Source organism: Ruegeria sp. BE9 (genome assembly GCF_056538765.1).
On sequence record NZ_JBQFTS010000008.1, the window covers coordinates 55,909 to 166,788 of the forward strand.

Annotated in this window: 114 protein-coding genes, 1 other RNA gene and 1 riboswitch (2 of these 116 cut by a window edge); of the genes, 63 read left to right on the plus strand and 52 right to left on the minus strand. The window is 56.4% G+C overall.

The features are described from left to right. A protein-coding gene (locus tag ACR0EO_RS18540) for a flagellar hook capping FlgD N-terminal domain-containing protein (protein ID WP_480692300.1) crosses the window boundary here: on the minus strand, positions 1–307 show its start. Its footprint begins 359 nt before the window's first position; the window shows 307 of its 666 coding nt (coding positions 1–307); its start codon is at positions 305–307; its stop codon lies off the left edge, out of view. Between the two features lie 2 nt (positions 308–309). Continuing rightward, positions 310–1,530, minus strand: a complete 1,221-nt coding sequence (locus ACR0EO_RS18545) for a flagellar hook-length control protein FliK (RefSeq protein ID WP_480692301.1) — start codon at positions 1,528–1,530, stop codon at positions 310–312. A gap of 111 nt (positions 1,531–1,641) precedes the next feature. On the opposite strand from ACR0EO_RS18545, the gene ACR0EO_RS18550 reads away from it, so the two are divergent. The 6 genes from ACR0EO_RS18550 to ACR0EO_RS18575 all read left to right on the plus strand — a co-directional run bounded on the left by ACR0EO_RS18550 (position 1,642) and on the right by ACR0EO_RS18575 (position 5,371). Beyond that, positions 1,642–1,923, plus strand: a complete 282-nt coding sequence (locus ACR0EO_RS18550) for a rod-binding protein (protein WP_480692302.1) — start codon at positions 1,642–1,644, stop codon at positions 1,921–1,923. Then, entirely contained in the window at positions 1,907–2,266 is a 360-nt protein-coding gene (locus ACR0EO_RS18555) for a flagellar biosynthesis protein FlgN (RefSeq protein ID WP_480692303.1), read from the plus strand. The genes ACR0EO_RS18550 and ACR0EO_RS18555 overlap by 17 nt, the downstream gene beginning before the upstream one ends. A gap of 207 nt (positions 2,267–2,473) precedes the next feature. Further along, the gene (locus tag ACR0EO_RS18560) at positions 2,474–3,718 is read left to right on the plus strand and encodes a flagellin N-terminal helical domain-containing protein (RefSeq protein WP_480692304.1); all 1,245 of its coding nucleotides are present in this window, start codon (positions 2,474–2,476) and stop codon (positions 3,716–3,718) included. Positions 3,719–3,795: 77 nt separating this feature from the next. Further along, positions 3,796–4,170, plus strand: a complete 375-nt coding sequence (gene flaF / locus ACR0EO_RS18565) for a flagellar biosynthesis regulator FlaF (RefSeq protein ID WP_480692305.1) — start codon at positions 3,796–3,798, stop codon at positions 4,168–4,170. Further along, the gene (gene flbT / locus ACR0EO_RS18570; protein ID WP_480692306.1) at positions 4,170–4,571 is read left to right on the plus strand and encodes a flagellar biosynthesis repressor FlbT; all 402 of its coding nucleotides are present in this window, start codon (positions 4,170–4,172) and stop codon (positions 4,569–4,571) included. Before flaF ends, flbT begins: the two co-directional genes overlap by 1 nt. After that, entirely contained in the window at positions 4,568–5,371 is an 804-nt protein-coding gene (locus tag ACR0EO_RS18575; RefSeq protein WP_480692307.1) for a DUF1217 domain-containing protein, read from the plus strand. The genes flbT and ACR0EO_RS18575 overlap by 4 nt, the downstream gene beginning before the upstream one ends. A 113-nt stretch (positions 5,372–5,484) precedes the next feature. Here the strand turns inward: ACR0EO_RS18575 and ACR0EO_RS18580 are convergent, their stop codons facing one another. From ACR0EO_RS18580 to ACR0EO_RS18590, 3 genes are all read right to left on the minus strand, one after another. Continuing rightward, positions 5,485–7,056, minus strand: a complete 1,572-nt coding sequence (locus tag ACR0EO_RS18580) for a DUF427 domain-containing protein (RefSeq protein WP_480692308.1) — start codon at positions 7,054–7,056, stop codon at positions 5,485–5,487. A gap of 106 nt (positions 7,057–7,162) precedes the next feature. Continuing rightward, a complete protein-coding gene (locus ACR0EO_RS18585) occupies positions 7,163–7,864 on the minus strand; it encodes a winged helix-turn-helix domain-containing protein (protein WP_480692309.1) in 702 nt (233 codons plus the stop codon). Further along, positions 7,836–8,123 carry a hypothetical protein gene (locus ACR0EO_RS18590; protein WP_480692310.1) on the minus strand — a complete coding sequence of 96 codons (288 nt, stop codon included), beginning with the start codon at positions 8,121–8,123 and terminating at the stop codon, positions 7,836–7,838. Before ACR0EO_RS18590 ends, ACR0EO_RS18585 begins: the two co-directional genes overlap by 29 nt. Before the next feature lie 177 nt (positions 8,124–8,300). On the opposite strand from ACR0EO_RS18590, the gene ACR0EO_RS18595 reads away from it, so the two are divergent. The 4 genes from ACR0EO_RS18595 (at position 8,301) to ACR0EO_RS18610 (ending at position 12,254) form a co-directional block, all read left to right on the plus strand. Further along, a complete protein-coding gene (locus ACR0EO_RS18595) occupies positions 8,301–8,780 on the plus strand; it encodes a hypothetical protein (protein ID WP_480692311.1) in 480 nt (159 codons plus the stop codon). Positions 8,781–8,891: 111 nt separating this feature from the next. Further along, entirely contained in the window at positions 8,892–9,509 is a 618-nt protein-coding gene (locus tag ACR0EO_RS18600) for a ribonuclease HII (RefSeq protein ID WP_480692312.1), read from the plus strand. Between the two features lie 107 nt (positions 9,510–9,616). Beyond that, the gene (locus ACR0EO_RS18605; RefSeq protein ID WP_480692313.1) at positions 9,617–10,720 is read left to right on the plus strand and encodes a DNA methyltransferase; all 1,104 of its coding nucleotides are present in this window, start codon (positions 9,617–9,619) and stop codon (positions 10,718–10,720) included. Between the two features lie 145 nt (positions 10,721–10,865). Next, positions 10,866–12,254, plus strand: a complete 1,389-nt coding sequence (locus tag ACR0EO_RS18610; RefSeq protein WP_480692314.1) for an adenylate/guanylate cyclase domain-containing protein — start codon at positions 10,866–10,868, stop codon at positions 12,252–12,254. A gap of 78 nt (positions 12,255–12,332) precedes the next feature. Here ACR0EO_RS18610 and ACR0EO_RS18615 read toward each other — a convergent pair whose 3' ends face one another. Together ACR0EO_RS18615 and mutY are read right to left on the minus strand one after the other, a co-directional pair. Further along, positions 12,333–13,469 carry an alkane 1-monooxygenase gene (locus tag ACR0EO_RS18615; RefSeq protein ID WP_480692315.1) on the minus strand — a complete coding sequence of 379 codons (1,137 nt, stop codon included), beginning with the start codon at positions 13,467–13,469 and terminating at the stop codon, positions 12,333–12,335. A 58-nt stretch (positions 13,470–13,527) separates the two neighbouring features. Beyond that, complete coding sequence (gene mutY, locus ACR0EO_RS18620) at positions 13,528–14,583, minus strand: A/G-specific adenine glycosylase (protein WP_480692316.1); 1,056 nt, start codon at positions 14,581–14,583, stop codon at positions 13,528–13,530. Positions 14,584–14,664: 81 nt separating this feature from the next. On the opposite strand from mutY, the gene ACR0EO_RS18625 reads away from it, so the two are divergent. Continuing rightward, entirely contained in the window at positions 14,665–15,171 is a 507-nt protein-coding gene (locus ACR0EO_RS18625; RefSeq protein WP_480692317.1) for a DUF721 domain-containing protein, read from the plus strand. A gap of 14 nt (positions 15,172–15,185) precedes the next feature. Further along, positions 15,186–15,848: a DsbA family protein gene (locus tag ACR0EO_RS18630; RefSeq protein WP_480692318.1), complete on the plus strand. Its 663-nt coding sequence runs from the start codon at positions 15,186–15,188 to the stop codon at positions 15,846–15,848. A gap of 42 nt (positions 15,849–15,890) precedes the next feature. On the opposite strand, the gene lpxK is transcribed toward ACR0EO_RS18630, so the two are convergent. The 5 genes from lpxK to ACR0EO_RS18655 form a co-directional block, all read right to left on the minus strand. Further along, a complete protein-coding gene (lpxK, locus tag ACR0EO_RS18635) occupies positions 15,891–16,889 on the minus strand; it encodes a tetraacyldisaccharide 4'-kinase (RefSeq protein ID WP_480692319.1) in 999 nt (332 codons plus the stop codon). Further along, positions 16,876–18,111, minus strand: coding sequence for a 3-deoxy-D-manno-octulosonic acid transferase (locus ACR0EO_RS18640; protein ID WP_480692320.1), 1,236 nt, complete (start codon positions 18,109–18,111; stop codon positions 16,876–16,878). The genes lpxK and ACR0EO_RS18640 overlap by 14 nt, the downstream gene beginning before the upstream one ends. Beyond that, the gene (locus ACR0EO_RS18645) at positions 18,108–18,908 is read right to left on the minus strand and encodes an inositol monophosphatase family protein (protein ID WP_480692321.1); all 801 of its coding nucleotides are present in this window, start codon (positions 18,906–18,908) and stop codon (positions 18,108–18,110) included. The genes ACR0EO_RS18640 and ACR0EO_RS18645 overlap by 4 nt, the downstream gene beginning before the upstream one ends. After that, positions 18,895–20,241: a TldD/PmbA family protein gene (locus tag ACR0EO_RS18650; protein WP_480692322.1), complete on the minus strand. Its 1,347-nt coding sequence runs from the start codon at positions 20,239–20,241 to the stop codon at positions 18,895–18,897. The genes ACR0EO_RS18645 and ACR0EO_RS18650 overlap by 14 nt, the downstream gene beginning before the upstream one ends. A 281-nt stretch (positions 20,242–20,522) precedes the next feature. Next, positions 20,523–22,046, minus strand: coding sequence for a DUF2125 domain-containing protein (locus tag ACR0EO_RS18655; protein WP_480692323.1), 1,524 nt, complete (start codon positions 22,044–22,046; stop codon positions 20,523–20,525). Between the two features lie 139 nt (positions 22,047–22,185). Here ACR0EO_RS18655 and ACR0EO_RS18660 point away from each other — a divergent pair, with 139 nt between their 5' ends. Genes ACR0EO_RS18660 through ACR0EO_RS18670 form a run of 3 tightly spaced genes read left to right on the plus strand, consistent with a single transcriptional unit; the run spans position 22,186 to position 24,268 of the window. Further along, on the plus strand, positions 22,186–22,929 hold the full coding sequence (locus tag ACR0EO_RS18660; RefSeq protein ID WP_480692426.1) for an SDR family oxidoreductase: 744 nt from the start codon (positions 22,186–22,188) through the stop codon (positions 22,927–22,929). Beyond that, positions 22,926–23,534 carry an enoyl-CoA hydratase/isomerase family protein gene (locus tag ACR0EO_RS18665; RefSeq protein ID WP_480692324.1) on the plus strand — a complete coding sequence of 203 codons (609 nt, stop codon included), beginning with the start codon at positions 22,926–22,928 and terminating at the stop codon, positions 23,532–23,534. The genes ACR0EO_RS18660 and ACR0EO_RS18665 overlap by 4 nt, the downstream gene beginning before the upstream one ends. Beyond that, positions 23,531–24,268, plus strand: coding sequence for a VOC family protein (locus ACR0EO_RS18670; RefSeq protein ID WP_480692325.1), 738 nt, complete (start codon positions 23,531–23,533; stop codon positions 24,266–24,268). Before ACR0EO_RS18665 ends, ACR0EO_RS18670 begins: the two co-directional genes overlap by 4 nt. Here ACR0EO_RS18670 and ACR0EO_RS18675 read toward each other — a convergent pair whose 3' ends face one another. Continuing rightward, positions 24,269–24,565, minus strand: coding sequence for an HNH endonuclease (locus ACR0EO_RS18675; RefSeq protein WP_480692326.1), 297 nt, complete (start codon positions 24,563–24,565; stop codon positions 24,269–24,271). 48 nt (positions 24,566–24,613) lie between these two features. On the opposite strand from ACR0EO_RS18675, the gene ACR0EO_RS18680 reads away from it, so the two are divergent. Further along, entirely contained in the window at positions 24,614–25,798 is a 1,185-nt protein-coding gene (locus ACR0EO_RS18680; protein WP_480692327.1) for a TIGR03862 family flavoprotein, read from the plus strand. On the opposite strand, the gene holA is transcribed toward ACR0EO_RS18680, so the two are convergent. From holA to ACR0EO_RS18700, 4 genes are all read right to left on the minus strand, one after another. Next, the gene (holA, locus tag ACR0EO_RS18685; RefSeq protein ID WP_480692328.1) at positions 25,795–26,823 is read right to left on the minus strand and encodes a DNA polymerase III subunit delta; all 1,029 of its coding nucleotides are present in this window, start codon (positions 26,821–26,823) and stop codon (positions 25,795–25,797) included. The two genes, ACR0EO_RS18680 and holA, sit on opposite strands and share 4 nt — an antisense overlap. Continuing rightward, a complete protein-coding gene (gene lptE, locus ACR0EO_RS18690; RefSeq protein WP_480692329.1) occupies positions 26,820–27,323 on the minus strand; it encodes an LPS assembly lipoprotein LptE in 504 nt (167 codons plus the stop codon). Before lptE ends, holA begins: the two co-directional genes overlap by 4 nt. Further along, positions 27,310–29,844 carry a leucine--tRNA ligase gene (gene leuS / locus ACR0EO_RS18695; RefSeq protein ID WP_480692330.1) on the minus strand — a complete coding sequence of 845 codons (2,535 nt, stop codon included), beginning with the start codon at positions 29,842–29,844 and terminating at the stop codon, positions 27,310–27,312. Before leuS ends, lptE begins: the two co-directional genes overlap by 14 nt. A gap of 72 nt (positions 29,845–29,916) precedes the next feature. Next, positions 29,917–30,402, minus strand: a complete 486-nt coding sequence (locus tag ACR0EO_RS18700) for a DUF3576 domain-containing protein (RefSeq protein WP_480692331.1) — start codon at positions 30,400–30,402, stop codon at positions 29,917–29,919. Positions 30,403–30,683: 281 nt separating this feature from the next. Here ACR0EO_RS18700 and ACR0EO_RS18705 point away from each other — a divergent pair, with 281 nt between their 5' ends. Both ACR0EO_RS18705 and ACR0EO_RS18710 read left to right on the plus strand, forming a co-directional pair. Beyond that, complete coding sequence (locus ACR0EO_RS18705) at positions 30,684–31,706, plus strand: porin (RefSeq protein ID WP_480692332.1); 1,023 nt, start codon at positions 30,684–30,686, stop codon at positions 31,704–31,706. Positions 31,707–31,809: 103 nt separating this feature from the next. Further along, complete coding sequence (locus ACR0EO_RS18710; RefSeq protein ID WP_480692333.1) at positions 31,810–32,469, plus strand: YggS family pyridoxal phosphate-dependent enzyme; 660 nt, start codon at positions 31,810–31,812, stop codon at positions 32,467–32,469. Here the strand turns inward: ACR0EO_RS18710 and ACR0EO_RS18715 are convergent. Continuing rightward, a complete protein-coding gene (locus ACR0EO_RS18715; protein WP_480692334.1) occupies positions 32,453–32,953 on the minus strand; it encodes a L,D-transpeptidase family protein in 501 nt (166 codons plus the stop codon). The genes ACR0EO_RS18710 and ACR0EO_RS18715 overlap by 17 nt on opposite strands. Further along, positions 32,950–34,044 (minus strand): GTP cyclohydrolase II, encoded by a 1,095-nt coding sequence (ribA, locus tag ACR0EO_RS18720; protein ID WP_480692335.1) that lies wholly within the window; start codon positions 34,042–34,044, stop codon positions 32,950–32,952. The genes ACR0EO_RS18715 and ribA overlap by 4 nt, the downstream gene beginning before the upstream one ends. Positions 34,045–34,205: 161 nt before the next feature. On the opposite strand from ribA, the gene ACR0EO_RS18725 reads away from it, so the two are divergent. From ACR0EO_RS18725 to ACR0EO_RS18750, 6 genes are all read left to right on the plus strand, one after another. Continuing rightward, positions 34,206–34,892 (plus strand): response regulator transcription factor, encoded by a 687-nt coding sequence (locus ACR0EO_RS18725; protein WP_117872957.1) that lies wholly within the window; start codon positions 34,206–34,208, stop codon positions 34,890–34,892. A gap of 318 nt (positions 34,893–35,210) precedes the next feature. Further along, positions 35,211–35,540, plus strand: a complete 330-nt coding sequence (locus ACR0EO_RS18730) for a hypothetical protein (RefSeq protein ID WP_480692336.1) — start codon at positions 35,211–35,213, stop codon at positions 35,538–35,540. A 133-nt stretch (positions 35,541–35,673) separates the two neighbouring features. Next, entirely contained in the window at positions 35,674–36,462 is a 789-nt protein-coding gene (locus ACR0EO_RS18735; protein ID WP_480692337.1) for an exodeoxyribonuclease III, read from the plus strand. Between the two features lie 76 nt (positions 36,463–36,538). After that, the gene (gene trxA / locus ACR0EO_RS18740) at positions 36,539–37,456 is read left to right on the plus strand and encodes a thioredoxin (RefSeq protein WP_480692338.1); all 918 of its coding nucleotides are present in this window, start codon (positions 36,539–36,541) and stop codon (positions 37,454–37,456) included. Positions 37,457–37,483: 27 nt separating this feature from the next. Then, a complete protein-coding gene (locus ACR0EO_RS18745) occupies positions 37,484–38,125 on the plus strand; it encodes an LON peptidase substrate-binding domain-containing protein (RefSeq protein WP_480692339.1) in 642 nt (213 codons plus the stop codon). Then, the gene (locus ACR0EO_RS18750; RefSeq protein ID WP_480692340.1) at positions 38,122–38,307 is read left to right on the plus strand and encodes a Trm112 family protein; all 186 of its coding nucleotides are present in this window, start codon (positions 38,122–38,124) and stop codon (positions 38,305–38,307) included. Before ACR0EO_RS18745 ends, ACR0EO_RS18750 begins: the two co-directional genes overlap by 4 nt. Positions 38,308–38,390: 83 nt before the next feature. Here ACR0EO_RS18750 and ACR0EO_RS18755 read toward each other — a convergent pair whose 3' ends face one another. Beyond that, positions 38,391–39,653, minus strand: coding sequence for an FAD-dependent monooxygenase (locus ACR0EO_RS18755; protein WP_480692341.1), 1,263 nt, complete (start codon positions 39,651–39,653; stop codon positions 38,391–38,393). A 53-nt stretch (positions 39,654–39,706) separates the two neighbouring features. Here ACR0EO_RS18755 and ACR0EO_RS18760 point away from each other — a divergent pair, with 53 nt between their 5' ends. The 4 genes from ACR0EO_RS18760 to ACR0EO_RS18775 all read left to right on the plus strand — a co-directional run bounded on the left by ACR0EO_RS18760 (position 39,707) and on the right by ACR0EO_RS18775 (position 45,874). Continuing rightward, complete coding sequence (locus ACR0EO_RS18760; protein ID WP_480692342.1) at positions 39,707–41,035, plus strand: amidase; 1,329 nt, start codon at positions 39,707–39,709, stop codon at positions 41,033–41,035. A gap of 109 nt (positions 41,036–41,144) precedes the next feature. After that, the gene (locus tag ACR0EO_RS18765) at positions 41,145–42,326 is read left to right on the plus strand and encodes an aminotransferase class I/II-fold pyridoxal phosphate-dependent enzyme (protein ID WP_480692343.1); all 1,182 of its coding nucleotides are present in this window, start codon (positions 41,145–41,147) and stop codon (positions 42,324–42,326) included. A gap of 14 nt (positions 42,327–42,340) precedes the next feature. After that, the gene (locus ACR0EO_RS18770; RefSeq protein ID WP_480692344.1) at positions 42,341–45,238 is read left to right on the plus strand and encodes a DNA translocase FtsK; all 2,898 of its coding nucleotides are present in this window, start codon (positions 42,341–42,343) and stop codon (positions 45,236–45,238) included. Positions 45,239–45,277: 39 nt separating this feature from the next. Continuing rightward, complete coding sequence (locus ACR0EO_RS18775; protein WP_480692345.1) at positions 45,278–45,874, plus strand: LolA family protein; 597 nt, start codon at positions 45,278–45,280, stop codon at positions 45,872–45,874. A gap of 12 nt (positions 45,875–45,886) precedes the next feature. On the opposite strand, the gene ACR0EO_RS18780 is transcribed toward ACR0EO_RS18775, so the two are convergent. Beyond that, the gene (locus ACR0EO_RS18780) at positions 45,887–46,468 is read right to left on the minus strand and encodes a transglycosylase SLT domain-containing protein (protein WP_480692346.1); all 582 of its coding nucleotides are present in this window, start codon (positions 46,466–46,468) and stop codon (positions 45,887–45,889) included. Between the two features lie 397 nt (positions 46,469–46,865). Here ACR0EO_RS18780 and hspQ point away from each other — a divergent pair, with 397 nt between their 5' ends. After that, a complete protein-coding gene (gene hspQ, locus ACR0EO_RS18785) occupies positions 46,866–47,192 on the plus strand; it encodes a heat shock protein HspQ (protein ID WP_475157572.1) in 327 nt (108 codons plus the stop codon). A 25-nt stretch (positions 47,193–47,217) separates the two neighbouring features. Here hspQ and ACR0EO_RS18790 read toward each other — a convergent pair whose 3' ends face one another. From ACR0EO_RS18790 to ACR0EO_RS18800, 3 genes are all read right to left on the minus strand, one after another. Beyond that, on the minus strand, positions 47,218–48,795 hold the full coding sequence (locus ACR0EO_RS18790) for a gamma-glutamyltransferase family protein (protein ID WP_480692347.1): 1,578 nt from the start codon (positions 48,793–48,795) through the stop codon (positions 47,218–47,220). 213 nt (positions 48,796–49,008) lie between these two features. After that, positions 49,009–49,455, minus strand: coding sequence for an ATP-binding protein (locus ACR0EO_RS18795; protein ID WP_480692348.1), 447 nt, complete (start codon positions 49,453–49,455; stop codon positions 49,009–49,011). Between the two features lie 26 nt (positions 49,456–49,481). Then, on the minus strand, positions 49,482–49,820 hold the full coding sequence (locus ACR0EO_RS18800; RefSeq protein WP_480692349.1) for an STAS domain-containing protein: 339 nt from the start codon (positions 49,818–49,820) through the stop codon (positions 49,482–49,484). A gap of 102 nt (positions 49,821–49,922) precedes the next feature. Here ACR0EO_RS18800 and ACR0EO_RS18805 point away from each other — a divergent pair, with 102 nt between their 5' ends. Then, the gene (locus ACR0EO_RS18805) at positions 49,923–51,095 is read left to right on the plus strand and encodes a thiolase family protein (protein WP_480692350.1); all 1,173 of its coding nucleotides are present in this window, start codon (positions 49,923–49,925) and stop codon (positions 51,093–51,095) included. A 54-nt stretch (positions 51,096–51,149) separates the two neighbouring features. Then, the gene (locus tag ACR0EO_RS18810) at positions 51,150–51,602 is read left to right on the plus strand and encodes a GAF domain-containing protein (RefSeq protein WP_480692351.1); all 453 of its coding nucleotides are present in this window, start codon (positions 51,150–51,152) and stop codon (positions 51,600–51,602) included. Here ACR0EO_RS18810 and ACR0EO_RS18815 read toward each other — a convergent pair. Together ACR0EO_RS18815 and ACR0EO_RS18820 are read right to left on the minus strand one after the other, a co-directional pair. Beyond that, entirely contained in the window at positions 51,599–51,958 is a 360-nt protein-coding gene (locus tag ACR0EO_RS18815) for a hypothetical protein (protein ID WP_480692352.1), read from the minus strand. The genes ACR0EO_RS18810 and ACR0EO_RS18815 overlap by 4 nt on opposite strands. A 12-nt stretch (positions 51,959–51,970) precedes the next feature. Continuing rightward, positions 51,971–52,246: a DUF1294 domain-containing protein gene (locus ACR0EO_RS18820; RefSeq protein WP_480692427.1), complete on the minus strand. Its 276-nt coding sequence runs from the start codon at positions 52,244–52,246 to the stop codon at positions 51,971–51,973. Between the two features lie 116 nt (positions 52,247–52,362). Here ACR0EO_RS18820 and ACR0EO_RS18825 point away from each other — a divergent pair, with 116 nt between their 5' ends. The 8 genes from ACR0EO_RS18825 to rarD all read left to right on the plus strand — a co-directional run bounded on the left by ACR0EO_RS18825 (position 52,363) and on the right by rarD (position 62,478). After that, positions 52,363–52,932 (plus strand): helix-turn-helix domain-containing protein, encoded by a 570-nt coding sequence (locus tag ACR0EO_RS18825; RefSeq protein WP_480692353.1) that lies wholly within the window; start codon positions 52,363–52,365, stop codon positions 52,930–52,932. A 164-nt stretch (positions 52,933–53,096) separates the two neighbouring features. Continuing rightward, positions 53,097–53,477, plus strand: a complete 381-nt coding sequence (locus ACR0EO_RS18830; protein WP_480692354.1) for a GFA family protein — start codon at positions 53,097–53,099, stop codon at positions 53,475–53,477. 15 nt (positions 53,478–53,492) lie between these two features. Beyond that, positions 53,493–55,940 (plus strand): GcvT family protein, encoded by a 2,448-nt coding sequence (locus ACR0EO_RS18835; protein ID WP_480692355.1) that lies wholly within the window; start codon positions 53,493–53,495, stop codon positions 55,938–55,940. A gap of 2 nt (positions 55,941–55,942) precedes the next feature. Further along, positions 55,943–56,995 (plus strand): zinc-binding dehydrogenase, encoded by a 1,053-nt coding sequence (locus tag ACR0EO_RS18840; RefSeq protein ID WP_480692356.1) that lies wholly within the window; start codon positions 55,943–55,945, stop codon positions 56,993–56,995. A gap of 12 nt (positions 56,996–57,007) precedes the next feature. Further along, complete coding sequence (locus tag ACR0EO_RS18845; protein ID WP_480692357.1) at positions 57,008–57,901, plus strand: homocysteine S-methyltransferase family protein; 894 nt, start codon at positions 57,008–57,010, stop codon at positions 57,899–57,901. 10 nt (positions 57,902–57,911) lie between these two features. Beyond that, positions 57,912–58,886, plus strand: coding sequence for a GlxA family transcriptional regulator (locus tag ACR0EO_RS18850; RefSeq protein WP_480692358.1), 975 nt, complete (start codon positions 57,912–57,914; stop codon positions 58,884–58,886). Positions 58,887–58,975: 89 nt separating this feature from the next. After that, entirely contained in the window at positions 58,976–61,429 is a 2,454-nt protein-coding gene (locus ACR0EO_RS18855) for a GcvT family protein (RefSeq protein ID WP_480692359.1), read from the plus strand. 143 nt (positions 61,430–61,572) lie between these two features. Then, positions 61,573–62,478, plus strand: coding sequence for an EamA family transporter RarD (gene rarD, locus ACR0EO_RS18860; protein WP_480692428.1), 906 nt, complete (start codon positions 61,573–61,575; stop codon positions 62,476–62,478). Here rarD and ACR0EO_RS18865 read toward each other — a convergent pair. Both ACR0EO_RS18865 and ACR0EO_RS18870 read right to left on the minus strand, forming a co-directional pair. Then, entirely contained in the window at positions 62,469–63,173 is a 705-nt protein-coding gene (locus ACR0EO_RS18865; RefSeq protein WP_480692360.1) for an SGNH/GDSL hydrolase family protein, read from the minus strand. The two genes, rarD and ACR0EO_RS18865, sit on opposite strands and share 10 nt — an antisense overlap. A 1-nt stretch (position 63,174) precedes the next feature. After that, a complete protein-coding gene (locus ACR0EO_RS18870; RefSeq protein WP_480692361.1) occupies positions 63,175–63,585 on the minus strand; it encodes a nuclear transport factor 2 family protein in 411 nt (136 codons plus the stop codon). A 97-nt stretch (positions 63,586–63,682) separates the two neighbouring features. Here ACR0EO_RS18870 and ACR0EO_RS18875 point away from each other — a divergent pair, with 97 nt between their 5' ends. Continuing rightward, on the plus strand, positions 63,683–64,330 hold the full coding sequence (locus ACR0EO_RS18875; RefSeq protein ID WP_480692362.1) for an RluA family pseudouridine synthase: 648 nt from the start codon (positions 63,683–63,685) through the stop codon (positions 64,328–64,330). A 3-nt stretch (positions 64,331–64,333) separates the two neighbouring features. Here the strand turns inward: ACR0EO_RS18875 and ACR0EO_RS18880 are convergent, their stop codons facing one another. Continuing rightward, on the minus strand, positions 64,334–64,519 hold the full coding sequence (locus ACR0EO_RS18880; RefSeq protein WP_480692363.1) for a hypothetical protein: 186 nt from the start codon (positions 64,517–64,519) through the stop codon (positions 64,334–64,336). 102 nt (positions 64,520–64,621) lie between these two features. Here ACR0EO_RS18880 and ACR0EO_RS18885 point away from each other — a divergent pair, with 102 nt between their 5' ends. The 4 genes from ACR0EO_RS18885 to ACR0EO_RS18900 all read left to right on the plus strand — a co-directional run bounded on the left by ACR0EO_RS18885 (position 64,622) and on the right by ACR0EO_RS18900 (position 67,603). Next, the gene (locus ACR0EO_RS18885) at positions 64,622–65,311 is read left to right on the plus strand and encodes a helix-turn-helix transcriptional regulator (RefSeq protein WP_480692364.1); all 690 of its coding nucleotides are present in this window, start codon (positions 64,622–64,624) and stop codon (positions 65,309–65,311) included. A 123-nt stretch (positions 65,312–65,434) separates the two neighbouring features. Then, positions 65,435–66,106 (plus strand): YiaD family glycine zipper/OmpA-like lipoprotein, encoded by a 672-nt coding sequence (locus ACR0EO_RS18890; protein ID WP_480692365.1) that lies wholly within the window; start codon positions 65,435–65,437, stop codon positions 66,104–66,106. A 115-nt stretch (positions 66,107–66,221) separates the two neighbouring features. Beyond that, positions 66,222–66,764 (plus strand): NADPH-dependent FMN reductase, encoded by a 543-nt coding sequence (locus ACR0EO_RS18895; RefSeq protein WP_480692366.1) that lies wholly within the window; start codon positions 66,222–66,224, stop codon positions 66,762–66,764. Between the two features lie 38 nt (positions 66,765–66,802). Next, positions 66,803–67,603, plus strand: a complete 801-nt coding sequence (locus tag ACR0EO_RS18900) for an HTD2 family dehydratase (protein ID WP_480692367.1) — start codon at positions 66,803–66,805, stop codon at positions 67,601–67,603. Here ACR0EO_RS18900 and ACR0EO_RS18905 read toward each other — a convergent pair. Next, positions 67,595–68,635: an NAD(P)/FAD-dependent oxidoreductase gene (locus ACR0EO_RS18905; RefSeq protein ID WP_480692368.1), complete on the minus strand. Its 1,041-nt coding sequence runs from the start codon at positions 68,633–68,635 to the stop codon at positions 67,595–67,597. The two genes, ACR0EO_RS18900 and ACR0EO_RS18905, sit on opposite strands and share 9 nt — an antisense overlap. Before the next feature lie 49 nt (positions 68,636–68,684). On the opposite strand from ACR0EO_RS18905, the gene mnmC2 reads away from it, so the two are divergent. Next, entirely contained in the window at positions 68,685–69,350 is a 666-nt protein-coding gene (mnmC2, locus tag ACR0EO_RS18910; protein WP_480692369.1) for a tRNA (5-methylaminomethyl-2-thiouridine)(34)-methyltransferase MnmC2, read from the plus strand. Continuing rightward, the gene (locus ACR0EO_RS18915; protein WP_480692370.1) at positions 69,347–70,216 is read left to right on the plus strand and encodes a DMT family transporter; all 870 of its coding nucleotides are present in this window, start codon (positions 69,347–69,349) and stop codon (positions 70,214–70,216) included. Before mnmC2 ends, ACR0EO_RS18915 begins: the two co-directional genes overlap by 4 nt. Here ACR0EO_RS18915 and ACR0EO_RS18920 read toward each other — a convergent pair. Beyond that, complete coding sequence (locus ACR0EO_RS18920; RefSeq protein ID WP_480692429.1) at positions 70,190–72,154, minus strand: lytic transglycosylase domain-containing protein; 1,965 nt, start codon at positions 72,152–72,154, stop codon at positions 70,190–70,192. The two genes, ACR0EO_RS18915 and ACR0EO_RS18920, sit on opposite strands and share 27 nt — an antisense overlap. Before the next feature lie 133 nt (positions 72,155–72,287). Between ACR0EO_RS18920 and dapA the strand changes: the two genes are divergently transcribed. After that, positions 72,288–73,160, plus strand: coding sequence for a 4-hydroxy-tetrahydrodipicolinate synthase (dapA, locus tag ACR0EO_RS18925; protein ID WP_480692371.1), 873 nt, complete (start codon positions 72,288–72,290; stop codon positions 73,158–73,160). Between the two features lie 75 nt (positions 73,161–73,235). On the opposite strand, the gene ACR0EO_RS18930 is transcribed toward dapA, so the two are convergent. The 7 genes from ACR0EO_RS18930 to pdxR all read right to left on the minus strand — a co-directional run bounded on the left by ACR0EO_RS18930 (position 73,236) and on the right by pdxR (position 83,169). Next, positions 73,236–74,108 (minus strand): dimethyl sulfoxide reductase anchor subunit family protein, encoded by an 873-nt coding sequence (locus ACR0EO_RS18930; RefSeq protein ID WP_480692430.1) that lies wholly within the window; start codon positions 74,106–74,108, stop codon positions 73,236–73,238. Continuing rightward, positions 74,108–74,857 carry a 4Fe-4S dicluster domain-containing protein gene (locus ACR0EO_RS18935; RefSeq protein WP_480692372.1) on the minus strand — a complete coding sequence of 250 codons (750 nt, stop codon included), beginning with the start codon at positions 74,855–74,857 and terminating at the stop codon, positions 74,108–74,110. The genes ACR0EO_RS18930 and ACR0EO_RS18935 overlap by 1 nt, the downstream gene beginning before the upstream one ends. Next, entirely contained in the window at positions 74,854–77,673 is a 2,820-nt protein-coding gene (locus tag ACR0EO_RS18940) for a molybdopterin oxidoreductase family protein (RefSeq protein ID WP_480692373.1), read from the minus strand. Before ACR0EO_RS18940 ends, ACR0EO_RS18935 begins: the two co-directional genes overlap by 4 nt. A gap of 25 nt (positions 77,674–77,698) precedes the next feature. Next, the gene (locus ACR0EO_RS18945) at positions 77,699–78,721 is read right to left on the minus strand and encodes a YeiH family protein (protein WP_480692374.1); all 1,023 of its coding nucleotides are present in this window, start codon (positions 78,719–78,721) and stop codon (positions 77,699–77,701) included. Between the two features lie 75 nt (positions 78,722–78,796). After that, a complete protein-coding gene (gene pta / locus ACR0EO_RS18950) occupies positions 78,797–79,798 on the minus strand; it encodes a phosphate acetyltransferase (protein WP_480692375.1) in 1,002 nt (333 codons plus the stop codon). A 5-nt stretch (positions 79,799–79,803) separates the two neighbouring features. Continuing rightward, the gene (gene xsc / locus ACR0EO_RS18955) at positions 79,804–81,582 is read right to left on the minus strand and encodes a sulfoacetaldehyde acetyltransferase (RefSeq protein WP_480692376.1); all 1,779 of its coding nucleotides are present in this window, start codon (positions 81,580–81,582) and stop codon (positions 79,804–79,806) included. 126 nt (positions 81,583–81,708) lie between these two features. After that, complete coding sequence (pdxR, locus tag ACR0EO_RS18960; RefSeq protein WP_480692377.1) at positions 81,709–83,169, minus strand: MocR-like pyridoxine biosynthesis transcription factor PdxR; 1,461 nt, start codon at positions 83,167–83,169, stop codon at positions 81,709–81,711. Between the two features lie 135 nt (positions 83,170–83,304). On the opposite strand from pdxR, the gene ACR0EO_RS18965 reads away from it, so the two are divergent. After that, on the plus strand, positions 83,305–83,613 hold the full coding sequence (locus ACR0EO_RS18965) for an ArsR/SmtB family transcription factor (RefSeq protein WP_480692378.1): 309 nt from the start codon (positions 83,305–83,307) through the stop codon (positions 83,611–83,613). Further along, complete coding sequence (locus tag ACR0EO_RS18970) at positions 83,606–84,637, plus strand: permease (RefSeq protein ID WP_480692379.1); 1,032 nt, start codon at positions 83,606–83,608, stop codon at positions 84,635–84,637. Before ACR0EO_RS18965 ends, ACR0EO_RS18970 begins: the two co-directional genes overlap by 8 nt. Before the next feature lie 41 nt (positions 84,638–84,678). Here ACR0EO_RS18970 and ACR0EO_RS18975 read toward each other — a convergent pair whose 3' ends face one another. Beyond that, positions 84,679–85,068 carry a hypothetical protein gene (locus ACR0EO_RS18975; RefSeq protein ID WP_480692380.1) on the minus strand — a complete coding sequence of 130 codons (390 nt, stop codon included), beginning with the start codon at positions 85,066–85,068 and terminating at the stop codon, positions 84,679–84,681. Between the two features lie 52 nt (positions 85,069–85,120). After that, on the minus strand, positions 85,121–85,882 hold the full coding sequence (locus ACR0EO_RS18980; protein ID WP_170407583.1) for a DUF1013 domain-containing protein: 762 nt from the start codon (positions 85,880–85,882) through the stop codon (positions 85,121–85,123). Between the two features lie 130 nt (positions 85,883–86,012). On the opposite strand from ACR0EO_RS18980, the gene ACR0EO_RS18985 reads away from it, so the two are divergent. Next, positions 86,013–86,654: a ribonuclease T2 family protein gene (locus ACR0EO_RS18985; protein WP_480692381.1), complete on the plus strand. Its 642-nt coding sequence runs from the start codon at positions 86,013–86,015 to the stop codon at positions 86,652–86,654. On the opposite strand, the gene ACR0EO_RS18990 is transcribed toward ACR0EO_RS18985, so the two are convergent. From ACR0EO_RS18990 to ACR0EO_RS19010, 5 genes are all read right to left on the minus strand, one after another. Continuing rightward, positions 86,651–87,139 (minus strand): hypothetical protein, encoded by a 489-nt coding sequence (locus tag ACR0EO_RS18990; RefSeq protein ID WP_480692382.1) that lies wholly within the window; start codon positions 87,137–87,139, stop codon positions 86,651–86,653. The two genes, ACR0EO_RS18985 and ACR0EO_RS18990, sit on opposite strands and share 4 nt — an antisense overlap. 144 nt (positions 87,140–87,283) lie before the next feature. Further along, positions 87,284–87,745, minus strand: a complete 462-nt coding sequence (locus ACR0EO_RS18995) for a hypothetical protein (protein WP_480692383.1) — start codon at positions 87,743–87,745, stop codon at positions 87,284–87,286. Positions 87,746–87,819: 74 nt separating this feature from the next. Beyond that, positions 87,820–88,413, minus strand: a complete 594-nt coding sequence (recR, locus tag ACR0EO_RS19000) for a recombination mediator RecR (RefSeq protein ID WP_480692384.1) — start codon at positions 88,411–88,413, stop codon at positions 87,820–87,822. A 64-nt stretch (positions 88,414–88,477) separates the two neighbouring features. Next, the gene (locus ACR0EO_RS19005; protein ID WP_170328851.1) at positions 88,478–88,822 is read right to left on the minus strand and encodes a YbaB/EbfC family nucleoid-associated protein; all 345 of its coding nucleotides are present in this window, start codon (positions 88,820–88,822) and stop codon (positions 88,478–88,480) included. A gap of 383 nt (positions 88,823–89,205) precedes the next feature. After that, the gene (locus tag ACR0EO_RS19010; protein WP_480692385.1) at positions 89,206–90,957 is read right to left on the minus strand and encodes a DNA polymerase III subunit gamma/tau; all 1,752 of its coding nucleotides are present in this window, start codon (positions 90,955–90,957) and stop codon (positions 89,206–89,208) included. A gap of 148 nt (positions 90,958–91,105) precedes the next feature. Here ACR0EO_RS19010 and ACR0EO_RS19015 point away from each other — a divergent pair, with 148 nt between their 5' ends. Next, the gene (locus ACR0EO_RS19015) at positions 91,106–91,597 is read left to right on the plus strand and encodes a protein-tyrosine phosphatase family protein (protein ID WP_480692386.1); all 492 of its coding nucleotides are present in this window, start codon (positions 91,106–91,108) and stop codon (positions 91,595–91,597) included. Between the two features lie 9 nt (positions 91,598–91,606). Here ACR0EO_RS19015 and ACR0EO_RS19020 read toward each other — a convergent pair whose 3' ends face one another. Continuing rightward, a complete protein-coding gene (locus ACR0EO_RS19020) occupies positions 91,607–92,014 on the minus strand; it encodes a hypothetical protein (RefSeq protein WP_480692387.1) in 408 nt (135 codons plus the stop codon). Positions 92,015–92,095: 81 nt separating this feature from the next. After that, positions 92,096–92,315, minus strand: a riboswitch (cobalamin riboswitch). A 138-nt stretch (positions 92,316–92,453) separates the two neighbouring features. Between ACR0EO_RS19020 and ACR0EO_RS19025 the strand changes: the two genes are divergently transcribed. Then, positions 92,454–93,311: an alpha/beta hydrolase family protein gene (locus tag ACR0EO_RS19025; protein ID WP_480692388.1), complete on the plus strand. Its 858-nt coding sequence runs from the start codon at positions 92,454–92,456 to the stop codon at positions 93,309–93,311. 37 nt (positions 93,312–93,348) lie between these two features. Here the strand turns inward: ACR0EO_RS19025 and ffs are convergent. Beyond that, positions 93,349–93,447: signal recognition particle sRNA small type (ffs, locus tag ACR0EO_RS19030), an RNA gene on the minus strand. 39 nt (positions 93,448–93,486) lie between these two features. Beyond that, positions 93,487–95,334: a bifunctional 2',3'-cyclic-nucleotide 2'-phosphodiesterase/3'-nucleotidase gene (locus ACR0EO_RS19035; RefSeq protein ID WP_480692389.1), complete on the minus strand. Its 1,848-nt coding sequence runs from the start codon at positions 95,332–95,334 to the stop codon at positions 93,487–93,489. Between the two features lie 205 nt (positions 95,335–95,539). On the opposite strand from ACR0EO_RS19035, the gene nudC reads away from it, so the two are divergent. From nudC to ACR0EO_RS19050, 3 genes are read left to right on the plus strand one after another with little or no spacing between them, the layout of a single operon-like run. After that, entirely contained in the window at positions 95,540–96,520 is a 981-nt protein-coding gene (gene nudC, locus ACR0EO_RS19040) for an NAD(+) diphosphatase (protein WP_480692390.1), read from the plus strand. 40 nt (positions 96,521–96,560) lie between these two features. After that, positions 96,561–97,028, plus strand: a complete 468-nt coding sequence (locus ACR0EO_RS19045) for an SRPBCC family protein (RefSeq protein ID WP_480692391.1) — start codon at positions 96,561–96,563, stop codon at positions 97,026–97,028. Between the two features lie 32 nt (positions 97,029–97,060). Beyond that, entirely contained in the window at positions 97,061–97,528 is a 468-nt protein-coding gene (locus ACR0EO_RS19050) for an N-acetyltransferase family protein (RefSeq protein WP_480692392.1), read from the plus strand. A gap of 4 nt (positions 97,529–97,532) precedes the next feature. Here the strand turns inward: ACR0EO_RS19050 and ACR0EO_RS19055 are convergent, their stop codons facing one another. Continuing rightward, the gene (locus tag ACR0EO_RS19055; protein WP_480692393.1) at positions 97,533–98,366 is read right to left on the minus strand and encodes a prephenate dehydratase; all 834 of its coding nucleotides are present in this window, start codon (positions 98,364–98,366) and stop codon (positions 97,533–97,535) included. Positions 98,367–98,486: 120 nt separating this feature from the next. On the opposite strand from ACR0EO_RS19055, the gene ACR0EO_RS19060 reads away from it, so the two are divergent. The 5 genes from ACR0EO_RS19060 (at position 98,487) to ACR0EO_RS19080 (ending at position 104,884) form a co-directional block, all read left to right on the plus strand. Next, positions 98,487–98,993 carry a c-type cytochrome gene (locus ACR0EO_RS19060; protein WP_480692431.1) on the plus strand — a complete coding sequence of 169 codons (507 nt, stop codon included), beginning with the start codon at positions 98,487–98,489 and terminating at the stop codon, positions 98,991–98,993. A gap of 175 nt (positions 98,994–99,168) precedes the next feature. Continuing rightward, positions 99,169–101,112, plus strand: a complete 1,944-nt coding sequence (locus ACR0EO_RS19065) for an extracellular solute-binding protein (protein ID WP_480692394.1) — start codon at positions 99,169–99,171, stop codon at positions 101,110–101,112. A 5-nt stretch (positions 101,113–101,117) separates the two neighbouring features. Next, positions 101,118–102,203: a microcin C ABC transporter permease YejB gene (locus ACR0EO_RS19070; RefSeq protein WP_480692395.1), complete on the plus strand. Its 1,086-nt coding sequence runs from the start codon at positions 101,118–101,120 to the stop codon at positions 102,201–102,203. Beyond that, on the plus strand, positions 102,204–103,310 hold the full coding sequence (locus ACR0EO_RS19075; protein WP_480692396.1) for an ABC transporter permease: 1,107 nt from the start codon (positions 102,204–102,206) through the stop codon (positions 103,308–103,310). Next, complete coding sequence (locus ACR0EO_RS19080) at positions 103,307–104,884, plus strand: ABC transporter ATP-binding protein (protein ID WP_480692397.1); 1,578 nt, start codon at positions 103,307–103,309, stop codon at positions 104,882–104,884. The genes ACR0EO_RS19075 and ACR0EO_RS19080 overlap by 4 nt, the downstream gene beginning before the upstream one ends. Positions 104,885–104,904: 20 nt before the next feature. On the opposite strand, the gene ACR0EO_RS19085 is transcribed toward ACR0EO_RS19080, so the two are convergent. Together ACR0EO_RS19085 and hemN are read right to left on the minus strand one after the other, a co-directional pair. Beyond that, positions 104,905–106,833 (minus strand): elongation factor G, encoded by a 1,929-nt coding sequence (locus tag ACR0EO_RS19085; RefSeq protein WP_480692398.1) that lies wholly within the window; start codon positions 106,831–106,833, stop codon positions 104,905–104,907. A gap of 175 nt (positions 106,834–107,008) precedes the next feature. Next, positions 107,009–108,364, minus strand: coding sequence for an oxygen-independent coproporphyrinogen III oxidase (gene hemN, locus ACR0EO_RS19090; RefSeq protein ID WP_480692399.1), 1,356 nt, complete (start codon positions 108,362–108,364; stop codon positions 107,009–107,011). A 61-nt stretch (positions 108,365–108,425) separates the two neighbouring features. Between hemN and fnrL the strand changes: the two genes are divergently transcribed. Beyond that, entirely contained in the window at positions 108,426–109,169 is a 744-nt protein-coding gene (gene fnrL / locus ACR0EO_RS19095; RefSeq protein WP_480692400.1) for a transcriptional regulator FnrL, read from the plus strand. Between the two features lie 71 nt (positions 109,170–109,240). Further along, positions 109,241–109,492, plus strand: coding sequence for a GlsB/YeaQ/YmgE family stress response membrane protein (locus tag ACR0EO_RS19100; protein WP_480692401.1), 252 nt, complete (start codon positions 109,241–109,243; stop codon positions 109,490–109,492). Positions 109,493–109,528: 36 nt separating this feature from the next. Here the strand turns inward: ACR0EO_RS19100 and ACR0EO_RS19105 are convergent, their stop codons facing one another. Beyond that, positions 109,529–110,368, minus strand: a complete 840-nt coding sequence (locus ACR0EO_RS19105) for a universal stress protein (protein WP_480692402.1) — start codon at positions 110,366–110,368, stop codon at positions 109,529–109,531. A gap of 196 nt (positions 110,369–110,564) precedes the next feature. On the opposite strand from ACR0EO_RS19105, the gene ccoN reads away from it, so the two are divergent. After that, on the plus strand, positions 110,565–110,880 hold the beginning of the coding sequence (ccoN, locus tag ACR0EO_RS19110) for a cytochrome-c oxidase, cbb3-type subunit I (protein ID WP_480692403.1). 1,292 nt of this gene lie beyond the right edge of the window; the window shows 316 of its 1,608 coding nt (coding positions 1–316); the start codon lies at positions 110,565–110,567; its stop codon lies off the right edge, out of view.

Consider the following 110,880-nt stretch of genomic DNA (forward strand, 5'->3'; position numbering starts at 1 on the left):
CCGCTGTCGTTCGGACATCCATGCCGACCCAACCTGCCAACTCTGCCATTCCTACGTTGCCCAACGAGAGCGCAAGGTTTGAGAGGAGGTCATTGGTCTGAACCTGTTGTTCTACCATCGAGAACTGCGCCAGTTGCGCGGCGTATTCGGACGAATCCAGCGGCTCCAAAGGATCCTGATGCCGGGCCTGGGCAGTTAACATTTGCAAAAACGTTTCAAAGTCCGAAGCCAGCCCCGACGCACGTGACTGTGCTGCGGTTGTGGTCTGCGTATTGGTCTGGGTCGTAGATTGCGTTGGAGTAATCATGCTCAAATCCTTATGTCGATCCGTCCGTCAACACCCGTGCGCACAGGCGTCAGGCTTTCTTCTGCGATGTGGTCGGTTTGCAGAGGTGAAAACGAGGCAGTGTCATCTGTGTTCGCGTCGTCGTGCCGAGCGTTAGAGGACGTACCGAGATCAAGGGACAAATTGCCCATGCCGAGATCGCGGAATTCGGCCTCAAGAACGGACAAGTGGCGCCGCATCATTTCAAGCGTTTCCGGGCGTTCCGCAGTAATGGCCACGTGCAACCCATCGTCCCTGCCATTCAGAACGATCGAAACACGGCCCAATTCTTCGGGGTTCAGTGCAATTTCGATGGCACCCGAATGTGGTCGCGTTGTTATGGCGGCGGCCATTTGGACTGCGATAGCCCGAGCTGTTTCCGCCCGCGCTGACGCTGTTGGAGCCTGAGCGGTATGTGCAGACTCACGGGCTTGGGAGGTTGTTTGCGCTTCTCGGATCGCCTGAACGTCTTCAACTTCGTGAATCGAGGTTGTTTCTGCCTGAGGAACGGTTCCTTCGGTTGCCGAAAGGTGCATCTGAACAAAATGCGTTGCGCGATCGGGCAGAGATGGTGGCCGTGCTGCAAACTCCTGGGTTGTTACAATTCGGGGTATGTCACGATCCGGTTCGAAAGAAGCGCTGAGGTCAGGCATTTCTTTAGGTCGTGCTCCTACCGCTGAGAGAACTGCTATATTGTCTGTTGGTTTGGCATTGGCCGATGGTGCCTCGTTCAGGCGAACGGACCTTTCATTCACCATCTGAAAAGCCGAAGGGGCGAAAGAAGGGGCGGTGCTATTTTGCGCCGCCTTAGTTTCTGTACGGGGAGTGACTGTTGAATCAGGATCAACCGGCCGGACCGATTGTTTGGCCGGATTTTCAACAAGAGTGGCGGGCGTGACAGGTGTCTCGAGTTCCGCTTCCTCTTGAACATTTTCAGGTTGAGGTGTCGCAACTGGTTGCAACTCCTCATTCTGAGCCACAGTGATTTCAACCTCTTCAAATTCAGTTTCGAGGACCGCTACTGCCTCGGTTTCATCGCCAGGCGCCTCGGGGTTCTTTGCCATTTCAACCTGCTGGCTGTCTCCCTCTTCCATGACAGATTGAAACGATGACGGGCGTTGTGAATCACGATCACCCTGGGCACTTGCACCGGGTTTGGCGGCATTGCTTGGCGAGGACAACATAGCTGTAAGAGGGTTGGGCATTTTGCTCCGGCTCCGTTTGTGTGACCGGAAATCTGCCTGCAGGAAGTTACGTTTATTTTAACCGCTTTCGCCTTTGATCCAGAAAGTTCGATGCAAATTTCGGAGAAAGCGATGGAGATTTCCGCAACACCGCAACCCGCTCAGGCAAAGGCAACAACTGAAAGACTGAAAGCCGCAGCCGTCGAGTTGGAAGCGGCATTTTTAACCGTCATGCTGAAGTCCGCAGGATTGGGAGAATCGCGTCAGTCCTTTGGAGGAGGCGCAGGCGAAGATCAGTTTTCAACATTTCTTGTTCAGCAACAGGCAAAGCAGTTGGCAAAGTCCGGTGGCGTTGGCCTGTCCGAAACCTTGTTTCAGTGCATGATGGAGAAAACCAATGCCAACCAAACCTGATACCGACCTGATAAAGACCCTGGAAGACTTTCTGGAGTTGGAAAGGAAAGCCCTTATCGAAGGTGATTTAGACCGGCTGAACCAAATGGCGCCGGAAAAGGAAAAGTTGATCGAAGACGTCAACGAACTGAAAGTCTTCGACAGCGATGAGTTGCTTCGCCTACAGGAAAAAGTGGCCAGGAACCAAGCTCTCTTGAACAGTGCCGCCGAAGGTATTCGGGCCGTGGCGAGTCGCATGGCTGAACTTCGCCGTGTTCGTCAGGAATTCAGTACTTATAGTGCGGACGGTCAACGCAATGGCTTTGTGGTTCGTAGTCACGCCAAACTCGAAAAGCGGGCGTAGCAACGCGTTTGAATCAAATCCGAAATTTCTGACCGTAACGCTTTAGCACTCCGTTAGGGGATCAAGGTCAAAAGTAGTCCTGCACCTGAAACAACAGGTGGCGCGAACAGCCTGACGGTGGATCGCATTGATCAGAAAGACGTCAAAGCCCGCATGTGATGCGGGGTAAGCAAGGGCGCAAAGGGCCCAAACGGAAAAGGAAGAAGCATGTCCAGCATTCTGACCAACAATGGCGCAATGGTTGCGCTGCAGACACTGAAATCGGTCAACAAGAACCTGGCACAGACCCAGAACGCGATCTCGACCGGTAAGGACGTGGCAACCGCAAAGGATAACTCGGCCGTCTGGGCGATCTCCAAAGTAATGGAATCCGACGTCAAAGGCTTCAACGCGATCAAGGACAGTCTGGCTTTGGGTGAATCGACTGTTGCTGTGGCCCGAAACGCTGCAGAAACTGTTACCGACCTACTAACCCAAATGAAGGAAAAGGTTGTTTCGGCTCAGGAAGGCAACGTTGATCGAGCCAAGATCAACGCGGATGTGACCGCCCTGCGCGATCAGATTTCTTCAGTTGTTGGGGCTGCGCAGTTCAACGGGCTGAACCTGGTCAATGGCGGTGCAGGCGCAACGATCCTGTCTTCGCTTGACCGTGACAGTGCGGGTGCTGTGGCACCGAACACAATTTCCGTGGCGGCGCAGGATCTGTCGATCGGTGGTTATACCGCCAAAGCAGTTCTGGCTGGCTCTGACGGCGCGACCACCGATAACGACACGGCCGGTTTCACTATGGATAAGACCGGTGGCAGCGGTGATATCGTGATCGACAGTTCTACGGACAATTTTGCAGTCGGTGATACGATCTCGATCAGTGTTGGTGACCAACAGGTTTCTTACACTGTTCAAGCGAGTGACCTTGAACCGTCGGGGACCTATGACGACGCTTACACTGACGCCCTTGTCGCGGTAGGCCTCAAGAACGAAATCGATGCGCTGGGCATTACCGGCGTGGCGGTCGACTATGACTCGGGTACGCCCAACACTCTGAGCTTTGTGACTGGTACAGCAACGGCTGGTGCTGACGCGGACCGCGATGTGACTGTTTCCGCGCAGTTCACCAACGCAGGCTCAGGTGGGCTTGGTGCATTGAGCTCGATCAACGTTTCGACCTCTGGTGGTGCTGCAGCTGCCTTGGGTACGATCGAAACACTGATTGACCGGTCGATTGATGCCGCCGCGGCGTTTGGTTCGGCGCAGAGCCGTATCGAAACCCAAAGCGAGTTTGTGTCTAAACTGACCGACTCGTTCAAGTCCGGTATCGGTTCGATGGTGGATGCCGACATGGAAGAGACTTCGGCGCGTTTGCAGGCCCTGCAGGTTCAGCAGCAGCTGGCCACTCAGTCGCTGTCGATTGCCAATCAGGCTCCACAGTCGATCCTGTCGCTATTCCGTTAAGTTTCGAACGCGGGTTGGGGCGTGGAGACACGCCCCAGTCCTGACCGCCAAACTTCGGATTATTGAAAGGATTTCAAGTGACACCGCACGCTCTTGCACAGACGGCTTATGCCCAGACCGCCGCGCCCACCCGTACTCCGCGCGACACCGAGTACGAGGCAATTTCAAAAATCACACATCGATTGAAAGCTGCAGCCGCCCGGCAAAAGGCAGATTTCGGAGGTTTCGTTCACGCGCTGCATGAAAACCGTCGGTTGTGGACGGTTCTAGCAAGTGGCGTCACGGATTCAGATAACGCTTTGCCCAACGATCTTCGCGCGCGAATTTTCTACCTAGCAGAGTTCACAGAGCAACACAGCAGCCAGGTTCTGGGCAACAAGGCATCTGTTGAGCCGCTTTTGGAAATCAACATGGCTGTTTTGCGTGGCCTTCGGCAAGTAGGTGCAACCTGATGGGTGGACTGGTGTTAAAGCTTGCCCCGAAAGAGAGGGTGTTGATCAACGGCGTTGTTCTTGAGAACGGGGATCGGCGCAGCCGGTTTTCGATTATGACACCGCAAGCGAATGTCCTGCGTCTGCGAGACGCCATCCATCCGGATGAGGTGAACACGCCAGTGCGTCGAGTTTGCTATGCAGCGCAACTTGTTCTGTCTGGCGATATGGAGCCGGAGCACGCAAAGCAACAATTGCTGCGTCGCGTAGAGGAGCTGAGCCAGGTATTCACCGATTCAGACAGCCGTCGAGTGCTTGCAGAAGCCACCGAGGCCCTATTGGCTGAGCAATTCTACAAGTGTTTGAAGTCTTTGCGCGCATTGTTGCCGCGGGAAGAGCGGTTAATGGCGTATCAGCAATGACATTCCAGCCTGTTGTCCCCTCAAGTGGTCTTGTTGGCTGGCGTTTTCTACAACGCACCTATGACGTTCAGCTCGATAGCTTTGCTTCGTCGGCCGTTAACGAAAGAGAGACAGAGTACTTTTTGGAAAACATTGGGAACGTGCAGACTGCGGAAGATTTGGTCGCAGATCGCCGTTTGCTTCAAGTGGCATTGGGTGCGTTCGGGCTAGAGGACGATATCAATAACCGCTTTTTTCTTCAGAAGGTGCTGTCCGATGGCACAAGTGCCGACGACGCCCTGTCAAATCGGCTCGCAGATGGCAGGTATCGCGAGTTTTCCGAGGCCTTTGGACTTGGGCCAGGCGAAGTACGAAGAACTGGGCTTGCAACCTTTATGGAGGATATTGCGCGTGACAATGTGGTGTCGCGCTTCGAAATAGCTGTGGGCGAAACAGACGAAACGATGCGCATCTCACTGTATGCGCAGCACTCTCTGGGTGATTTGGCTCGGGAAAACAGCAGCGCTGACACAAAGTGGTTTGATTTGATGGGACTGCCTCCGCTCCGTAGCATGATGGAAACCGCGCTTGGCCTTCCGTCTAGCTTTGCGCAGGTGGATATCGACCGGCAACTGGAGGTTTTCAAGGACAGATTGCTGGCACTCACGGGGTCTGATGACCTGGCGCAATTCCAGGAAGAGGCGGCGATTGCTCAGCTAACGGATCAGTACCTTGCGCGCACTCAAATTGCCCAGCTTCAAAGCGCGTTTTCACCGGCGCAGACCGCGCTGATCCTTTTGGGTGGTCAATCAGGCAGCTAAACCCAGTTTTATTGCTTGAAACATGACGCCAGATTGGACCTTTGGAGCCGATCGACAAGCAAGAGCAGGAGAACGTAGACGAGGCCCAGTTTAGTTCGGCGAGAACAGTGAGATCACGCGTCCAAAACGGAATCTGCAGAAGTTCTAAGAGCGTAAGAGGCCACGGGTTGGGATACATTATGTAGCTTGACGTCTCCTAAAGGGATCGCATTTGCACAGGCAGGCAGAATGTCGGCCGACACAACAATGCGGTGGTTCACTTTTTTTCCGTATTCTCCGAGGCGTGCAGCAATATTGGCGGCTTGACCGATAACCGTGAAGTCCAGTCTCTCCCGGGATCCAACATTGCCATAGGTTACACGACCGTAAGCGACCCCGATCGAACAGTCGCAGTGGATGTCAGTTTCCGACCTGCGCAATTCACCGAGTTTCTCGACAATTTCGATTGCTGACCGCTGCGCATTCCCGCGTGCCGCAATCGAGTCATCACCTGCGGGAAAGACTGCCAGCACAGCATCCCCGATGAATTTCAGCACTTCACCGCCGTTTTCGTGCACGATGCCTGATACGGTTTCAAAGAACTCGTTTAGCAGGTTTATGTACGCTGTTCGACCAAGCCGTTCTTCCAGGCTGGTAGAGTTGCGAAGGTCGCAGAACATGATCGCCGCGTCGATCTCATCTCCGTCTCCTCTTCGGATTTCTCCACCCAGCACGCGCGCGCCTGACCGCTTGCCTACATAGGTTTCTAGCAGGACCTGCGCGTTTTCGCGCTGCATGAATACCTCGTAATAGCGCGCAATGACCGAAGAGCATTCGAATACCAGCCCGAGGTTTTCGGTAGTGAAGCCATCAGGGTGATCGCAGGTCAGGGTCAGGACGTTAGTCCGCCCATCGGAAAACGGTAAAGGCATTGCGACATAGTCTGTCGCACCTTTTGCACGCAAGTCTTCCATGATCGGAAAGCTGTTATGTGGGTTTTCGTCATTCAATCGCTGGCGCACACCGCCCAAACCATTCGATACGTGGCGCAGGGGGCTGTTAATATAAGCCGGGTGATCGTGGATTTCGTAAGTTGGGACATTGGTCGAGATTTCAGCCACGCCCTTTTCCCAAATATAGTGTTTGCCTGCGATCAGAGGGTGTAGCGACCAAGCAAGAATGCTGAGCCTTTGAATGGCAATACCGTGGTCCAACATCTTCTCGGCCAGAGCCTTAGTGAAAGCTTCCGGTGTTTGGTTTTCAGATGCGCCGCGCATCAGCCAGTCGATCAGGGGGCCGCTGATATTGCCGTCCTCTGGATCGCGCAAGTTGTTCTCGCCCAGATCAATTTGTGTGTAGGCTCCGGGCATAAAGCCGATATGGCCCTGAATTCCGACGCTCTCGGGCAAAGCGTCTTCATAAGCCCAGACCGAGTTGGCAAGAGTTTGACCATCCAAAAGGATATCATGGTACGTCGCGGTCCCTTTGAACGGGCAAAACGTCTGCAACTCTGTTTCTTCGCCAAGATCAATACAGACATCGTCACGTGGGATGTAGACTGTCGCAGGCAGCCGCGTTTCATACATGACCTTAGCATTGGTGCTTTCGGCCAGAAGCATGTCATCCCGGTAGATCGCAACGCGACCGGTCAGCTTTTCAACCGAGATACCATAGCCTTTGGTCTTTGGGGTGGTGTGAACATTCATCATCAGACTCCCTGACGCGAGTCCTTATAGGATGGGCCTTTAACAAGACTATTCCAAGGGGTGTAACCGGCATTTTATCTCACATGACGTGTGCGATGCGGCTTGGTTAGACCATCTGAATCACATCTTTTTCGATCGACAGCATATAACCTTTTTTGGCGATGTTTTTCACCAACAGTTCGCTGACCATTTGATTCCCCAGGGCATCCCGCAGGCGTTTGATCCGTGTGGCCCCGGCGGCCTCATCGCAATCGGCGGCGTTTTTTCCGGATATCATCGACTCGATTTGTGCACCTGACAGTACCTCGTCATCAAGACGGGACTCTGCCAGAACCGAAAGGGTTTCCATTGCCGCCTGGGTCAGTTTGAAATCCATGTTGTTCAGGTAGACGGTGTTCTCTTCACGGCTGATCAGCAAAGAGGTGACTTGAATGCCGGTGCGTTCGATCTGTGCCATCCGTCGGTTCAACATCACCAACATCACTAGGAACACGAGCGCCGTCACCAGCATGGCGCTGGCAAAAACCAGCAGAACGAAAATCACCATACGATAGCTGGAGAGCGTGTCGGCAAAAGCTGTTCCCGATTGTGCCAAAATCTCAAGCAAGCGGATTTCGGTTTGTGAGGTCAGGTCGCTTTCGATGAACAGACGCTCGACCCGCGCATTAAAGGCGTTGGCGTCGGGCAGGGTCCAGAACAGGAAGATTGCCGCTGTTACCAGAATCAACACGATCGCCGTGATTCCCGCGCCGACCAATCTGACACCGGATCTGCGGGCCTCAGTAACGGAGATAGAATTTTCCGGCATTGGCCTTCCTTTTATCCAACCCTTCCGGCCCGAAGACGGACATGACGTTCAGCAGGGTCCAGCCCGAGCCTTTCAGGCGCTGGGCGACTTCACCTTTGGCTTGCCCTTTATCACAAGCCGATACCTGCATGACGCCGTAGTGCAGGCGCAGTGGATTGTCCTGTTTGGCCTTGTAATCGGCATAGCAATCAGCCGCCGTAGCGGCAGAGCCAAGCGATATCAGTGCCAGAAGGACCAGAGAAGAGAGGATCTGTTTCATAGGCCGCATCCTGCGCATGGCTCGGCGCGATATTCAATAACCCAAGGGGTTTTGTAGGGCTGATATTGGATAACAAGGGGGCGTTATTGCTTGTCTGAGAGAGGTGCGGCCAGTGTTGAGGCATCGAGCACACGGTCCGCCACCGGGCCTTCCGGACACCTCTGAAGGAAACGCACCATGCATAAGAAGTTCATTGCCCTCATCATCGCCTCTGCTGTCGCCATAACTGGCGTATCGGCTACTCAGGCGCGGGCCGCTGATGTCGAGGACATCCTTGGTGGATTGGCGGCGATTGCGCTGCTTGGCGTCGCCGTCAAACATTTCAATGACGAAAGTAAGAAGAACACGGTCACCCACAACCACGTTTATCAGGCTCCAAAGCCCAAGCATTTTCCGCCCAAGGTACGGCCGGACTACATACGGCCGCTCCCCGAACATGTAGCAAAGTACGACTTGCCCAAGCGCTGCCTGAGGACCTTCAAAGCTTACTCTCCCAAGCGTCCGCTGCTTGGGCCCAATTGTCTTAACAAGCACTACAAATATGCCAAGAGCCTGCCGCGTAAATGCACCGTGGGGTTCTGGAATGGCAAAAAAATCCGTCGGGCATACGAACCTGCTTGTCTGCGCCAAAAGGGGTACCGCGTAGGGCGCTGGTAATTGGTTTCGAGCAGGAGCGGTGCCGTAGAAGCATCGCGCGGGGAGGGGGCAGCGCATGCTGCCCTCTCTTTTTTCTTGCGATATGTCCGGAAACGGGGTTTGCCAACAGGCATGACAACACCGAACTATGAAATTGAGAAAGCCGCCGTCGCGCAGGGTTATCTTCGGATCGCGGGAGTGGATGAGGTTGGTCGCGGTCCGCTGGCCGGGCCGGTTGTTGCCGCGGCCGTTATTCTGACTCCTGCCGACATCCCGGATGGGCTAAAGGATTCTAAGAAACTGACGGCCAAAAAGCGTGCAGTTCTTGATGCCGCTTTGCGGGATAGGGCCGAGATTGCGATTGCCGAAGCTTCGGTGGCCGAGATTGATGAACACAATATCTTGAGGGCCTCGCATTTGGCGATGGAACGCGCAGTGGCGGCTTTGGACCCGCCGCCGGACTATCTTCTGATTGATGGAAACATGATTCCACGCGATCTTACGATACCGGCTCAGGCAGTTGTCAAAGGTGACGCGCATTCGGTCTCGATTGCGGCTGCCTCGATCATTGCCAAAAACTGGCGTGATCAGTTGATGGTGGATTTGGCGCAACAGCATCCGGGCTACGGCTGGGAGACAAACGCCGGTTATCCGTCAAAACAACACAGAGAAGCACTGCAAAATCTCGGTGTAACCCCACACCATAGACGTTCGTTCAAGCCGGTACACAATATCTTGTATCAAGAGTAAATCGTAAGTCGCTGATTCAAAAAAGAAATTGACGGCGAATCGTCTTTGACTCATCCTTGTCTCAACCAAATGAGCGCAAAAGCGCCGTGGATACTTGAGGCAGTAAAATGACAACAACCACCAAAAAGGGCGCAAAAGCGCTCCCTTTAAACACGATTCTATCCGGGGACTGCATCGAAGTGATGAACAGTCTTCCCGAGGCGTCGGTGGACCTGATCTTTGCGGATCCGCCCTATAATCTGCAGCTAAAGGGCCAGTTGCATCGCCCAGATAACAGCCAGGTAGACGCGGTTGATGATCACTGGGATCAATTCAGCAGCTTTGCCGTTTATGACCAGTTCACCCGCGATTGGCTAAAGGCAGCGCATCGTTTGCTGAAGCCAAATGGCGCGATTTGGGTGATCGGTTCCTACCACAACATCTTCCGTGTTGGTTCGGCCCTTCAGGACGCGGGTTACTGGATTCTGAATGACGTGGTTTGGCGCAAGTCGAACCCGATGCCAAATTTCCGCGGCAAACGTTTTACCAACGCGCATGAGACGATGATCTGGGCGTCGAAGCAGGAAGGTGCCAAATACACTTTCAACTACGAAGCTTTGAAGGCTCTGAACGAAGGTGTGCAAATGCGTAGCGATTGGGTTCTGCCGATCTGCACCGGGCATGAGCGTTTGAAAGACGAAAACGGCGATAAGGCACACCCGACGCAGAAGCCAGAATCGCTGCTGCACCGCGTACTAATTGGCTCGACCAATCCGGGTGACGTGATCCTCGACCCGTTTTTTGGCACTGGGACCACAGGTGCTGTGGCCAAGATGCTCGGACGTGAGTTCATCGGCATCGAACGCGAAGAAAGCTATCGCAAGGTTGCCGAGAAGCGCATCTCTAAGGTCCGCAAATTCGACCGTGAAGCACTGGAAGTCAGCGCCAGCAAACGCGCCGAGCCGCGTGTGCCCTTTGGACAACTGGTCGAACGCGGCATGCTGCGCCCGGGGGAAGAGCTTTATTCCATGAACCAACGCCACAAGGCGAAGGTCCGCGCAGATGGCACGCTGGTGGGGCAAAACGTCAAAGGGTCGATCCATCAGGTGGGTGCGCATCTGGAGAATGCTCCATCTTGTAATGGCTGGACGTACTGGTGTTTCAAGCGCGACGGCAAGACAGTGCCGATCGACGTGCTGCGCCAGCAGATCCGCGCAGAGATGCACAACTGATTTAGCGAATACCGCCGGTGCCTGTGGCCTGACACTAGGCACTAAGCCTTGCCCCGCCGATCTCGGCGGGGTCTTTTTGTTTTGCGAACATCTGGTTTCGACATGCACCTTCTGTATCTTGGGGCGCAATGAAGGAGCTTGAGTAATGTCGGAAACCACAGTCAGTGCGTCCCGTTTCGATCGGTTCTTTGTGACACGCCCGGACAATTTCGATCTGGAAAACAAATACACAGAAGCAGCGATGGAGCGGCATAAGCGAGAAGGCTTGGAGCTTGCCGTTCGCGCGCGATGGATTGCGATGGGGCTGACCGCGGTTTTGCTGGTCTTCCTCAATCCTCAATGGGAAGTTCTCTGGTATCATTTCATCCTGCTGCTGATCTGCGCAAATGGCTGGCTGATCCGCCGAGCGGGCCGTGTAGGGCAATCTCGAACTGAACTGTTGCTGATCTTTGTGGACCTTTTGATCATGACGTTGGGCATGATCGTTCCCAACCCGTTCAGTGACGACGTCCGGCCGTTGGCGATGCAGTATCGGTTCGACAATTTCCAATACTTCTTCATCATTCTGGCAGCGGGCACTTTGGCGTACTCTTGGCGTACCGTCATTGCCATCGGGTCCTGGACTGCGGGCGTCTGGACGGCCGGGTGGATCATTGCCTGGTGGGTTGCAACACCGATGCCCGGTCTTAGCGAGCGTGTGGCAGAAGCTTTGACAGGGTATCCCGACGTCGCCGAACTTTTGGATCCCAACAGCTTCATGCCATCGCGCCGCGTCCAGCAGGTGATTGTTTTCATGATGGTGGCAGTAACGCTGGGCGTGTCGATGAGGAGGCTCAACCGTTTGCTCATGACGAACGCGGGGCTGGAACGAGAGAGAGCGAACCTGTCGCGCTATTTCTCACCGAATGTAGTCGACGAGTTGAGCCAGAATGACGAACCGCTCAAGCAAGTGCGTAAAGAGAACATCGCGGTCCTTTTCATCGATATCGTCGGATTCACTAAATATACCGCCGGGCGCGATCCCTATGAGGTGATTGAGGTTCTGCGTGGATTTCATGCGCGGATGGAGGCCGAAGTATTCCGGCATAACGGTACATTGGATAAGTACCTCGGTGATGGGCTGATGGCGACTTTTGGAACCCCGGTACCAACGCCATTGGATACCAGCAATGCCGTGGCCTGTGCTTTGGCTATGGTCGAAGTTATCGATCGTTGGAACATCGAGCGCCGCCGCGCCGGCGAACCAGAAATCCGCATAGGAATCGGGGTTCACTATGGCCCTGTAGTTCTGGGCGACATCGGGGCCAACCGATTGGAATTTGCGGTGATCGGAGATGCAGTTAACGTGGCCGCCAAGTTAGAAGCGTTGACGCGCGAATTTCAGGCGAAGCTGATTATAAGCGATGCCGTTCGGCGCCAATTGCAGGAGGAAGTCAAAAGCACCTCCGATGAAATGTCGATGTTTGCCAAACATGAAAACCACATGGTTCGAGGCGTGGAAGCCCCAATGGATGTGTGGGTGATGACGGGGTAAGGCCTCCCGCCGATTTGCCGTGCATCAAAGATGCAAGTCACATCGTTGGGCCGGGCAGTGCGCTTGTGCGCACTGCGGTCAGGTCTGAGGCTGAGGGTTTTCTGCGCGGTTGTAAGGCGTCCAATCCGAGATTTCGGGATAATATTGGCGACGCCAGGCGCGGACGCGCGGATTCATTACACGGCGCCAGAGCGGTGGGATCATGGCCGCCACCGTCATTACCGGATATCCATAGGGCAGTTGCGGTGCCGCATCCTCGGAATGGTGTTGGAGCAGAGGAAACCGGCGGTTCGGCTTGAAGTGGTGGTCTGAGTGGCGCTGTAGGTTGATCAAAAGCCAGTTCGATGCCTTTTGTGAAGCATTCCATGAATGGCGGGGTTGGACATGTTCGTATTTACCGCCACCCAGATGTTTCCGGGTCAGACCATAGTGTTCAACGTAGTTGACCAATTCCAGTTGCCATATGGCGACACCTGCCTGAACCAGAAACAGGGCCACACCGGACAAGCCCCCGATCAGAAATGCCAATCCCAACATCGCTCCCTGCAGGGCCCAGTAACGCCAGAATGGGTTGGCGCGATCCGTCCACTGGCGGTCTTTGCGGTTCAGCTTGTCGCGCTCTGCTTGGAAGGCAGAAACAAGGCTTTGTCTTAGAACGCGTGGGTAGAAGCGATGAAAACCTTCGTTATAACGGGCTGTTACCGGATCGCGGGGGGTGCCGACATAGCGGTGATGAACCAGCAGATGTTCAGACCGGAAATGCGAATACAGAACCATCGCCAATAGAATATCGCCCAGCCAACGCTCGAAACGACCTCTCTGGTGCATCAGTTCGTGGCTATAATTGATCCCGATTGTGCCCGAAATCACTCCCATCCCGAAGAACAGCCCGAGCTTTTCCAGTGATGACAAGTGGTCAGTGTTCGTAGCGTACCAAATCAGACCAAAGAGAGTCAGGAACTGTATAGGAACCCAAGCCTTGGTCAGCAGAATATACCATTGCAAAACGGCGTCTGGGGTGTCCGGGTCAGCGTTGCTTAACTCAAGGCCAGTTAGGCGATCCAATACGGCAAAAGCCCACCACGTTGACATCGGCACCAGCAGCACCCACCAGCCGCCAGCCAATGCCGTGGCCCAGATAAGCGGTATCAACATGAACGAGATCCAAAAAGGCAGGGCTGATTGCCATCGGGATAGCGTGTCTGTTGCAATCATGAGTGGCTCCGAACAATTGCCGCCAGATTATTCCCTGTTCTAGCGTCTGTACAATGGGTTATCGGCCGCGCCACAAGTCATGCGCCTTACGCATCACGGTCGGTAAATCTCTGGGGCGAAAAGCATGCTTTTCCAGCGTGATCAGACCGTCTGGCAAGGTGTTATCGGGTAACGGAGCGGTCCAGATGCTCAGGATCAGGTGGAAGTGTGTGAAAGTGTGGCGCACCTCACCCGGCAGTATCTGCCAGTCTGCCGCAAATGGAGGGGCTTCAGCCGGAGTGTCAGACCAGTCTGATCCCGGCCAGCCCAACATGCCGCCCAACAATCCTTTGTCCGGGCGACGCTCTAGCAATACCGCCCCATCCTTACTATGAGCGATGTAAACGTGGCCGTATCGTGTTGGCTTGGGCTTTTTGGGCGTCTTTCGCGGAAGGTCGGATTGCGTTCCAGCGGCGCGCGCCTGGCACGGATTGCGCAAGGGGCAAATACCGCAGGCCGGAGACTTGGGCGTGCAGATTGTCGCCCCCAGATCCATTACCGCTTGGGCATAGTCGCCTGGCCGTGAATCTGGCGTCAGAGCTGCAGCTTTTTCCTTTAGCTGGGCTTTCGATATGGGCAGGGGGGCATGAATATTATACAGCCGGGCCATGACCCTTTCGACATTACCGTCCAGCACGGTCTCAGGCCGGTCGAATGCAATGGCCGAGATGGCGGCAGCGGTATACGGACCGATTCCGGGAAGCTGCAGCAGGGCGTCGTAGGTGTTAGGGAATACCCCTTGATGATCACCGGCGATTACGCGGGCGCATTTCAACAGATTACGGGCGCGGGCGTAATACCCTAACCCCGCCCATTCTCCCATGACCTGATCGTCTGGTGCTTCGGCCAACGCCCCAACGGTCGGCCAGCGCGATGTAAACCGCATAAAGTAGTCTTTTACAGCAGCAACGGTGGTCTGCTGCAGCATCACTTCGGATAACCAGACGCGATAGGGGTCTGGAATCACGCCTGCCGCTCGATCCGCCGGGCTAACTCGCCAGGGCATCTCGCGGGCATGCCGGTCGTACCACTCCAGCAGGGTAGTGCTCAGGTCGTATTGAATAGAGTCACGCAAGTTTTATTTATCTCCCTGTCGGGTTTCGCTGGCGCCCGACTGTACGCCCTTTACAATAGCGGCGCAGGAGTTGGAAACCAGATGCAGCGCAGACGTTCTTCGACCCGCGGGTTCAAACGCACCGCGACATTGCTGAACGGCCAGATTCGGCGCGCCGGGGAAAGCCGGGGTTTTGCCGTGTCGCGCCTGTTGACTCACTGGGCCGAAATTGTGGGCCAGGATTTGGCCGCCATGTCACGCCCTGTAAAGGTGGGCTATGGCAAAGGCGGGATAGGAGCCACGCTGACCGTACTGACGACCGGCCCGCAGGCCCCTGTGCTTGAGATGCAGAAAGAACAGCTACGCGGCAAGGTGAACTCGGTTTATGGTTATAACGCGATCAGTCGTGTACGCATCACCCAGACCGCTCCGACAGGATTTGCCGAGGGGCAAGCCGGTTTCAACCATAAACCGAAGCAGGCGAAACCCAAGATTGACCCAGAAATCGAAGCCGAGGCAGGCCGGACCGCACGCGACGTTCACGATGGTGATCTGCGCGCGGCCCTTGAACGTCTGGGCCGTAACGTTTTATCCAAGCAAAAACGCTGAGAAAGGGCTGAGTAATGAGCCGTATTACAACCGGAATTTGTGCGGCCGTCGCAATCGCCGCAGGCGGCTATTGGCTGTCGCAGTCGAATTCCTCCCCGTCTTATCCGCTGATCAGCAGCGCAGAGGCGCAAGAAGCCGAACTGGATACCTCGACCGTTGTTGAGATGGTCCAGGGTGCCGAGGATGCGCCGGTCGAAATCGTCGAATATGCTTCGTTTACCTGTCCGCACTGCGCCACCTTCCACCAAGGTGCGTACAAGCAACTGAAGAAAGACTTTATCGACACCGGCAAGGTCAAGTTCATCTACCGCGAAGTCTATTTTGACCGCTATGGCCTCTGGGCTTCGATGGTCGCGCGTTGCGGTGGCCCCGAAAAGTTCTTTGGCATTACCGATCTGATCTTTGAAGGCCAGTCCGAGTGGACTCGTGCTGGCGGTCCGGGCGAAATTGTGGACGAACTGCGCAAAATCGGCCGTCTGGCAGGGATTGATAATGATCAGCTTGAGGCTTGTCTGCAGGATGGAACTCGGGCGCAAACTCTGGTGGCCTGGTATCAGGAAAACGCCGAGCGCGATGGGGTTCAGGCGACTCCGTCGTTCGTCGTGAACGGCAAGAAAGTAGACAACCAGTCTTATGCTGACTTCAAAAAGCTGATCGAAGAAGAGCTGGGCAGCTAATGCATAGTGCGACCGGTTCCTAAGCCGGTCGCATCCCACTGATCAGGGCGATGGGGCAATTTCCAAAAGCATTTCCCGGACCCTTTCGGCTTCATTTACTTTCAGACGAACAGGCAGGGTGATTACCTTGCTTCGAAATGCGGCAGGCAGGCGCACGGCGTCCTTTTCTGTTGTTACCATCTGAGCCCCCAAAAGCCGCGCTTCGTTTTCAAGTCGGGCCATCAATGCTGGCGTAAGGGGCTGATGATCATCCAAAGCCTCGGCCCGCAACAAAGTGACACCCTGTTGGCGCAGCGTTGCAAAGAACTTTTCAGGGTACCCAATACCAGCAAACGCCAGAACCGGCGTATCGTTCCAGTCCATGCCAGTTTGCAAAGGTTCAACAGAGCCCGTCGCGTGTGGGATTGAAATTCTGCTTTGCCAACGTTCCGAAAATAGCGCCTGAGCCTCGGAATTGCCTAGAGACAGCACAAGATCAGCCCGTTTCAAGCCGACATCTACGGGTTCTCGCAAGGGGCCAGCAGGGAGGCATAGACCATTTCCGAAGCCGCGTTCAGCGTCCACGACGATGACCGAGAAATCCTTGGCCACGGATGGATTTTGAAAGCCGTCATCCAAGACAATGACTGTTGCACCAGCCTCTGCCGCCGCCCGAGCACCAGCGGCCCGATCTTTCGCGACCCATACATCCGCAAAAGCCGAAAGCAAAAGTGGCTCGTCACCAACTTGTGCTGCGGAATGGATGCTGGGATCAACACGCACCGGCCCTTCAAGCGATCCGCCATGCCCACGAGTAACGACGTGAGTTTGGTGCCAGGCGTCTCTCAGCTGTTCTATCATCCAGATGACGGTTGGTGTTTTCCCGGTTCCGCCTGCATTCAGGTTGCCCACACAAATCACAGGGACACCGGGTTTCTCGCCGGGATCAGACGCCAAGCGACGCGCAGTCGCCGCTGCATAGGCGTGGCCCAAAGGGGACAGAAGCCGGGCGCGCAGGTCAAGCCGGTCAGGAGCGGTGTTCCAGAAATCAGGGGCTCGCATGCTCTGCTCTCCGATCATCCAGATAGTTCTGCACCAGTTCGATCAAGTGATCGGCCTGAGGTGCGCCTTCGGACACGATTTGCCATCCCGCCAGCGCCATGCCAGCAGCTTGATCCGGGGCCAAAAGCTCGACAACGGCGTCACCAAGTTCGGTGGCAGTCCGAACTGACCGCACGGCGCCTGCTTGGTTCAGGCGATCATATAGCTGTTGGTGTCGATGCACATACGGGCCGTGCACCACGGCGGATCCCAGTGCTGTGGCGATCAATGGGTCATGGCCCCCGGCACCGCGCTCCAAAGAGCTTCCCATGAAAGTGACTGGAGAGACCCGATACCACAGACCCAAATCCTCGGGGATGGCTGACAAAACCACTTGCGTGGTGTCTTCAATTTGCCCGTCCTCGTCCCAACTTGCGCAACGCAAATCCATTGTTTCCAGCCGTCTCCGCAGGGGTTTAGCCTCGCTGATGTCTGCCACGTGCAGTACCAGCGCCAACCGTGGCAGCATTCGCATTGCCTGTCGATGAGCGCTGAGGACTGAGATGAACTCTTTGTCCTGCACCCAGGACGCAAGCCAGACAGGCCGGCCTGCCAAGGCGTGATTGGTCTCAATCAACTCGTCCTCTGGCCAGGAGCGCGGGTTCGGGCTGATGTGCAGCGGTGGGGCTTCCTGAACCTTGGATGACGCAATGCCAAGGCGGCGAATGGAGCGGGTTGTTTCAGCGCTGGTCGCCAGAATCATTCTGAAACAGTCAAACGTGTATCGGGTAATATCCGGGAGCCACCGTCCGCCTCGACCGACCTGAATGTCCACCTTTGCTTCGATCAAAATCAAGGGGATGCCGCGTTCCTCGGCGCGTGTGATCAAGTTTGGCATCAGGCCGCCACCGACCCAGATTCCAATGTCGGGGTGCCAATGATCCAGAAAGACGCGTGCCGCGCCGGTTTTTTCCTGCGGCAGATTGATTAACGTGAAGCCGCCGCTTTCCCACCGCGTTAGGTCAGCTTCTGGCGGGGCAGTCAGCAGGACAGACAGGTTCGGGCGCGTTTGCTGAAGTCTTCGGCAGAAATCAGCGACCGCGCGCTGACGGTCGGGTGAGTCGATGTGAACCCATAACAGCTCTCCATCGGGGCGAGGGAGGTTGGGCTGGTCTGCAGCGGTATTCACCCCCCAAGACAGAACCCGGTATGCAGCCAGGCTGAGTGAGCGTGGCTTACTCATGGGGCGATACCCGGGCTGTTCAGGTCTAACTGTGAATACAGCTTTTCATGAATGCCTGAATTTGCGGCGATAACACCGTTCAGGCGCGGATGGGCGTTGTTGAACCGTAGTGGGTTCCCCTGCCGATCCGAGCAAGAGCCACCTGCCTCGCGGACAATAAGATCACCGGCGGCAATATCCCACTCCCAACTGGGGCGCAGGGTTAGCATGCCGTCAAAGCGACCCTGTCCGACCAAAGCCATGCGATAGGCAAGAGACGGGCGGTAATTCCGCTTGAATTCCGGAACTTGGCCTTGCTGCCAGTGATGCGTGGCTAGGTTGGGCTTGGCCGCGAGAATTTCTGCTGTTTCAAGACTGCTGGATGCGGAAACGCTGATTGGCTTACCATTTAACGTCGCGCCTTCGCCTTTTTCGGCGGCATAGAGCAGATCGCGCAACGGAAGGTAGACGACTGCGGCAGTCACCTCTCCGTGCTCTGCGATGGCTAGGGAATGCGCCCATGTCCGGGCGCCTTCCGCGAAACTTCGGGTGCCGTCGATCGGATCGACGATGAACACGTGGTCCCTTGATAGCCGTGCGTCGGAATCCTCGGTCTCTTCACTGAGCCAGCCATAGCCGGGTCGGGCGCTGGGCAAAAACTGTTCCAGCATCGCGTTGACGGCCAGATCAGCCTCGGTCACGGGCCCTGCGCCATCCGGTTTATCCCAGCGTTGTGCCGTGGTCCCCGAGTACCGAGTCGCGATCCTTCCGGCCTCAAGCGCCGCGTCAATCAGAAGAGGCAGGTCAGGTGCCGGCAAGTGTCATTCCTTCGATCAGCACCGATGGCACCACCCGTGACAAGTATGGTCGTGCATCGTTGGCCGGGATGATCCGCTTGAGCATATCCCGCAGATTGCCAGCGATGGTGCATTCGTTGACGGGGTGCGTGATCTGCCCGTTCTCGACCCAAAACCCGGACGCCCCGCGTGAGTAGTCGCCGTTATTCGGGTTTATCGTCGAGCCGATCATCGAAGTGACCAACAACCCCGTGCCCATGTCGCGTAACAGTTCGTCCCGGGTTTGCTTGCCTTGTGTCAGGCTAAGGTTCCAATTGCTGGGTGAAGGTGGGCCGGACACACCCCGCGTAGCGTTGCCGGTCGACTTCATGTCCAGTTTCCGTGCGCTGGAAAGATCCAGCGTCCATCCGGTCAACACTCCGTTTTCAACGATCGCCCGACGTAGCGTCGCCAAGCCTTCGGCGTCGAAGGGGCGGGAGCCTGAAATGCGTGGCCGATGGGGGTCTTCGATCAGGGACAGGTGTTCTGGTAGTACCTGTTCGCCCAAGCAGTCTTTGAGCCAGGATGCGCCGCGGGCGATTGCAGCCCCATTGCTGGCCCCAAGAAGATGGCCGATCAAAGACGATGAGATGCGCTCATCAAACAGCACCGGGAATGTACCTGTCGCTGGCTTTTGCGCGCCAACCAATGCCACTGCGCGTTCGCCTGCGGTTCTGCCGATTTCGTCAGGGCTGCGCAGGTCGCTTTGGAAGGTACGGCTGTCGCCGTCATAGTCGCGCTCCATCCCTGTGCCTTCACCTGAGATCGCCACACATGAGATCGAACGGCCGCTGCGCGCGTAGCCGCCAGAAAAGCCGTTAGATGCTGCCAAAAACACGTGGTGGGTGCCATAAGACGCAGCCGCATCTGAAACCTGCGACACTCCTTGAACTGCCTGAGCAGCTGCTTCAGCGGCCAGAGCGTCTTGTAGCAGGTCTTCGGCGGCGGGTTCGGGGCTGGGGTCAAACAACTCCAGCGCATCGATGTCCCAGCTCTTGGCCAGCTGTTCGGAGTCAGCAAGGCCCGTAAAGGGGTCTTCTGGGGCTTCGGCGGCCATGGCCACCGCCCGTTCAGCCATTGCCTGAAGCGTTTCAGGACGACTATCCGAGCTGGAAACGATGGCCTGACGTTTACCGATAAAAACGCGCAATCCAAGATCGGTGCCCTCGGAACGTTCAGCATGTTCCAGCGCAGCGTTGCGTACTTCGACCGAAACCGAAGAACCGTCAATCACGATCGCATCCGCGGCTTCGGCCCCGGCTTTGCGCGCTGCATCTAACAGGTTCTGGCTGATGTCTTCGAGTGTACGGGTCATGCGGCCTCCGGTCCTACTGCATTGGACCTAGCCTTGGACCGCCGGTCCCGCAAGACCTGTGGCCGCTTTGTGGTGCCTCATGCACGCTGCAGCGGTAAATATCTTGTCGATTTTCGATCAATCTGGCTGCGATAGCGGTAGGCCCAGCTAGTGCGCACAGAATCCCGTTGACCTTTAAGTTGTTTAAGCAGGCGTTTGGGGAAGGGCCGCTTCTTTTCCGGCGCACAGCCCGTCGTAAGGGCGGAGGGTGGGAAGGCAAGTCTGTGCCTTCCCTGTCGTCTTTACTTGATGCGTTGACCGTTCGCCAGAATCTCACCGTCTTTCTTAAGCTCGATCTTTGAGGTCAGGGTATCAGGCTCTTCGCCAGGAACCGCCATAAGGCCCATCATCATACGAGCGCCCAGTGCATCGCTTTCGGACATCAGTCCCATACCGATCAGCTTGTCGATCAGAGTATTGGCGCCGACCAAGGTCAGGTTCGCAACACCTGAAGGAGCAGGCAGGCCATCGAGGCCGCTGGTGTTGGAATTGTCGAACGCGAAATCACCTTCACCTGTCAGCTTTGCGCCAACCAGCGACACCAGCAATTCGTTGATCTTCAGAGAATGCAGCTCTCCCGGCGCTTCTTCTGACAATTCCAGCTCTTCAACCGCGGCAGGGTCGAACAGGTTTGTCAGAACTTTCGCTGTGCCGGTCGTGTCCAGAGCAATAGTCGCCGGGTCACGAGGCAATGCGCCTTCAGAATCAAAGATGCTCCAAAGCACGTCGGACATAGTGAAGTCCGTTAGGTTCATGGCGAACCCGAACGGTTGAATTTCTTCGGACTGTTGTACAGGGAACTCGAACTTCAACCCGGCCTTCTCCATAGCGACTTCGATGGGGAAAGGCAGGTCATTCGTCGTAACAGCAACTTTGGCGCTGTTCTGTTCGATGTCATACGCGATGCGTTTGTCATCGATGCTGCCGCCAAATGTGCCGCCTTTAGATTCGCTGGCCATCGAGAAAGGCTGACCTTCGCTGGTGCCTTCAATCTCAGTATTGCCCGAGCCATAGGTGAAGATGCCGGAAAAGGCGAAGCCGTTACCATAGAACGCTTGTGGATCCGAAAAATCGAGATCCGAAGGTATGACGCTTTTGCCTTCAAAGGTCAGTTGATCCATAGAACCGCCGATCTTGCCGGTATCGTCGCTTTCCGGATCATCGAAGGCCAAGTCATAAGTCAGACCGTTGGCGGTGAATTTCTGGTCGACATCCCGGAGTTCACCGATTTTCATCTGCGAGCTGCCTTCGAGGCCGGCAATTTCCATGGCCATATCCAACGCACCGCCGGGCAGCGGCTCGTCATTGATAGTCAGGCCGTCCAGTTTAATTCCCAAGGTGTCGGCAGAATAGCCATAGGTCATTTCCGCGGGTGTGCCCGATACGACCATGTTCAGCCCGCTATGCGTATACAGGACGTTCGCAGCGAAGCTGTCCTCTTCGCTTGAACCCGAAACCACCATAGGAAAGTTTTCGGGGATGCTGATGTTGACTGTGCCGTCTCCGTTTTCGGTCAACGTGATGTCTGGCGACGTGATCTGAAAATCAGCGTTCTCTTCGGGCATAGCCATTTTCATGGTCATGTTCGAGATCGTCGTCACATTTCCGTCGGCAGACTGATCAGCCGAAACATTGTAACCCATTTGGGTCATGTAAGTTTGCCAGTCATTCCAGACGTCTTGCGCAGTCACATCTGCCAGTGCGCCTTGGGTGATAACAGCATAAGCCAAAACTGCGCCGCTTGTGCGGCGAAGAAAAACGGACATCAGAGAACCCTTCTTGATCAATTTTGCGGGCATCGTCGTGCCTGTTGCGACGGGCGTCAAGGGGCAAGGGCTGGACCAGTTCCCCGTTCACGCGTTAGAGATTCACACAATCTCAATCCAACGGAGGTACAGGGTCCAAATGCAGGGAAAAACCGTACTGATAACCGGAGCCAGCCGCGGTATCGGAGCCGAGGCAGGGCGCGTATTTGCCGCAGCCGGTGCCAATGTTGCGTTAGTCGCTCGAAACAAAGACCAAATCTCGGTTTTGGCCGATGCGCTTGGCGACAATGCTGTTGCTCTGCAATGCGACGTCAGTGACTTCGCGCAAGTCGAGCAGGCCGTTGCCGACTGCGTCGACCGGTTTGGAGGGCTGGATGTGCTGATCGGCAATGCAGGCGTCATTGATCCAATCTTTCACTTGTCGAATGCGGATGTTGAGGCATGGAGCAAAGCCATCGACATCAACCTCAAGGGGGTTTTCCACGGTATGCGCGCAGCATTGCCCGTTATGCGCGCAGCGGGTGGGGGGACTGTGATTACAGTATCCTCCGGCGCAGCGACCAACCCGATTGAAGCCTGGAGCCATTACTGTGCTTCGAAAGCAGGTGCCAAGATGCTGACCGAGTGCCTGCATCTTGAAGAGTCCATTCACGGTATCCGTGCCATGAACTTGTCGCCCGGAACCGTGGCCACAGATATGCAGCGTGTCATAAAATCAAGCGGCATCAACGCAGTAAGCCAGCTGGATTGGAGCGACCACATTCCTGCTGACTGGCCGGCAAAAGCTCTGTTGTGGATGTGCACGTCGGATGCGGATGAGTTCCTTGGAACCGAAATCTCGCTTCGACGCGAGGATATCCGGCGCAGGGTTGGCCTAATATGATCGATTTGACCAAATCTGACGGTTTGTGGGTCGTAACGCTCAACAACCCGGAAAAGGCCAACGCGCTAACGACCGCGATGTTGTCTGAACTGGTCGAAATTGCTGAAGCAGCGACCGAGGCGCGCGCTTTGATCCTGACCGGCGCGGGCAAAGTGTTCAGCGCCGGAGCGGATTTGGACGAAGTGCGTAATGGCCTTGCGACCTCAGATCTGTGGGAGAAGTTATCAGGCGCAATCGCAGCGCTGCCATGTTTGACCGTTGCTGCACTAAACGGAACGCTGGCTGGCGGTGCCAACGGAATGGCGCTGGCATGTGATATTCGTATCGCAGTTCCATCCGCCAAGTTTTTCTATCCGGTTATGAAGCTGGGCTTTCTACCCCAACCCTCTGATCCAATGCGTATGTCCGCTTTGATTGGTCCCTCACGGACCAAGTTGATCCTGATGGCTGGGCAAAAGATTGCAGCTGAAGAAGCTTATCAATTCGGTCTGGTTGATCGCGTGGTGGCCCCGGAGATGTTGATGCAAACAGCTCGTGAACTGGTAGCAGACAGTCTGTCCGCCGAACCCAAAATCGCAGCAGGAATAGCTAGGTTGTGCCAGTGAGGCTGTCTGCTTTGTACTTGCGCGTGAAAGACCCTGAAGGGTTAGCTGATTTTTATCGGGACGCGCTGGGGATGTCAGTCCAGGAACAGCGGCAAAATCGACGCGTTGGCTATGACGGTCAGGACGCCGATCTGTTGCTCTTGCCCGGTGGTGGTGGCTACGCACATGACAGAGGACAACGCTACTGGAAGATCGGAATTACCGTGCCGGATGTCGATCTTGCGGCCGGTTCTCTGAGGCAAAAAGGGGTTCAGGTCTCGGATCCACAGCAGTTTCTGGACATCGGCTACATGTGCCATCTTCAGGATCCCGAAGGCTTTGTGATCGAGATTCTACAGCATAGTTTTGAGGGCAACCGCCCCGCAAATGCCGCGGATCCTGAAAACCCCTTTGCAGATGCCTGTATTGGCCAGATTACTTTGCGTACCGGCGATATCGCAGTCGAAGATGCTTTCTGGCGATCACATGGTATGCGCCTTTTATCGATGCAGGATGTCAGCAAGTACGGGTTTGATTTGCACTTTTATGCTTTTGCCGATGAAAGCCCGCCCAATCCTGATCTATGGTCTGTCGAGAACCGTGAGTGGCTGTGGAAGCGCCCTTACACCACACTGGAATACCAACATGTAAAAGGAGCCCAGTTCGCCCCGGCTCCTGATTTTCGGGGTTTAGAGGTGCAGGGGTTGGACACTCAACTCCGGGACCCGTTTGGCAGCCCGGTCCGACCGGGTTGATCAGCGACCGCGCCGCTTTCCCGGTACCTTTGATCGAAACCCAGCCGGGCGCTTGCGAACCCAATTGAGAAACTTTTCCAACCGGGGGTGGCTGCGCAAGGCCTCGACCGTGTTGAATTCTCGGGCCAGTTGGGTCTCGGTCAGGGTGGCGTGGACCTCTTTGTGGCAGATCACGTGCAGTAAAACCGTTGGTCCACCCTTGCCCCCTTTGAGTTTTGGGATCAGATGGTGCAGGCTCCCGCCCCCACCGGGGATTGGGCGGTCGCAAAGCGGGCAGATCGGGTCACTGTCTGTCATGGCAGGGTTAAAGTTGCGTCTGACCGCGCAGAAGGCAAGAGGACAGCAATGGCGCAAGCATTGGTAATCGGAGCTGGACCCGCAGGTTTAATGGCCGCGGAAGAGCTTGCTGATGCGGGCCATGACGTCTTGGTGGCCGAGGCCAAGCCTTCCGTTGCGCGAAAGTTTCTGATGGCCGGTAAATCCGGCTTAAATCTGACAAAAGACGAACCGCTAGAGACCCTTTTGCAATCTTACGGCAGTGCGACGGAATGGTTGCGTCCGATGGTTGCCGAGTTTGACGCCGCCGGAGTGCAAGGATGGGCACGTGACTTGGGTCAAGAATTGTTCACAGGTTCAACCGGCCGTGTGTTTCCAACAGTTATGAAGGCTTCACCACTTTTACGCTCATGGCTTGGGCGATTGGAAGCCAAGGGCGTGCGGATCAAAACGCGCTGGCGGTGGTTAGGATGGGATGCAGGCGCGGCTACTTTTCAGACTCCTGAAGGGGAGCAGAATCTAGCGGCGGATGTTCTCATTTTGGCTTTGGGTGGGGCCAGTTGGGCTCGATTGGGATCAGATGGCGAATGGGCAAAAATCCTGAGCGATAAGGGCGTTGATCTGGCGCCGTTTGGACCTGCAAACTCGGCCCTTTCAGTTGATTGGAGTCCTCATATGCAGTCCCATTTTGGGTCTGCGCTGAAATCTGTCCGTTGGACGGCAGGAGAGTTGGATAGCCGGGGTGAGGCGACGATTTCAGCAACCGGATTAGAGGGCGGAGGGCTTTACTCTTTGACCCCGGCGTTGCGCAGCGGCGGTCCTTTGTTCGTTGATCTGGTGCCCGATCTGGATGATGAGGCATTCCAAGACCGTTTGTCTGCCAAGAAATCAAAAACCACTCTGTCTCAATGGCTAAAAAAGTCGTTGCATCTGTCGCCGCAGAAGATCGCGCTTTTTCACGAAATGATTAAGCGAAGCGCCGTGCCTGCGTCACAACAGGCAAACGCAATCAAGCATTTGCCGATTTTGCATGCGGGTCTGCGACCGATGGACGAAGCCATTTCGACGGCTGGTGGAATAAAGCAATCTGCGTTGGATAGCGGCTTGATGCTTAGCAAGATGCCAGGCGTGTTCTGCGCAGGAGAGATGCTGGATTGGGAAGCCCCCACCGGGGGCTATTTGCTTACTGCCTGTCTTGCAACAGGACGCTGGGCCGGGCGATCGGCTGCTAATTGGGTGCAGAACCGCGCCTAACGCGAGCGCGCCAGCATAGCCAGACGGATCATAGCGCGTTCGACAAGAGCCATCGCGGGTGCTGTCTGGCCAGCGGATCGCAACGACAGATCGGTATCAGTGAGTACAGTCAAAGCTGTCTGAAGTTTCGGCGCGCCCCAACCTTGCGCTTGTCGCAAAATACGATCCCGGCGTTTGCCGTAGACGGGTGGACGCAGTTTCCCAATGCCTTGCGCTGCTCCACCGGGATGCGAGGCGCAGGCGTAAAGGGTACGAAAATGCCGGGTGGCACCGATGCAAAGCGTCACCGCGTTTGTTCCCTGGGATTGTAAACGCCGTATCAATGGGCCGATCTCTCCGGCGCGTCCTTCGGCGACAACGTTTAGAACGTCGTCCAACGCGGCTTCGGTGGAACGTGGCGCACAGGCCTCGAGGTCATCAATGGTCAGTTCCGATTCGTCGCCACGCTTGTAAAGAGACAGTTTCTCAATGGTTTGAGTAAAGTCCCCAGGGCTTATTCCGGTTGCCAACTCGGCAATCGCTGACATTGAGTCTTGTGGGATGTTCTTTAATCCGGCGTCAGACAGAATTCGCTCGATCTCACCGCGAGAGGGTGGGTCATCATAAATTCCAACCGCGTAGGCCGACGGGTGCGACTCGAACGCCTTGCGGATCTTTGAGGTGGGTTTGAGTTGCCCCGCCGTGACGATGACTTGGGCATCCCCGGGCACCCAGTCTTCAAAGGCGGCGATGATCGCAGGGGCCGCTGCGTCCGTTGTGTCTTCGACAAATACGGCGCGAGGGCCGGGAAAGAACCCCACAGCTTTGACGGCATCCAGCAAAAGAGCAGGGTCACTGCGCAGGTCGCTGCCCGGCATTCGGGTCAGGCGCATTTCCTCTTCGGCATTTGCGCCCAGCAATGCGGTCAGAACTTGTTGCCGCTTTAAAGCTACCCGCATTGCGTCTGCGCCGTAGATCAGCAACCCGGCTTTGTCCGCATCCGGCTTGGCAAAGTACCCCTCAGCCTCGCGCGGGCTCAACTTCATTTGGACAGTCTCGGCGAGGAATAGAGTTCCGCTACAATCTGATCGGACAAAATTGTCATCAAGCGTCGGGTTGCATCCCGTTCATCTGCAAGCGTGGAAACAGCCGAACCTGCAGCCGAGTAGCCGACAAAGTTCGTCGCTCTGCCAGATGTGACTACCTGTCCGGTTTCATTCGACTTCAGTGTGTAATCGGCCCGTCCGTCAATTGTGTACCGGTTGGTCTCGTTCGACGTAGTAATCGCAGCGCGTCGGGTGACTGTCGTTACCCGCACATCCAGCGCATATTTCTTGCCGGAATTGGCGCTTCGTCCCAAGCGCTGTTCCAAGTTCTCGACAAGTAAATAGCTTGCGACGGTGTTGGGTGCGGAAACAACTACGTTTCCATTCAGGGCTGAGCCCGCACCCGTAGGTGCATAGACCGGCTCAAAACCGCAGGCAGCGCCAAGGAAACAGGCTGCCAGCGGCATCAGCATGAGGGTTCTGCGGTTAAACAACGACATTCACGATCCGGCCTGGGACAACGATAATTTTCTTCGGCGCAGTGCCATCCAGCGCCTTTTGCACAGCTTCGGTGCTGAGCGCGATTTTTTCAACCTCGTCCTTGGCCATATCTTTGGGAACGCTGATTTCTGCGCGACGTTTGCCGTTGATCTGGATCGGCAAAGTGATGGTGTCATCAATCAGCATTGCCTCATCAGCGACCGGCCACGGCGCGGTGGCAACCAAACCCTCACCGCCCAGAAGCTGCCAGAGCTCTTCGGACAGGTGCGGTGTCATGGGGGACATCAATTGCGCCAGGGTTTTCGCAGCTTGGCGTTTGGCATCTGTGCCCGCCTTGGATTTCGCCAACGTGTTGGTAAAGGCGTAGAGCTTGGCGATGGACGCGTTAAAGCCAAAGGACTCAACACCACCCGACACATCGTGAATCGCCTTGTGCATCTCGCGCAGCAGGGTTTCATCCTCGGCGTTGGCTGGAACGTCTGCCTCAGCTATTTCGGATGCGATACGATGTACGCGGCTGAGGTGCTTATACGCGGCCTCGGCGCCAGAGGCCGTCCATTCTACGTCCCGTTCAGGCGGCGAATCGGACAGTACGAACCAGCGCGCGGTGTCCGCACCAAAGGCCGAGATGATGCTGACCGGATCGACCACGTTTTTCTTGGACTTGGACATCTTGGCCGAGGGGATGATCTCAACCTCGGTGCCATCAGCCAATTTGCCGTCGCTCACGTCCTCGGGCAGGTGATAGACGGGGCGACCGTTTTCATCGCGTGTTTGGTATATCTCGTGCGTTACCATGCCTTGGGTGAACAGCGCATCGAACGGCTCAATGGCCTTTTTCGGCAGGTGGCCGGTGATGTTCATCGCCCGCGCAAAGAAGCGGGAGTAGAGCAGGTGCAGAATCGCGTGTTCGATGCCGCCGATATACTGGTCAACATTCATCCAGTACTCGGCCTCGGCCAGATCGGTGGGCGTTTCGGCGCGCGGGGCGGTGAAGCGGGCGAAATACCATGACGAATCGACGAAGGTGTCCATCGTGTCGGTTTCGCGCTTGGCCGGAGCACCACATTTCGGGCAGGCACAATCGCGCCAGGTCGGGTGACGGTCCAGCGGGTTGCCCGGTTTGTCAAAGGTGACATCGTCGGGCAGGCGGACCGGCAGATTTTCTTTCTTTTCGGGTACTACGCCGCAGCTGTCGCAATGCACCACGGGAATCGGGCAGCCCCAATAGCGCTGGCGGCTGAGACCCCAATCGCGCAGGCGGAATTTGGTGACGCCTTCACCCCAACCGGCCTTTTCAGCAAAATCGACTGTGGCATTGATGGCTTCGTCGCCTGTCGCCTCGGTCAGGCCCGCGAAATGGTTCACCCAGCGAACTTTCTCGGTCTTCGGCGGGACAAAGGCGATCTTGTCGACCGGAGTGTCATCATCCAGCGCAAAGAAAGTGTCGACCACGGGCAGGCCATACTTGCGGCAGAAATCAAGGTCGCGTTGGTCATGCGCTGGGCAGGCAAAGATCGCGCCAGTGCCGTAGTCCATGAGGATAAAGTTAGCGATCCAGACTGGCAGTTCCCAATTCGGGTCCAGTGGGTGCTTGACCTTGATGCCAGTGTCGTAACCCAGCTTTTCAGCGGTTTCGATAGCCTCTTCTGTGGTTCCACCTTTGCGGCATTCGGCAACAAATTCAGAAACTTCTGAGTTTTCTGCCTCAAGTTTTTTGGCAATCGGATGGTCGGGCGAGATGCCGACAAAAGACGCACCCAGAAGAGTGTCGGGGCGAGTCGTATAGACGGTAATTGGTTCTTCGCCGTCCGTCCGTTCAAAGCCGAATTGCAGGCCGCGCGACTTACCGATCCAGTTCTCCTGCATCAATCGAACTTTGGCGGGCCAATTTTCTAGCGTGTCCAGCGCGTCCAGCAGTTCTTCGGAATAGTCTGAGATCTTGAAGAACCACTGCGTCAGTTCACGACGTTCGACCAACGCACCTGAGCGCCAACCGCGGCCGTTTTCCACTTGTTCGTTGGCCAGAACGGTCATATCGACCGGGTCCCAGTTTACGACGGCGTTCTTGCGGTAAACCAACCCAGACTCAAGCATATCCAGGAACAGTGCTTGCTGTTGGCCATAATATTCAGGGTCACAAGTGGCAAATTCACGGGACCAGTCTATCGAAAGGCCCAGCGGCTTCATCTGTCCACGCATGTCTGCGATGTTGCCATACGTCCAGTCTTTCGGATGACCACCAATAGCCATAGCGGCGTTTTCCGCAGGCATACCAAAGGCATCCCAGCCCATCGGGTGTAAAACGTTGTGACCGGTCGCCAGCTTGTGCCGCGCGATCACGTCACCCATCGTGTAGTTGCGCACATGCCCCATATGGATTCGGCCCGAGGGGTAGGGGAACATCTCAAGCACATAGTATTTGGGCTTATCTGCCTTGTGATCGGCAGTGAAGATTCCGGCCTTGTCCCAGGCCTCTTGCCATTTTGCTTCGATTTCGTTGGCCGAGTAGCGAGACATCTTACGGTCCTTCGTGAATGAAAACGCCGGGTAGGAACCCGGCGTGGTAATATTGTGATTTTCGTCGGGTTGCTAGAACTTGTTGTCCGCAATACGTAGTTGGCGCGCACGAGACAGGATCGCGTCCTCTACAGCGCGCGAAGTCGCGGCACTAACTGGCGCGCCGCCGCTGGTCTGCAAGGAAACTGACAAAGAGCGTGCTGCCAACGCCGGATCACTGATGTGAACGGTTGCGCGGTATTGACGGCCACCCCCCGGTGGCGTGCCGTAGCCGGTGACGATCACACCGGTGAACGGGTCAACTTCTTGTACAGGAAGGAAATTCAGCACATCCAGAGAAGCAGACCACAAGTAACGGTTCACGTTTGTTACCTGCTCAGCATTGCTGGTGTCGAATACATCCCAAATGGTCGAACGATTCGGATCATTCAATTCGCGTTCGTCGGAATTGCCACCGACAAGTTCCGGGTTGTACACGTTCGGGGTGCTTCGGTTGTTGGCGCAGGCCGCCAGGATAGCAGTCAGCGAAATCAAGCCGATTATTTTAAGCAGGCGCATCGTCGACGGGTCCTGTTTCGTTGGGTGCACGTTTGTTCATTGATACTCCTAGACAAGGTCCAGTTCAGCAACAACCCCATTCTTGTCACGTGCTGGTGGGTTCGATGTCGATGGGGCGCGAAAACCGACTGTGACATCCTTGCACCAATTCAGTCTGAATGCGGCGCTGGCGTTTATGCCAAGCTTGCGTGTTGGGGGCAAAAAGAGCGAAACGGTTCCCGTGCTGAGACATGTGCTGAGGCATGTGTCGAGTAGAAAACTTTGAAACCGAGGGAAACAAGATGAAAAAAGTTCTCTTCGCATCGACCGCTCTGATCGCAACCGCAGGTGTTGCAGCGGCCGAAGTATCTTTCAGCGGTTACGGCCGTTTTGGTATTGGCTACCAAGAAGACCGTACCGGTTCTGTTAACAACATCGTAACAGCAAGCAACACTGCGACTTCTGCTACTTCTGTTGTTGTCGACACCGACGATGCCATCCTGGTATCTCGTTTCCGTCTGAACATCGACGCAAACGTTGAAACCGACGGCGGCGTAGAGTTCTCGGGTCGTGTTCGTCTGCAGGCTGACGAAGACTCGGGCAACGGCGAAGCCAACTCAGCTGGTCTGAACGGCGCACGCTTCTCGGTAATCTACGGCGGTCTGCGTGTTGACGCGGGTAACGTCGCAGGTTCGTTCGACAACCTGGCAAACTACTACGGTAACGAAGTAGGTCTGGAACTGTTCGCAGGTCAGTACTCGGGCGTTAACTACGACTTCCTAGCGTACTCCTCGACCGGTTCGGGCGCGAACGCTGTGTTCTTCCAGTACGCTGTTGGCAACTTCGCGTTTGGCGCATCGTATGACCAAGCGACCGCAGCTCTGAACGGTGTAGCAATCGACGCCGACCGCTGGGACGTTAGCGCGACATACTCGTTCAACAACATCACCGCAGCTGTTGCTTACGGTCAAACCGACGCAGACGACCTGATCGGTGAAGACCCAAGCCTGACCGTTCTGACTCTGGGCGGCGAATGGGGCGACTTCTCGGGTACTCTGTTTGTTGCAGACGATAACACCGAAATCGACGCAACAGACGGTACCGCATGGGGTCTGTCGGCTGCTTACAACCTGGGCGCAGCAACCACCCTGCTGTTCACCTACGGTGACGGTAACGCTGACGCGGACACCCAGCAAGTTGCTGCTGGCGCCATCTACGACCTGGGCGGCGGTGCATCGCTGCGCGGTGGTATCGGTGTAAACGACTGTGACGTTTGCGACGACTCGCAAATCGTTGCTGACTTCGGTGCTCAGTTCAACTTCTAAGTTGATCTGAACCGCGAGGTTCAAGGGCAGGTCTTCGGACCTGCCCTTTTCTTTTGCGCCAACATGGTGTTTCTCTGCCTTTAATAATGTGTTGAGGAATCCGATGTCGCTGCAGGAAATCGCCACCCGTATCACCAAAGCCGAAGCCGCCGCGGGTCGCCCCGATGAATCAGTAAAGCTGATCGCTGTTTCGAAAGTTCAGCCCAATGAGCGTGTTCAGGCTGTTTTGGAACAAGGTCACCGCTGTTTCGGGGAAAACCGGGTTCAGGAAGCTGCGGGTAAGTGGCCGGGCTTCAAAGAGCAGTTCTCGGATGTCGATCTGCATCTGATTGGTCCATTGCAAACCAACAAAGCCCGACAGGCGATGGAGTTATTCAACGCAATACACTCTGTGGACCGTCCCAAGCTGGCTAAGACGCTGGCAAGGCTGGCACAGGAAATCGGAAGCTGTCCAGAACTGTTCATTCAGGTCAATACCGGTGAAGAAGAGCAGAAAGCTGGTATTCTGCCTGCCGATGCCGACGCCTTCATTGCTGAATGCCGTGACCTCGACCTCCCGATTCAGGGGCTGATGTGCATCCCCCCAGTGGAAGAGGAGCCTTCGTTGCATTTTGCGCTGTTGGCTAAGATTGCCGAACGCAATGGGCTCAGGGGGCTGTCGATGGGTATGAGCAGTGATTTCGAACAGGCAATAAAACTCGGCGCAACGCATGTACGAGTAGGCTCAGCCATATTCGGTGAGCGGGTTAAGCCGCAGGAATAATCAACCGCGTGCCCACAGACACCTTGCTCGCAATCCAATGAAGGTGGTCACGGCGGAAGGCGACACAGCCTTCGGTCGGGTAGCCTGGACGCCGCCATTGGTGAACAAAGATGGCAGACCCGCGGCCGGGCGCAGAGTTGGGCCAATTCCAATCTGTGATTAGAATCAGGTCATAAAGTGGATCTGCACGGCGCAGTTTTTCATGGCTGTGGGAATAAGGCGCGCTGACCAAGTGGTTATAGTTGCTATCCCGGACGTCATCTGACCACAAGTCACAGGGTCCTATTGGAATTGCCCATGGGGTAGGTTGGGCAATTCGATCCGGGCGATACAGCATTCCCACGATCTGATGGCTGCCGATCGGAGTGGCGCCATCTCCTTCACGCTTATCGTTGCTGAGCCCGCCTTTACCGATTGAGCAAGGAAAGTAGCGCCCAGCAAACCGGACGCCGCGAGGGGTTAAGACGAGGTCATTGACGCTCACAACAAGTGGCCGGACTTGGCAGCCTTAGTGGCCAGATACCCGCGGTTATGGGCAGTTTCACCCACCTTGAGCGGTACACGTTCAGTCACGGCAATCCCTGTTTTCTCCATCATCGCTATTTTTGCAGGGTTGTTGGTCAGCAACCGTACTGAACTGAAGCCAAGAGATTTCAGGATGTCGGACCCTAGGCGGAAATCGCGCTCGTCGTCCTCGAACCCAAGCCGATGGTTGGCTTCGACTGTGTCAAAGCCTTGATCCTGAAGGAAATAGGCGCGCATCTTGTTGGCCAGGCCGATACCGCGGCCTTCCTGGTTGAGGTACAGCAGCACCCCGGCACCTTCAGATCCCATCTGCGCCAGAGCACCCCGCAGTTGTGGTCCGCAATCGCATTTCAAGCTGCCCATCAGGTCGCCGGTGAAGCAGGCCGAATGAAGCCGTGCTAAAACTGGCTTGTCACGATCCGGGCGTCCAATTTCGACGGCATAGTGCTCTTCACCACCGTCTTCTGGGCGGAAAACATGTAGTCGGCCGGCTTCGGAAACTTCCATTGGCAGGCGTGCAGCAACAACTGCGTGCAGTTCACTGCGATCGGCAAGATGGGGGGCAGCTCGGGTGTGATCGATGCAGGTCAGACCGTGTTGGGCCGCAAAATCGGCCCCGTTCTCGATTGGCAACACTACGGCAGCGGGAAGCAAGCGCGCGGTTTTGGTAAGAGCGATGGCAATTCGGTGTAGATTGGCGCTTCCCTGCCGCTCAGTCATCAGCGGACCCTTCATGGGCGCATTCAAGTCGTCCGAAGGGTCGGCCACGGCCTGGACCCAGCTGATATCCGCGTCTGCCGGAATAATCACGCGCGCCAGATCACCATCGTAGGCGCGTGCCTTCAGTGTCTCGGCACGGCGCACGGTAACGGTAACCACAGGTTCGCCGCCAAGGCTGCGTAAGTCCGCAAGCCGCTGAGCGCTGAGCGTTTCAGTGGCAATGGCCAGCACGCTTAGTCCGCCGCTATCGGTCAGCACAACCGGAACCCCCATACGCAAATCCGCGCGGGCCCGAGCCAGCAATTCTGAAATATCCGGGATAAGACTCATCTATGTTACCCTGTAACGTTATGGCTCTCCTGTAGCCTGAACAGTCAGAAATGTGAAACATTTCCTCCGCGTCAGACACGAGGGCGTGAAACCGTTGCAGCAAACCTTGTTGATTGCATCTTCCGCGCGCAAGTGGTGGAAAAGGCTTAGGAGGACCGGACATGGCTCAGCTCAAGAAAATCCTGCTGGTGGATGATGATGAAGACCTACGCGAGGCGCTTAGCGAGCAACTCGTGATGACCGAAGACTTCGACGTGTTCGAAGCGTCAGACGGCCAGTCTGCGATGGAGCGGGCGCGCGAGGCGATTTATGACCTGGTTATTCTGGATGTCGGTCTGCCGGATACTGATGGTCGCGAGTTGTGCCGCCTGATGCGCAAGCAGGGTGTCAAAAGCCCGATTCTGATGCTGACCGGTCATGACAGCGACGCAGATACCATCCTGGGCCTTGATGCCGGTGCCAACGACTATGTCTCAAAGCCGTTCAAGTTTCCTGTCCTTCTGGCCCGTATCCGTGCTCAACTGCGTCAGCACGAACAGTCCGAGGATGCCGTCTTTGTTCTTGGACCATATACGTTCAAGCCTGCGATGAAGATGCTGATCACTGAAGAAGATCGCAAAATCCGGCTGACCGAGAAGGAAACCAATATCCTCAAGTTCCTCTACCGCTCGACCGATGGTGTGGTTGCTCGCGACGTCCTGCTGCACGAGGTTTGGGGCTATAATGCCGGTGTGACCACCCACACGCTTGAGACTCACATTTACCGTCTGCGTCAGAAGATCGAGCCTGATCCCTCCAATGCACGCCTTTTGGTCACAGAATCGGGCGGATATCGACTGGTTTCTTAACTCGGTGTGGATTGACGTGGATCAAAGTGATACTCTGGATGTGTAATTAGATTTCTCCCAACCCGCGCATGTCCGGGTTAAGACATGCACCTCCCTGTTGGACTGCCGGGCCTGATGGCCCGGCCTTTTTTTGTGGATGGTTGGTGGGTAGAACTCGGCCTAGAGCCCGAAAATCCAGCTGAGGCCTGTTCTTGGCGTGTTTGAAAATTACTCAGGATTGTGTCAGTCGAGAATGCGAAATTGATGGCCGTCAAGTCAGGTCTGGAAGTGAACCTTGATCTACTTTTGACGTCAGAAAGTTAAGCATGTGAGGACTACATGATTATACGATGGTGGCGAGCAGTTGCAGGAACTGATGAAGTATTGGAGCAATATGCTGATCATCTAAGACGAACGACATTTGTTGAAATGGCGCAACTTCCTGGGCATTTGGGAGCCGCGCTTTCCGTCAAAGTCAAAGGTCAACAGAACGAATTGGTAGTTACGAGCCTCTGGTCGGATCTAGCTTCGGCAGGGCACTTCGAAAAGGGCGACTTTGATGATGCAGTGGTAAAGCCGAGCACGCAAAAGCTCCTTAAGTCATACGACTTAAAGGTCGAATACTTCGAAACCATTGTTGCGACCGGCAAACTGGCTGAAGATCAGTGAAGCTCAAAACAGGAGTGTCTGCATTTTGTGATTACTCGCGATTTAATTAACCTTCTCGCTAGACGATCTTTTCCCGTGGCACCCCATCCCGCACCACGTTAACCTCCGCCCAACCGCGACAGAGGAATCCCCCATGCCCTTTACCCTTGCCACCTGGAACATCAACTCGGTCCGCCTGCGCGAGCCCATCGTGCTGAAACTGCTGCAGGAAGAGGCGCCGGATGTTCTGTGCCTGCAGGAATGTAAGTCTCCGGTTGAAAAGATTCCGACCGAAGGGTTTGCCAAACTGGGCTACACCCACATGGTCGCTCGGGGGCAAAAGGGTTACAACGGCGTCGCCATCCTGTCGCGCATTCCGATGGAAGAGGTTGGAGATAAGGATTTCGCGGGTCTCGGGCACGCCCGCCACATCGCGGCGCGGTTGGAAAATGGTGTGACCATTCAGAACTTCTACGTCCCGGCCGGCGGTGATGTGCCGGACCGTGAGGTGAATGAGAAGTTCGGCCAAAAGCTGGATTACCTCACTGATATGCGCGACTGGTTCCATTCGGAAAAGCCCGAGAAATCCATTCTGGTCGGCGATCTGAACATTGCTCCGCGTGAAGATGATGTGTGGTCGCACAAGCAACTGCTCAAGGTCGTCTCGCATACCCCGATCGAGGTTGAGCAACTGGCGGAAACTCAGGACGCTGGTGGCTGGGTTGATATTACGCGCCAGGACATCCCCGAGGGCCAGCTTTACAGCTGGTGGTCCTATCGCGCGCGCGATTGGGATGCGGCGGATAAGGGGCGACGGTTGGATCATGTCTGGGCTACGCCTGATATCTCAAACGCGGGTCACTCCAGCCGTGTCCTACGTGGCGCGCGCGGGTGGGAGAAACCCAGCGATCACGCCCCTGTTTTTGCGACATTCGACCTGTAACTATGCAACTCTGCCCTTGGTTTCTGCTGGTTGCAGTTGCATATAGGGCGCGAGTTCGAACGAAAGAGTGAATGCCATGGATCTTCTGAACGCCTCCGCCGGCCCTGACGCCACCGATCTTATCAAAGACGGATCCGAAGCCACGTTCATGGCTGATGTCGTTGAGGTCTCGCAGGAAACACCGGTTATCGTTGATTTCTGGGCGCCGTGGTGTGGCCCATGCAAGACGCTCGGCCCATTGTTGGAGGAGGCCGTAACCGCCGCCAAGGGTGCGGTTAAGATGGTCAAGATCAACGTGGATGAAGCGCAGATGATCGCCTCGCAGATGCGCATTCAATCGATCCCGACCGTCTATGCATTCTTTCAAGGACAGCCGATTGACGGCTTCCAGGGCGCGCTGCCCGGGTCCGAGATCAAGGCGTTCGTCGATCGTGTGATTGAAGCGGCAGGTGGCGAAAGCCCCGGTGGTCAACTTGACGATGCGGTCGAAGCCGCAGAAGAAATGCTGGCCGACGGCGCAGCCGTGGACGCGGCGCAGACTTTTGCCGCCATTCTGGGCGAAGACCCCAACCATGCTGCTGCTTATGGCGGTTTGGTGCGTGCGCATATCGCCTCGGGCGATCTGGAGCAGGCCGAAGCAATCCTGAACGGTGCCCCTGCAGAGATTTCGACTTCGGCTGAGGTCGAAGCAGCCCATGCTCAGCTGGAACTGGCCAAGCAAGCTGCAGATGCCGGACCTGTTGCCGAACTGAAGGCTGCCGTCGATGCCGATGCCGACGATCATCAAGCTCGCTTTGATCTGGCACAGGCCTTGCATGCCAATGACGATGTGGAAGAAGCGGTTGCTCAGCTGCTTGAACTGTTCCGTCGGGATCGTGAGTGGAATGACGGTGCAGCTAAAACGCAGCTGTTCACAATCTTTGACGCACTCAAGCCCAATGATCCGATTGTTCTGAACGGGCGGCGCAAGCTCAGCTCGATGATATTTGCCTAATTCCTGATCAGAGCTACACTCGGGTACATGATGCATCCCGCTGACCTGCCGGAAACGGTATCCGTTTTCCCTTTGCCCGGGGCCTTGTTGTTGCCCCGTGCACGTTTGCCTCTCCACATATTTGAGCCGCGTTATCTGCAGATGTTGGATGACGCGCTGAAAACTCAGGAGCGGTTGATCGGAATGGTTCAACCAAACCCCTGTCAGAGCAACGAAAACAAGCTTCATCAAATCGGCTGTGCGGGTCGTGTCACGCAGTTTTCCGAAACCGAAGACGGTCGGTACCTTATCACGCTGACTGGAATTTCGCGTTTCCGGGTGCAGTCCGAATTGGACAGTTTCACTCCTTACCGCCGCTGCTCAGTCTCATGGGACGGGTTTGATCGCGATCTGGGCAAAGCGGAAATCGATGACGGGTTTAACCGAAGCGTTTTCCTGACGTTGCTTGAGAGGTTCTTTTCATCGCGCCAATTGTCGACCGATTGGGAAACGATGAAGGACGCAGATGACGAATTGCTCGTCAATTCTCTTTCGATGCTTTTGGACTTTAATCCCGAGGACAAGCAAGCGCTGTTAGAAGCTCCTTGTTTGCGTACTCGGCGCGAAACCTTGGTTACACTGATCGAATTTGCCATGCGTGGCGGTTCAAACGAGGAAAAACTGCAATGACCGATAACGAGCACGCCTTTGACCGTCGGATGCTTGAGGCGCTGATTTGTCCGCAGACTCAAACTACGCTGCACTACGACGCTGAAAAACAAGAGCTCGTATCAAAAGCGGCCGGATTGGCCTTTCCAATCCGCAATGGCATTCCCGTGATGCTGGTTGATGAGGCGCGCGAACTGGACTGAGCACTTCAAAAGAACCGTTACACCTGTGTCTTACCGCGTTTCGATGCCGCGGCATTGGTGACTGGTCTCTTAGGGCGCTCTCATTAAATCGCGCGGCCTTGTAGCAGTTTCGGCAGGTCGCCGGTCAACCCGGCGGCCTCGCGCACGAAGCTTCGACGCAGGCCAGGAAGAGAGCCGACGATCCCCATCCCGATGTCGCGTCCTGCCCGCAAGAGCGGGTTGTCGTTGGAAAACAGTTTGTTGAAGACATCGGTGGCCATTGCCAGGGACGCGGTGTCGAAACGCCTCCATTCCTGATAGCGTTCCAAAACCAGAACCGAACCGAAATCCTCTCCTCGCCGTCCAGCCAGTGTCAGGACCTCGGCCAGAGCGCCGACATCGCGCAAACCTGCGTTCAGGCCTTGACCAGCAATGGGATGCATACCGTGTGCCGCGTCTCCGACCAGAGCCATGCGATCACCGATAAAGGAATTCGCGATGGTCAGATTCAGCGGATAGGTAAACCGATCTCCGGCCAGGCGAATGTCGCCCAGGAAATCTCCGAACCGGGGGCGTAGGACCTGTAGGTATTCGGCCTCTGGTAGGGCGTTGATACGCTTTGCCGCTTCGGTACGCTCGCTCCAGACGATCGAGCTGCGATTACCGGTCAGGGGCAAGATCGCAAGGGGCCCGGGTGGCATGAAGAACTGATGCGCAATGCCGTGATGGGGCAGGTCATGCTCTATGGCGCAAACCAATGCTGTTTGACCGTAGTCCCATCCGGTTCGCTTGATGCCGGCGCGCGCTGCGGTGCCACTGCGGCGCCCGTCACATCCAACCAACAAGCCACCGGTCACTGTGCTGCCGTCATCCAGCGTGAGGGTAACTTCTGTTGCTTCGGATTCTTGCGCAATGACCGTCCGGCCGCTGATCTGGGTGATGCCCTTTTCCTCGGCCATTGCATCCAGAAAGGCGCGACGCAGGTGGCGGTCCTCGACCATATAGCCCATTGGGCCTTCTTCGATTTCAGCATGGTCGAAGTGCATGAAGAACGGGGATGGCCCCGCGCCTGCGTGCCCATCCGTGACCTTGATCTCGAGCATTGGCTGGGCGTGTTCGGCGACACGTTCCCAAACGCCGATTGCGTCAAGCAAGCGTTGAGAGGCTAGTGCCAGCGCATACGCGCGCCCGTCAAAGGCGGCGTCCTTGCGCACCGTTTCAGCCAAAGCGTCAATTACAGTTACGGAATGCCCCGTCTGCGCCATAGCAAGGGCCAAAGCCGGGCCGTTCAGGCCACCGCCAACGATCAGGATATCGGTCTTCTGTTCCATGACCCGCAATATGCGCCCCCTTTCGGGATTGTCCATGTGCGGTCCTGTCGCTACCGTCCGGTGAATAAAATTTTCTGAAGGGGGCAGGGATGCAGGACTGGCTGACCATGACGGCGTGTGATCTGGGTCGGGGCATCGGAATGGGGCGGATTGATCCCGTCGAACTGACCGAAACCTACCTTGGTGCCATCGATGCCCATCCTCACAGCGACCGGGTTTATGCCCGTGTCACCCATGACCGCGCTCGTGCCGAGGCCGAAGCAGCAAAAGAACGCGTGAGGCTGGGATTGCGTAGGTCACTATTGGACGGAGTCCCCATCAGTTGGAAAGATCTGTTCGATACAGCTGGTATTGCGACCGAGGCCGGGTCGGCGCTGTTAAAGGGCCGCGTACCAGAAGCAGACGCCGTTGTGGTACGAAACGCTACTGCAATGGGGGCTGTTTGCCTGGGTAAGACCCACATGAGCGAACTGGCCTTCTCTGGTTTGGGCCTGAATCCTATCACTGGAACCCCGCCGTGCATCGACGACGAAGCGGCGGTGCCCGGTGGTTCTTCTTCTGGCGCTGCAGCATCGGTCGCATGGGGCTTGGCGGCTTGCGGAATTGGTTCCGATACAGGTGGGTCAGTGCGCATCCCTTCGGCCTGGAACAACCTTGTGGGGCTGAAAACAACGGCTGGGCGCGTCAGCTTGGAGGGCACAGTGCCATTGTGCTTGCGGTTTGACACTGTTGGGCCGCTGGCCCGCTCAGTCGAAGATGCCGCCCATATGCTGGCATTGCTGGAAGGTGGTTCTCCAGCCGACCTGCGCGGGGCGAGCCTAAAAGGTCGTCGCTTTGCCGATCTGCAGAACGTTGCCAAGGACGATCTACGGGATACGCCGCGCAAAGCTTTTGACGATGCGTTGGATCGCCTGCGGGATGCGGGGGCTGAAATCGTACCCCTCGAAGTTCCTGAGTTGAACGAGGCGATGGGCTTGTCCGGCATTCTATATACAACCGAAGCCTATGGTTTGTGGCGCGACGTGATCGAGGCAAACCCGGACGCGATGTACCCCGAAATCCTAGAGCGTTTTCGTGCTGGCAAAAATGTTTCTGGCCCCGACTATATCGGCGCTTGGTCCAAGCTAAAGGCCAGCCGCGCCGCATGGGACGCGGCCACCTCTGGTTTTGATGCTGTTCTAGCCCCCACTGCTCCAATCCTGCCGCCGAACTTGGATCGGCTCATGAGCGATCATGATTACTATGTGACCGAGAATCTGCTGGCATTGCGCAACACCCGAATTGGCAACCTGATGGGGCTTGCGGCCTTGACCCTACCCACTGGAACGCCCGGATGTGGGGTGATGATGATGGGGTATCCGGGCTCGGAAGAGGCCCTCTTGAGGCTCGGATCTGCAGCCGAAGCTGCTTTGGCCTGAATGCCACAATCCCCTGATTCGGCACCTCTTTGTCTGGACGAAGCGGGGGGTGATCTGTAATCTGCCAAAAAAACGGGGCGAAAATGATCCCGGTATTGAGGCAGTAGATATGAATTTCCCCGAGCGGTTTTCGAACCTACCGGAATACGCATTCCCGCGTCTTCGCACCCTGTTGGACCACCATCAGCCGGGTGGAGATGTGATTCACATGACCATCGGTGCGCCGATGCATGACTTTCCAGCTTGGGTGACCGACGTCATCACCGAAAATGCTGCCGGATTTCAGGGCTATCCCCCGAATGAAGGTTCGCCCGAGCTGCGTGGTGCGATCACTGATTGGATCGACCGCCGCTATGGCGTGAAGATGGATCCTGATACCAACGTGATGGCGCTGAACGGCACGCGTGAGGGGCTTTATAACGCCGCGATGGCGCTATGCCCCGAGCAGAAGAACGGGCAAAACCCGGTCATCCTGTGCCCAAACCCGTTTTACCAGGTTTACATGGTGGCTTCGATTTCGGTCCGCGCAGAACCGTATTTCGTTCCCGCTACGGCGGCCACGGGCCATTTGCCGGATTACGCAAGCCTGCCCGAAGAGGTACTGAACCGTACCGTTGCAGCTTATATCTGTTCACCCGCCAACCCACAGGGGGCGGTGGCCTCGCGCGACTATTGGGCCGAACTGATCCAACTGGCCGAAAAATACGATTTCCGCATTTTCGCTGATGAGTGTTACTCCGAGATTTACCGTGATGAGGCCCCCACAGGCGCTCTGACTGTGGCACAAGAGTTAGGCGCGGATCCCGAGCGGGTTACGCTGTTTAACTCGCTGTCGAAACGCTCGAACCTTGCTGGTTTGCGGTCAGGATTGATTGCGGGTGGCCCTGAGACGATCAAACAGGTCAAGCAGTTGCGCAATTACGCTGGCGCGCCGCTTCCGCTACCGCTGCAGGCTGCAGCAGCACGTGTTTGGGCAGACGAAGAGCATGTCGCCGAAAACCGCACGCTTTATCAGGAGAAATATGCGATCGCCGACGAGGTTTTCGCGGGGGTTCAGGGCTATATGCCGCCCGAAGCCGGGTTTTTCCTGTGGCTGCCAGTAGAAAATGGCGAAGAAACTGCATTGAAGTTATGGCAGCAGACCGGCGTTCGGGTGCTGCCGGGCGCATATCTTTCTCAAGGTGATCCGGGACAAAACCCGGGCGAACAATTTATCCGGGCCGCTTTGGTGGCTCCAAAAACAGAGTTGCAGCAAGGGCTGATCAAGCTCCGCGACTGCATCTATTCGTGAGGTACGAGGGCAAAATGGCATCATATAACGCGCGCAACCGCGACCCATTGCTGGACAGTACGACACAGGCAGCGATTGAGCGGCGCAGTAAAGAGCTGATCGGGATCGCCCTGATCCTGCTAGGGCTGGCCGCTGCTGCGATGATCTGGTCCTATACGCCCGATGATCCGAACTGGATGGTTTCGACCGACGCGCCGGTCCAAAACTGGTTGGGACGGGTTGGTGCATCGATCGCTGCGCCCTTGTTCATGATCGTCGGCTGGGGCAGTTGGAGCATTGCCCTTGTTCTTATCGGTTGGGGTGTGCGCTTTGCCGGGCATTTCGGCGAAGAACGCGCAATTGCCCGTCTGATCTTTGCCCCGATCTGGATCGCTGTTGTTGCAGTCTATGCCGCGACCTTGTTGCCGGGTGAGGCCTGGCGTGCGACTCACAGCTTTGGCCTGGGTGGCCTGTTTGGCGATACAGTCATGGGCGCGCTGCTAACCCTCTTGCCGATTTCTTCGCATTTCATGGTCAAGCTGATGTCGCTCGCAATGGCCGTTGGTATGCTGGCATTGGGAATCTTTGTGCTGGGCTTTACCAAAGCGGACGTTCGCAAGGGTTTCCGCGCTTTCCTGCTGGGTCTGGTTATGTCCTACGACATGCTGATGAACCTGCTGGGTCGTGGGGCCACGGCCACTGCACAAGCAGCTCGGGACCGTCGTGCGCAGTGGGAAGAACGCAAAGCCGCCCGCACTGAGGCCGCCGAAGCCGTGTTTGACGATGATCTGGCTTATGCCGACCCGGTGTTTGAAGAGGCCGAGTTTGATGAGCCCGAGCCTGCCAAGCCCGGCCTGCTGGCGCGCATGCCCAGCCTGATCCGTCGCCCTGATCCGATGCCGGAACCCGAATTGATTGATCGTGAGCCTATTGCCGGTTTTGATGAGATGCCGGGAGAGGATCGTATTCGATCCAAGATTTCCGCAGCTGTACGCAACCGTAAGGTCGCGACCGGTGAGATGGTACCAGAGCATGACCCGAGCCTGCCACTGACCAAGGGTCGGGGCCGTGGCCCGGATCCTTTGATCCTGAACCCACGTGGTGGGGATGAACTGCCGCCTGAACCTCCAATGACGTTAGCCGGTCTTCCCCCGGAGCCTTTGCTGACAGCAGACCCTGCGCCTGAGTGGCAGCAGGAACCGCTTCATGAGGATTTTGCACCTGAGCCGGATTTCGAAGATGAGGCCGTGTTCGAGGATGCGCCAGAGCCTGCTCCGGCACCACGCCCGGCGATGAAAATCCCTGTGGCTGAGCCGCGCAAACCAGTGGTGGCGCAGCCCGTGCGGCGCACCCCGGCGCCCTCGCGTCGCGCGCAGGCCGAAGCGCAGCCAGCGCTGTCTTTCGAAGACAGACATTCGGATTTCGAACTGCCGCCGTTGGGCCTGCTGTCCAACCCGGCCAGCATTCAGCGTCATCATCTGAGTGATGAAGCGCTGGAAGAAAACGCCCGTATGCTCGAGAACGTGCTGGATGACTACGGAGTAAAGGGCGAGATCGTGAGTGTTCGCCCCGGTCCGGTTGTCACCATGTACGAACTGGAACCAGCCCCGGGTCTCAAGGCCAGCCGTGTGATCGGTCTGGCCGACGACATTGCACGTTCGATGTCTGCGCTTTCGGCTCGTGTTTCGACCCTGCCCGGGCGCTCAGTCATAGGTATCGAACTGCCGAATGAAAACCGCGAGATGGTGGTGCTGCGGGAAATCCTCGCCAGCCGTGATTTCGGTGATGGTAACCACGCACTGCCTCTGGCGCTGGGCAAGGATATTGGCGGTGAGTCCGTTGTGGCGAACCTGGCAAAGATGCCTCACCTTCTGATCGCGGGTACGACCGGTTCCGGTAAATCTGTGGCGATCAACACGATGATCCTGTCACTGCTGTATAAGCTGACACCGGATGAGTGTCGCCTGATCATGATCGACCCTAAGATGTTGGAACTGTCCGTGTATGACGGCATCCCGCATCTGCTCTCTCCTGTTGTGACAGACCCGAAAAAGGCGGTTGTGGCCCTTAAATGGGTCGTTGGCGAGATGGAGGATCGCTATCGCAAGATGTCCAAAATGGGTGTGCGTAACATCGCCGGCTACAACGGTCGGGTGAAGGATGCACTGGCTAAAGGCGAGATGTTCAGCCGAACGGTCCAGACTGGCTTCGACGAAGAAACCGGCGAGCCAACTTTCGAGACCGAAGAGTTCGCGCCCGAGGCGATGCCCTACATCGTGGTCATCGTCGATGAGATGGCTGACCTGATGATGGTCGCAGGAAAAGAGATCGAAGCTTGCATTCAGCGTCTGGCGCAGATGGCGCGTGCTTCGGGTATTCACTTGATCATGGCCACGCAGCGCCCGTCGGTAGATGTTATCACCGGTACGATCAAGGCGAACTTCCCGACCCGGATTTCGTTCCAGGTAACGTCGAAAGTCGACAGCCGCACCATTCTGGGTGAGATGGGCGCCGAGCAGCTATTGGGGCAGGGTGACATGCTCTACATGGCGGGTGGCGCCAAGATTACCCGTTGCCACGGCCCGTTTGTCTCGGACGAAGAAGTTGAGGAAATCGTTAACCACCTGAAGCAGTTCGGTCCGCCAGATTACATGAGCGGCGTGGTCGATGGCCCGGCCGAGGAAAAGGCGGACAATATCGATGCTGTTCTGGGCCTTAACACCGGTGGCAATACGAACGGAGAGGATGCTCTGTACGATCAGGCGGTCGCTATTGTAATCAAGGATCGCAAGTGCTCGACATCCTACATTCAGCGAAAACTCGCCATCGGCTATAACAAAGCTGCGCGCTTGGTTGAGCAAATGGAAGACGAGGGCGTTGTTTCGTCGGCAAATCACGTCGGTAAGCGGGAAATCCTCGTCCCAGAGCAATAGGATATTTAATAACAAGGGCAGAGCGCATATCTGTGAGGCATGAAACAGATTGCTTTTGCCCTTGCCCTGACCCTGGTTGCTCCGGCTGCCTGGGCAGCTGATAAACTGCCGCTTTCGCAGATTTCCAACTATCTGAACGGCTTGAAGACCGTTCAGACAACATTCACTCAGGTTAATGACGATGGCTCGCTGAGCACCGGTAAGCTGTGGATGCAGCGGCCGGGTAAAATGCGGTTCGAATATGATCCGCCCAGCAGCGCCGTTGTTCTGGCCAACTCGGGCACTGTGCAAATCTTTGACCCGAAGTCGAACCAGCCGCCCGAGCAATACCCGCTGAAGCGTACGCCTCTGTCATTGGTATTGGCGCGCAATGTCAATCTGGGACAGGCGAATATGGTCGTGGCTCATGACTTTGACGGCACCGCCACTGTGGTTACGGCACAGGACCCTAAAAACCCCGAATCCGGCCGGATTGAACTGATGTTCACCGACAACCCGATTGAGCTGCGTAAATGGGTAATTCATGACAATGCAGGCACCCAAACAACCGTGCTGCTGGGGCAGCTGAACACTGGGTCGAGCCTGAGCCGGGATCTGTTCTCGAAGTCAACGAGAAGCGGGTCAGGCAATCGCTGACCCGCGTACCGTTTAGTAACGGCAACCAGACAGTTGCGCTTGATAAAGATTGGCGCGAGCGTCCACATCGTTCGCGACATTCAGCAACCAAGCTTTCCCATAGTGGCTTCCGCGTGAGTACCCGGTATGGCCTTCGTGATAGGCTAGATACTGGTTACGCGTGTCCGTAGGATGGATGCCGTTCCGCTCATAGCTTTTGTTCATGTACCAGCCAATAAAGTCGGATGCGTCGCGGATACGGTCTCGCTTAGCGCGACGTTTGCCGGTTTCACGTTGGTATTCTTCCCAAGTGCCATCCAACGCCTGGCTGAAACCGTAAGCGCTGCTTTGGCGACCCATCGGGATCACGCCCAGTACGTATTTGTGCGGTGTCCGGGCGTCATGCTTATAACGGCTTTCCTGATAAATCGTCGCCATTTGGACGTGAACCGGTACGCCCCACTTCCGTTCGGTGCTCTTGAACGCTTTGATAAAGTCGGGACGTTCGCGCGCAATGCTGCACGCGTCATTCAATCTTGAAGGCGGCTGTTTGGAGCCACCTCCACAGGATGCCAAAAGCAGCACCCCGAAGAGTACGATAAGAATTCTGCTCATGTGCCTCGTGCCTTTTTTCTTTATTCTAACGCAGTTTGACGTTTTAGGAAATCACAATCGCTACGGAACAATAGTTAGAATTAGAGGTAGTGTGTCGCTAATCAACGCCATCACAGCCTGAACCTTCTCAGCAATCAGCCTTTCGGATTAATTTGGGCCAGTTAATTTAAACAAAACAGTCACGCAGATCGGTGTACAATCGTGTAAAAATACGAGGCGACCAAAGCGATCGCGCTATAGCTGAACTCGTGAAAAAGCACTCTGCTCAATAAACAGTTAGCGGAACTCTTTTTTCGCACTGTTAGCAAGCAGTTCACAGACTGTTTCCCTTAATTTCAGATCAATCATTGGCATTTTGAGCCTGAAAGGGGTACTAAGAACTGTGGGGGCAGACGTAATGCTGAAGACACAAGCCAAGTATAGGTTGGGCCAAGTGGTCCGCCACAAAAAGCATCCCTTCCGAGGGGTGATTTTTGACGTGGATCCCGAATTTTCCAACACAGAAGAATGGTATCAAGCGATCCCTGAGGACAGTCGTCCAATCAAAGATCAGCCGTTTTATCATCTGCTGGCCGAGAACGACCAGTCCTTCTATGTGGCTTATGTTTCAGAACAAAATCTAGTTGCGGACCAATCCGGTGAGCCCGTAGAGCACCCGGATATTCCCGACATGTTTGGCCCGTTTGAAAATGGCGCCTATCCCCTTCATTTCCATTTGAACTGACCGATCAGACCATGTTGAACACGGGTTAATACCCTAGGGCACAACCGTCTTTTCGGGGATCACTTGCACCTTTCAGAGTGCCATTTTGACAGATTCGTATTGCTTGTGCGCCACCAAGGGGTGTTTCTGGAATCTCTACTGTGTGCCCCATTTCGATTAATTGTTGAGCAATTTCGGGCGAAATTCCGCGTTCGAGTTTCAAAACACTATTGTCTGCAAAGGCGCGAGGGGCGTCTATGCTGGCCTGCAGACCCATTCCGTGATCAGTCAGGTTGGACACAAATCGAGCGTGGCCGGTGGGTTGAAATGCTCCTCCCATAACGCCGAAAGGCGTTGTAATTCGACCATCCTGCTTCAGCATCCCTGGGATAATGGTGTGCATTGGGCGCTTGCCGCCACCTAATTCGTTTGGATGACCGGCTTGAAGGGTAAAGCCTGACCCTCGGTTTTGGAGTAGAATGCCGAATTTTTCGGATGCAAGGCCAGATCCGAAGCTGTGAAAGATCGAATAGATCAGGGAAACAGCCATCCTATCGCGGTCTACAACGGTGATATAAACAGTATCCTTGTGTACCGCTTCGGTCAGGGGCGCTGCAGCAGGTATCGCGCGTTTAGGATCGATCAAGGCAGCCAGTCTGTTGGCAATGTCCTGATCCAGAAAACGGTCAGCGTGGGTGGTGCTGTCTGGGTCGGCGATGAAGCGGTTTCGAGCGTCGTAGGCTAGTTTCGACGCTTCGGCCTCAATATGGATGCGTTCAACGCCGAAAGGATCCATTCGGGTGAGGTCAAAGTTCTTGAGGATATTCAGCAAAAGAATGGCGGTTGCACCTTGTCCATTCGGTGGATGCTCAACGAGTTCGAGGTTCCCATAAGGGCCGCTCATTGGTTTAGTATTGGTGCACTTCGTACCCTCGAAGTCTTGGATCGTATGAACGCCTCCGGCCTGGGTGAGGGTTGCGATCATATCCTCTGCGATTTCACCTGAATAAAACGCATCCCGCCCCGTCTTGGCGATCCGTCGCAAAACTTCTGCCTGGCCGGGCGATCGGAACACTTGTCCAACCGATGGCGCTTGCCCGTTTATCAGGTAATGCGCGCGGGCGGCGCCCTGAAGCGTTGCAGCACCGGGTTTCCAGTCAAATGCCACTCTGGCCGCAACCGGCACGCCAGTTTCAGCGTAGTGAATGGCAGGCTGCAATATGGCGTCCAAACCCAGCTTGCCCTCGGTTTCAGCAAGATGGCAGAACGCGTCGACTGCGCCGGGGACAGTCACTGCTTCGGCGGTGTTCAGGGGAACTGCTGTCAGCCCCTTTGCGCGCAAGCTTCCCGCATCTGCCGCAGCGGGTGCACGACCCGAGCCGTTCAGGGCTCGGATCTGATCTTCGCCAGCTCGGTTGTACAGGACAAAGCAATCTCCGCCCAAACCGGTCATCTGTGGCTCGCAGATACCAAGAAGCACTGCCCCTGCGATAGCGGCATCCATAGCGTTGCCGCCTTGCTCCAAAATATTCACGGCCACTTTGGCGGCCAACGGGTGAGACGTCGCGCACATGCCTTCCGTTGCCAGAACTTCAGATCGGCCCGGAGTGTGAAAATCCCGCATTACGCTGCTCTCCCTTGTTGAACGCGACGAAACTATCGTGCGGTCCAAGGTTGTCCAGTCACATCAGGGAGAAGTTCCTCGGCGCCGTTCACTGGGTGGGGGCTGTGATACGTGGCGCCGAGGGAAGCTATCTGAGCTACAGTTAACCTTTTGCCCTTTGTTTGCGGCGTTAGGGTGGTTCGAAATAGGCCTTATTGTGACCTTTTCATGCCACTATGTGGTTGCCGGGAAGTCAAAGCGCAGAGTGAGCCTGTTGCAGCCGTCGATCCGCTGATAGCGGATTTCGTTGGTGAGTTCATGAATCAGAAACCAGCCGAATCCACCTTCGGGCAGTTCGTCAACTGAAGACCCAAGAGGTGCTGGTATGCCCTCCGGTACGCATAGTCCGGGCAGGGGATGTCCTGTGTCGGCAATCAGAATATCCAGCCAGTTTCTGTGTAAACGACACCTGATTTTTATTCGGGCGGGCGTGACACCTGTGTAAGCGTGTTCAACCACATTGTTGATTGCTTCGGCCAAAGCAATTTTTACATCGCTGGCTTTATGGGCCGGCAGACCTTGTGTTGCCAGACATTTGCTGAGTCTAGCGATACCCTTGCTGGCCTCGGACTCGGTTGCTGCAAAGCTCAGATCCAAACAGTTGCCGTTACACTTGGACATCGCGCCTACTCAAAGAAACAAGGGCATCAGTCTGCGGATGCAGCCAGAGCATCATCCAGTGTGGGATACAATTTAAAGACCGTATCCATGCGGGTCAGGCGAAACACCTTTTCCACGAATGGATGTAAGCCAGCCAAATCAAGTTTGCGCTCGTTCCCAAGCTGCTTCATCGACGCGACGATGGCCCCCAGTCCGCTGGAATCGATAAATTCGACTCCGGTCAGGTCCAGGATTACCCGGGTCGGGCCTTCCTTGGCTTCTTGGCGCATATCTTCCTTGAATTGGATAGCCATGGCGGCATCAATCCGGTCTGAATGGACCTTTATGATCTGTGTTGCATCGGTTGTTGTACTAGTCAGGGCCATGCACGACGGTCCTTTAATCTGAAAAACTCTGGTAGAAATACGCTAGACGGCATTTCTTACCATTCGGTATCCATCGGGTGGGAAAACAGGAGGAGCACCCACATGAGACAGGTCGTTATTGCAGGTGCCGCGCGTACCCCTATGGGTGGGTTTCAGGGAATGTTCGATGGAATAGCCGCAGCTGAACTGGGCGGTGCGGCAATCCGTGCTGCGTTGCAGGGCGCCGGAGCCGAAACAGTTGATGAGGTGCTTATGGGCTGTGTTCTACCCGCCGGGCAAGGCCAGGCGCCCGCACGGCAGGCTGGGTTCGCAGCTGGTCTGGGCGAGGAAGTTCCCGCGACGACGCTAAACAAAATGTGCGGATCGGGCATGAAAGCCGCCATGATGGCCTTTGATCAGATCGCGCTGGGTCATGCTGAAATCATGGTGGCCGGTGGGATGGAGAGCATGACAAATGCTCCGTACCTGTTGCCAAAGATGCGAGGGGGTGCCCGCATTGGTCATGGTCAGGTTGTCGACCACATGTTTCTGGACGGACTCGAAGATGCCTATGATAAGGGCCGCCTGATGGGAACATTCGCCGAAGATTGTGCCGAGTCCTATCAATTCACGCGCGAGGCGCAGGACGAGTACGCGTTGCAATCTCTGTCCAATGCCCTGTCTGCGCAAGAAAGCGGGGCCTTCGACGGTGAAATTACGCCGGTCACCACCAAAACCCGAAAAGGCGAGGTTACCTTTGCCGAGGACGAGCAACCCAAATCTGCACGGCCTGACAAAATCCCGACGCTGAAACCTGCGTTCCGCAAGGACGGTACGGTAACCGCGGCCAACTCCTCTTCGATTTCGGATGGCGCGGCGGCTTTGGTGCTGTCTTCCGCTGAAACTGCCGCAGCACAGGGCCTGACGGTGCGCGCCCGCATTGTTGGTCATGCTAGCCACGCCCAAGCACCCGGGCTCTTTACCACCGCTCCGGTTCCGGCGGCGCAAAAACTGCTGAGTGCTATTGGTTGGTCCAAAGATGATGTGGACCTGTGGGAGGTTAATGAGGCTTTTGCCGTTGTTCCGATGGCCTTCATGCACGAGATGGGTTTGCCCCGGGACAAGGTGAACGTGAATGGTGGTGCCTGCGCGCTGGGTCACCCGATCGGAGCTTCGGGTGCGCGTATCATGGTCACGTTGTTGAATGCCTTGGAAAAGCAGAACCTAAAACGCGGTGTTGCTGCTATTTGTATCGGAGGCGGCGAGGGTACGGCGATTGCAATTGAGCGCGTTTGACGCCTCATCGTTTTCCGAATACTCCGTGTCCGACTTTTGCCTGAGAAGATCACGATGACGACCGATTACGACACACTTGCGAAAACCATTGCCGCGTTGACCGAAGGTGAAACCGACGAGGTTGCCTTGATGGCCACCGTGGCGTGCGAAGTGCATCATTCCGACGATCGCTTTGACTGGACCGGGTTTTATCGCGTGACAGAACCCGAAGTGTTGAAGATCGGCCCGTATCAGGGTGGTCACGGGTGTCTTGTTATACCATTTGCTCGCGGCGTCTGCGGCGCCGCGGCGCGAACCGGTGAGGTGCAGATTGTGCCGGATGTGGAGGCTTTCCCCGGCCATATCGCATGCGCCTCTTCCACACGTTCCGAATTGGTTCTGCCAGTGCGCAATACATCAGGCGAAGTCATCGCTGTATTCGATATCGATAGTGATCAACCCGATGCGTTCAATGAAGACGACGCCGATCAATTGTCCAAAATTCTTACGCGGGTTTTTGCGCGTTAGGCCTGTGATCCTGAGGTGGCGATGCTCCTCTTGCGAAGCCAGATGATGACGCCGCAAATGGCAACGAACGACAATACTCCGTCGATCAAGTTGATGGCGTTCCCGAGCGATATGCCGCCAGAAATCGCACCAAACAGATCAAACGTGCAGTAAGCGGCAAATAGCAGAGCAACCCACCGCTTTTCTTGCCGAAGCCCAGCCCGAAAAGCCAGCAAGATTAAAATGCCGATTCCGATCCAAAGGGAAACTGTGACGGCTTCGGGTTCGTTGAAACCTATGGCAATTCCCATGGTCCCGACGATGATCATACCTTGCAGCCAAAGCATGTACTTGATCGATTGCAATGCAAGGTCCATCGATTTTCCCAATCAATTGGCCTGAGCAAACTGCATAAGAAAAAAGCCGCAGGCAAGCTGAAGGCTCACAATGCAGAACAGCCACATTGAAAACCCGCGTTTGCGGGTTTTGTGTTTGAATATCCACCGCCCGACTACCGCACCGGGGCTGCCGCCTAAGGCTGCGAGCCAAAGTAATTTGCGCTCTGGGATACGCCCCTTTCGGCGCCGCGCACGCAATTTGTCCCAGCCAAAAGCCAGCAGAGTCAGGACGTTGATTGCCCATACGTAAATCACAGCAAACCACATCCCAGACGGATAGCTACACGGGCCGGTGACATCAAATGAAAAAATACTTGGAAATTTCACCAAAATGGCTCATCGTGAAAAACAGGGAGAAAATTTCACAAGAATCGGAGCTGCCTTTGAACACTCATGCCCGACAGAGCGCGACGCTTGGAGCGGATCTGCGTGCTTTGCGCAAAGTGCGTGGCATGACGCTGACCGAGATTGCAGAAAAGCTGAACCGGTCCGTCGGATGGCTCAGTCAGGTCGAGCGGGATATGTCCGAGCCTTCGATCTCAGATTTGCGGCAGATTGCACAATGTCTGGGTGTGCCGATGTCGATGCTGTTTGCCCATTCTGCCGCGCCGGTCGAAGAGCAAGGCTACGTCGTGCGCGCTGGCTCGCGTCGTCCGATGGGGTCTGGCGAGGAAGGTCTGATCGAAGAGCTGCTCTCACCCGATCTGACCGATGATTTCGAAATGGTGCATTCGACCTTCGAGCCGCATTCAAAGATGCAGACGCCAGCGGACCGTCCCACGCAAGAGGTCGGTTACCTGGTGTCCGGCCGTCTGGAGTTGACGATTGGGGGGCGCCACTTCTCGATCGGACCCGGAGACAGTTTTCGCATCAAGAACGAGGTTTATCAGTGGGCCAACCCTTATGACCAACCAGCCGTGGCCATCTGGGTCATCGCTCCGCCGGTGTACTGATGGGAATCGTGAGGTGGGGTATTGTCGGGGTGTTCCAAGCAAACTGCGTATCCGCGCCAATACGGCGTTCAATAACAAGGCCCATCGTTTGATGTCGGTCTGTTTTATTCCTCAAGTCGTGTTGCCGATTATCCGCAGCGCGCCAACAGCAAGGGGATAGTCACATGCATACCGGTTCGTGCCTTTGCGGCAGCGTTTCGTTTTCGATTGATGGGGAATTGTCGCCTCCCTCGTCCTGTCATTGTGGTCAGTGCCGAAAGCAATCGGGTCACGTCTGGGCGTCAACCTCAACGCATCAGGACAACCTCAGTTTTGCTGCCAGCGACACGCTGAGTTGGTATCGCGCTTCGGACATTGCCAAACGCGGGTTTTGCTCGGCGTGTGGGTCTTTTCTGTTCTGGCAGCACAATGACGAGGACACGATTTCGATTTCCATGGGGGCGCTGGATGCGCCTACCGGACTAAACCTCGCCCGCCACATCTTTGTGGCTGACAAGGGCGATTACTACGACATCACAGACGATCTGCCTCAAGAGGCACAGTAATAAGGATCAAAACAGATGAGTGATTTTCCAACCAAGGCCCGTGTGGTCATCATCGGCGGCGGCGTCGTTGGCTGTTCGTCCCTGTACCATCTGGCAAAAAAGGGCTGGACGGATTGCGTTCTGCTGGAAAAGAACGAACTGACCGCAGGTTCCACATGGCACGCGGCGGGCAACGTGCCGACCTTCTCGACCTCGTGGGCGATCATGAACATGCAGCGCTATTCGACCGAGCTGTATTCGCGTCTGGCCGAAGAAGTTGATTACCCGATGAACTACCATGTTTCGGGTTCGATCCGTCTGGCGCACAGCAAAGAGCGGATGCAGGAATTCGAACGCGCCATGTCGATGGGTCTGTACCAAGGCATCCCGATGGAAATGTGGACCCCCGAACAGGCGAAAGAGCGTTATCCGTTCCTGGAAACGCATGACCTGGAAGGCGTTCTGTACGACCCGACCGACGGAGACATTGACCCGGCGCAGTTGACACAGGCCTTTGCAAAAGGCGCGCGTGACTTGGGTCAGAAGATCATCCGTTTCTGCCCGGCCACCGACGTGACCCAGCATGACGATGGCACCTGGACCGTTCACACCGAAAAGGGTGACATTGCCTGTGACTACGTCGTGAACGCTGCCGGTTACTATGCGCAGCGTGTGGGCGAGATGTTCAAGCCTTATGGCGGCCGTACCGTGCCTGCAATGGTCATGAGCCACCAATACCTGTTGACCGACGAAGTCCCTGAGGTTGAGGCATGGTCGAAAGAAAATGGTGGCAAGCTGCCTCTGCTGCGCGATGTGGATATCTCTTACTATCTGCGTCAGGAGAAGAACGGCTTTAACCTTGGTCCGTATGAGCCCAACTGTAAGGGCGAGTGGATGACCGAAGATGATCCGATGCCCGAGGATTTCTCGTTCCAGCTCTGGAATGACGATCTGGACCGCATCGAAGACATCATTACCGACGCGATGGAGCGGGTGCCACTGATGGCAACATCTGGCGTTGGCCGTGTGATCAACGGCCCGATCCCTTACGCGCCCGATGGTTTGCCGCTAATCGGCCCGATGCCGGGTGTTTCAAACGCGTTCGAGGCCCACAGCTTTACCTTCGGCATCGCGCAGGGTGGTGGCGCCGGCAAGGTTCTGGCCGAATGGATCGTCGATGGTCACACCGAATGGGATATGTGGGCAGTCGATCCGCGCCGTTACACCGACTACACCGATCAGGATTACTGCAACCAGAAAGGTATGGAAGTCTACGGCAACGAGTACGCCATGCACTTCCCGCACCACGAATGGCCTGCTGCGCGCGACAAGAAGTTGTCGCCGGTTCATGCCAAGATCAAGGAACTGGGCGGTGTCATGGGGGCGTATAACGGTTGGGAACGTGCCAACTGGTTCGCGAAACCGGGTGACGATACTTCGCTTGAGGCAACCCACACATGGGGTCGTTCTGGTCCATGGGAACAGCGCATCAAAGAAGAATGTGAAGCCGTCCGCGACCATTGCGGCGTGCTCGACCTGCCGGGCTTCTCGCGCTTTATGGTCAAGGGTGAAGGCGCAGCCGAGGCCCTGCGTGGCTTGATCACCGGTGGCCTGCCCAAGATTGGCCGCATCAACCTCGTCTATATTTCGGACGACCGCGGTCGCATTCTGACCGAGATGTCCTGCGTCCGTCTGGGCGAGGATGAGTTCATGATGATCACCGCCGCCACCGCTCAGTGGCATGACCGCGATATCCTGACGAACGCGATGCCTGCGGGCGTTTCGGTCGAGGATGTCACAACGACTCGCGACACGCTGATCGTGACCGGCCCGAAATCGCGTGAGATCCTGTCGGGTCTGAGCGATGCGGACCTGACCACAGGTTGGCTGACCCATCAGGCGGCGACTGTTGCTGGCAAACCGGCCTTCCTGATCCGCGTTTCTTTCGCGGGTGAACTGGGTTGGGAGGTGCATGCCTTGAACGAAGACATGCCGGCCATCTACGGGGCGATCCTCGATGCAGGCGCAACGCCGTTCGGTATGTATGCGCTGAACTCGCTGCGGATCGAAAAGGGTTACCGCACCTGGAAGGGCGATCTGTCGACCGACTATTCGCTGCTCGAAGGCGGACTGGAGCGTTTCGTTAAGTTGGACAAACCGCAGAACTTCCCAGGTAAGGCTGCAATTCAGAATGAAAAGCAGCAAGGCGTGAAGAAGTCCTTTGTGACCTTGGTCGTCGAAGCCGATGACTGCGACGCACCTTACATGTCCTGCATCACTCAGAACGGTGAGATCGTGGGTGAAACCACATCGGGCGCGTGGGGCTACCGCGTTGGCAAGTCCATCGCGTTGGGCATGGTCAAGGCCGAGGTCGCCAACCCGGGGGCCGAGCTTGAGGTTGAAATCTACGGCCAAAAATACCGTGCTGTAGTGCAGGAAGACCAGCCTCTCTGGGATCCTGCGAACGAGCGTCTGCGGGCCTGATCATGGCCACGCCACGCACTATGAACGGCGTTTATCTGACCCGCCACGGCGGGCCAGAAACGCTGGAGTGGCGCGAAGACATTCCGGTGCCGGTCCCCGGCCCCGGACAAGTGCTGGTCGGGGTTGCGGCCGCAGGGGTTAACAACACTGACATCAACACGCGCGTCGGCTGGTATTCCTCGGATGTGACTGGCGCCACGGATACTGTGGATCAGGACGTTGAATCAGGGGGCTGGGGCGGCGCGTTGCAATTCCCGCGCATTCAAGGCGGTGATCTATGCGGCATCGTCGAAGCCGCTGCCCCGGGGGCAGGGTTCAAACCCGGCCAACGGGTGACATGTCCGATCAACCTGCCGCGTCCGCGCCCAGGCAAGCCAACGGGGTTCATTGCTTTGGGGTCGGAAATCGACGGTGCTTTTGCACAGTACTGCTTGGTAGAGGCGGGCGACCTATACGACGTTTCTGCATCGCCCCTTTCCGAGGTTGAGATTGCAGCCATTCCTTGTGCCTTTGGCACTGCTGAAAACCTGTTGACCCGCGCAGGTGTCACTTCTGGGCAAAAGGTTTTGATTACCGGCGCTTCCGGAGGCGTTGGCCTTGCTGCGGTTCAGCTTGCCTCATTACGAGGTGCTACGGTTTGGGGCGTTACCAGCACAGCCAAAGCCGAAGTGGTCATGGGGCAGGGTGCTGTCGGCACCTTCGATCGAAACGCTCCTCTTCCGGTGGATACGTTCGACGTGGTGATCGACGTTGTGGGCGGCCCGGCGTGGTCCGGTTTGATTCTATCCCTGAAGCCCGGAGGGCATTATGCTGTCTCAGGAGCAATTGCGGGCCCAATTGTCGAAGCAGACCTGCGTGACATCTATCTGCGGGACATAACCATTCACGGCTGTACGCATCAGGCCTTCGAGGTTTTCGGGCGGCTTGTTGAGCTTATGAATGCGGGGCGGATCAAACCGTTGGTTTCCAAAACCTACCCTTTAAAAGACATTGCGATTGCTCAGCAGGATTTCCAATCCAAAGTATATCCGGGAAAACTCGTTCTGATTCCCTGAGGAGACTGGAGCATGGCGGATATAACCCTTCTGGATGGCTCGATCGGGCAAGAGCTTGTAAAACGTAGCGGTGACAAGCCGACACCTTTGTGGTCGACGCGCGTTATGATCGATCACCCCGATCTTGTTGGGGACGTTCATGCCGATTACTTCAGTCGAGGCGCAACGGTTGCCACGACAAACACCTATGCTGTGCATCGTTCGCGACTGGAACGCGTCGAGATGGAAGACCAGCTGCCCACTCTAATCGACGCAGCGCTCACGCAGGCTGAACGAGCAAGGCCTGCGACGGGCGGACGTATCGCAGGGGCATTGGGCCCGTTGTTGGCGACCTATCGCCCTGATCTGAAGCCCGATGTTCAGGATGCTGCTGGTAAGTTTGCTGAACTGGTAGAGTTGATGGCAGATCGCGTCGACTTGTTTTTGATTGAAACCGTATCTTCGCTGCAAGAAGCCGAAGGCGCGCTACTCGGTACATCCGAGTGTGGTAAACCAGTCTGGCTGGCATTGTCAGTGCAGGATGAGGATGGAACACGTTTACGGTCGGGCGAGCCGTTGTCCGATATCGCTGAGGTGGTAGACCGGTTTAACCCCGACGCTGTGCTTATCAATTGCACCCGACCCGAGGTTGTTCCGGCCGCGTTAGAAATCCTTGCCCAAATGGGGCGTCCGTATGGTGCCTATGCCAATGGTTTTACCGGCATCACTCAGGGTTTTCTGGAAGATGCACCAACTGTTGATGCATTGGAACAACGTCACGACCTCGGGCCCGAGGCTTATGCGGACCATGCTATGGCATGGGTAGAGCAGGGTGCGACGATTGTCGGCGGGTGCTGCGAGGTCGGCCCGGATCACATAGAAGCTCTGGCTAACCGGCTGCGTGCCGCTGGTCATAGAATTACCTGAGCCAAGGAAAATGCCTGTATCCTCTGACACCTCACCCGATAAGACACAGCACCACTTCGATATTATCGTTGCACCCGGCTATGTGCTGTTGGAACTGGCATCTTTGGTCGAAGTGCTGCGGCTGGCCAACCGGGTGTGTCCGCATCCTCCGTTCACGTACACTTATCGTTCGCTAAAGGGTGGGGCTGTTGCCAGCAGGAGTGATGCAACGGTTCAGACCGAGCGAATCCAGACGAACCCTAAAGCGGACTACTTGTTCATTGTTGGCAATTCTGACCCTGATCATCCCGATCTGTCACTTGGGCGAGTCGTGGCGGATTATACGTTCCGGGGTGCGCAGGTCTTTTTGCTGGCAGAGGCCGCCAGTCGGTACATCGACGAACAAGGTACAGACGATATGGCGACCCACTGGGAGAACGCTTCGTTCTTGCGAGAACGGGGCGCGCGATTCGAAGCTAAACTGTCGATCGCCACTGAGCAGGGCTCGGTTGTAACGTGCGCGGGGATGGGGGCAACAACGGATGTCGCGCTTGAGGTGATAGGGCGTCATATATCGGGGCCGGCCAAAATGACGGTCGCCGATATCATGCTGCACGAAAACATCCGGGATTTCTCTTCGATGCAGCCGTTCTCTGGAACGCGCCTGACAGCCACAGGGGATGCTAAGCTGGATCAATGTATCAAGTTGATGCAGGCGAATATCGAAGATCCCCTTCCTATTCAGCAGATTGTTGAAGAGCTGCACCTTTCGAACCGGTCGCTAGAGCGCAAGTTCAAAACCTTTTTTGGCACAACACCAAACGGGTTTTACCGCGAGATGCGGCTGGCCAAAGCCAATAACCTGCTGTTGAACACTACTATGAGCGTTCGTGAAATCGGTCTGGCCTGCGGTTTTCCCAACGGGTTTTCCTCGGTCTACAAGAGCTTTTTCGGGATGACCCCCTTTGTTCTGAGACGGCAAAAGCGGGCCGCGTCACATCGGTGAAAATCGCCAATAGAGTGACGCTTTTCGTGCATTTATTGTCGATCTTTTGTGGCATTTTCGCGAAAACCTGACACAGTGGAGATTTCAGGATGGTTGATCTTCCCAGCAAGGCCCGAGTGGTCATTATCGGCGGCGGCGTTATCGGATGCTCGGTCGCTTATCACCTGACCAAGAAAGGCTGGAACGACGTTGTTCTGCTTGAACGCAAGCAGTTGACCAGCGGCACCACATGGCATGCTGCGGGCCTGATTGCTCAACTGCGTGCAACGGCCAATATGACCAAGCTGGCGAAGTACAGCCAAGAACTCTATGGCTCGCTGGAAGAAGAAACGGGTGTTGCCACCGGGTTCAAGCGCTGCGGCTCGATCACCGTTGCGCTAACCGAAGAGCGTAAAGAAGAGATTTATCGCCAGGCTGCGATGGCGCGCGCTTTTGGTGTCGAAGTTGAAGAAATCTCGAACGAGCGTGTCTCGGAGCTGTATCCGCATTTGAATATCGAAGACGTCAAAGGCGCTGTTTACCTGCCGCTGGATGGGCAGGGCGATCCGGCAAACATTGCTCTGGCCTTGGCCAAAGGCGCACGTCAGCGTGGCGGCATTGTCAAAGAACGCGTGAAAGTCACCGAAGTCGTCAAGCAAGGGCGCACAGTGACCGGAGTTGACTGGGTCGCGGACGACGGCAGCGCTTCTGGTCATATCGAATGCGACATGGTGGTGAACTGTGCCGGTATGTGGGGTCACGAAGTCGGCCGCATGACGGGCACGAACGTTCCGCTACACGCTTGTGAGCACTTCTACATCGTGACCGAAGGCATCGACGGCTTGACCCAGTTGCCGGTTCTGCGTGTTCCGGACGAATGCGCATATTACAAGGAAGATGCAGGTAAAATCCTGCTGGGTGCATTCGAGCCGAATGCCAAACCTTGGGCTATGGACGGTATTCCGGACAGCTTTGAGTTTGACCAGTTGCCCGAGGATTTTGACCACTTTGAGCCGATCCTCGAAGCGGCTTGTAATCGGATGCCGATGCTGGCTGAGGCCGGGATTCATACATTCTTCAACGGCCCGGAATCCTTCACGCCCGATGATGCCTACCATCTGGGTCTGGCGCCTGAGATGGACAACGTGTGGGTCGCGGCTGGTTTCAACTCGATCGGTATCCAGTCCGCTGGCGGCGCGGGTATGGCGTTGGCTGAATGGATGGATTCCGGAGAAAAGCCGTTTGATCTTGGCGATGTGGACATCAGCCGGATGCAGCCGTTCCAGGGTAACAAAAAATACTTGTTCGAACGCTCGAAAGAGACTCTGGGCCTGCTGTATGCTGACCATTTCCCCTATCGGCAGAAAGCGACCGCACGTGGTGTCCGTCGCACGCCATTCCACCATCACCTGCTTGAGCAGGGCGCGGTCATGGGCGAGATCGCCGGTTGGGAGCGCGCCAACTGGTTTGCCAACGAAGGGCAGGAGCGCGAATACCAGTATAGCTGGAAGCGTCAAAACTGGTTCGAGAATTCGGCGGCTGAACACCGTGCGGTCCGTGAAAATGTTGGCATGTACGATATGTCATCCTTCGGCAAGATCCGCGTCGAAGGCCCGGATGCCGAGAAGTTCATGAACTATATCGGCGGCGGCGACTATTCGGTTCCGAACGGGAAAATCGTTTATACTCAGTTCCTGAACCGCACTGGAGGTATCGAGTCAGACGTCACTGTGACCCGCCTGACCGAAACCTCTTATTTGGTGGTGACGCCGGCGGCGACGCGTCTGGCAGACCAGAGCTGGATGATGCGCCATGCCGGTAACTTCAACGTTGTCATCACTGACGTGACCGCGGGTGAAGGTGTTCTGGCCGTCATGGGCCCGAATGCGCGTGCGCTGCTTGAGAAAGTCTCTCCTAACGACTTCTCGAACGCGACCAACCCGTTTGGCACGGCGCAAGAGATCGAGATCGGTATGGGCCTCGCGCGTGCGCACCGTGTGACTTACGTCGGTGAGCTTGGATGGGAAATCTATGTTTCGTCGGACATGGCTGGCCATGCGTTCGAAACTCTGCACGAGGCAGGGCAAGACATGGGGCTGAAACTGTGTGGCATGCACATGATGGACAGTTGCCGGATTGAAAAAGGCTTCCGCCATTTCGGTCACGACATCACCTGCGAAGATCATGTTGTTGATGCGGGCCTTGGGTTTGCGGTCAAGGTGGACAAAGGCAGTGACTTTATCGGTCGCGAAGCCGTGATCGCGCGCAAAGAGAGCGGGCCCAAGAACCGCTTGGTGCAGTTCAAACTAACTGACGCTGAACCGCTTCTTTTCCACAATGAGCCGATTATCCGTGATGGTGAATATGTGGGGTATCTGAGCTCGGGTAATTACGGTCACACGCTGGGTGGAGCAATCGGTCTGGGTTATGTTCCTTGCGAGGGTGAAAAAGCCGCCGATGTGCTGGCATCGACCTACGAGATCGATGTGTGCGGCGTGAAGGTGAAGGCGGAAGCGTCTCTCAAACCTATGTACGATCCGAAATCCGAACGGGTTAAGGTATAACCAAAATGTCGGGGCGCTGCAGCGCCCCGACATGTTTTTAGGGCGACATATCAGAAATCCTGATGGCTCGCTTCACAGTTTTCGCAGTTCCCAATCCGGTCTGGTTTGCCGTAAAGACGATCGACACCAGCCGGAGACCAGCAATGGCAGACGCACCGACAACCCCTCAGAACGCAGACACGCCAAAAGGGCTGGCACTGGCCGTGACCGCCTATGTTTTGTGGGGGTTCCTGCCGCTTTACATGAAGGCGATGGCGCATATTGGGCCGGTTGAGATTGTGGCGCACCGGATAATCTGGTCCGTGCCTTTGGCGGGGTTGTTGCTGATTGCGTTGGGGCGGACGCGGGATTTGAAGGCCGCGCTGCGAAATCCAAAGATGTTGGGCATGGCTTGTATAACGGCTGCGCTGATTTCCGTGAATTGGGCGATTTATGTCTGGGCGATTGCTAGCGGGAACGCTTTGGACGCGGCGCTGGGATATTACATCAACCCGCTCTTTAGCATTGCGCTGGGCGCCATTCTGCTGCGTGAGCCGTTGAACAAGACTCAGCTGATCGCGGTCGGATTGGCGGCTGCAGGTGTGTTGGTGCTGGTGCTGCAGGCCGGAAGCCTGCCTTGGGCAGCACTGGGCCTTATGGTCAGTTGGGGTTTTTATGCCTTCTTCAAGCGTTCGCTTCCGATTGGTCCCAATCAGGGTTTTTTGCTGGAGGTGTTGATCCTTTTGATCCCAGCGCTGGCTTATGTGACTTGGCTGGGTGCCGAGGGTACAGGGCATTTCGGCGGGGCTGTGACGGATACCATGTTGCTGGCCGGGGCTGGGATCGTCACAGCCGTACCGCTGTTGGTCTATGCCAATGGGGCTAAGTTGGTGCGCCTGTCGACCATGGGTATTTTGCAATACATCGCGCCGACAATGATCTTTATCACGGCGATTACGGTGTTTGGTGAGCAGATCGACCGAGGCCGAATGATAGCTTTCCCGCTGATTTGGGCCGCCTTGGTTGTCTACTCCATTCCGATGATCCGGCAGATCAGGGCTCAGGCCTGACGCAACAGTCGCGCAGCTTCTTTGGCCCAGATAGCGTAGGTTTTGGGACTCGGATGGTATCCGTCAGGTGCCGCCAAAGCGGGGTCGTCCGGTAAGCTGAGCGAAAGGTGACGCCCCTGCGGGTAGTCCGCAATGACCTGCTGCAACCCTTGATCCAGACGTGCTGCCTGTTGACCCAAGACCCAGGCCAAAGGGTGCGGAAGCGCCGGAAACCGGTTCATCTGTGGGACGGCTGTCACGACGACGCGTCGAATGCCCAATGAGCCGGTCAAAAGATCCAGCAATTGTTTCTGACGCAGCTTGAACTGCTTTTGGGTCACGCCTCGGGTCACGTCATTTACGCCAAGGGCTGTCACTGCCATGTCAAAAGAGCCATCCAGTTTGCTTAACCGGTCGATCGTGTCCTGGGTCGTGTGCCCTGTGGTGGCCTCAAGTCTCCATTCGACCGCATAGTGCTTTGCCAGTTGGGCGACCAGATAGCCTGACAGGGCTTGTGCCTGAGTGCCAGCACCGACTCCGGCAGCCGAACTGTCGCCTGCTATCAGCAGTCGCAAATTTGGGCCTCGCCCTTCGCGCCCTTGACGGGGCCCCGTAGGCTCAGGAAGCAATTGTGCTTTGCGACGAACCGATAAGCCCTGGGCTGCCAGAACTGGCAGCAGGGGGACGCGCAAAACCTGATCTGCGGCAACGGGCATGTCAGCTTAACGCATTCTTGAATTCGAGGAATCGCGGGTCGGTCATGACCCGAGCCATCATCGCTTCGCGCAATGCACCGATGGTTTTGTAAGGGCGCATGACGACTTCGAACTCCTGAATCAGCCCTTCGTCGTTCAAGGTGATCAAATCGACCCCTACGGCGTCCAGATCTCCGACTTTGCACTCGAATTCCAGCGCCCAGTCTTTGCCCTCACCCATTACACGGCGATAGCGGAAGTCGGAAAAGACCTGACCGACATGCCCCAAAACAGCAGCAACAGGGGCGCGGCCTGTCCACGTGCTGTAATAGGTCGGCGGCGAAAAGCGCACATCCTCGGCCAGCAACTCGTGAATCAGGCTCTCATCGCCTTTGGCGACAACCTCTTGCATGCGTTCGATCGTGGGGTGCATGATTTCTCCTTCCGCTTTGAGGGCAGAGTTGCTGAACCGTTCCGTTCAGGCAAGGCCGACGTTGCGGGAGGTTGCACGCTGCTATAGGCAGTGCCGCATGAGCGAGACCTACGATCCCCCGAAAACACCTCTGGACGTTCTACATGAAGACGCCCAGCTGATTGTGGTGAACAAGCCCTCGGGTCTGTTGTCCGTGCCAGGACGGGGAGAGCACTTGGCCGATTGTCTGCTGACACGGGTGCAGGCGGTGTTTCCGCAGGCACTGTTGGTGCATCGGCTCGATCGGGATACCTCGGGCGTTATGGTTTTTGCCCAGTCACCGCACGCGCAGCGACATTTGAGCATGCAGTTCGAGAACCGCCAGACCCGCAAGACTTATGTGGCACGTGTCTGGGGGCAGTTTGAGCAAAAGACTGGAACGGTTGATTTGCCATTAATCGTGGATTGGCCCAACCGACCGCGTCAGATGGTGTGTCATGAGACGGGCAAACCCGCTATCACCGATTGGCGCGTCGTGAAGCAAGAGGGCGAGACCACCCGTTTGCGCCTGTTTCCGAAAACAGGTCGATCACATCAGTTGCGGGTCCACATGCTGGCGTTGGGCCACCCAATTCTGGGCGACCCGTTCTACGCCGAAGGCCCGGCGCGGGATTTTCCGCGCCTGATGCTGCATTCCGAGGAATTGCGTCTAAAGAGCCCCGAAGGCGGCGTTGCAATGAAGTTTCGGGCAAAAGCCGACTTCTGATACTCAAGCAGTGCTGATCCACAGCATCTTTAGGTTGCCCAACGAAAACCGTCTTTTTCGCTTGGGTGGGGCACAGGGCTGGCGAGCGGCCATGATCTCGCGTTCGATCTCAAAACTGCGCAGGGTGTGGTCCTGTGCCCAACGGTCAAGTTTCAGGGTCATCATCACGTGATTGTCGAGGTTTGGCATCGGTGATCTCCTTAGGTCAGTGCCCAAGTTTCTCGCATCACTGCTGACACCACCTTGTCAGGGGGGTGTGCTAAGCTGTCAGCAGATGAAACGGAGAAAACCATGCGTCGTTCCACACGCCTGTTTGAAATCATTCAGATTCTGCGCGCTGCCGAAGCTCCCGTGACAGCCGAAACGCTGGCAGAAAAGCTGGAGGTGTCCGTCCGGACGGTCTACCGCGATATTGCCGCCTTGCAGGCGCAGCGCACACCGATCGAGGGCGAGGCTGGCGTTGGATACCTGATGCGGCGCGGTTATGATTTGCCGCCATTGAATTTCGATGCCGAGGAGGTTGAGGCGCTGTGGGTCGGTCTGTCGATGCTGGCTCGAACCGGAGACAGCACGTTGCAGCAGGCCGCCGATCGCGTGTGCCGCAAGATCGAAGCGTTGCGCGTGCCCACGGACTGGTTGCAAGTCGCCCCTTGGGGTGCCCCTCAGGATGACCCCGAAAAGGGCTGTGTGCCTGTGGTCAATTATCGCGAGGCGATACGGGACGAGCGAAAGATACGCATCACCTATGTCAACCCCAACGGCGAGCGGACCGAGCGGATCGTTCGCCCAGTGGCCCTGATCTATCACATTGAATGCACCATGCTGGCCGCGTGGTGCGAGTTGCGAAATGGGTTCCGTCATTTCCGAACGGATCGCATTTGGGCTTGCGACATGATCGACGATCACTTTTGTGGACAAGGCGAGCCACTGCGTGCGATCTGGCAAGAGCAAAATAAATGGGATGTCCCTGCGGCAGTTTAAGAAAAGTGGCGGGGATTTGCCGATTTCACCGGATTGTTGCTTGAGACCCGGTTCAACCAGCATGATATACTGACCAGAACAAAATGCGCCCGATTAACGGGTGCCGGAGCAGAAGGTGATTTCATGACGGTTTCCAAATTTTTTGTTGCCGCCGGGTTGAGCTCGGCCATGTTTTTGGGTGCTTGTACAGACCCCGGCACATTGAACCTGCCTGCAGACCCCAATCAAAACGCCAAGCAAGGCGCGATTCTGGGCGGCCTGGTTGGTGCAGGTGTCGGCGCGATTGCGAACGGCTCCGACCCGCTGTTGGGTGCGCTGGCCGGTGGTGCGATTGGCGCTGCAGGCGGCGGTCTGGCTGGTAACCAGCTGGACAGACAAGCAGCTGAGCTGCGTCAGCAACTCGCCAATCAGGGTATCACGGTGACCAATGCGGGTGACCGCCTGATCGTCACCGTGCCGAATGATATCTCTTTTGATACGGACAGTTCGACCGTACGCCCGGCGCTGCGGGCCGATCTGGTGCGGGTGGGTCAAAACCTGACGAGATACCCCAACTCAAGCGTTCAGATCGTTGGACATACCGACAGCGATGGAGAGGCATCCTACAATCAGGCCCTGTCCGAACGCCGCGCCCGGTCGGTGGCGGATATCCTGCAGGCCAATGGCGTTAGCGGAGCCCGGATCAGCACAATTGGTTTGGGTGAGAACCGCCCCGCGGCGTCAAACCTGACACCAGAAGGCAAGGCCCGGAACCGTCGGGTCGATATCGAGATCATCCCAAACGGCCTCACATAAGCTGATGGGGCACCTGCGGGTGCCCCTTTTCCGCACATTGACTGCGCGTCACTTGGTCTTTGGCGCGCGCAACTCTTGGGCTAGCTATTGAGGAATACCACAGCGGAGTTTCCTCATGTCCGAACCCATCCTTCTGAGCCTTTCCGGCTCATTGCGCCAAAGTGCCACCAACCGCAAGCTGTTACGCGAAGCCGCGCGGTTATTTGATCCGGGCACGCATATCGAGGCCGATCTGAACCTGCCACTCTATGATGGCGATCTGGAGGATGGTGAGGGGATCCCTGAGGCCGTCCAAAATCTTTCCGATCAGATCTCACAGGCCCATGCTGTGATCATCTCGACGCCGGAATACAACAAAGGGCCGTCGGGTGTTCTGAAAAATGCGTTGGATTGGGTCAGCCGGACTGACGGTCGCCCCTGGGCTGACAAACCGGTTGCCGTCATGTCTGCTGCGGCAGGCCGTGCAGGCGGTGAACGGGCGCAGATGGTGTTGCGCAGCTATATGGTGCCGTTCCAGCCGCGTATTCTGCAGGGGCCGGAAGTCCACTTGGCCGACAGTTCGAATGAGTTCGACGCGCAAGGCAAGCTGACCAGCGACCGCTATGAAAGCAGCTTGCGTACGCTGATGGAAAAGCTGCGGTCCGAAGCAGGTTTCTGAAGCTTGTTAGCCTGGATCAACCGGCCTAGTCTGCGGCCATGAAAGAGGATGTTCAGGCTGATTTAATCGACCCGGCCCGCGCCGCGGCATTGCAAGTGGCGTTGGGCAGGGAAGTGACAGTCGCGACTGGCTGCGCGCTGCCACCATTCTTTCACCAGATGTATTTTTGGTCACCTCAGCCTCCGAGCCGACTGGGCCGCGACGGGCACCCGAAAGTCGGAGACGGCCTTATCCCCGATATGGACCTGCCGCGCCGCATGTGGGCTGGCGGCCGATTGCAGTTCAACAGGCCGTTGGTCGCGGGTGAAAGGGCTGTACGGCGCTCAATTTGCGAAAGCGCAACGTCAAAAACCGGACGCACCGGACCGCTGGGCTTTGTCACATTGCGACACCAGATTTGGCAGGGCGAGACCCTGTGTCTGACTGAATGGCAAGATCTGGTCTATCGCGAGGATCCGGCCCCAAATGAGGTTAAACCTATCCCGCCGTTGGCCCGCACCAACGAAACTGAAAAGTGCGAGGTCACGTTCGATTCAACCCTCCTATTCCGCTACTCGGCTTTGACATTCAATGGCCACCGTATCCACTATGATCTGGACTATGCCCGCGACGTCGAAGGCTATGCCGGGTTAGTGGTACATGGCCCATTGCTTGCGCAGCATCTGATGTTGTTTGCGGAAAAGCTGATGGGGCCGCTCGCGCAGTTCAGCTTCCGGGCAACAGCACCATTGATGCATTTTGAAACCGCGACCCTCTGTCGAAGCGGGCAGGGTTTATGGGTGCGCGGTCCGGACGGGCAGCAATGCATGTTGGCCGAGGCTGTTCCCCGGTCAGAGTGATGCCTCGGGTCGGAAATCTTCAGGGATTTCATCGCGCCCTTCCAGTATCAGGTCGGTCATGACTTCAGCCACTTTTGGGGCCATGCCAAAGCCGATCTTGAAGCCACCGTTAGCTATGAACTGGCTTTGATGCAGAGGGTGTGCTCCCAGCATCGGCGCGCGGCTTTTGCTGCGAGGACGGACACCAGCCCATCTTTCCACCACCTCGGCGCCGTGCAGAAGGGGAACTGCTCGGACAGCGCGATCCAATACATCGTCCAACGCTGAGTCGGTGCTAGATGGGTCGTCGTATTCGCGTTCGGAGGTTGAGCCGATCGCCAGCGTGCCATCCGCATGAGGCACGATGTGGACCGTATCCGCGAACAACTGCGGTACTTCGCCTGCATCGAAACGCAGCAATGCAGCTTGTCCTTTAACGCCGTTGCCAATGGTTTTGCCGAAGGCGTCGTTTAATTCCTCAAGGCCCGCCAAACCCGTGGCATGGATTACCAGACCAAGGTCGGGTGCTTCGGTTTGAACCTCCACGCCCATAACCGCAAGTGCGGCAACCAGAGCTGCACAAGCGCGCCGAGGGTGCATCCGGGCGCTGAGCGTGTCGTGAATTACAAAACCGGTGGGGCTGGGAGGGCACCAGGCACCAACCTCAGAGGTTTCAACGACGCGCCATTCGGCTCGACCTTGCCAAAGTTCGGTGGCAGTGACCGCACGGGCATGAGCCAGCTCTAGTGTTCGGGCGTCGGCAACAGGCTGCAACCGGCCCAACCGTGCGTACCCAGGTGAAACGCCACCGGTGGACTCGACTTGGTTCCAAAAGGGTTCAGCCATGATCAGACTGTCGAACTGAAAGGCTTTCTTGGCATTCCAGTTTTCGGGCACATGAGGGGCCAAAGCACCCACGAGACCACCGCTAGAGCCCGCTCCGGGGCCAAAGGGATCTATGATTTGCACCTTGGCGCCACGTCGGGCACAGGTCCAGGCGATGGACAGGCCAAAGATGCCTGCGCCACGCACCGTTACATCGACCATTGCCATTCCCCTTTTCCTTGTTCAGTGTCGCGCCGCTTAGCTACAGGATTCCCCAATGGCAGACCAGCGTGCCGAATTGACATGGACCGAGGATCAGATCCCCGTGTCGGATCGTTTCGATGATCCTTATTTCTCGTTGCAAAACGGGCTAGAAGAAACGCGCCATGTATTTCTGGCGGGCAATGACCTGCCGGCGCGTTTTGCACCTGGTTTCCGTATCGCCGAACTGGGCTTTGGCACTGGCTTGAACATGCTGACGGTCTGGTCCGAGTGGGAGAAAGAGGGTCACAAATCCCCGTTGTCTTTCACCAGTTTCGAGGCCTTTCCGATGGCGAAAGAGGATATGGCCCGAGCGCTCGCTGCTTTCCCCGAGCTCGCTCCTTGGAGCGAACGTTTCCTTGCCCTGTGGCAAGGTGGCAAATGTGATCTGGGAACTCTGCATCTTGAAGTCATCGAAGGGGATGCGCGTCAAACTTTGCCCGACTGGAGCAATTCGGCCGATGCATGGTTTTTGGATGGTTTCTCTCCGGCCAAGAACCCCGAACTTTGGGGGGCAGATCTGATGCAGCATGTGGCAGATCATACGGCAGCCAATGGCACGGCGGCGACGTATACTGCTGCCGGGTTTGTAAGGCGTGGGTTGGAGCAGGCCGGATTTGCGGTCACTCGCACCCCTGGTTACGGCCGTAAACGCCATATGACCCGGGCGGTTCAGCAATGACGCAGCAAAACAATACCCGAGCCGGAATCGCGCTAATGATCGCGGCGACAGTCGTGTTCGCCCTGCAAGATGGTATCTCGCGCCACCTGGCCGGCACTTACAACACCTACATGGTGGTGATGATCCGCTATTGGTTCTTTGCTGCCTTTGTCATTGCACTGGCCGCTCGCGCGCCCGGAGGGCTAAAGGTTTCGACGCAGACAAGCCAATTGGGGCTGCAGGTGTTTCGCGGCGTATTGCTAGCAGCCGAGATATGTGTCGCCGTATTCGCTTTTACAGTTCTGGGTCTGATCGACACGATGGCCGTGTTTATTTGCTATCCGCTGTTGGTCGCAGCCCTTAGTGGGCCTGTACTTGGTGAAAAGGTCGGATGGCGGCGCTGGATGGCGATCGGCGTTGGATGTGTCGGGGTGTTAATCATCCTTCAACCTGGTGTGGGCGTGTTCAATCCTTGGGCCATCGTACCCCTGATTTCAGCGCTGATGTTCGCTCTTTATGGATTGCTGACGCGTTACGCCGCCCGCAAAGACAGTGCAGCCACAAGTTTCTTCTGGACCGGGATCGCCGGTGCCGTTGCAATGACATTGGTTGGCATGTGGTTCTGGGAGCCGATGGCCCAAAGTGATTGGCTGTGGATGGCACTATTGTGCGTCAGTGGCGTTCTTGGCCATTGGCTACTGATCAAGTGCTACGAAATGGCAGAGGCCAGCGCAGTGCAGCCCTTTGCCTATTTCCACCTGGTTTGGAGCGCCATCCTCGGTATCTCGATCTTCGGTGAGGCTTTGCGGCCCGCGGTTGTCATCGGGGCCGCATTGGTCGTAGGCGCCGGGTTGTTTACCCTATGGCGCGAACGACGCCAGAGTTGACCCGACCAATTCCTCAGAAAACGGGACAGGCAGGGCAGTCTGACCCAAACGGGCGCGATAGACAGGCAGGCTTTCGGCTACGCGCATCACATAGTTGCGGGTCTCGTTGAACGGAATTGTCTCGATCCAATCGACCACGTCGATCTCGCCTGCACGCGGATCGCCGTAACGCTCCATCCAAGAAATCGGACGTCGCGGCCCGGCGTTATAGCCCGCCGCCATCATTACGACGTTGCCGTTAAAGTCGGCGGCCAACCCTGACAGGTAGTTCGCCCCAAGCTTGGCGTTGTACTGCCAGTCCGACGTCAGCTTGATCGTCTTGTGTCCACTTAGGATTCCCAGCTCTTTTGCTACCAGCTGCGCGGTGGCGGGCATAACCTGCATCAATCCACGCGCGCCGGCGCCACTAATGACCACGGGGTCGAACTCGCTCTCGCGTCGGGCAATCGCCAGTGTCATTTCCTTTGCCATGGGCAAGCCAATATCGGCCACTGGATGTACCGGATAATAGGCCGCAGGAAGAACCACGCCGGCAGAGGCTGCGCGCTTGGCGATCATCACTGCCAGATGCGGTTCCTTCAATTCGATCGCGAGATCACCCAGTTGCCCGGCCTGCACAGGGTCGAGCTCTTCTACCAGATGGGTCAGAAACCGCTCAGAGAGGTTGTCTTCGCCTGCAGCCAAAAGCATTAACCCAGCCTCCAGCACGCTGGAATCGGCAAACTCAGCCTCTTTCCAATGTGGGGCGCGGCGCGGGTTGGCCAGTTCGCTGTCAAAGGGCCTGCCAATTTGCTCTGCTGCTAGCAGCCCGTAGAACGAGGTTTGGTAGTCCGCACCTATCGCATAAGCTTCGTACGCTTTGTCGGCGTCACCTTTTGCAGCGTAAGCACGGCCCAGCCAATACCCGCCGCGCCCCTTCGAAATCGGGGATTTCACTGCGCCCGAGAAATTTGTGAAATGCCGGACCGCCGTATCCGGGTCATTCAGTTTGCGCAGAGCTAGAAACCCGGCCAGCCACTCCAGATCGGCGTACCCATAACCCATTTCAGGAGTCATGTGGTGGTTGGCTGCGATTTGATACGCGCGGCTTACATCTCCATTGCGCATTTCCAGTCGGGCCAAACGGCGGCGACCTTCTGCCCATTGATCAGGTTCGCCAAGGGAGTCTGGTCCGGTAGAACGCGCCAGCATCAGATCGATCGCGCTGTCGTCAAATTCCTTCTTGTCGCGCCAGACAAAGCGGTCAAACGCCAAACCCGGAGATCCGGCCAATGACTCTGGCACAGCGGCGACCTTGCCATCGACGCCAGGCTGTCGCTTTTGCAAAGCGATCCGCGCTTCGGCCAATTTGCGTTGATCCGCACTGACCAGCGGCAGCATTTGTCCCGCGCTGACCAAATGACCGTCCCACAACATCCGGTCCAGTCGCGCCTCATGATGAGGTTTCAACAGTGTACCAAAGTTCTCGAGGTAGTCCTTTTGCAGGCCAGAACCCATTGGCATGGTGCGCCATGCAGCAACAATATCGGCCTCAGCATCACCAGAGCGCCCCGTGGCTTTGAGCGCGACAGCGTAGTTGAGCGCGCCTTCCGCGGTTTGCGGGAGATGGCCGGAATAGAACTTTAGAACGCGATCGGGATCGGCGCCGGTGAAAGCCGGTTCGCTTTTCCGTCGTAACCACGCTAGTCCGGGCCAATCCGGTCTGCGGTCCAGAAAAACCAGCACGTCGCCCGAGCTGCCAAAGCCCTGTCTCAGCCAATGCCAGACGATGATGTCACGCGAGACAGACCCCCGCGCGCCCGACTCTCGAAGCGCCGCGTTCCAGTCTCCTTTTCGCATTTCGTGAAGGCCGGCGCGCAGATCGCCCACAGCATCGGCCTGCGCCTGACCGATTGACCCTAAAATCACTGCTATCAAAAGCGCCAGAACGCGTGTCATGCCTTGCATTTCCCAACCAACCAAGGATACAGCCATTCAGGATAAACCTTGCGCCGCCGGGATCAACTCACATCGATAAGATTGTGATGCTTTAAGGCGCAAAAAACTCAAACTGCACTCTAAGGAGCGTGTCATGTTCAAAGGCTCAATGCCAGCCCTCGTCACCCCGTTCAGTAACGGCGAGTTGGACCTGAAGACGCTCAAACACTTGGTGGAATGGCAGATTCAGGAAGGCTCGACCGGATTGGTGCCCGTGGGAACGACCGGCGAAAGCCCGACGCTGAGCCATGAAGAACACGAAACCGTCGTTGAAGAAGTCGTCAAGGCAGCGGCCGGTCGGGTGCCGGTAATCGCCGGTGCCGGGTCTAACAACACGGTTGAGGCCATACGGTTCGTGCGATTCGCTGAGAAAATTGGCGCGGACGCCGCCTTGGTCGTTACGCCGTACTACAACAAGCCGACCCAAAAGGGTCTGATCGCTCACTTCCGCGCGTTGCACGACTGTGCGGATATCCCAATCATCATCTACAACATTCCCGGTCGTTCGGTCATCGACATGACGCCCGCAACGATGGGTGAATTGGCCCAACTGCCGAGCATCGTTGGTGTTAAGGATGCAACTGGTGATCTGGCTCGCGTCAGTCAGCAGCGTGCTTCTTGTGGTGCGGACTTCTGCCAGTTGTCAGGTGAAGACGCGACTGCGCTTGGCTTTAACGCTCATGGCGGAGTTGGTTGCATTTCGGTCACGGCAAACGTAGCGCCGAAACTGTGTGCTGAATTCCAGCGAGCAACTCTGGATGGCGACTATACCAAAGCGCTGGACTATCAGGACCGCCTGATGCCATTGCACGAAGCGATCTTTATTGAGCCAGGTCTGGTCGGCGCGAAGTATGCGCTTAGCAAGTTGGGTCTGTGCGGCGAAGAAGTTCGTTCACCGCTGACTACTCTGGAAAACAGCACCAAGGCAGCTATTGATGCAGCGATGGCGCATGCTGGTTTGATCTAAAAAAACAAATACCCAAACCAAATGGGCGGCCTCTGGTACCAGAGTGCCGCCCATTTTTTTGTTTCGTGGCTGAGTTCAGCGCTTACCGTAATAAAGGCCTACGACATGTTCCGCCTGGGCAAAGAACAGCCAGCGAGAGACAGCCACCCCAGTCAGATGCGAGAGAACGGCCAACAACGCGAAAAAGTGGTTGAAAGGCAGGAGCAGCAAGACAAGGGGGACAAAAAACGCCAACGTAAACGAGATGATCCGCAGCTTTTCGGCGTGTTTGCGCCCGACCACGTGTACGAACTCGCGCAACAGGTAGTTGGTGCCGGTGTGAGGCGGCTCAAAAGCTCGGACTGCGCCGCGGCTTCCAAGGCCAGTTGCCGTGCCCAAATTGGTTCCCGATTGTTCAAAAGCTCGGTCGCCTTGCCACCAGTAGAGCGCTTGAACGGCAGCTGCGATCAGCAATAGCGGTACTGCAGCGCTGACCTGACCTGCCAACAATGCTCCGCCAGAAAGGCTGAAGCCGAGGAACATCACCGGGGTCAGCTTCATGTTCCAACGGGGGATTGTCTTTAGTTGGGTGTAGATCATCGAGGTGGTGAACACCGTCGCCAAAGAAAACAGAGCGCCGATAAAGCCCAGAGCACCCCAGCGCTGGCCAAGAAAAACTGCTCCGAAGGCATAGAGACCCATAACAACGAGTGCGATGACAGCACACCAGCCTTCACGGCTGAGCCAACTGGTTTTCCATTGCGTGAATGCTTTCCAAGCACGCTCTGGGTGGCCCAAATGGAAGGTCGAGGCCATCAACCCACCCACGGAAAGTCCGTAAGCGATGACATAGAAGACGAACGCCACCCAACCGCTGACGTCCGGCATCCCGAGACCCAGAAAGAACAAGAGGCCAAATCCAAGACCCGACAGAGTGGTAAAGATGATGACAGAAGGGGCCGGGTGCATCAGAACTTCTCCAGTGTCTTGTCGAGCCAACCGAGGAACCCTTTTGGTTCTTCGGCGACGGGGGCCAGAAGCGGGGCCAGAATGTCGATTTGGTCTTCGATTTGATCCTTGGGCCTGGGCGGCAGGTACTTATTGACTGGTTTGGTGCCCATCTCGGGCATCAGATCCATGCCGTCACGTTCAGCAACCAGCTTGCTGACGTCGCTGTTAGGATCACCGAGGTCTCCGAAATGGCGCGCACCGGCCGGGCAGGTGCGGACGCAGGACGGCACGCGATCCACCTCGGGTAGGTTCTCATTGTAGATGCGGTCCACGCAGAGGGTGCATTTCTTCATCACGCCCTCGGCCATGTCCATCTCGCGCGCGCCGTAAGGGCAGGACCAGGCACACAACCCACAACCGATGCAGTCGCTTTCATTGACCAGGACGATGCCATCCTCGACCCGCTTGTAGCTTGCCCCGGTGGGGCAAACGGTGACGCAGGGCGCGTCTTCGCAATGCAGGCAGGATTTAGGGAAGTGGATCAGTTGCGCGTGACCTTCGGTTGGAGTGACTTCGTACGAATGCACCCGGTTCAAGAACGTACCCGATGGGTTGCCGCCATAAGCGTCCTGATCGGACAGCGGCGCGCCGTAGTTTTCGGTATTCCAACCCTTGCAGGAGATCACACAGGCGTGGCAGCCGACACAGGTGTCGAGGTCAATAACCAGGCCCATCTTACGTTCAGTGGATGAGGGGAGTTGGGTCATTTGCCTACCTTCCACGCCAGATCTTTAGGGCCAGTACCAACAGGTGACTTGATCGGGTCAAATTCTGGTTGGCTTTCGGTGTCACTTGGAGCCTCGGCCTTTTCGATTTTTACTTTCAGATCGAACCAGGCTGCCTGACCCGTCACAGGGTCAGAATTAGCCCATCGCATCCCGTCGCCCTTTGGCGGCAACAGCTCGTGAATCAGATGGTTCAGCAGGAAGCCTTTTGTCGCCTCTGGCGCGTCCTCTTGCAGAGCCCATGCGCCTTTGCGTTTGCCGATGGCGTTCCACGTCCAGACGGTGTTGTCGTTCAGCGCGGCCATTTCCATGACGGGTACTGTGATTTCCCCGTGCGGTGAACTGACTTTAGCCCAATCGCCATCCTGCAGCCCGTGTTCGCGCATCAGCTTGGTCGGCACGTAAAGCGGGTTGCGCCCATGCAACTGACGAAGCCAGGCGTTCTGTGTACCCCAGCTGTGATACATCGCCATCGGACGTTGGGTCAGGGCGTTGACTGTGAAGCCATCGTTGCCCTGTTGATCGGTCTCGTACCAGATCGGCAACGGATCCATCGTGTCTTTGATCCGCTGGCGCAGGTGTTCGGGCGGCTGGCGGTCACCATGCCCCTCGGCAGCCAGTTGGAACTTGCGCATCGGTTCGGAGTAAAGCTGGAACAGGTACGGTTGCGGGCTGTCGTAGATGCCCATGCCTACCGCCCAGTCCTGATAGGCAGTGTTCCACGGTTTATAGTAATCCGCACCTTCAGGGATGTGCGCGACGTAGAAACCACCATTTTCAATATAGCGGTTCAACTGGTCTGGGTTAACCTCTCCACGCCCTTCCTTATCGCCATTTTCGCCTCGGAACCCGGCCAGAGGGCCGATGCCCGGCTTGCGCTGGTGGTTGACGATGTAGTCTGCATAGTCCTTCCATTTGGGCGTGCCGTCTTCGTTGGTGAAGCCCGGCAAACTCATGCGGTTAGCCAGTTCGACCAAAACCGATTGGAAACCGCGCACGTCGCGGTCGGGTTCAACAACTGGCCAACGGATCGCGTCAGCAGCTGCGTCAGCCTCGCAGATCGGGCGGTCCAGCAGCGAGATACAGTCGTGGCGCTCCAGATAGGTTGTGTCTGGCAGGATCAGATCGGCATAGGCCACCATTTCCGAGGAGTAGGCATCGGAATAGATGATCTTGGGTATGACGTATTTGCCGTCTTCGGTTTTGGCCGACAGCATCTCTATCACACCTTTGGTGTTCATCGAGGAGTTCCACGACATGTTCGCCATGTACATGAACAGCGTGTCGATTTTGTAGGGATCACCAGCGGCGGCATTCGAGATCACCATATGCATCAGCCCGTGAGCCGACATCGGGTTTTCCCACGTAAATGCCTTGTCTATGCGTTGTGGCGTGCCACAGTCGTCGATCAGCAAATCCTCGGGGCCACGCGGGAAACCAAGGTGAGGGCCTTCCAGCGGGCGGCCCGGGCGGCGGTCACCATGCGGGGTAGGGTGCGCCTCGACCGGCTTGGGATAGGGCGGTTTGAAACGGAAACCGCCGGGAACCTCGACTGTGCCCAGCAAGATTTGCAGCGTGTGCAGCGCTCGGCACGTCTGAAACCCGTTGGCATGGGCCGAGATACCGCGCATGGCGTGGAAGCTGACTGGACGGCCCGTCATCTTCGAATGCGTCTCACCCCTGAAATCGGTCCATTCGTGGTCCAATTCGATAGCTTCGTCAAAGGCCACGCGGGCGATCTCAGCGGCGATGGCGCGGATGCGTTTGGCGGGAATGCCGCACCGTTCGGCCACAGCTTCAGGGGCGTGATCGTCGGTCAGATATTTCTCGGCCATGAGGTGAAAGACCGGACGGTGCGTGACACCGTCTTTTTCATACGTCGCTGACAGATCCGGGCGGACGCCAGGCTTGTCGAATGGGGTGGGCTCCCCTGTGACACGGTCGATCACCAGCGGTTTGCCATCGTCGTCGCGCAGGAACAGACCCTTCTCGGGTCCCTCGGCAGCGTTTACCAGTACTGGTGCGTTGGTGTAGCGGCTGAGGTAATCCAGATCGATCTTGCCAGCTTTCATCAGCACATGAATCAGCGACAGGATAAACAGACCGTCGGTTCCTGGGGTGATCCCTACCCAGTCATCGGCTACGGCATTATAGCCCGAGCGGATCGGGTTCACTCCGATCACACGCGCGCCACGCGCCTTGATCTTGCCGATACCCATCTTGATCGGGTTGCTGTCGTGATCTTCGGCCACACCGAACAGCATGAAAAGTTTGGTGTGATCCCAGTCGGGCTGGCCAAACTCCCAAAACGCACCGCCCATCGTGTAGATTCCACCGGCCGCCATGTTCACGGAACAGAAGCCGCCATGGGCAGCATAGTTCGGCGTGCCAAAGTTCTGCGCCCAGAAGGAGGTGAAGCTTTGGCTCTGATCCCGGCCGGTGAAGAAGGCCAGCTTCTGTGGAGCAGTCTCGTGCAACTCGTTCAGCCAGCCGACGGCGGTGCTGATCGCCTCATCCCATTCGATCTCACGAAACTCACCCGATCCTCGCGGGCCTACACGGCGTAACGGTTTGCGCAAGCGTGAAGGGGCGTTGACCTGCATGATTCCAGCGCTGCCCTTGGCGCATAAAACGCCCTTGTTTACCGGGTGGTCACGGTTGCCCTCGATATAGGCAACCTTGCCGTCTTTCAAATGCACGTTGATACCACAGCGACATGCGCACATGTAGCATGTGGTGCGCCGTACTTCGTCAGATACCTTTGGCGAAGTTTCAACGCGGGGTTGCTGGAATGTCATCTGGCCTCCCTTGATGTTTCGGCAATCAGGTCAAAATCGATATCCCCACAAGGATCAGACACGCGATGAACAGCGTTTCGACCACGATCAATGCGATGGCTGCTCCTCCAACGGCCAGCACTTGTTTCAGGTTCGTCTTCATGCCAACGGCAGCAATCGCCGTCAGCAATAGCCAGCGCGATAGCTGACCCAGAAATTCAACGACGGGCTGCGGTATCAGTCCAAAAGAATTCAACCCGGCAAATACAAGAAAAGCAACGACAAACCCTGGCAGGATCGGTGGGCGCTTACCGTCAGTGGGCAATTCTGCAAAAGAGCGGATCATTAGTGAGGCGATCAACACGACCGGGGCCAACATCGCAACGCGGATGAGTTTGACCAGCGTTGCGGTTTCACCTGCCGAGTCCGAGATTGAAAAACCCGCGCCGACGACCTGTGCCACGTCGTGGATGGTGCCGCCAATGAACACACCGGCTTCGGTGTCAGTCAGCCCAAGAGTGTTGCCGATGATCGGATAAGCAATCATGGCGATTGTCGAAAGGATCGTTACGCCCAGAACCGTAAAGATCAGACGTTCCTCTGACCTTTCGTCGCGTGGTAGAATTGCGCTGATGGCCATCGCGGCTGAGGCGCCGCAAATCGCGACCGATCCCGCTGTAAGCAGAGCAAAACGCCATTTGTGACCGAAAAGCGGGGCCACGGCGAGGCCAAAGACGATCGTTGCAATCAAGCCCCCGATCACCAAGGCAATCATGTTGAAGCCGAGGCCGGACATTAGAACCATGGAAACCCGGACGCCCAGCAAGGCAACACCAACGCGCAAAAGCGTTTTGGCCGAAAAGGCGATGCCCGGAACGGTTTTACCCTCTTCCCCCAAAAAACTGACCGCGATGCCGAGCAACAGAGCTAACAACATTGCGGGTGTCGCATAGTGATCAGCCAAGAACTGCGCTGTTACCGCGACAATGACTGAAACAGCAATGCCTGGAAACAGATCGTTGAGAATCTGTTTCGCCCGAATTCCGGAAGGCGCGCGTTCCAAGGTCATGAAAGGCAATGTCTTACGTCCTCAATCGTGTTTTCTTATTGGGCGTGCCGTTGTGTGCGGACGGCGCGCCGGGTTCTATTGATGTTGGGCCTGTACGGCTGTCACGGCGATCATGTGCAGGATGTCTTCGGCCGAGCATCCGCGCGAAAGGTCATTTGCGGGTTTGGCCAGCCCTTGTAGTACCGGTCCGATGGCCTCGACACCGCCGATGCGCTGCGCGATTTTGTAACCCAAATTGCCAGCATTAAGACTGGGGAAAACAAATACGTTCGCCGCGCCTTTGAGTGGCGACTCCGTTGCTTTTTTGGCCGCCACTTCGGGGACGAAAGCGGCGTCGAATTGCAGTTCACCGTCGATCAGTAGGGTAGGGTCCTGAGCGCGGGCGATTTCTGTCGCCTCGACCACCTTGGAAACCTTTGGGTGTTCAGCGCTGCCCGAAGTGGAAAAAGACAGCATTGCAACCCGAGCGATCTCACCGGTCAAAGTCGTGTATGACGACGCCGAGGCGCGGGCGATCTCTGCCATTTCCCGAGCGTTGGGGTCTACGACAAGGCCACAGTCTGCAAAGATGTGGACGCCTTTGACCTCGTGGTGGTCCTGACAGAACAACATCAGAAAAAAGCTCGAGACCATTGCCGCATCTGGAGCCGTACCGATGATCTGTAGCGCGGTGCGCACGGTGTCGGATGTGGTCTCTACGGCACCGCCGACTGTGCCGTCGGCGATCCCTTCCTCTACGAGCAACGCCGCATAGGCCAATCGGTTTGTGACCTGTTGCTGAGCCTTTTCAAGCGTCATGCCCTTGTGTTTGCGCAGCTCGTATAGCGCCTGTGCAAATCGCGGAAGCAGAGGGGACGTTTCCGGGTCATGGATTTGGATCTGTTCTGGATCAAACCCAGAATGTGTTTTTAGCAGTTCAGACACTTTGGCCTGATTGCCGACTAGTATAATCCGCGCGACATTCTCTTTCGCGGCTAGAACTGCACCTTCCACCACGCGTGGATCATCGCCCTCAGAAAGGGCGATGATTTTGTCGCTGGCGGACGCCGTCCCAAGAATGGCGCGCAGAGGTTTCACGCGCGTTACGCTCCGGCCTGAGGGGTCATGTCGTCGGCCGAGATGCCGGCGACTTCAACAGGCTTCTTCATTGCGTCGCGGCGGAAGGGCTCACCCAGTTCTTGGTTGATCATGGCTTCGATCAGGGTGGTGATGCCGTTCTTCTGGTCTTCGATCGCCTGGTTCAGGGCTGCGGTCAGCTCGTCCTGAGTGCGGGCGACGACGCCTTTCAGGCCGCAGGCCTGCGCGATACCGGCGTAAGACACTTTGGTGTCCAGTTCGGTGCCGACGAAGTTGTCATCAAACCATAGGGTCGAGTTTCGCTTTTCCGCACCCCACTGGTAGTTGCGGAAGACGATCTGGGTCACGGCCGGCCACTCCTCGCGGCCGATTGCGGTCAGCTCGGTAACCGCGATGCCAAAGGCACCGTCACCCGAGAACCCAACGACTGGTACGTCCGGGCAGCCGATCTTGGCGCCGATCACCGATGGAAGGCCATAGCCACAGGGGCCGAACAGGCCAGGTGCCAAATATTTGCGGCCTGCCTCGAAGGACGGGTAGGCGTTGCCGATGGCACAATTGTTGCCGATGTCGGACGAGATGATCGCTTCTTTCGGCAGAGCGGCCTGAATCGCACGCCATGCCATACGTGGGCTCATCCAGTCGGGCTTGGCGGCGCGGGCACGCTCATTCCAAGTGGTGCCCGGATCGTCCTGCTCGTGGTCCATCGAGGTCAGTTCCTGTGCCCAACGTGACTTGGTTTCAGCGATCTTGGCTTTGCGCGCGTCGCGACCTTCGTCACCTGCAGTGCCCGAAAGCTGTTCCAGGATGTTGTTTGCAACGGTGGCAGCGTCGCCAACGATACCGACCGAGACTTTCTTAGTCAGGCCGATGCGGTCCGGGTTGATGTCAACCTGAATGATTTTCGCTTCGGTCGGCCAATACTCCAGACCGTAACCGGGCAGGGTCGAGAACGGGTTCAGACGGGTGCCGAGGCACAGAACGACGTCCGCTTCTTTGATCAACTCCATCGCGGCTTTCGAGCCGTTGTAACCCAGAGGGCCAGCAAACAGCGGGTGCGAGCCGGGGAAGGCGTCGTTGTGCTGGTAGCCAACGCAAACCGGGGCGTCCAGGCGCTCGGCCAGTGCTTTCGAGGCTTCGATGCCGCCTGCGGACAGAACCGTACCGGCGCCGTTCAGGATAACCGGGTTCTTAGCATCGGACAGTAGCGCAGCAGCTTCGGTGACGGCAGAGGCGCCGCCCGACGGCAGTTCGAATTCGACAACAGCAGGCAGATCGATGTCCACGACCTGAGTGAAGAAGTCGCGCGGCACGTTGATTTGAGCAGGAGCCGAGGCACGCTTTGCTTTGGTGATAACACGGCTCAGAACTTCGGCCATCCGCGAGGGGTCGCGCACTTCTTCCTGATAGCAAACGCAGTCAGCAAACATGCGCATCTGTTCCATTTCCTGGAAACCGCCCTGACCCATGGTCTTGTTGGCAGCCTGCGGTGTGACCAGCAGCAGCGGGGTGTGGTTCCAGTAAGCTGTCTTTACGGCGGTGACAAAGTTGGTGATGCCGGGGCCGTTCTGCGCGATCATCATGGACATTTTGCCTGTGGCACGGGTGTAGCCGTCCGCCATCATCCCGCCCGAACCTTCGTGCGCGCAATCCCAGAAGGTAATGCCGGCTTGCCCAAAAATATCCGAGATCGGCATCATGGCCGAACCAATAATACCAAAGGCATGCTCGATCCCGTGCATTTGCAGAACTTTAACAAAGGCCTCTTCGGTGGTCATTTTCATCTGAATGTTCTCCGCGCATAGGTGATTTGGGTCAGGCGATCAGCCTGACCTTTGGCTACGGTTTAGGCCTAACGGGCAGGGCGGCGTTAGGGCCAGAAAGCTGGGCGGAATAGGTCCAGAGCCACGTCAGCTGCTGCGAATGGCGTCTGCAATTAGCTTTACGCCCGGCGCGATCCGGTCTGGCGTAATGGATGAATAGCCAAGACGGTAGAAATTCCGAGGTTTGTCCGGACCGGAAAAGAACGATGCGCCAGGCTCAATGTGAACGCTCTGACTCTGCAACTTGCGGGCCAACTGGCTGGTGTCGACGTGTTTGGGGGCAGACATCCACATTGACGAGCCGCCCATTACACCGCGCCCGGCGACTGTCAGGCCGTGTTCTTCGATGGCCTTATCCATCGCATCGCGCCGTTGTGACAAAGCTGTGGACATACGCCTGATCTGCGCATCGTAGTGGCCAAGTGAAAGGAAGTACGCTGCTGTGCGCTGAATGTGACCCGGTGGGTGACGCAGCACCAGTGATCGCAACGCCCGCGCTTCGCGGATAAATGGCTCTGAACCGACTATGTAGCCAAGCCGCAGTCCGGGGAATAGTGACTTGGAAAAGCTGCCAACGTAAATCACCCGCCCATCCCGGTCCATGGACTTTAGTGCCGGTGACGGCGCACCCAGAAAGGCCATTTCGAATTCATAATCGTCTTCGACCACCATCGCATCGAGTTCACGCGCGCGTTCCAGCAATTGGTTGCGGCGACTGACCGGCATCGTCGCAGTTGTTGGGCTTTGATGGCTGGGAGTGGTGAATATGACGTCAGTGTCATCAGGCAGCGCTCCGGGCGGCAGGCCGTCGCGATCCACGCTCAAGGCGGTCACATTGCAATCCCAATGGTTTAGAAGGCTACGCAGCGCATAGTAGCAGGGATCTTCGATCACGGCGGTTCGATTGTGGGTCAACAAGATGCGTGAGGCTAACCAAAGTGCGTTCTGGGCCCCCAGTGTTATCAGAATCTCTTCGGGTCGGGCGGCGATACCGCGGCGGGGCAGGGTGTGTCTGGCAATGAATTCCACCAGCAGGGGGTCGTCTTGGTCAACGTAGTCCCCGGTCAGAGAATCAAAGTCCTTATGACCCAGTGCTCTCACGGCGCACAGTCGCCAGTTGGCATGATCGAACAAGGTTCGGTCGGCCTGACCATAGATGAAGGGATAGCGGTACTCGCGCCAGTCGCTCGGTTTTGGAAGAACATCTCCGTCTGAAAAACGGCGCGCCAAGGCGCTGTCCCAGTCGACCGTCTCAGTGCCTCTCTGCACCGGAGTGTATTTGGGCGGCACCGGTGCGTTTTGCGAAACGTAGTAACCGGATCGCCCTTTTGAAGACAGATAGTCATTGGCCAGCAGTTCGGTATAGGCCAGTGTGACGGTAATCCGGCTGACACCCAGATGCGCGGCCAACTTGCGCGAAGAAGGTAGCTTTTCACCAACATGAAACCTGCCGGACAGTATGCCCTCGGCAATCATCTGCTGGATTTGAGCTTGCAGCGTGCCTTGCCCGTTCTGCTCAAGAAAGAATGTGTCGACTGATATTCCCATAGGGTCTTATATGTTGGACTTATGGGTTGATCAATCTGGACTTAAGCCTTTCTCGCGATTTCGTGAGGCGTATGGTTGACGAATTAAATCCATTGGCCTAAATAACTAGAAATCTAGTTTAATGGAGTAAGCGAGATGTGGGAAACCGCTGCAGCAGGATTTTCGGCCATGGGGTCTGAGGCCCGGCTGAAAGTTCTGAAAACTCTGGTCAGGGCCGGAGAAGCCGGTCTTACAGTCGGTGAGATTCAAGAGCGGACGGGGATCGCCCCGTCGACCTTGGCCCATCACCTGCGCTTTTTGGCGGCAGGTGGTGTTGTCGAGCAAGAAAAGGTCGGTCGCAGTACGATAAACCGTGCTTGCTATGCCGAGTTGAGAAGTCTTGCACAGTTCATTCTGTCTGAGTGCTGTGCGGACGAGGTCGGAAAGGCTGCGAACGATGGCTGAGTTGACACAAAACCCCAAGATGTCTGCCAAGACCTTTCTTGACGTCATAAAAACACCTTGGGCCGTGATAGTTGCAATCCTAGCGTTGGTGGCCGTGCTTGACCCGGGAAACTGGGGCGAAGTTGTCACTTTTGCGGGCAAGGCTTTGGCCCATACAGGGCAGTACATCCTGTTTGCCGTTCTGCTTCTTTCGTACCTGAAAGCAACCGGTGCCGAGGTCATGGTCGCGCGCGCATTCGAGGGGCGCGAAACCCGGATGATACTGCTTGCAGCTTTGTTCGGTGGGCTTGCGCCATTCTGTTCCTGTGAGGTCATTCCGTTCATCGCAGGATTGTTGGCGCTGGGCGCGCCTCTCTCTGCCGTGATGGCGTTTTGGCTCAGCTCTCCCTTGATTGACCCGCCGACTTTGTTGATCACTGCGGGTGCGTTGGGTTGGCCGTTCGCAATCGGCAAAGCCGTTGCAGCCGTTGCTTTGGGTCTGTTTGGAGGCTTTGTGGTGCGTGGCCTGATGCGGACAGGTGCATTTGCCCAACCCCTGCGCGAGTACAAACCTGCAGGCTGCTGTGGCTGTGGCCCCAAGCAAGATGACAAGCCTGTCTGGCGGTTCTGGCAAGAACCCGAGCGCCGGGTGCGTTTCCGGTCCGAGTTTGTCCACAACGGTCTCTTTTTGCTGAAATGGCTGGCCTTGGCCTATGTGCTCGAAGCGCTGCTAGTCAGCTATGTCCCTGCCGATTTGATCGCGCGTGTGGTTGGCGGTGAAGGCGTTGTGCCAATAGTGATAGCCGCGCTGGTTGGGATGCCTGCCTACTTGAACTCGTACGTGGCACCGCCCTTGCTGGCGGGGTTGACCGAACAAGGTATGAGCGTAGGGGCTGCGATGTCCTTCATGGTTGCAGGCGCGGTGAGTTCAATCCCGGCAATGGCTGCAGTTTGGTCGCTGGTAAAACCAAAGGTCTTTGCAATCTATCTGGGGTTGGGGATCACAGGTGCCATAATCGCCGGCATCGTGTTTCAGATGATCTAAAGGAAAAAGCGCCCGGTGTTTCCACCGGGCGCTTTTGCTTGTTAGCCAGCCTCGCAGTAGCGAGGCAATTTGAAGCGGTACCGTGGCTCGCCGCTATCGATAAAGACTCGCTTCTCAATACAGGCGCTTGTGCCCACAGTTTGAGAAATCGGACCTTCGGTCGAAGTGATCGACGTCGCTGAACCGTCGGGCAGTCGTACCGAAGCAATTACGCCGTTCTTGAGATCCCCATTGATCGGAGTTGCTGAAAGAACTGCGACAGTCATGAACGACTCGTGTTCGTGTTCGCCGCCGTCATTCAACAGCAATAGCCCGGTAACTACAGCTACGAGGCCGATACCGCCCACTACCGCTAAGCCCCAGGTTTTCACGAAGGCATAGATTGAAACAGCGTGGTGCGGGCCAAAGATCTTGGACAGGATAGTCAGCATTGGAACCTTGATAAAAAAGCCCCGGTCCGTTCAGGCCGGGGCTGTCTTTGCGTCAGGGGCGCAGATCGTCTTCGTCTTCATCCTCGGCCCCGCCTTTGGGCAGGTTGAAGAAGCTGTCGGCGTCGATGATCGGTTCGTCGTCTTTCTCGGCCTCGGGCTCATCGGACAGCGAGAAAGTTTCCAGACCTTCGATGGCGGTCGGAATCTTGGGCGCGGCATCCATTTCCAGCGACTGCTCGGTCGAGACCAATTTACGACGTTCGTCATCGCTCATGACGCCGCCCTCGGCTGCTTTCTTGGCAGCGGCTTTTTGAACGATGGCGTCCAGTTCCGACTGTTTGCAGAGGCCCAGAGCAACCGGATCGATCGGCTGCATGTTGGCGATGTTCCAGTGGGTACGCTCACGGATCGACTGAATGGTCGGCTTAGTGGTACCGACCAGCTTGGCGATCTGACCGTCACTCAGTTCTGGGTGGAACTTGACCAGCCACAGGATCGAGTTCGGACGGTCCTGGCGTTTTGACAACGGAGTATAACGAGGACCGCGACGCTTTTCTTCACCCGATGCTGCCGGGTTGAATTTGAGCCTCAGCTTGTGCAGCGGGTTGTTCTGCGCCGAGTCGATCTCTTCCTGGGTCAGCTGGTTGTTGGCGATGGGGTCAAAGCCTTTTACACCAGCGGCCACATCACCATCGGCGATGCCTTGCACCTCAAGCTCGTGCATACCCACGAAATCCGCGATCTGCTTGAAGCTGATCGTGGTGTTGTCCACCAGCCATACGGCTGTTGCCTTGGCCATAAGCGGTTTTGCCATCAGCCCGTCTCCTATAAATACATCTGTCCCGTCGCCGGAATTCGGCGGCCCCGTGATCTTGGGGCAGGTTTCCGTTGTCGGGGAACTTGGGGTCTATATAGTCGCGGCACGGCAAGAAGGGAAGAGGCGAATGCGCCAGGTGGTTTTGGGGCTGGTTTTGTTGACGTTCGGCGCGATGACAGCGCTGGCTGATGGCGAAAAAGCGGGGGAGTTTGACTATTATGTCCTGTCGTTGAGTTGGTCGCCAAACTGGTGCGCGCGCGAAGGGGATGCGCGCGGGTCGGACCAATGCGATGCGCGACATGACCACGGGTGGGTGTTGCACGGGCTCTGGCCGCAATACCATCAGGGTTGGCCTGCCTATTGCCGCACGCCAGAGGCGCCCCCAACTCGGCGCATGACCCGGGAAATGGCCGATATTCAGGGATCATCAGGTCTCGCGTGGCATCAGTGGAAGAAACACGGCACCTGCTCGGGTCTGAGTGCGCCCGACTACTTTGCCTTGTCCCGACAGGCGTATGATGCGCTAGAGCGACCGAAGGTGTTTCGCCAACTGGACTCGTCGGTGAAGCTGCCCGCGTCAGTTGTGGAAGAAGCATTTCTGAAAGCCAATCCCGCGCTAAAGCCCGACATGATCACCATCACCTGTAAACAGGGCTATATCGAAGAGGTCCGCCTGTGCCTGTCTCGCGACCTTAACCCCGTGCCCTGTGGCCGAGACGTGATCCGAGACTGCACAGCTAAGGACGCTTTGTTCGATCCGATTCGTTAGAGCTTTTTATTTTGGCAGTCGCGCGCGTACTCTAGCGCTTTGGCGGTGCCCTTAAGGTCAATCGCCATCACAACCTCACCCGCAGTATTATAAACGGTCATCGATCTGTTCTGGGCGATGGCGTTGACGAAGTTTCGGTCAGTGAAGAACACAGTCGCACCTGGAACACGACCCTGGTTGAAACCAATGGCGGTGGCGTCAAAGCTCTTGCCGTCCAACTCGAAGCGAATGGGATAGCTCTCGCCCTGTTTAATATCGCCCCAGGCCTTGTTGTAGACGGCGAAATAGCCGCGATTGTCCAACGCGTCATAACCGATGCGCACCACCGAGAGATCCTGATACACCGTCTGGATCAGGCACCCGTTGCCAAGCGCAGGGTCCATCATGATGTTCCAGCCTTCGACAAAACCCTTGTCGATGAGTTCCTGCGAAAGGGCGGCGGTTGCGGTGAAGGCGGCGAAGGTTAGGGCAAGAAGGCGGGTCATTGGTTTAATCCTGCAAATCTGAATTGATGAGGAGGCCCTGGCAAAGCCGTTAAGGCAACGAATAATCTCAATATTACATGTTACAAGCAACTTGGGGGTCCAAATTTTGGACATAGCGATAGTTCGTGGCAGTTTTTCTTTGCGTCAAAGGCAGCTTTCCGAAGTCATCACGCTTGCCTCACCGTTTGGCGTGGTGGCAATGTCTTCAGCATAGCAGGCGAGGCTTTTGCCTTTTGAACCACCCCGGGAATAAAAGATAAAATGTACAGGGGAACCATCGCGTTTGTGTGATTTCACATAGGCTTTTATCTGGTTTGTTGGAGCATTTTGAATCTTCTCCAAAATAGGGGGAAGTTCTCCTTCTAAATAGAGTTCGAGATCGCTCCAATCTTCCAATAGAAACACAACGAAGTCCGCGTCTTCTATCTCTTCGGGCCTCGCAACCGGATCGAACATAGGGTTGCTAAGTGCGATTTCCTTGTAAAAGGCATCTAGGCTGTCTTCTTCCAATTCGGACAACACCATTAGTTTTAGCTTATTCGGGCTGTCGGCTATTGTCGTCCCGGCCAAGCTCTCAACGGCAATGATTACAACCAGTGCGATCAAATAGAATCTTCGCTTCATTGGCGCCCTAAAAATAAGAAAATTCCTAATTAGTGAAACAAGTTGCGCGAGTAAGGCTAAATCTCCTTCCGCGCCCTCAGTGCCGCCGTAATCGTTCCGTCGTCCAGATAGTCCAGCTCTCCGCCAATCGGCACGCCCTGCGCCAGTGAAGTTAGGCGGACCTGTCCCTCTAACTGATCGGCGATGTAATGGGCTGTGGTCTGGCCGTCGACGGTGGCATTCAGGGCAAGGATGATTTCGGTGATCCCCTCAGCCATGACCCGATCCTTAAGACGGGGAATTCGCAGTTCGTCAGGGCCGACACCGTCCAGCGCCGATAGGGTCCCGCCCAGAACGTGGTAGCGGCCTTTGAATACGCCGGCGCGTTCCATCGCCCAGAGGTCGGCAACATCCTCGACGACGCACAGCTCTCCGGTTGCGCGGTCCTCGCTGTCGCAGATGTCACAGATATCGGTGGTGCCGACGTTGCCGCAATTCAGGCATTCGCGGGCGGTAACGGCCACCTGCTGCATGGCGTCCGACAGGGGCGTCAGCAGCAGAGCACGTTTGCGGATCAGGTGCAGCACGGCGCGGCGAGCCGAGCGGGGGCCGAGCCCCGGAAGCTTGGCCATCAAGTCGATCAGGTTGTCGATGTCGCTGTTCGAACTCACCACACGTGCTCCTGCAAAAGGGCCGGGCAGAGGCGCCCGGCCGGTATTCCGTCAGGAGTGTGTATCAGAACGGTAGTTTGATGTCTGCGGGCAGACCCATGCTTTCGGTCAGTTTTGCCATCTCGGCCTGCGAGCGTTCGGCCGCTTTGGTTTGTGCGTCCTTGATGGCGGCCAGGATCAGGTCTTCGACGACTTCTTTGTCATCGCCGTTGAAGATCGACGGGTCAATGTCCAGACCCTTCAGTTCGCCTTTGGCAGTGGCGGTGGCCTTCACCAGACCGGCACCGGATTCGCCAACGACCATCAGGTTGTTCAGCTCTTCCTGCATTTCGGTCATCTTGGTCTGCAAATCCTGCGCGGATTTCATCATCTTGGCCATGTCGCCCAGACCACCTAGTCCTTTGAGCATTTTCTTCTCCTAAAAGCGGGGGCGCAGTGCGCCGTGAATGAGTGTGGCACATATCGCAATTGCGAGCCCGACGAACAAGAGGGGAGATCCAATACATCCCTCTTCGATGGCCTCCCACCTAACGTCGTCCAAAATTACACCGTAATAATTCGCGGAGGCGACTACTGCAGTCACAAGCCAAAGGCCCGCTAGGACCCAGAGTAAAGTGCGCCGCTTGGACGCAAGTACGAAGATGCTAATCAAGAGCAGCGCAATCGGTACTGGCGTCAGTGCGAGGGCCAGAAACTCTTCGAGCATAGACGCTGGTCCTGTGGCAGGATTCCAGAGTGGCCTTTGCTTGTCGCAAACTTCGGCGATCGCGCTGGAAGCAGAAAGAGAGAGGATCAATCCTCCTCGAACGGGTCCCATTCGTCTTCGACCTCGGGCAGAGCTTCTGTTTCGACCTTAGCGGCGCGCTCCTCCGGCGTCTCGATCCGCTTAATACGTGCTTTCGGGAATTGCATCAGAACGGCTTGAACAAGTGGGTGCTGCTCGGCCTGCGCTTTCAACGCCAGATCAGCTGCATCTCGAACCTCGGCAATAGTTGCGGATTCTCCGTCTGCCACAATCGAGACAGCCCAGCGGTTTCCGGTCCAACGTTGTAACGCAGTACCAAGTCGTTGGGCCAGATCAGTCGGCGCGTTATCCGTGGGTGTAAACTCGATCCGTCCGGGCGAATAGGATGCCAGTCGCACGCCGTTTTCGATTTCAACCAGCAGCTTCACGTCCCGGTTCGTTCGGACCAGTTCGACGACATGCTCAAAACTGGGATACCGCGCAAGAGCGGCTTGGGTGTCTTGAGCCAGCGCTGCGGTCGGCGCTCCGGCCGGGCCGCGCGCGGTTGAGGCATAAGCAGGAGGAGCGGATTGCGCAGGCGCATGGGACGGCACAGCCATGCCGCCTCCAGGGCCACCGTTCGGAGGGGGCGGCGGTGCGTCCTGCAGCCGTTTGATCAGTTCTTCCGGGCTGGGTAGGTCGGCCACATGGGTCAGTCGGATCACCGCCATTTCGGCGGCCATCATGGCATTCGGAGCCGCGGAGACTTCTTCAAGCGCCTTAAGCAGCATCTGCCACATCCGCGTAAGTACACGCATCGGCAAGGCCTCGGCCATCTGTTGCCCGCGGGCGCGCTCATCCGGCGAAACAGTTGGATCCTCGGCCGCGTCCGGGGTGATTTTCACCACAGATACCCAGTGAGTGATCTCGGCCAGATCACGCAACACGGCCAGCGGATCGGCGCCCTCAGCATATTGCCCGCTCAGCTCCGTCAAAGCCCCTGCTGCATCACCGCGCAGGATCATATCCATCAAATCCAGTACCCGCCCACGATCGGCCAGACCCAACATCGCGCGCACCTGATCGGCGCTGGTTTCCCCAGCCCCGTGCGAGATCGCCTGATCCAATAGCGAAGTCGCATCCCGTGCCGACCCTTCAGCCGCGCGGGTGATCAATGCCAACGCGTCATCTGCAATTTGGGCGTTTTCTGCCGACGCGATTTTAGTGAGCAGACCGATCATATCTTCGGGTTCGATCCGACGCAGATCAAACCTCTGACATCGCGACAGAACTGTAACCGGAACCTTGCGAATTTCGGTTGTCGCAAAGATGAACTTCACATGCTCGGGTGGTTCCTCAAGCGTCTTGAGCAGCGCGTTGAACGCGCTGGTCGACAGCATGTGGACCTCGTCGATGATGTAGATTTTATAACGCGCGCTGGCGGCGCGATAGCGGACGCTGTCGATGATTTCGCGGATATCGTTAACGCCCGTCCTGCTGGCGGCGTCCATTTCCATCACGTCGACGTGACGACCTTCCATGATGGCTACGCAATGTTCGCACTGGCCGCAGGGTTCCGTCGTAGGTTTGCCTTCCCCATCAGGACCGATGCAGTTCATGCCTTTGGCAATGATCCTCGCGGTTGTGGTCTTACCGGTTCCGCGTATGCCGGTCATGATAAAGGCCTGCGCGATACGGTCAGCCTCGAACGCGTTTTTCAGCGTTCGTACCATTGCGTCCTGGCCGACGAGATCGGCAAAGGTTTCGGGGCGGTATTTACGGGCGAGAACCTGATAGGCGGGGCTTGGCGTGTCGTTCATGTCTGCTCTGTCGGATTCGGTTCAAGGATGCAGCGTAGAGGCCCCCGCCGCCCACGTCCACAGCAGGCTTGGGTGAATTTCAGTTTGCAGGGCGGATAACGCGACATAGAACAGATAAACGTGTCAACATTGCTGCAAGGATAGAAATGTGAACCCTCTGTCGTTTTACCCATTGTCAGTCGGGCACGGCACAGTTGCCCTGTCGCCTATGCCGGGGCGTGGTGGTCGGTATGCGCAGGATTTGATTGCGATATGCGATTGGCAACCGGATCTGGTCATCTCAATGACGACACAGGTCGAGATGGCACAGGAAGGTGCAGGTGCGTTTGGTGTTGATCTAGAAGCCCATGGTATTTCTTGGGCGCACTTGCCAATAGAGGATTTTGGTGCCCCGTCACCAGCAACTCAGGCCAAGTGGCCGGCTATAAGCAAGGCTGTGAGGCAGATTTTGTCCGGTTCCGGGCGCGTATTGGTTCACTGCCGTGGGGGGTGCGGACGGTCGGGGATGATCGTTCTGCGTCTCATGGTCGAGAACGGTGAACTGCCAAAGGCCGCACTGAAACGCCTGCGCGATGTAAGGCCATGCGCGGTCGAGACTGACGGGCAGATGGCATGGGCTGCGCAGGCAGCCCGGCCCTGATTTTCTGTGTCAGAGTGCCAGTTGATTATCGACTTGGATGATCGGAGGGGGAGCCAAAGCCAAAACTTCGAGCATCGCGCAAGGCGGGTTGGCCACAACGTCTGTGGGCAGAGAGCTGAAGACATCCGCGAACATCATATCTGCGTAGTGTTCAAGTGACTCGATTGAAACATCAGTTCCCGAACCGCAAAACACTCGGATCTGGTCCTGGCGCGCGCGAAAGCGTGCTGTGCAGCCTTCGGGGCAGTGGGTCAATTCGCTGCTGCCCTCGACTTGAAAATCAGGTGTTGTCGCAGGGGCTGCGGTCTCGATCGCCTGAGTAATGACCCGAGCGACTTGTGCCAGTGCCGGACAGGTTTTTCCGGTGCGCTGGCACACGGTGGCAGAAAATTCGTGAGTTTTGGTCTTCCAGATCATAGTGCGCCCTCCGCGCGATAGACGGGGCATAGATCAGGTATGACAGCGAACTGACGACCTGCCCGGACACCCCGTCCGAGTTTCGGTTTTAGTTCGATGGCAGGTCTCCTGACTTGCGGGTCGTCGCTTTGCCAACCTTCCCAGCCTACGGCCAGTGGTAATTCGGCATCGCTCTCCGCTTACAGTTGCGGGGGCAGTCGCGGCATTGGTCCGTTCCGGCATTACCGGGGTGGACCGCACCGTGTTCCCTTTTCATCCCGCCCCGAGATCGGGGACGAGAACCATCGAGCCATCGCTAGCGGTTGAGAGAGGCGCGAGTCAAGCAGCCTTTTGCGCAACAGGGTGGACGCGAGGTCATGCAGCACCAGTGTTGACTCGGCAGGTCAAAACATGGCGATTGAAGGAAGTGAACTGAACAGTTCAGAGATAGAGGTGCGTCATGCTGGACAATTCGTCGGCAGTTCTGGCAGAAGATTTTCACTTTCCTTCAGGCCCTGCCAGCCTGTCGGCACGACTATATTTGCCTGCGACTAACCCCCGGACTGCAGTTGTAATTCACGGTGCGACCGGTGTGCCTCGGGACTACTACCAGCATTTCGCCCATTGGCTGGCTGCCGAACATGGCATGGCCTGCCTTACCTACGACTACAGTGATTTTGGTCATTCTCTGGCTGGTTCCTTAAAGGCGTCACGGGTCAAGATGGCAGATTGGGCACTCATCGATATGCCAGCTGCACGTGCCGAAATGAGGCGGAGATTCCCAGAAGCCGAACAATGGAGCATTGGTCATTCCGTTGGCGGGATGCTTGGGCCAATCCAGCCCGATATCGATCAGATCGACCGTATGATTTGTGTCTGCTCGGGCCCTGTGACCGTTTCCGACCACCCATGGCCCTACCGGGCACTGGCTTTACTGTTTTGGTACGGCCATGCGCCTCTTGCTGTCAAAGCCTTGGGCTATCTTCCGGGTAAGGCGCTGGGTTTTGGCGCGGACCTACCTGCAAGCGTCTATTGGCAGTGGCGGGGATGGTGTACCGCGCCGCGCAATTACTTGCCCGAGATTGGCCTGACTCTACCCGAAGCACGCTGGGCGGAATCGGATACTCCCGTTGATCTGATTACTTTCGTCGATGATGATTTGGTGCCGCCAAATGCAGTTTGGCGCTTGGCTGATCTTTACGGTCCGAAAGCGCGCCGCCATCTATTATCGCCGGGTGATTTCGGTCTGCCCAAAGTCGGGCATATCGGCGCGTTTGCCCGTCGTAACGCGGCTGTCTGGCCACGACTGATCGCGTAATTCCGCTTATTCGGACGTTCTGCCTGTGTAAGGGGAGAAGTGAGAGGTTGGACATCGACCCAAGCGGGGCTCGTTGTGGCTGCTTCCTTCCGGACCTGACCAGGTTGGCGAGGCGCTCGCCCGCGCCAACCTCTCAAGGGTTGATATAGGCAGTAAGCGTGAGAATGACAACCCGTCACAATGTCAAACGGATCAGTAGAAAGCCCGCGTCATCTTCTCCGATAACAGCGGGATTGAATTCATCCAGCTCGTCTAAATACCGACGCGCGGCCTGGCCGGTTCTCAGTGTCGCAGACGCACCGTTCAGAGGCCTGAATCGAAAGGGTTGAGGCGCAGTTTCGAGCGGGTCGGGTGGCAGATCGTTGGACAGGTAGTCCCGTAAAATCTCTTGAATTGATAGGATTGGCAGTTTGATGCGCTCTGCGTGTTCGAGGAAAGAGAAATGCCCGCCGCCATTGGCACGATAATTGTTGAGCGCAACGACAAAGCGCTGATCAGCCTCCAAAGGGTGCCCGTTCAGACAAATATCCCGAATCCGATGATGTGCGGGATGGATCAGATGTCCGCCAGCATCAAAGCGCGGTGGTTGAGAGAGATCTATTTGGTACGTAAGCCCCTTAAGGATATCAAAGTTATGTCCGGCTCTGTTTTGGGCGACTAAATCTGTTTGAGTGCCATATGAAAGCTGATTGAACACACTGGCGGACATTTCAAGCCATTGTTGGATCTGCTTTGCAGACACTACAACTGCCTGAAGTTCGTTGGGAAACACATAAAGATCTACGACGTGGCGCAGGCAGATCTGACCAGCAGGGACATCTGTGAAGAACCGAGACCCTGCGCGGCCGCCAAACTTGGACGGGGCGACAGCTGACAGAACTGGTAGGTTCTTGAATGGAGTGTTCTGCAGATATGGACGCAGTGCAGATGCCTGAGCAGCCGCAACCAGCAAAAGGCCACGGTCATGAGCGCAAAAGCTAAAATAGCTGTGCAGATGATGTTCGGAGTGGCCTACAGGTTCGGCAGCGCGTTTGCGGGTTTCGGCATGTCCAGCGCAGAAAATGCGCGCCAGTTCGGGGTCCTCGTCGGTCGCTAAGGCTGGCCGACCTCGGGGCGCCTGATGAACCGGTCTAAGTTCTGCGCTTGGATTTTGGACGTACCAATGCCGCCCTCCGGTCGACTGCAGCGTCAAATCTATCACGCCCAGATGCGATCCCGCCGATCCGGGCATAACCACCGGCTTGCCATGTACAAGGCCCCGGCGGGCATCAACAAACTCAAACCCGCCATGTGCAATGCCGGGGAGCGTCAGGTGAGAGTGGCCTGCAATCAGGGCGTCAATTTCGTCGATCGCTGCGAGAGGTATAATGGCGTTTTCCAGGTTCGGCTCTGCCTTTGCCGGCCCCAACCCTGTATGGGCCAGTGCGACAACCAGATCACACCCTTGGGTCCGCAAGGTTTGCGCCACTTTCTGCGCGCAAGGTAGGATGTCGCTTATGGTGACCTTGTTTTGTAGACGATGCGATTCCCATTTGGCCGTCTGAGGCGGAAGAACTGACAAAACGCCGATTTTCAACTGTACCGCGTGATCCATGCTCTGGACCGTTCTTTGCAGGATAGTACAGCTTTGCCATGTAGGCGGTTTATCGATGCGCTGCGCATTGCTGCAAACAACCGGACAGGGCGACTCGGCCAAAACGCGATCCAATGCCTCTAGACCATATCCAAAGTCATGATTACCTAAACCGATCGCGTCGTAGCCCATCTTTTCGAAGGCCTGCATGAGGATGTGTGGCCCATTCCCCGGCTCAATCGCCCAATCCCCGATCGGGGTACCTTGCAGCGAATCTCCGTTGTCGAAAGTCAGAACCAATGCGCCCTCTGACTTTGCTTCATTCCGCGCGGTCCGGATCAAGCTGGCAGTCCGCGCCAAACCAATTGTCGCCTCGGGTGCATCGGTATAATAATCGAAACCCTTCAGGTTTATGTGTAGGTCAGAGGTTGCAAGAATCCGAATGCGCACTGAAGCGTGTGACCGGGGAGGGGAGCTTGTCAATTTGCTACCATTGGCAGTTTTTAATTAATCAATTTCAACAAAAAGTATAATAAACGCAACATCTAAGCTGCGTGTGCGATCATTTGGCACGAGTGATTTCAAGGACGTGCATTGCAGCCGTAACACTGGTAGAGGCATTGCAGCCCCTTACAGACGGCCCGAAGGAATTCCGATGAAACATGCAGAACTTGTGACATTTGGCGGCTCGGGCCTGGATCGGGCGGCCCATATTCGAGGCGATGCGGATCAGGTTGCCAAGGCGCGGTCCCATCCTCAGGCTAAGTGTCTTTTGCTTTGGCGCGGAAAGCTGCTGGTGCAGGGAGAGGCACTGGATCGGTTGGGTCTAATCCCCATGACGCACCAATTGGTGGAAAACGGCCCAGGTGGCATTGTTGAGGCACCTGTATTTCTGGGCCTTTCTGACGAAGCACCCGTCTTTGCCACGGATATCTCGGATTGGCCTGCTGAGGGGATGGACTTGTCCGAGCTTGGCGCATTTGTAGACAGATCAGAACAGCACCACCCCGATCTACCGCAAGGCTATGTCTTTGCGGAGTTGCGGCGCATCATGACCCGTCTGTCAGCGCGTGATGCCGAATTGGCAGCAGCGGCCAAGGCCGTGATCGGATGGCACGATACCCATCGGTTCTGTGCGCGTTGTGGCGCGGCCAGTGAGCTTGCCCAGGCCGGTTGGCAGCGTAGTTGCCCCTCGTGCGGTGGGCAACACTTCCCACGTACCGATCCGGTGGTGATCATGCTGATCACGCATGGGGAATCGGTCTTGATGGGGCGGTCTCCGGGTTGGCCAGAGGGCATGTATTCTCTGCTGGCCGGGTTTGTTGAACCGGGGGAAACGCTTGAGGCTGCCGTTCGGCGTGAGGTCATGGAAGAGGCCGGCGTACCCGTCGGCGCGGTGAGTTACTTGTCAAGTCAGCCGTGGCCTTTTCCTGCGTCGCTTATGTTCGGTTGCGCGGGTGAGGCATTGTCGCGCGAGATCACCATCGACCCCGTCGAGATTGAAGAGGCGATGTGGGTGACTAAGTCCGAGATGATGCAGGCTTTTGCAGGAGAACATCCGACCCTTTTGCCCGCCAGAAAGGGTGCAATTGCACACTTCCTCCTGCAAAACTGGCTTGCGGATACGCTGGACTGACAAAATACTGGGCCAACAGGTAAGAGAACCAAAAACCATCATGCAGTTTTCAGCGCGCGAAGATATCGAAGCTCCTATAAATGCGGTGTTCGAAATGGTTGCCGATTTTGAGCGGTTCGAACGTATGGCGATGCGCAGGGGTATCGAAGTGCGACGCATGTCTGGTCATATGGTCGTTGTGCCGGGGACTAAATGGGAAACCGAGTTCAAACTGCGTGGCAAACCCAGACATGTGGACATTCAAATGGCCGAGTGTGAGCCCCCTTCACACATGCGATTTGAGGTTTCGAGCAAAGGCATGAATGGGTCTACATTGGTCGAATTTCTGGCGCTGTCACAGCGTAGAACAAGGCTAAGTGTTGAAATGTCTCTGGCGGCCAAGTCCTTGCCTGCACGACTTTTGCTTCAGTCCCTCAGGCTTGGGCAATCCCGATTTCGGAGGCAGTTCCAGTTGCGGCTGAAGGAATTTTCCAGAGAAATCGAAGAACGCTACCAGCATGGCGTTTAACCCTAGGGGCGCTTGTTTCTTAAGGAGCCAAGATGGATGACCTTATTGTTCGCCCTGTAAGTCCAGAAGATGCCGCAGGTATCTCGGGTGTATTGCAAGAGATTGCGGCCGCGGGGAAACGCACAAAGCCAAGCGATGTAGATTTTGCCAGAGCACGATACGTTGTTCATCCGGACAAGATTCAGTGCACGGTCGCGTTGGATGCGAATTCCAAGGTTTTGGGATTTCAGTCTCTTATCAAGGCAACTGAAAACAATCCCTATGAGGTGACCGTCGGTTGGGGCGTCATTGGCACACACATCCGGCCCTCGGCCGCTCGACTTGGAATTGGTCGCGCGCTTTTCGAAAGGACACTGGCCGCAGCCAAAGCAGCCAGAATTCCAGCAATTGACGCGACCATCGGCAGTGAGAATACCGAAGGCTTAGCCTACTACAGCGCAATGGGCTTTTTGGACTACAGGCTAATGGACGGTGCTGTGTCCAAGAAATTCTCGCTGTAGCAGCTTATCCGCGCGGTTGTGCGGCCGGGTAGACGCCCAGAATCTCGACATTGGTAGTGAAGTGCTCAAGCTCTTCCATTGCCAGGCGGACGTTTCGGTCGTCAGGGTGACCGACGATATCAGCATAAAACTGGGTCGCTGTGAATGAGCCATCAACCATATAGCTTTCCAGCTTGGTCATGTTGATCCCATTGGTCGCGAAACCTCCCATTGCCTTGTAAAGTGCCGCCGGGATGTTGCGGACCTGAAATACAAAGCTGGTGATCATACCGTGTGGGCCGCGTTGGGACAGATCCGCTTGCCGGGACATGACCAAAAACCGGGTCGTGTTGTTGTCTTGATCTTCTATGTGACGCGCCAGAACATTGAGGCCGTAAATCTCACCAGCCAGTTCACTCGCCAAAGCGGCTGAGTGCAGTTCACCCTGTTCCGAAACTTCGCGCGCGGCGCGGGCGTTGTCGGGGCTAACCCGGCCGCGAATACCGTGCTCTTTCAGGAAACCGGCGCATTGAGGCAGTAGAACAAGGTGCGAATGTGCCTCTGTAATGTCTGCCAGCGTTGCACCGGGGACTGCCAAAAGGTTGATGTGCACACGTACGAACGCTTCGTCCACAATATGCAAGCCGCTGTGAGGCAGAAGGCGGTGAATATCGGCCACTCGCCCGTAGGTCGTGTTTTCAACCGGCAACATCGCCAAATCCGCATCGCCGGATCGGACCGATTCGATCACATCTTCGAATGTGCGGCAGGGCAAAGCCTCCATATCGGGGCGTGCATTGCGGCATGCCTCGTGGCTATAGGCCCCTGGTTCTCCCTGAAATGCGATACGATTGGTCATTTGGTCGATTCCGTGCAACAAGTTCTTAAATTGGGCGTTTAGTCGCGGTGTCTATACCTTGCCTCTCGTTAGGGGAAGCCTTAGACACCTGCGCAGACAGCTGAAATGGACTCGCGATCAATGTTCGACACGATGACAGTTACCAAGGCCGCAGCAGGCCTGTTTGGCACCTTCCTGGTGTTGCTTTTGACCAAATGGGGCGCTGAAGCTCTTTATCATGTAGATGGGCATGGCGAAGTTGCCTACGTTATCGAAACCGAAAGCGCAGGTGAAAGCGCTGATGGCGAAGAGGTAGTATTCGAAGAAATGCTGGCTGCCGCTGACCCTGACAAAGGCTCCAAAGTCTTCCGTAAATGTTCGGCCTGCCACAAGCTTGAAGATGGTGCCAACGGAACCGGCCCGTACCTCTACGGCGTTGTTGATCGTCCGGTGGCATCGGCGAATGGTTTCGGCGGATACTCACCCGCGATGCAGGCTCATGGTGGCAACTGGACGCCTGAAGCCCTGGACGCGTTCCTGGCCAAGCCCAAAGATTATATCGCAGGTACAAGCATGAGCTTTGCCGGTCTGAAAAAACCGCAAGATCGCGCCGATCTGATTGCGTATCTGCAGACTATCGGCAACTGATCCAGCGATCAGAAATGACAAGTTGCAAAGCCGCTGCGTTTCGCAGCGGCTTTATTTTTGTCTAAGTAAATCTTCACAAAGTGTTCACGCACTCTAAACTTGAATCTGTCAGTGCTGGACCTTTAGCTAGGTTTAAGCGCATTAAGACGTTGTAAGGGCTGTAGAAGAGGCGGGCATGACACAAAATCGCACAAAATCGACGCTAACGACCATGAAGCGGAGAACAGCCCTACAATTGTTAGGCGGAAGCGCTGTCGCTGCTATGGCGCCGCAACTGAACGGAGTTATGGCCGCCGGAACATCAGGTGGTGATATCATCAAGGCGCACGGTTATTCGTTCTTTGGTAACCTCAAGTACCCACCTGATTTTGCACATTTTGATTACGTTAACCCTGACGCGCCTGTTGGTGGTGAAATTTCAGTATCGTCGCGCGGCACCTTTGACGGCATGAACCGTTTTAATTGGCAGGGCAAAGCGGGGCTCTATTCCGGATTGATCGCGGAAAGTATGTTTGGCGATAGTCCTTTTGGCTCGGCCTCGCCAGCAGACTCCATCACCGAAGCCTATGGGTTACTAGCCGAAGCCGTAGAATATCCAACCACTAAGGAATGGTGCATATTCTACATGCGGCCAGAAGCTCGTTTTGCAGATGGTACCCCGCTAACTGCACATGACGCCGCATTTACGCATGACCTTTTCCTCGAGCAGGGCATCCGAAGCTATGCGCGAGCGGTTAAACAACGCATCGAAGGGTACGAGATCATTGATGATCACACGATCAAGTACAACTTTGTTGGTGGCATCTCGCGCCGGTCGCTGATTTCGCAGGTTGGCGGAACACCTGTTTTTTCAAAGGACTGGTATGAAAAGACCGGTGAGCGTCTGGATAAGCAGAGCCTTGTGACCCCAATGGGAAGTGGGCCCTATGTCCTCGATGACTATGAGCTAAACCGCTACATCGTCTATCGCCGCAACCCGGAATATTGGGGCTGGCATTTGCCGATCAATGTCGGTCGCCACAACTTTGAAACCGTGCGGGTTGAGTACTTTGCTGACGATGCGGCCGAGTTCGAAGCCTTCAAAGCCGGGATCTACACATTCCGCGCGGAAGGCAGCACCAAGAAATGGGCTACCGGCTATGATTTCCCGGCGGTTCAGAATGGGTATGTAAAGCGTGAAAGCATTCCCGTAATGTCGCCGCCATCGCCTTCAGGCTTCATTTTCAACATGCAGCGCGCGCCGTTCGACGACATCAAGGTCCGCGAGGCGCTTGGTCTGGCCTTCAACTTTGAATGGACATCCGAGTCGCTGCAGTTCGGCTTGACCGAACAGCGCCATTCCTTTGCGGAAAACTCCGAGGTTGCAGCGGATGGTCTGCCTGACGAGATGGAAACAGCATTCCTCAAGTCGTTGGGGGATCTCGTGCCCGAGGAACTGTTCACACAGGAAGCCGTACGCGCCCATTCCTCGAAAGCGGATCGTACGGTCGATCGCCGCAATAAACGCACTGCACTGAAGCTGTTTGAAGAGGCCGGGTGGACGGTCTCCAGCAGCGGTAAGCTGCAGGATCCGGAAGGCAAGCAGCTTGAAATCACCATCATGCTGAACGCCTCTTCTTCGGACACGGCCGAAGCGATCGTGACAACATATGCAGCAAACCTCGAAAGCTTTGGCGTTGCGGTTACCGTAGAGAAAATTGACAGCGCTCAGTGGATCCAGCGGTACTACGACAAAGATTTCGATATGATCTTTTTCCGCAATCAGCCGTTCCTAGAGGCAGGCACCGGGCTCAAACAAGCCTATGGGTCCGAGACTGCCGTTGTGTCGTCCTACAATCCGCAGTCCCTGCAAAACCCGCTTGTAGATGCGATTATCGACGCGTCTCTCGATACAACATCGCGAGAAGAAGAAATCGCAGCACTCAAGTCGCTGGACCGCGTTTTGCGGTACCTCCGCATTCAGGTCCCAACCGGATATGTCTCGGATACATGGGTCGCCTATTACGACATGTTCGAACATCCCGAAGAATTGCCGCCGTTGGCCGTTGGGCAGTTTGACTTCTGGTGGTTTAATGAAGAGAAGTACCAGAAACTGAAAGCTGCAGGCGCGGTGAGGTAACCGATTTGGGCGCGTATATTCTTCGCCGGCTTTTGCTGGTCATACCGACGCTACTTGGAATTATGATTGTGAACTTCACCCTGGTGCAATTTGTGCCGGGTGGCCCAATCGAGCAGATACTGGCTCAGATGCAGGGCGAAGGTGACGTGTTCGCAGGATTTGCCGGGGGCGAAGGAGCTCCGGCCGAGGAAACCTTTGGCTCGGACAGCGAATATATCGGCGCCCGTGGTCTGCCTAAAGAATTCATCGAAGAGCTTGAGAAAGAGTTCGGTTTCGACAAACCTCCGGTCGAGCGTTTCCTGACGATGATGGGGAACTACCTGACACTGGATTTTGGCGAGAGCTATTTCCGTTCCATCAGCGTGATCGATCTGGTTTTGGAGAAAATGCCTGTTTCGATCTCTTTGGGTTTGTGGTCCACGTTGATTGCTTACCTGGTGTCGATCCCGTTGGGGATTCGTAAGGCGATCCGGGACGGATCGACCTTTGATACTTGGACCAGTGGCATGATTATTGTGGCCTACGCCATACCGGGGTTTCTCTTCGCGATCCTTCTTCTGGTGTTGTTCGCGGGTGGTTCCTACTGGCAGATATTCCCGCTAAGGGGGCTGACATCCGACAATTGGGAAAGTCTCAGCCTGTTTGGAAAGATCGTCGATTACTTCTGGCATATCGCGCTACCGATCATTGCGCTGACGATCTCAGCTTTTGCGACGCTGACACTCCTGACCAAGAATTCCTTTCTGGACGAGATCAAAAAGCAATACGTCATGACCGCCCGTGCCAAAGGGCTAAGCGAAAGCAAGGTTCTGTACGGCCATGTCTTCCGTAACGCGATGTTGATAGTGATCGCTGGTTTCCCCGCAGTGTTCATTGGCGTGTTTTTTGGCGGTTCGATCATTATCGAAACGATATTCTCGCTCGATGGTCTTGGCCGACTGGGGTTTGAGGCTGCAGTTGCACGCGACTATCCAGTGATTTTCGGCACTTTGTTCATCTTTGGTTTGATGGGGCTGGTTGTCGGCATCATCAGCGATTTGATGTATGTGCTGGTTGATCCTCGGATCGACTTCGAAAAGCGGGAGGGGTAAATGGCACTATCCCCCCTGAACCAGCGCCGCTGGCGCAATTTTCGTCGCAATGGCCGGGCGTTCTGGTCGCTGATCATCTTTTCCATTTTGTTCGGCCTGTCGCTGTTTGCTGAATTCATCGCCAACGACAAACCGATCCTGGTGAAGTACCGCGGTGAGTTTTATACGCCGATCTTCAACTTCTACCCTGAGACCAAGTTTGGAGGCGATTTCCAAACCGAAGCGATCTATCGCGATCCCGAGGTGCAGTGTCTGATCGATAGCGGTGGTCTGGAATCGTGTTTTGATGACCCTGAAGGAATCATCGATGAAATCAGGGCGGGCACTTTCCAAGAAGATGGTTTTGAACGGGGCTGGGCCGTCTGGCCGCTGATCCCCTATTCCTACAACACAAGCGTGGATCGACCAGGTGCGGCGCCCTTACCGCCGAATGGGCAAAATCTGCTGGGCACGGACGACACCAAACGTGATGTGCTGGCTCGTGTGATCTATGGGTTCCGCCTGTCGATATTGTTCACCCTGGTCGTAACGGGTGTAGCCAGCTTGGTCGGAATCTTCGCCGGAGCGGTTCAAGGCTTTTTCGGGGGATGGCTGGACCTCATTTTCCAGCGAATTATTGAAATCTGGTCAGCGACGCCCTCGCTCTACGTGATCATCATCATGTTTGCCATTCTTGGGCGAAGTTTCTGGCTGCTTGTGGCCCTGATGATTCTGTTCAGTTGGACGGGTCTGGTGGGTGTGGTCCGGGCAGAATTCCTTCGGGCGCGAAACCTCGAGTATGTTAGGGCGGCGCGGGCCTTGGGTGTTGGTAACATGACCATAATGTTCCGCCACATGCTGCCTAACGCGATGGTCGCCACCCTGACCTTTATGCCGTTCATCGTCACAGGCACTATTGGTGGTCTTGCCTCTTTGGATTTCCTTGGATTTGGCCTGCCGTCCTCGGCCCCATCGTTGGGTGAGCTGACTTTGCAAGCCAAACAGAACTTGCAGGCTCCTTGGCTTGCTTTCACGGCCTTCTTTACTTTTGCCATCATGCTGTCGCTTCTGGTTTTCATATTCGAAGGCGTTCGCGATGCGTTTGATCCCAGAAAGACCTTCTCATGAGCCTGCTGGATGTAAAAAACCTAAAGGTCTCGTTCCGGCAGGACGGGCAGGTGAGCGCTGCAGTAAAGGGTGTTTCGTTTACCGTGGACCGCGGAGAAACGGTCGCGCTGGTCGGCGAGTCTGGTTCGGGTAAGTCCGTCACGGCTCTTTCCACTGTGTCGCTGCTGGGCGATAGCGCGATCGTGGAAGGTTCTGTCAAATATGACGGCGACGAGATGATTGGCGCGTCCCCGGACAAACTCATGGATGTGCGTGGCAACGACATCAGTTTCATCTTTCAGGAACCGATGACCTCGCTCAACCCGCTACACACGATCCAAAAGCAGATGGCCGAGTCCTTGGCCCTGCATCAGGGGCTTACCGGCGACGCGGCCCGCGAGAGGATTGTGGAACTGTTGACTAAGGTGGGTATTCGTGACCCGCGCGAGCGGCTCGATAGCTATCCGCATCAGCTGTCAGGAGGGCAACGGCAGCGGGTCATGATTGCAATGGCATTGGCCAACAAGCCGGACATTTTGATCGCGGATGAGCCGACGACGGCATTGGACGTGACTATTCAAGCGCAGATATTGGAATTGTTGGCCGAGCTTCAGAAATCTGAGGACATGGGGATGCTGTTCATCACGCATGATCTTGGCATTGTGCGCCGCATCGCTGACCGTGTCTGTGTCATGAAAGATGGTGAGATCGTTGAAACCGGAGTAACCGCTGAGATCTTCAACAACCCTCAGCACCCTTACACGCGCAAACTGTTGGGCGCCGAACCCTCGGGTCATCCAGATCCGATCACCCCTGATGCCGAGGAAATAGCCCGAACAAATCACTTGAAGGTTTGGTTCCCGATCCAACGCGGATTTCTGAAACGTACAGTCGGTCACGTTAAGGCCGTCAACGACGCGACGCTCAGCGTGCGGGCGGGGGAGACGTTGGGAATTGTCGGTGAAAGCGGTTCGGGCAAGACGACACTAGCGCTTGCGATTATGAGGCTGATAGCATCCGAAGGCGGCATTACGTTCCGTGATCAGGATGTGCGTAAGTGGTCCACTCGACAGTTGCGGCGGCTGCGCAAAGATATGCAAATCGTGTTTCAGGATCCGTTCGGCAGCCTTAGCCCGCGGATGACTTGCCAACAGATCATCGCCGAAGGGCTGGCGATCCATAAGGTTGACCCTCATCGCGCGCCACGTGAACTGGTGGCGGAAGTTATGACCGAAGTCGGATTGGATCCGGCCGCAATGGACCGCTATCCGCATGAGTTTTCGGGTGGACAACGCCAGCGCATTGCGATCGCTCGCGCTATGGTGCTGCGACCCAAACTGCTGGTGTTGGACGAACCAACCAGCGCGCTGGACATGACGGTGCAGGTGCAGATTGTTGATCTGCTGCGCGATCTGCAGCGGAAATATGGGCTCGCGTATCTGTTCATTAGCCACGACCTGAAAGTCGTACGCGCGATGTCCCACAAGGTGATCGTGATGCGGAACGGGGATGTCGTCGAAATGGGCACAGCCGAAGATTTGTTCGAAAACGCCCAAACCGACTATACCCGCGAGCTTATTGCGGCGGCGGGCTAAGAGCAGCCCGCCACAGCTCTTTAGGCGTTGGCGCTTTCACGCGATGCCGATTTCGGAACGGGCCCACGTAACTCCTCGTAGTGATCGAAGTTCAGCTTGACCCAGCCAGTGCCGCGTGTGGCGCTGGCGAGGGTGCGGTGCAATTCGTCCTCCGCTACGGCAGGCAATTGCGCGTTGAATATTTCCCAGCCCGAGGCGTTGGGGTTGCCCTCAAAGCCCAGCACTTGGCCCTGCAGTGAACTGATGGTCGGAACCAAGTCACCAACAAAATCAGAAGGCAGATGAATCTCAGCAGTCAGTATTGGCTGCAGAACCACCGGTTTGGCCTGCGGCAATGCCTCGCGCACAGCGTTCTTGCCTGCGGTGCGGAAGGCATAATCAGAACTGTCTACGTTGTGGTGCTTGCCGTCGCTAAGCGTGACCTTAACATCGACCACCGGGAATCCCTCGGGCCCCTGTGCAAGCGCGTCCTTGGCGCCATGTTCGACCGACGGGATGTAATTTTTAGGCACCGCGCCGCCTTTGACGATCTCTTCGAACTGAAACCCTGTTCCGCGTGGCATCGGTGCGACCGAGATCACCACATCGGCAAATTGCCCGGCGCCGCCGGATTGCTTGCGGTGGCGGTGACGATGTTCAACTGGTGCCCGAATGGTTTCGCGATAGGCGGTTTCAACCTGATCCGTTGCAATCTCAATTCCGAAATCTTCGGCCAGCTTGCTGGTGACACGCCGCATATGTTGTGGTCCCTGGGATCCTAATACAGCGTGGCCGCTCAGTTCATCCTGATCGAGGTGCAGGCCGGGGTCAATTTCCACAAGCCGGGTCAGCGCATTGGATAAGCGCACATCGTCCCTTTCATGGGCAGGGGAAACGATCTGTCTATGTGCAATGGGATGAGAGGCAGCCCATTCTGGCAGCGGGGTGGCTTCCTTACTGTCATAGAGGTTACCGGGGTTCAGGTGATCGGATTTTACCGCCAACCCGATTTGCCCCGCTGGCAGCTCAGCTATCTGAGTTTTAGCGTCCAGAGTTGTCAGGTTGCCAACGGTTTCCCCGCCCAAATTCTCATGTGCTTTCACGCCGTCACCCAATCCGCGCAAAACAACAATCTTACCGATGTGCTTCTTCACGTCTGCGAAACCAGCAATGGCGCGGGCGTTTTCCGCAGCTTCGTCGCGATCAGCTGCGATGTCGAATTCGGGCGCCTCATGCCGCAGCGCTTTCATCAAACGGGTCAGACCATTGCCGTGGCTGGCCGCCCCCAGGCAGGCCGGAATCAGTTGATGGTTCTGCAATACCTGTGCAGCCAAGTCATAAACCTCAGCGCTTGGCGGCTGTTTGTCTTCGATGAGCTGTTCCAGTAGATGGTCATCGAAATCTGACAATGTCTCCAACAGTTCGGTGCGGGCTTCCTGTTCGCGGTCCTCGACCGATTGCGGCAATTCGATCAAAGCAGACGGCTGCCCTTCCTGATATTTCCACGCCCGTTCCGAGATCAGATCGACCGCGCCAATGATTGTGTCGCCGTCGCGGATCGGTACCTGCCGAAGGGCAATGTGATGGGTGCAATAGGTCTGAAGCGCCGCGATGATGTCGCGGATTCGGCCATTCGGGTTGTCCATGCGATTGATGAAAAGAAAACATGGGATGCCTGCCTCTTCGACCAGTCGCAGGTAGGGCGCGCAAAGGACGGCGGCGTTTGGATCGGGTGGAACGACTACAACGGCGGCGTCGGAGATAGCCATGGCCGGTCCGACATACGCCAAGTTGTCGCCGCCGCCATCAACGTCGATGGCGCACCACGGCTCGTCTAAATAAGAAAAACCGTGCAAATGCACGGTTCCGGATACGTCGAAGGTGGTGGGCCGGTCATCGAGGCGGCTGATGGCCTCGACCAGAGTGGTTTTGCCCGATTGGCTGGGGCCGAGGACGGTGAAAACGCGCATAGGTGCTGTCCCTCTTTCAAATTGCAGATCAGCTGCACGAAAAGGGTAGCCTTACGCGAATGCGTCGGCGCAATTGTCTGATACTCGGCCTGCCTCAGATGCGGGCGGGGTGTCGCCCGCCCTGCAAGTTTGTGAAAAACTGACCCGTCGCGTCAAGCCCTGACCTCTTGGCGGGTCAGATTGCTGAGCTGTGGCCAGCCTTACTCAGGTCGTAGGCGTCAAAGCTGCGCGCGATCATCCTGGTTAGCGGTCTGGCTTCGGGTGGTACGAACAGGCCGTCCTCGTTGATGCGTAACAATCCATCAAAAGCCTTATTGGCGTCCTGATACATAAGTTGCAGCTCGGTGGAGGAGATGTCGTGGTCGCGCAGAATCTCGGCGCTGTTGATCTGAAAGTCGCACATCAGCGCTTCGATCAGGCGCGAGCGCAGGACGTCTTGTCCTTTGAACAAGTGCCCGCGTGAGGTCGAGAACCGCCCTTCGCGGATCGCTTTGGTATGGGCGGACGTCGCGGGCGCGTTCTGTGCATAGCCCTGCGGGAAGCGTGAGATTGAGCTGGCGCCAACACCAATCAGAACTTCGGCCTGGTCGTCAGTATACCCTTGGAAGTTCCGCTTTAGCCGTCCGGCTTTAAGCGCATGGGTCAGGCCGTCATCTTGCGTGGCAAAGTGGTCGATGCCGATTTCCGCGTAGTTGTCCCACATGAACAGGCGACGCGCTGTATCGAACAGGTCCAGCCGCTCTTCGGGGGTAGGCAACGCGTCCGATGGAATCAATTGTTGCCGCTTAGCCATCCATGGCACGTGCGCATAGCCATACAACGCCACCCGGTCCGGGCTGAGGGAAAGCAGCTTTTGCACACTTTCCGTCATGCGTGTCTTTGTCTGATGCGGCAGGCCGTAAAGAATATCGGCGTTCAGACTGTTGATCCCACGGGCGCGGATCATGTCCACAGCGTCGCGGGTGGTGTCATAGCTTTGAATACGCCCGATCGTCTTTTGAATTTCGTCATCGAAATCCTGCACCCCGATCGAGGCCCGGTTCATTCCAGCTTCGGCTAGTGCATCAAGTCGCGCTTCGTCGATTTCGTTCGGATCGATCTCAACCGAAAACTCGGCGTCCGGTCCCAGCGGCACGATGTTCAGAATGCTGCATGCGAGATCACGCATAAGGTCAGCGTTCAGAAGGGTTGGCGTGCCGCCGCCCCAATGTAGGCGCGATAGGGTAACACCTTCGGGCAGATGTGCTGCCAACAGATCCAGTTCGGCCTTCAAGACGTCCACATAGGCAATCACCGGATTGTCTGTCTGGGTGCCTTGTGTCCGACAGGCACAGAACCAGCAGAGCCTGCGGCAGAACGGAACGTGGATGTACAGCGACACTGCGCTTCCGGGTTTGATGTCGGAAATCCAGTCTCCATAAAGACTTGACCCCACATCATTGCTGAAGTGGGGAGCGGTGGGGTAGCTTGTGTAACGCGGTACTTTCGCGTCAAATAGTCCAAGCTTTGCCAATTGAGGTTTCACTATCATAGCGATACCGTTAAGGCACAGCCATCCAAGACACCTTGACAGAGATCAAGTGGAAACGCGCATGACACCAATTTTTAAGATCGACCATACGAACTGTGAAGACTGCCCGATTCGACATCGGGCCGTGTGTGCGCACTGTGACGTGGATGAGCTGGAAGAGCTAGAAAGTATTAAATACTACCGCAGTTTCGAAGCTGGTCAGACCATTATCTGGTCAGGTGATCAGATGAACTTTGTGGGTTCGGTTGTCTCTGGTATCGCCTCGCTGACGCAGACGATGGAAGACGGGCGGACGCAAATGGTGGGTTTGCTTTTGCCCAGCGACTTTGTCGGACGTCCGGGGCGCGAATCCGCGCCGTATGACGTGCTGGCCACCACTGACTTGGTCATGTGTTGTTTCCGCAAGAAACCCTTTGAAGAACTGATGAGCAATACACCGCATATTGCACACAGGCTCCTTCAGATGACCTTGGACGAACTGGATGCAGCACGAGAGTGGATGCTGGTTCTGGGCCGCAAAACTGCGCGTGAAAAGATTGCGAGCCTTCTGTCGATCATTGCGCGTCGGGATGCTTCGATCAGTCAAAAGGGCAACTCGGGCCCGATCGTGTTCGATCTGCCCCTGACCCGCGAAGCGATGGCTGATTACCTTGGTCTGACGCTTGAGACCGTCAGCCGCCAGATTTCGGCCTTGAAAAAGGACCAGGTCATTCTTCTTGAAGGCAAGCGCCACGTTACGATTCCGGATATGGGGCGCCTTATGGAAGAGGCTGGTGACGACTCGGACGGAGGTTTTCTGGTCTGACCGGTTATGCGTGACGGGCCAGTCCTGTCATGCTTAAGTAGGTTTGTCGAAAGACTTTCAGGAGCAAACCTATGGAATTCAGCAGTATTTTGGCAATGTTGTTTATTGGCGCCGTCGCGGGATGGCTGTCAGGCAAGATCATGGAGGGCCGCGGTTTCGGCCTGATCGGCAACATCATAGTTGGCGTTGTCGGTGCTTTTCTGGCCGGAACAATTTTCCCGGCCTTAGGCTTTGCCGTGGGCGGTGGGGTGTTTTCTTCAATCTTCTTTGCGACGATTGGTGCGGTGATCCTGTTGTTCTTGATTGGCCTCGTCAAAAAATAAGAGAACCGCCCCGAAGGGCGGTTTCCCAATCATACTCTAGTGGGCCAGAAAGACCGGAACCGGGGATTGCTCCAGCATGTTTCGTGTCGCGCCGCCCAATATGGCTTCGCGGAACCGCGAGTGGCCATACGCTCCCATGACGATCATGTCCGCTTCGGTATCTGACGCGTGCCGGTTCAGGATATCGGATACCCGCGTCATCGTCTTGCTGAGAACGTCAATCTCACATTTGACCCCGTGACGCGCGAGCATCTGGGATAGCATTCCGCCCGGGTCGGAGCGATCGGGTCCGTGGCGTGGCGGGTCTATTACAACGATTCGCACCAAATCAGCCTGAGTTAGGAAGGGCAGGGCTTTACGAATAGCGCGCATTGCCTCAACACTTTCGTTCCAGCCGATCAGGATGGTGCCGGGTTGTTCGAATGGCGTTACGTCATCAGGGGTGACCAAAACCGGGGCGTGTCCCTCGAACATGGCGGCTTCGATAATGGGCTCGGCCTCGGCGCCTCGGTCGGGCCCATATGGTTGAGGCAGTACAACCAAATCCGAGAAGCGCGCGCGATGGGCAACATGTCGTCCGATGTCCGCGATTTGGGCGACGCCGCTCTCTGCCGACCAGCGGGTTCCGGTCTTACCCAAGTAATCCTTGGCAAAAGCTAGTACTTCCTCAGCTTCGGCGTTGGCGCGGCTGAGCGTCTCTTGCAGGATCAGAGCATTTGCTCCTGCGTAATAGTACCCGGTTTGGCTGCGATCGACGCCAAGACACAAGGCTTCGGCGTGTGCATCCTGCGAACTTGCCAGAGCTGCCATCTGCGCTAACGCAGATCCGCTTTGTCCGGTGTCCGTAATCACTGTGAGAAGAGATTTGTAAGCCATTGTGACCTCTTGCCTTCAAAGCACGTCATGCTGCGGCCTGATGGCCCAGATGTCTGAATAGGATTGTCACAGAAATCAGAGTACTGTCTTGACACAGATCAAAGCAGTTCTGGCCTCTGTCCGACAAAACAGCAGCCAGTCAAATGGGTCCCGCGACACATAAAGAATCGGGCGGGGCATGGCAAAGGGACGCAATATGTCAAATTACATCAAGCTGATCGTGCTTGGTCTCGTCGTGGTTTTTGCCGCGATCGGGTCCAATTATGCACGCGATTTGGCGTATCAGGTGCATGCGATACTGGTGATGCTGATCGCCGGTGGTTTGTTCATCTGGACGCTTAGAAACACAGATGAGCCAGATATCCTTGTTGATCGCTCGGGCGAATACATGGATGACGTGATCCGCTATGGCGTGATCGCGACCGCCTTTTGGGGGGTCGTTGGGTTCCTCGCTGGTACCTTTATTGCGTTCCAGTTGGCCTTTCCGGTCCTGAACTTTGAGTGGGCTCAAG

Excerpts from the sequence above, each read along its gene's own strand:
- ACR0EO_RS18545 (WP_480692301.1), bottom strand. The coding sequence starts at position 1,530 with ATGCCCAACCCTCTTACAGCTATGTTGTCCTCGCCAAGCAATGCCGCC.
- ACR0EO_RS18550 (WP_480692302.1), top strand. The coding sequence starts at position 1,642 with ATGGAGATTTCCGCAACACCGCAACCCGCTCAGGCAAAGGCAACAACT.
- ACR0EO_RS18555 (WP_480692303.1), top strand. The coding sequence starts at position 1,907 with ATGCCAACCAAACCTGATACCGACCTGATAAAGACCCTGGAAGACTTT.
- ACR0EO_RS18560 (WP_480692304.1), top strand. The coding sequence starts at position 2,474 with ATGTCCAGCATTCTGACCAACAATGGCGCAATGGTTGCGCTGCAGACA.
- flbT (WP_480692306.1), top strand. The coding sequence starts at position 4,170 with ATGGGTGGACTGGTGTTAAAGCTTGCCCCGAAAGAGAGGGTGTTGATC.
- ACR0EO_RS18575 (WP_480692307.1), top strand. The coding sequence starts at position 4,568 with ATGACATTCCAGCCTGTTGTCCCCTCAAGTGGTCTTGTTGGCTGGCGT.
- ACR0EO_RS18580 (WP_480692308.1), bottom strand. The coding sequence starts at position 7,056 with ATGAATGTTCACACCACCCCAAAGACCAAAGGCTATGGTATCTCGGTT.
- ACR0EO_RS18585 (WP_480692309.1), bottom strand. The coding sequence starts at position 7,864 with ATGCCGGAAAATTCTATCTCCGTTACTGAGGCCCGCAGATCCGGTGTC.
- ACR0EO_RS18590 (WP_480692310.1), bottom strand. The coding sequence starts at position 8,123 with ATGAAACAGATCCTCTCTTCTCTGGTCCTTCTGGCACTGATATCGCTT.
- ACR0EO_RS18595 (WP_480692311.1), top strand. The coding sequence starts at position 8,301 with ATGCATAAGAAGTTCATTGCCCTCATCATCGCCTCTGCTGTCGCCATA.
- ACR0EO_RS18600 (WP_480692312.1), top strand. The coding sequence starts at position 8,892 with ATGACAACACCGAACTATGAAATTGAGAAAGCCGCCGTCGCGCAGGGT.
- ACR0EO_RS18605 (WP_480692313.1), top strand. The coding sequence starts at position 9,617 with ATGACAACAACCACCAAAAAGGGCGCAAAAGCGCTCCCTTTAAACACG.
- ACR0EO_RS18610 (WP_480692314.1), top strand. The coding sequence starts at position 10,866 with ATGTCGGAAACCACAGTCAGTGCGTCCCGTTTCGATCGGTTCTTTGTG.
- ACR0EO_RS18615 (WP_480692315.1), bottom strand. The coding sequence starts at position 13,469 with ATGATTGCAACAGACACGCTATCCCGATGGCAATCAGCCCTGCCTTTT.
- ACR0EO_RS18625 (WP_480692317.1), top strand. The coding sequence starts at position 14,665 with ATGCAGCGCAGACGTTCTTCGACCCGCGGGTTCAAACGCACCGCGACA.
- ACR0EO_RS18630 (WP_480692318.1), top strand. The coding sequence starts at position 15,186 with ATGAGCCGTATTACAACCGGAATTTGTGCGGCCGTCGCAATCGCCGCA.
- lpxK (WP_480692319.1), bottom strand. The coding sequence starts at position 16,889 with ATGCGAGCCCCTGATTTCTGGAACACCGCTCCTGACCGGCTTGACCTG.
- ACR0EO_RS18640 (WP_480692320.1), bottom strand. The coding sequence starts at position 18,111 with ATGAGTAAGCCACGCTCACTCAGCCTGGCTGCATACCGGGTTCTGTCT.
- ACR0EO_RS18650 (WP_480692322.1), bottom strand. The coding sequence starts at position 20,241 with ATGACCCGTACACTCGAAGACATCAGCCAGAACCTGTTAGATGCAGCG.
- ACR0EO_RS18655 (WP_480692323.1), bottom strand. The coding sequence starts at position 22,046 with ATGTCCGTTTTTCTTCGCCGCACAAGCGGCGCAGTTTTGGCTTATGCT.
- ACR0EO_RS18660 (WP_480692426.1), top strand. The coding sequence starts at position 22,186 with ATGCAGGGAAAAACCGTACTGATAACCGGAGCCAGCCGCGGTATCGGA.
- ACR0EO_RS18665 (WP_480692324.1), top strand. The coding sequence starts at position 22,926 with ATGATCGATTTGACCAAATCTGACGGTTTGTGGGTCGTAACGCTCAAC.
- ACR0EO_RS18675 (WP_480692326.1), bottom strand. The coding sequence starts at position 24,565 with ATGACAGACAGTGACCCGATCTGCCCGCTTTGCGACCGCCCAATCCCC.
- ACR0EO_RS18680 (WP_480692327.1), top strand. The coding sequence starts at position 24,614 with ATGGCGCAAGCATTGGTAATCGGAGCTGGACCCGCAGGTTTAATGGCC.
- holA (WP_480692328.1), bottom strand. The coding sequence starts at position 26,823 with ATGAAGTTGAGCCCGCGCGAGGCTGAGGGGTACTTTGCCAAGCCGGAT.
- lptE (WP_480692329.1), bottom strand. The coding sequence starts at position 27,323 with ATGTCGTTGTTTAACCGCAGAACCCTCATGCTGATGCCGCTGGCAGCC.
- leuS (WP_480692330.1), bottom strand. The coding sequence starts at position 29,844 with ATGTCTCGCTACTCGGCCAACGAAATCGAAGCAAAATGGCAAGAGGCC.
- ACR0EO_RS18700 (WP_480692331.1), bottom strand. The coding sequence starts at position 30,402 with ATGCGCCTGCTTAAAATAATCGGCTTGATTTCGCTGACTGCTATCCTG.
- ACR0EO_RS18705 (WP_480692332.1), top strand. The coding sequence starts at position 30,684 with ATGAAAAAAGTTCTCTTCGCATCGACCGCTCTGATCGCAACCGCAGGT.
- ACR0EO_RS18710 (WP_480692333.1), top strand. The coding sequence starts at position 31,810 with ATGTCGCTGCAGGAAATCGCCACCCGTATCACCAAAGCCGAAGCCGCC.
- ribA (WP_480692335.1), bottom strand. The coding sequence starts at position 34,044 with ATGAGTCTTATCCCGGATATTTCAGAATTGCTGGCTCGGGCCCGCGCG.
- ACR0EO_RS18725 (WP_117872957.1), top strand. The coding sequence starts at position 34,206 with ATGGCTCAGCTCAAGAAAATCCTGCTGGTGGATGATGATGAAGACCTA.
- ACR0EO_RS18730 (WP_480692336.1), top strand. The coding sequence starts at position 35,211 with ATGATTATACGATGGTGGCGAGCAGTTGCAGGAACTGATGAAGTATTG.
- ACR0EO_RS18735 (WP_480692337.1), top strand. The coding sequence starts at position 35,674 with ATGCCCTTTACCCTTGCCACCTGGAACATCAACTCGGTCCGCCTGCGC.
- trxA (WP_480692338.1), top strand. The coding sequence starts at position 36,539 with ATGGATCTTCTGAACGCCTCCGCCGGCCCTGACGCCACCGATCTTATC.
- ACR0EO_RS18745 (WP_480692339.1), top strand. The coding sequence starts at position 37,484 with ATGATGCATCCCGCTGACCTGCCGGAAACGGTATCCGTTTTCCCTTTG.
- ACR0EO_RS18750 (WP_480692340.1), top strand. The coding sequence starts at position 38,122 with ATGACCGATAACGAGCACGCCTTTGACCGTCGGATGCTTGAGGCGCTG.
- ACR0EO_RS18755 (WP_480692341.1), bottom strand. The coding sequence starts at position 39,653 with ATGGACAATCCCGAAAGGGGGCGCATATTGCGGGTCATGGAACAGAAG.
- ACR0EO_RS18760 (WP_480692342.1), top strand. The coding sequence starts at position 39,707 with ATGCAGGACTGGCTGACCATGACGGCGTGTGATCTGGGTCGGGGCATC.
- ACR0EO_RS18765 (WP_480692343.1), top strand. The coding sequence starts at position 41,145 with ATGAATTTCCCCGAGCGGTTTTCGAACCTACCGGAATACGCATTCCCG.
- ACR0EO_RS18770 (WP_480692344.1), top strand. The coding sequence starts at position 42,341 with ATGGCATCATATAACGCGCGCAACCGCGACCCATTGCTGGACAGTACG.
- ACR0EO_RS18775 (WP_480692345.1), top strand. The coding sequence starts at position 45,278 with ATGAAACAGATTGCTTTTGCCCTTGCCCTGACCCTGGTTGCTCCGGCT.
- ACR0EO_RS18780 (WP_480692346.1), bottom strand. The coding sequence starts at position 46,468 with ATGAGCAGAATTCTTATCGTACTCTTCGGGGTGCTGCTTTTGGCATCC.
- hspQ (WP_475157572.1), top strand. The coding sequence starts at position 46,866 with ATGCTGAAGACACAAGCCAAGTATAGGTTGGGCCAAGTGGTCCGCCAC.
- ACR0EO_RS18790 (WP_480692347.1), bottom strand. The coding sequence starts at position 48,795 with ATGCGGGATTTTCACACTCCGGGCCGATCTGAAGTTCTGGCAACGGAA.
- ACR0EO_RS18795 (WP_480692348.1), bottom strand. The coding sequence starts at position 49,455 with ATGTCCAAGTGTAACGGCAACTGTTTGGATCTGAGCTTTGCAGCAACC.
- ACR0EO_RS18800 (WP_480692349.1), bottom strand. The coding sequence starts at position 49,820 with ATGGCCCTGACTAGTACAACAACCGATGCAACACAGATCATAAAGGTC.
- ACR0EO_RS18805 (WP_480692350.1), top strand. The coding sequence starts at position 49,923 with ATGAGACAGGTCGTTATTGCAGGTGCCGCGCGTACCCCTATGGGTGGG.
- ACR0EO_RS18810 (WP_480692351.1), top strand. The coding sequence starts at position 51,150 with ATGACGACCGATTACGACACACTTGCGAAAACCATTGCCGCGTTGACC.
- ACR0EO_RS18815 (WP_480692352.1), bottom strand. The coding sequence starts at position 51,958 with ATGGACCTTGCATTGCAATCGATCAAGTACATGCTTTGGCTGCAAGGT.
- ACR0EO_RS18820 (WP_480692427.1), bottom strand. The coding sequence starts at position 52,246 with ATGTGGTTTGCTGTGATTTACGTATGGGCAATCAACGTCCTGACTCTG.
- ACR0EO_RS18830 (WP_480692354.1), top strand. The coding sequence starts at position 53,097 with ATGCATACCGGTTCGTGCCTTTGCGGCAGCGTTTCGTTTTCGATTGAT.
- ACR0EO_RS18835 (WP_480692355.1), top strand. The coding sequence starts at position 53,493 with ATGAGTGATTTTCCAACCAAGGCCCGTGTGGTCATCATCGGCGGCGGC.
- ACR0EO_RS18840 (WP_480692356.1), top strand. The coding sequence starts at position 55,943 with ATGGCCACGCCACGCACTATGAACGGCGTTTATCTGACCCGCCACGGC.
- ACR0EO_RS18845 (WP_480692357.1), top strand. The coding sequence starts at position 57,008 with ATGGCGGATATAACCCTTCTGGATGGCTCGATCGGGCAAGAGCTTGTA.
- ACR0EO_RS18850 (WP_480692358.1), top strand. The coding sequence starts at position 57,912 with ATGCCTGTATCCTCTGACACCTCACCCGATAAGACACAGCACCACTTC.
- ACR0EO_RS18855 (WP_480692359.1), top strand. The coding sequence starts at position 58,976 with ATGGTTGATCTTCCCAGCAAGGCCCGAGTGGTCATTATCGGCGGCGGC.
- rarD (WP_480692428.1), top strand. The coding sequence starts at position 61,573 with ATGGCAGACGCACCGACAACCCCTCAGAACGCAGACACGCCAAAAGGG.
- ACR0EO_RS18865 (WP_480692360.1), bottom strand. The coding sequence starts at position 63,173 with ATGCCCGTTGCCGCAGATCAGGTTTTGCGCGTCCCCCTGCTGCCAGTT.
- ACR0EO_RS18870 (WP_480692361.1), bottom strand. The coding sequence starts at position 63,585 with ATGCACCCCACGATCGAACGCATGCAAGAGGTTGTCGCCAAAGGCGAT.
- ACR0EO_RS18875 (WP_480692362.1), top strand. The coding sequence starts at position 63,683 with ATGAGCGAGACCTACGATCCCCCGAAAACACCTCTGGACGTTCTACAT.
- ACR0EO_RS18880 (WP_480692363.1), bottom strand. The coding sequence starts at position 64,519 with ATGCCAAACCTCGACAATCACGTGATGATGACCCTGAAACTTGACCGT.
- ACR0EO_RS18885 (WP_480692364.1), top strand. The coding sequence starts at position 64,622 with ATGCGTCGTTCCACACGCCTGTTTGAAATCATTCAGATTCTGCGCGCT.
- ACR0EO_RS18890 (WP_480692365.1), top strand. The coding sequence starts at position 65,435 with ATGACGGTTTCCAAATTTTTTGTTGCCGCCGGGTTGAGCTCGGCCATG.
- ACR0EO_RS18895 (WP_480692366.1), top strand. The coding sequence starts at position 66,222 with ATGTCCGAACCCATCCTTCTGAGCCTTTCCGGCTCATTGCGCCAAAGT.
- ACR0EO_RS18900 (WP_480692367.1), top strand. The coding sequence starts at position 66,803 with ATGAAAGAGGATGTTCAGGCTGATTTAATCGACCCGGCCCGCGCCGCG.
- ACR0EO_RS18905 (WP_480692368.1), bottom strand. The coding sequence starts at position 68,635 with ATGGCAATGGTCGATGTAACGGTGCGTGGCGCAGGCATCTTTGGCCTG.
- mnmC2 (WP_480692369.1), top strand. The coding sequence starts at position 68,685 with ATGGCAGACCAGCGTGCCGAATTGACATGGACCGAGGATCAGATCCCC.
- ACR0EO_RS18915 (WP_480692370.1), top strand. The coding sequence starts at position 69,347 with ATGACGCAGCAAAACAATACCCGAGCCGGAATCGCGCTAATGATCGCG.
- ACR0EO_RS18920 (WP_480692429.1), bottom strand. The coding sequence starts at position 72,154 with ATGACACGCGTTCTGGCGCTTTTGATAGCAGTGATTTTAGGGTCAATC.
- dapA (WP_480692371.1), top strand. The coding sequence starts at position 72,288 with ATGTTCAAAGGCTCAATGCCAGCCCTCGTCACCCCGTTCAGTAACGGC.
- ACR0EO_RS18930 (WP_480692430.1), bottom strand. The coding sequence starts at position 74,108 with ATGCACCCGGCCCCTTCTGTCATCATCTTTACCACTCTGTCGGGTCTT.
- ACR0EO_RS18935 (WP_480692372.1), bottom strand. The coding sequence starts at position 74,857 with ATGACCCAACTCCCCTCATCCACTGAACGTAAGATGGGCCTGGTTATT.
- ACR0EO_RS18940 (WP_480692373.1), bottom strand. The coding sequence starts at position 77,673 with ATGACATTCCAGCAACCCCGCGTTGAAACTTCGCCAAAGGTATCTGAC.
- ACR0EO_RS18945 (WP_480692374.1), bottom strand. The coding sequence starts at position 78,721 with ATGACCTTGGAACGCGCGCCTTCCGGAATTCGGGCGAAACAGATTCTC.
- xsc (WP_480692376.1), bottom strand. The coding sequence starts at position 81,582 with ATGAAAATGACCACCGAAGAGGCCTTTGTTAAAGTTCTGCAAATGCAC.
- pdxR (WP_480692377.1), bottom strand. The coding sequence starts at position 83,169 with ATGGGAATATCAGTCGACACATTCTTTCTTGAGCAGAACGGGCAAGGC.
- ACR0EO_RS18965 (WP_480692378.1), top strand. The coding sequence starts at position 83,305 with ATGTGGGAAACCGCTGCAGCAGGATTTTCGGCCATGGGGTCTGAGGCC.
- ACR0EO_RS18970 (WP_480692379.1), top strand. The coding sequence starts at position 83,606 with ATGGCTGAGTTGACACAAAACCCCAAGATGTCTGCCAAGACCTTTCTT.
- ACR0EO_RS18975 (WP_480692380.1), bottom strand. The coding sequence starts at position 85,068 with ATGCTGACTATCCTGTCCAAGATCTTTGGCCCGCACCACGCTGTTTCA.
- ACR0EO_RS18980 (WP_170407583.1), bottom strand. The coding sequence starts at position 85,882 with ATGGCAAAACCGCTTATGGCCAAGGCAACAGCCGTATGGCTGGTGGAC.
- ACR0EO_RS18985 (WP_480692381.1), top strand. The coding sequence starts at position 86,013 with ATGCGCCAGGTGGTTTTGGGGCTGGTTTTGTTGACGTTCGGCGCGATG.
- ACR0EO_RS18990 (WP_480692382.1), bottom strand. The coding sequence starts at position 87,139 with ATGACCCGCCTTCTTGCCCTAACCTTCGCCGCCTTCACCGCAACCGCC.
- ACR0EO_RS19005 (WP_170328851.1), bottom strand. The coding sequence starts at position 88,822 with ATGCTCAAAGGACTAGGTGGTCTGGGCGACATGGCCAAGATGATGAAA.
- ACR0EO_RS19010 (WP_480692385.1), bottom strand. The coding sequence starts at position 90,957 with ATGAACGACACGCCAAGCCCCGCCTATCAGGTTCTCGCCCGTAAATAC.
- ACR0EO_RS19020 (WP_480692387.1), bottom strand. The coding sequence starts at position 92,014 with ATGATCTGGAAGACCAAAACTCACGAATTTTCTGCCACCGTGTGCCAG.
- ACR0EO_RS19025 (WP_480692388.1), top strand. The coding sequence starts at position 92,454 with ATGCTGGACAATTCGTCGGCAGTTCTGGCAGAAGATTTTCACTTTCCT.
- nudC (WP_480692390.1), top strand. The coding sequence starts at position 95,540 with ATGAAACATGCAGAACTTGTGACATTTGGCGGCTCGGGCCTGGATCGG.
- ACR0EO_RS19045 (WP_480692391.1), top strand. The coding sequence starts at position 96,561 with ATGCAGTTTTCAGCGCGCGAAGATATCGAAGCTCCTATAAATGCGGTG.
- ACR0EO_RS19050 (WP_480692392.1), top strand. The coding sequence starts at position 97,061 with ATGGATGACCTTATTGTTCGCCCTGTAAGTCCAGAAGATGCCGCAGGT.
- ACR0EO_RS19055 (WP_480692393.1), bottom strand. The coding sequence starts at position 98,366 with ATGACCAATCGTATCGCATTTCAGGGAGAACCAGGGGCCTATAGCCAC.
- ACR0EO_RS19060 (WP_480692431.1), top strand. The coding sequence starts at position 98,487 with ATGTTCGACACGATGACAGTTACCAAGGCCGCAGCAGGCCTGTTTGGC.
- ACR0EO_RS19065 (WP_480692394.1), top strand. The coding sequence starts at position 99,169 with ATGACACAAAATCGCACAAAATCGACGCTAACGACCATGAAGCGGAGA.
- ACR0EO_RS19075 (WP_480692396.1), top strand. The coding sequence starts at position 102,204 with ATGGCACTATCCCCCCTGAACCAGCGCCGCTGGCGCAATTTTCGTCGC.
- ACR0EO_RS19080 (WP_480692397.1), top strand. The coding sequence starts at position 103,307 with ATGAGCCTGCTGGATGTAAAAAACCTAAAGGTCTCGTTCCGGCAGGAC.
- ACR0EO_RS19085 (WP_480692398.1), bottom strand. The coding sequence starts at position 106,833 with ATGCGCGTTTTCACCGTCCTCGGCCCCAGCCAATCGGGCAAAACCACT.
- hemN (WP_480692399.1), bottom strand. The coding sequence starts at position 108,364 with ATGATAGTGAAACCTCAATTGGCAAAGCTTGGACTATTTGACGCGAAA.
- fnrL (WP_480692400.1), top strand. The coding sequence starts at position 108,426 with ATGACACCAATTTTTAAGATCGACCATACGAACTGTGAAGACTGCCCG.
- ACR0EO_RS19100 (WP_480692401.1), top strand. The coding sequence starts at position 109,241 with ATGGAATTCAGCAGTATTTTGGCAATGTTGTTTATTGGCGCCGTCGCG.
- ACR0EO_RS19105 (WP_480692402.1), bottom strand. The coding sequence starts at position 110,368 with ATGGCTTACAAATCTCTTCTCACAGTGATTACGGACACCGGACAAAGC.